General features: G+C 71.4%; 93 protein-coding genes, 4 tRNA genes, 1 other RNA gene and 2 CRISPR repeat arrays (1 of these 100 running past the window's edge). Of the genes, 63 read left to right on the top strand and 35 right to left on the bottom strand.

Features of this window, described 5'->3' with window-relative positions:
* Positions 1-418, bottom strand: partial view of a phosphoenolpyruvate carboxykinase (GTP) gene (locus MTQ12_RS07620; protein ID WP_137318161.1) — the 5' end (the start) only. Its footprint begins 1,415 nt before the window's first position; 418 of the gene's 1,833 nt are visible here — the first part of the coding sequence; the start codon lies at positions 416-418; the stop codon falls past the left edge of the window.
* An 829-nt stretch (positions 419-1,247) separates the two neighbouring features.
* Between MTQ12_RS07620 and MTQ12_RS07615 the strand changes: the two genes are divergently transcribed.
* Positions 1,248-1,320, top strand: a tRNA-Arg gene (locus MTQ12_RS07615).
* Between the two features lie 295 nt (positions 1,321-1,615).
* Here the strand turns inward: MTQ12_RS07615 and MTQ12_RS07610 are convergent.
* The gene (locus MTQ12_RS07610; RefSeq protein ID WP_137318160.1) at positions 1,616-4,561 is read right to left on the bottom strand and encodes an ExeM/NucH family extracellular endonuclease; all 2,946 of its coding nucleotides are present in this window, start codon (positions 4,559-4,561) and stop codon (positions 1,616-1,618) included.
* Positions 4,562-4,782: 221 nt separating this feature from the next.
* Between MTQ12_RS07610 and MTQ12_RS07605 the strand changes: the two genes are divergently transcribed.
* A complete protein-coding gene (locus MTQ12_RS07605) occupies positions 4,783-6,273 on the top strand; it encodes a hypothetical protein (protein ID WP_137318159.1) in 1,491 nt (496 codons plus the stop codon).
* 15 nt (positions 6,274-6,288) lie between these two features.
* Here the strand turns inward: MTQ12_RS07605 and MTQ12_RS07600 are convergent, their stop codons facing one another.
* Positions 6,289-6,588 (bottom strand): cupin domain-containing protein, encoded by a 300-nt coding sequence (locus tag MTQ12_RS07600; protein ID WP_101652542.1) that lies wholly within the window; start codon positions 6,586-6,588, stop codon positions 6,289-6,291.
* A 173-nt stretch (positions 6,589-6,761) separates the two neighbouring features.
* Positions 6,762-10,319 (bottom strand): bifunctional proline dehydrogenase/L-glutamate gamma-semialdehyde dehydrogenase, encoded by a 3,558-nt coding sequence (locus tag MTQ12_RS07595; RefSeq protein WP_247425549.1) that lies wholly within the window; start codon positions 10,317-10,319, stop codon positions 6,762-6,764.
* 254 nt (positions 10,320-10,573) lie between these two features.
* Between MTQ12_RS07595 and MTQ12_RS07590 the strand changes: the two genes are divergently transcribed.
* The 3 genes from MTQ12_RS07590 (at position 10,574) to MTQ12_RS07580 (ending at position 14,904) form a co-directional block, all read left to right on the top strand.
* On the top strand, positions 10,574-12,157 hold the full coding sequence (locus MTQ12_RS07590) for an FCD domain-containing protein (protein WP_282599244.1): 1,584 nt from the start codon (positions 10,574-10,576) through the stop codon (positions 12,155-12,157).
* A gap of 230 nt (positions 12,158-12,387) precedes the next feature.
* The gene (locus MTQ12_RS07585) at positions 12,388-14,400 is read left to right on the top strand and encodes an acetoacetate--CoA ligase (RefSeq protein WP_137318156.1); all 2,013 of its coding nucleotides are present in this window, start codon (positions 12,388-12,390) and stop codon (positions 14,398-14,400) included.
* A gap of 39 nt (positions 14,401-14,439) precedes the next feature.
* Positions 14,440-14,904, top strand: coding sequence for an SRPBCC family protein (locus MTQ12_RS07580; RefSeq protein WP_137318155.1), 465 nt, complete (start codon positions 14,440-14,442; stop codon positions 14,902-14,904).
* A gap of 158 nt (positions 14,905-15,062) precedes the next feature.
* Here MTQ12_RS07580 and MTQ12_RS07575 read toward each other — a convergent pair whose 3' ends face one another.
* Positions 15,063-16,673: an Ig-like domain-containing protein gene (locus tag MTQ12_RS07575; RefSeq protein ID WP_137318154.1), complete on the bottom strand. Its 1,611-nt coding sequence runs from the start codon at positions 16,671-16,673 to the stop codon at positions 15,063-15,065.
* A 283-nt stretch (positions 16,674-16,956) separates the two neighbouring features.
* Here MTQ12_RS07575 and MTQ12_RS07570 point away from each other — a divergent pair, with 283 nt between their 5' ends.
* The 3 genes from MTQ12_RS07570 (at position 16,957) to MTQ12_RS07560 (ending at position 21,527) form a co-directional block, all read left to right on the top strand.
* Positions 16,957-18,450 (top strand): malate:quinone oxidoreductase, encoded by a 1,494-nt coding sequence (locus MTQ12_RS07570; protein WP_137318153.1) that lies wholly within the window; start codon positions 16,957-16,959, stop codon positions 18,448-18,450.
* 276 nt (positions 18,451-18,726) lie between these two features.
* Positions 18,727-20,319, top strand: a complete 1,593-nt coding sequence (locus MTQ12_RS07565; RefSeq protein WP_247425545.1) for a PrsW family glutamic-type intramembrane protease — start codon at positions 18,727-18,729, stop codon at positions 20,317-20,319.
* A complete protein-coding gene (locus MTQ12_RS07560) occupies positions 20,319-21,527 on the top strand; it encodes a MarP family serine protease (RefSeq protein WP_137318152.1) in 1,209 nt (402 codons plus the stop codon). Before MTQ12_RS07565 ends, MTQ12_RS07560 begins: the two co-directional genes overlap by 1 nt.
* A gap of 69 nt (positions 21,528-21,596) precedes the next feature.
* On the opposite strand, the gene MTQ12_RS07555 is transcribed toward MTQ12_RS07560, so the two are convergent.
* The 3 genes from MTQ12_RS07555 to upp form a co-directional block, all read right to left on the bottom strand.
* Positions 21,597-22,517 (bottom strand): endonuclease/exonuclease/phosphatase family protein, encoded by a 921-nt coding sequence (locus MTQ12_RS07555; RefSeq protein WP_137318151.1) that lies wholly within the window; start codon positions 22,515-22,517, stop codon positions 21,597-21,599.
* Between the two features lie 90 nt (positions 22,518-22,607).
* Positions 22,608-23,312, bottom strand: coding sequence for a winged helix-turn-helix domain-containing protein (locus tag MTQ12_RS07550; protein WP_282599243.1), 705 nt, complete (start codon positions 23,310-23,312; stop codon positions 22,608-22,610).
* 409 nt (positions 23,313-23,721) lie between these two features.
* The gene (gene upp / locus MTQ12_RS07545; protein WP_137318149.1) at positions 23,722-24,357 is read right to left on the bottom strand and encodes a uracil phosphoribosyltransferase; all 636 of its coding nucleotides are present in this window, start codon (positions 24,355-24,357) and stop codon (positions 23,722-23,724) included.
* Between the two features lie 119 nt (positions 24,358-24,476).
* On the opposite strand from upp, the gene MTQ12_RS07540 reads away from it, so the two are divergent.
* The 5 genes from MTQ12_RS07540 to MTQ12_RS07520 all read left to right on the top strand — a co-directional run bounded on the left by MTQ12_RS07540 (position 24,477) and on the right by MTQ12_RS07520 (position 28,749).
* On the top strand, positions 24,477-25,034 hold the full coding sequence (locus MTQ12_RS07540; RefSeq protein WP_137318148.1) for a tRNA adenosine deaminase-associated protein: 558 nt from the start codon (positions 24,477-24,479) through the stop codon (positions 25,032-25,034).
* 5 nt (positions 25,035-25,039) lie between these two features.
* Positions 25,040-25,492: a tRNA adenosine(34) deaminase TadA gene (gene tadA / locus MTQ12_RS07535; RefSeq protein WP_282599256.1), complete on the top strand. Its 453-nt coding sequence runs from the start codon at positions 25,040-25,042 to the stop codon at positions 25,490-25,492.
* Between the two features lie 113 nt (positions 25,493-25,605).
* Positions 25,606-25,693, top strand: a tRNA-Ser gene (locus MTQ12_RS07530).
* Positions 25,694-26,212: 519 nt separating this feature from the next.
* A complete protein-coding gene (locus tag MTQ12_RS15185) occupies positions 26,213-27,865 on the top strand; it encodes a hypothetical protein (RefSeq protein ID WP_137318146.1) in 1,653 nt (550 codons plus the stop codon).
* Positions 27,866-28,029: 164 nt separating this feature from the next.
* The gene (locus MTQ12_RS07520) at positions 28,030-28,749 is read left to right on the top strand and encodes a hypothetical protein (protein WP_137318145.1); all 720 of its coding nucleotides are present in this window, start codon (positions 28,030-28,032) and stop codon (positions 28,747-28,749) included.
* Positions 28,750-28,845: 96 nt separating this feature from the next.
* On the opposite strand, the gene MTQ12_RS07515 is transcribed toward MTQ12_RS07520, so the two are convergent.
* Positions 28,846-30,060 (bottom strand): PLP-dependent aminotransferase family protein, encoded by a 1,215-nt coding sequence (locus tag MTQ12_RS07515; protein ID WP_137318144.1) that lies wholly within the window; start codon positions 30,058-30,060, stop codon positions 28,846-28,848.
* A gap of 101 nt (positions 30,061-30,161) precedes the next feature.
* Entirely contained in the window at positions 30,162-31,145 is a 984-nt protein-coding gene (locus MTQ12_RS07510) for an alpha/beta hydrolase (RefSeq protein WP_137318143.1), read from the bottom strand.
* Positions 31,146-31,217: 72 nt separating this feature from the next.
* Between MTQ12_RS07510 and hisC the strand changes: the two genes are divergently transcribed.
* From hisC to tgt, 3 genes are all read left to right on the top strand, one after another.
* The gene (gene hisC, locus MTQ12_RS07505; RefSeq protein ID WP_137318142.1) at positions 31,218-32,297 is read left to right on the top strand and encodes a histidinol-phosphate transaminase; all 1,080 of its coding nucleotides are present in this window, start codon (positions 31,218-31,220) and stop codon (positions 32,295-32,297) included.
* Between the two features lie 61 nt (positions 32,298-32,358).
* Positions 32,359-33,789 (top strand): FAD-linked oxidase C-terminal domain-containing protein, encoded by a 1,431-nt coding sequence (locus MTQ12_RS07500; RefSeq protein WP_137318141.1) that lies wholly within the window; start codon positions 32,359-32,361, stop codon positions 33,787-33,789.
* A 563-nt stretch (positions 33,790-34,352) separates the two neighbouring features.
* Positions 34,353-35,570 (top strand): tRNA guanosine(34) transglycosylase Tgt, encoded by a 1,218-nt coding sequence (gene tgt, locus MTQ12_RS07495; RefSeq protein WP_247618223.1) that lies wholly within the window; start codon positions 34,353-34,355, stop codon positions 35,568-35,570.
* A 159-nt stretch (positions 35,571-35,729) separates the two neighbouring features.
* Here tgt and MTQ12_RS07490 read toward each other — a convergent pair whose 3' ends face one another.
* The 3 genes from MTQ12_RS07490 to MTQ12_RS07480 all read right to left on the bottom strand — a co-directional run bounded on the left by MTQ12_RS07490 (position 35,730) and on the right by MTQ12_RS07480 (position 39,199).
* Positions 35,730-36,374: a queuosine precursor transporter gene (locus MTQ12_RS07490; protein WP_137320307.1), complete on the bottom strand. Its 645-nt coding sequence runs from the start codon at positions 36,372-36,374 to the stop codon at positions 35,730-35,732.
* Positions 36,375-36,537: 163 nt separating this feature from the next.
* On the bottom strand, positions 36,538-37,008 hold the full coding sequence (locus MTQ12_RS07485) for a YbaK/EbsC family protein (protein WP_137318140.1): 471 nt from the start codon (positions 37,006-37,008) through the stop codon (positions 36,538-36,540).
* 1 nt (position 37,009) lies between these two features.
* Positions 37,010-39,199 (bottom strand): M3 family metallopeptidase, encoded by a 2,190-nt coding sequence (locus MTQ12_RS07480; protein ID WP_175406799.1) that lies wholly within the window; start codon positions 39,197-39,199, stop codon positions 37,010-37,012.
* A 50-nt stretch (positions 39,200-39,249) separates the two neighbouring features.
* On the opposite strand from MTQ12_RS07480, the gene MTQ12_RS07475 reads away from it, so the two are divergent.
* The 4 genes from MTQ12_RS07475 to MTQ12_RS07460 all read left to right on the top strand — a co-directional run bounded on the left by MTQ12_RS07475 (position 39,250) and on the right by MTQ12_RS07460 (position 43,187).
* Positions 39,250-40,494: an MFS transporter gene (locus MTQ12_RS07475; protein WP_137318138.1), complete on the top strand. Its 1,245-nt coding sequence runs from the start codon at positions 39,250-39,252 to the stop codon at positions 40,492-40,494.
* Between the two features lie 203 nt (positions 40,495-40,697).
* Positions 40,698-42,050: an amino acid permease gene (locus tag MTQ12_RS07470; protein ID WP_247425541.1), complete on the top strand. Its 1,353-nt coding sequence runs from the start codon at positions 40,698-40,700 to the stop codon at positions 42,048-42,050.
* Between the two features lie 101 nt (positions 42,051-42,151).
* Positions 42,152-42,733, top strand: a complete 582-nt coding sequence (locus MTQ12_RS07465) for a peroxidase-related enzyme (protein ID WP_247425539.1) — start codon at positions 42,152-42,154, stop codon at positions 42,731-42,733.
* 46 nt (positions 42,734-42,779) lie between these two features.
* Positions 42,780-43,187, top strand: a complete 408-nt coding sequence (locus MTQ12_RS07460; protein ID WP_247425537.1) for a DUF779 domain-containing protein — start codon at positions 42,780-42,782, stop codon at positions 43,185-43,187.
* Positions 43,188-43,345: 158 nt separating this feature from the next.
* Here the strand turns inward: MTQ12_RS07460 and MTQ12_RS07455 are convergent, their stop codons facing one another.
* The 4 genes from MTQ12_RS07455 to MTQ12_RS07440 all read right to left on the bottom strand — a co-directional run bounded on the left by MTQ12_RS07455 (position 43,346) and on the right by MTQ12_RS07440 (position 47,357).
* Positions 43,346-44,722 carry an Ig-like domain-containing protein gene (locus MTQ12_RS07455; RefSeq protein ID WP_247425535.1) on the bottom strand — a complete coding sequence of 459 codons (1,377 nt, stop codon included), beginning with the start codon at positions 44,720-44,722 and terminating at the stop codon, positions 43,346-43,348.
* A gap of 333 nt (positions 44,723-45,055) precedes the next feature.
* Entirely contained in the window at positions 45,056-46,468 is a 1,413-nt protein-coding gene (locus MTQ12_RS07450) for an MFS transporter (protein ID WP_137318134.1), read from the bottom strand.
* A 133-nt stretch (positions 46,469-46,601) separates the two neighbouring features.
* Positions 46,602-46,696: signal recognition particle sRNA small type (gene ffs, locus MTQ12_RS07445), an RNA gene on the bottom strand.
* Between the two features lie 127 nt (positions 46,697-46,823).
* A complete protein-coding gene (locus tag MTQ12_RS07440) occupies positions 46,824-47,357 on the bottom strand; it encodes a type 1 glutamine amidotransferase domain-containing protein (RefSeq protein WP_247425533.1) in 534 nt (177 codons plus the stop codon).
* A 175-nt stretch (positions 47,358-47,532) separates the two neighbouring features.
* On the opposite strand from MTQ12_RS07440, the gene MTQ12_RS07435 reads away from it, so the two are divergent.
* The 3 genes from MTQ12_RS07435 (at position 47,533) to MTQ12_RS07425 (ending at position 49,740) form a co-directional block, all read left to right on the top strand.
* Positions 47,533-47,617, top strand: a tRNA-Ser gene (locus MTQ12_RS07435).
* A 385-nt stretch (positions 47,618-48,002) separates the two neighbouring features.
* Entirely contained in the window at positions 48,003-48,224 is a 222-nt protein-coding gene (locus MTQ12_RS07430; RefSeq protein ID WP_247425531.1) for a hypothetical protein, read from the top strand.
* A gap of 271 nt (positions 48,225-48,495) precedes the next feature.
* Complete coding sequence (locus MTQ12_RS07425) at positions 48,496-49,740, top strand: FAD-dependent oxidoreductase (protein ID WP_247425530.1); 1,245 nt, start codon at positions 48,496-48,498, stop codon at positions 49,738-49,740.
* 10 nt (positions 49,741-49,750) lie between these two features.
* Here the strand turns inward: MTQ12_RS07425 and MTQ12_RS07420 are convergent, their stop codons facing one another.
* The 6 genes from MTQ12_RS07420 to MTQ12_RS07395 all read right to left on the bottom strand — a co-directional run bounded on the left by MTQ12_RS07420 (position 49,751) and on the right by MTQ12_RS07395 (position 54,373).
* Positions 49,751-50,203, bottom strand: a complete 453-nt coding sequence (locus MTQ12_RS07420) for an NAD(P)H-dependent oxidoreductase (protein ID WP_247425527.1) — start codon at positions 50,201-50,203, stop codon at positions 49,751-49,753.
* A gap of 185 nt (positions 50,204-50,388) precedes the next feature.
* Positions 50,389-51,969, bottom strand: a complete 1,581-nt coding sequence (locus tag MTQ12_RS07415) for a polyamine aminopropyltransferase (RefSeq protein ID WP_247425526.1) — start codon at positions 51,967-51,969, stop codon at positions 50,389-50,391.
* A 20-nt stretch (positions 51,970-51,989) separates the two neighbouring features.
* Positions 51,990-52,415 carry a DUF350 domain-containing protein gene (locus tag MTQ12_RS07410; protein WP_247425524.1) on the bottom strand — a complete coding sequence of 142 codons (426 nt, stop codon included), beginning with the start codon at positions 52,413-52,415 and terminating at the stop codon, positions 51,990-51,992.
* Between the two features lie 110 nt (positions 52,416-52,525).
* Complete coding sequence (locus MTQ12_RS07405; RefSeq protein ID WP_247425522.1) at positions 52,526-53,107, bottom strand: hypothetical protein; 582 nt, start codon at positions 53,105-53,107, stop codon at positions 52,526-52,528.
* Positions 53,104-53,754 (bottom strand): DUF2617 family protein, encoded by a 651-nt coding sequence (locus MTQ12_RS07400; RefSeq protein WP_247425520.1) that lies wholly within the window; start codon positions 53,752-53,754, stop codon positions 53,104-53,106. The genes MTQ12_RS07405 and MTQ12_RS07400 overlap by 4 nt, the downstream gene beginning before the upstream one ends.
* Before the next feature lies 1 nt (position 53,755).
* On the bottom strand, positions 53,756-54,373 hold the full coding sequence (locus MTQ12_RS07395) for a DUF4178 domain-containing protein (protein WP_247425519.1): 618 nt from the start codon (positions 54,371-54,373) through the stop codon (positions 53,756-53,758).
* 190 nt (positions 54,374-54,563) lie between these two features.
* On the opposite strand from MTQ12_RS07395, the gene MTQ12_RS07390 reads away from it, so the two are divergent.
* Together MTQ12_RS07390 and MTQ12_RS07385 are read left to right on the top strand one after the other, a co-directional pair.
* The gene (locus MTQ12_RS07390) at positions 54,564-55,442 is read left to right on the top strand and encodes a Sir2 family NAD-dependent protein deacetylase (protein ID WP_247425516.1); all 879 of its coding nucleotides are present in this window, start codon (positions 54,564-54,566) and stop codon (positions 55,440-55,442) included.
* Between the two features lie 50 nt (positions 55,443-55,492).
* Positions 55,493-56,116, top strand: coding sequence for a TIGR03085 family metal-binding protein (locus tag MTQ12_RS07385; protein ID WP_247425514.1), 624 nt, complete (start codon positions 55,493-55,495; stop codon positions 56,114-56,116).
* Positions 56,117-56,252: 136 nt separating this feature from the next.
* Here MTQ12_RS07385 and MTQ12_RS07380 read toward each other — a convergent pair whose 3' ends face one another.
* Both MTQ12_RS07380 and MTQ12_RS07375 read right to left on the bottom strand, forming a co-directional pair.
* Positions 56,253-56,507, bottom strand: coding sequence for a hypothetical protein (locus MTQ12_RS07380; protein WP_247425512.1), 255 nt, complete (start codon positions 56,505-56,507; stop codon positions 56,253-56,255).
* The gene (locus MTQ12_RS07375; RefSeq protein ID WP_247425511.1) at positions 56,500-57,192 is read right to left on the bottom strand and encodes a DUF1707 domain-containing protein; all 693 of its coding nucleotides are present in this window, start codon (positions 57,190-57,192) and stop codon (positions 56,500-56,502) included. Before MTQ12_RS07375 ends, MTQ12_RS07380 begins: the two co-directional genes overlap by 8 nt.
* Before the next feature lie 110 nt (positions 57,193-57,302).
* On the opposite strand from MTQ12_RS07375, the gene MTQ12_RS07370 reads away from it, so the two are divergent.
* The 12 genes from MTQ12_RS07370 to MTQ12_RS07315 all read left to right on the top strand — a co-directional run bounded on the left by MTQ12_RS07370 (position 57,303) and on the right by MTQ12_RS07315 (position 71,264).
* Positions 57,303-60,644: a DNA polymerase III subunit gamma and tau gene (locus tag MTQ12_RS07370; protein ID WP_247425508.1), complete on the top strand. Its 3,342-nt coding sequence runs from the start codon at positions 57,303-57,305 to the stop codon at positions 60,642-60,644.
* Positions 60,641-61,246, top strand: a complete 606-nt coding sequence (gene recR / locus MTQ12_RS07365; RefSeq protein ID WP_137318120.1) for a recombination mediator RecR — start codon at positions 60,641-60,643, stop codon at positions 61,244-61,246. The genes MTQ12_RS07370 and recR overlap by 4 nt, the downstream gene beginning before the upstream one ends.
* Before the next feature lie 266 nt (positions 61,247-61,512).
* Entirely contained in the window at positions 61,513-62,160 is a 648-nt protein-coding gene (locus MTQ12_RS07360; RefSeq protein WP_247425506.1) for a hypothetical protein, read from the top strand.
* The gene (locus MTQ12_RS07355) at positions 62,160-62,381 is read left to right on the top strand and encodes a helix-turn-helix domain-containing protein (RefSeq protein ID WP_247425504.1); all 222 of its coding nucleotides are present in this window, start codon (positions 62,160-62,162) and stop codon (positions 62,379-62,381) included. Before MTQ12_RS07360 ends, MTQ12_RS07355 begins: the two co-directional genes overlap by 1 nt.
* A 286-nt stretch (positions 62,382-62,667) precedes the next feature.
* A complete protein-coding gene (locus MTQ12_RS07350; RefSeq protein WP_137318117.1) occupies positions 62,668-63,975 on the top strand; it encodes an aspartate kinase in 1,308 nt (435 codons plus the stop codon).
* Positions 63,972-65,024 (top strand): aspartate-semialdehyde dehydrogenase, encoded by a 1,053-nt coding sequence (locus MTQ12_RS07345; protein ID WP_247425502.1) that lies wholly within the window; start codon positions 63,972-63,974, stop codon positions 65,022-65,024. The genes MTQ12_RS07350 and MTQ12_RS07345 overlap by 4 nt, the downstream gene beginning before the upstream one ends.
* Positions 65,025-65,164: 140 nt before the next feature.
* Positions 65,165-65,920: a metallophosphoesterase gene (locus tag MTQ12_RS07340; protein WP_247425500.1), complete on the top strand. Its 756-nt coding sequence runs from the start codon at positions 65,165-65,167 to the stop codon at positions 65,918-65,920.
* Between the two features lie 285 nt (positions 65,921-66,205).
* A complete protein-coding gene (locus tag MTQ12_RS07335) occupies positions 66,206-68,599 on the top strand; it encodes a transglycosylase domain-containing protein (RefSeq protein ID WP_247425499.1) in 2,394 nt (797 codons plus the stop codon).
* A gap of 175 nt (positions 68,600-68,774) precedes the next feature.
* Positions 68,775-68,930 carry a hypothetical protein gene (locus MTQ12_RS07330; protein WP_175406797.1) on the top strand — a complete coding sequence of 52 codons (156 nt, stop codon included), beginning with the start codon at positions 68,775-68,777 and terminating at the stop codon, positions 68,928-68,930.
* An 82-nt stretch (positions 68,931-69,012) separates the two neighbouring features.
* Positions 69,013-69,492, top strand: coding sequence for a RidA family protein (locus MTQ12_RS07325; RefSeq protein ID WP_247425497.1), 480 nt, complete (start codon positions 69,013-69,015; stop codon positions 69,490-69,492).
* Positions 69,479-70,447, top strand: coding sequence for a hypothetical protein (locus MTQ12_RS07320; RefSeq protein WP_247425496.1), 969 nt, complete (start codon positions 69,479-69,481; stop codon positions 70,445-70,447). Before MTQ12_RS07325 ends, MTQ12_RS07320 begins: the two co-directional genes overlap by 14 nt.
* A 67-nt stretch (positions 70,448-70,514) precedes the next feature.
* Positions 70,515-71,264 (top strand): MBL fold metallo-hydrolase, encoded by a 750-nt coding sequence (locus MTQ12_RS07315; protein ID WP_247425495.1) that lies wholly within the window; start codon positions 70,515-70,517, stop codon positions 71,262-71,264.
* A gap of 219 nt (positions 71,265-71,483) precedes the next feature.
* Here the strand turns inward: MTQ12_RS07315 and MTQ12_RS07310 are convergent, their stop codons facing one another.
* Positions 71,484-72,161, bottom strand: coding sequence for a Crp/Fnr family transcriptional regulator (locus MTQ12_RS07310; protein WP_247425494.1), 678 nt, complete (start codon positions 72,159-72,161; stop codon positions 71,484-71,486).
* A gap of 158 nt (positions 72,162-72,319) precedes the next feature.
* On the opposite strand from MTQ12_RS07310, the gene nth reads away from it, so the two are divergent.
* Together nth and MTQ12_RS07300 are read left to right on the top strand one after the other, a co-directional pair.
* Complete coding sequence (gene nth, locus MTQ12_RS07305) at positions 72,320-73,165, top strand: endonuclease III (RefSeq protein ID WP_247618222.1); 846 nt, start codon at positions 72,320-72,322, stop codon at positions 73,163-73,165.
* Positions 73,162-73,878 carry a CoA pyrophosphatase gene (locus MTQ12_RS07300; protein WP_247425492.1) on the top strand — a complete coding sequence of 239 codons (717 nt, stop codon included), beginning with the start codon at positions 73,162-73,164 and terminating at the stop codon, positions 73,876-73,878. Before nth ends, MTQ12_RS07300 begins: the two co-directional genes overlap by 4 nt.
* 149 nt (positions 73,879-74,027) lie before the next feature.
* Here MTQ12_RS07300 and MTQ12_RS07295 read toward each other — a convergent pair whose 3' ends face one another.
* Positions 74,028-74,435, bottom strand: coding sequence for a phage holin family protein (locus tag MTQ12_RS07295; RefSeq protein WP_137318108.1), 408 nt, complete (start codon positions 74,433-74,435; stop codon positions 74,028-74,030).
* A 107-nt stretch (positions 74,436-74,542) separates the two neighbouring features.
* Positions 74,543-76,513, bottom strand: coding sequence for an acetate--CoA ligase (gene acs, locus MTQ12_RS07290; protein ID WP_247425490.1), 1,971 nt, complete (start codon positions 76,511-76,513; stop codon positions 74,543-74,545).
* A gap of 299 nt (positions 76,514-76,812) precedes the next feature.
* Here acs and MTQ12_RS07285 point away from each other — a divergent pair, with 299 nt between their 5' ends.
* The 9 genes from MTQ12_RS07285 (at position 76,813) to MTQ12_RS07245 (ending at position 84,986) form a co-directional block, all read left to right on the top strand.
* The gene (locus tag MTQ12_RS07285) at positions 76,813-79,293 is read left to right on the top strand and encodes a hypothetical protein (RefSeq protein ID WP_247425488.1); all 2,481 of its coding nucleotides are present in this window, start codon (positions 76,813-76,815) and stop codon (positions 79,291-79,293) included.
* A 2-nt stretch (positions 79,294-79,295) separates the two neighbouring features.
* Positions 79,296-80,138: a Fic family protein gene (locus MTQ12_RS07280; protein WP_137318105.1), complete on the top strand. Its 843-nt coding sequence runs from the start codon at positions 79,296-79,298 to the stop codon at positions 80,136-80,138.
* 138 nt (positions 80,139-80,276) lie between these two features.
* A complete protein-coding gene (ssd, locus tag MTQ12_RS07275) occupies positions 80,277-81,314 on the top strand; it encodes a septum site-determining protein Ssd (RefSeq protein WP_247425486.1) in 1,038 nt (345 codons plus the stop codon).
* Positions 81,311-82,468, top strand: a complete 1,158-nt coding sequence (locus MTQ12_RS07270) for a TadA family conjugal transfer-associated ATPase (RefSeq protein WP_247425483.1) — start codon at positions 81,311-81,313, stop codon at positions 82,466-82,468. Before ssd ends, MTQ12_RS07270 begins: the two co-directional genes overlap by 4 nt.
* 28 nt (positions 82,469-82,496) lie before the next feature.
* Entirely contained in the window at positions 82,497-83,189 is a 693-nt protein-coding gene (locus MTQ12_RS07265; protein ID WP_137318102.1) for a type II secretion system F family protein, read from the top strand.
* 242 nt (positions 83,190-83,431) lie between these two features.
* On the top strand, positions 83,432-83,854 hold the full coding sequence (locus MTQ12_RS07260; protein ID WP_247425480.1) for a type II secretion system F family protein: 423 nt from the start codon (positions 83,432-83,434) through the stop codon (positions 83,852-83,854).
* Between the two features lie 157 nt (positions 83,855-84,011).
* Complete coding sequence (locus MTQ12_RS07255; protein WP_137318100.1) at positions 84,012-84,260, top strand: DUF4244 domain-containing protein; 249 nt, start codon at positions 84,012-84,014, stop codon at positions 84,258-84,260.
* 4 nt (positions 84,261-84,264) lie between these two features.
* On the top strand, positions 84,265-84,615 hold the full coding sequence (locus MTQ12_RS07250) for a TadE family type IV pilus minor pilin (RefSeq protein ID WP_137318099.1): 351 nt from the start codon (positions 84,265-84,267) through the stop codon (positions 84,613-84,615).
* Entirely contained in the window at positions 84,612-84,986 is a 375-nt protein-coding gene (locus tag MTQ12_RS07245; RefSeq protein WP_247425478.1) for an Rv3654c family TadE-like protein, read from the top strand. Before MTQ12_RS07250 ends, MTQ12_RS07245 begins: the two co-directional genes overlap by 4 nt.
* An 8-nt stretch (positions 84,987-84,994) precedes the next feature.
* Here MTQ12_RS07245 and MTQ12_RS07240 read toward each other — a convergent pair whose 3' ends face one another.
* Complete coding sequence (locus MTQ12_RS07240; RefSeq protein WP_247425477.1) at positions 84,995-87,454, bottom strand: DEAD/DEAH box helicase; 2,460 nt, start codon at positions 87,452-87,454, stop codon at positions 84,995-84,997.
* 89 nt (positions 87,455-87,543) lie between these two features.
* On the opposite strand from MTQ12_RS07240, the gene MTQ12_RS07235 reads away from it, so the two are divergent.
* Positions 87,544-89,340 carry a class I SAM-dependent methyltransferase gene (locus tag MTQ12_RS07235; RefSeq protein WP_247425474.1) on the top strand — a complete coding sequence of 599 codons (1,797 nt, stop codon included), beginning with the start codon at positions 87,544-87,546 and terminating at the stop codon, positions 89,338-89,340.
* A 348-nt stretch (positions 89,341-89,688) separates the two neighbouring features.
* Positions 89,689-92,535 (top strand): type I DNA topoisomerase, encoded by a 2,847-nt coding sequence (gene topA, locus MTQ12_RS07230; RefSeq protein ID WP_247425472.1) that lies wholly within the window; start codon positions 89,689-89,691, stop codon positions 92,533-92,535.
* Between the two features lie 100 nt (positions 92,536-92,635).
* Here topA and MTQ12_RS07225 read toward each other — a convergent pair whose 3' ends face one another.
* Positions 92,636-93,382 carry a lipoate--protein ligase family protein gene (locus MTQ12_RS07225; protein ID WP_247425470.1) on the bottom strand — a complete coding sequence of 249 codons (747 nt, stop codon included), beginning with the start codon at positions 93,380-93,382 and terminating at the stop codon, positions 92,636-92,638.
* 72 nt (positions 93,383-93,454) lie between these two features.
* Here MTQ12_RS07225 and tmk point away from each other — a divergent pair, with 72 nt between their 5' ends.
* On the top strand, positions 93,455-96,307 hold the full coding sequence (gene tmk / locus MTQ12_RS15180) for a dTMP kinase (RefSeq protein WP_247425468.1): 2,853 nt from the start codon (positions 93,455-93,457) through the stop codon (positions 96,305-96,307).
* Positions 96,304-97,470, top strand: coding sequence for a DNA polymerase III subunit delta' (locus MTQ12_RS07215; RefSeq protein ID WP_247425466.1), 1,167 nt, complete (start codon positions 96,304-96,306; stop codon positions 97,468-97,470). Before tmk ends, MTQ12_RS07215 begins: the two co-directional genes overlap by 4 nt.
* 49 nt (positions 97,471-97,519) lie before the next feature.
* On the opposite strand, the gene MTQ12_RS07210 is transcribed toward MTQ12_RS07215, so the two are convergent.
* Complete coding sequence (locus MTQ12_RS07210; RefSeq protein ID WP_247425464.1) at positions 97,520-98,632, bottom strand: M20/M25/M40 family metallo-hydrolase; 1,113 nt, start codon at positions 98,630-98,632, stop codon at positions 97,520-97,522.
* Positions 98,633-98,738: 106 nt separating this feature from the next.
* Between MTQ12_RS07210 and MTQ12_RS07205 the strand changes: the two genes are divergently transcribed.
* From MTQ12_RS07205 to MTQ12_RS07185, 5 genes are all read left to right on the top strand, one after another.
* Positions 98,739-98,811 (top strand) — tRNA-Thr (locus MTQ12_RS07205).
* 179 nt (positions 98,812-98,990) lie between these two features.
* Positions 98,991-99,866 (top strand): universal stress protein, encoded by an 876-nt coding sequence (locus MTQ12_RS07200; RefSeq protein WP_247425462.1) that lies wholly within the window; start codon positions 98,991-98,993, stop codon positions 99,864-99,866.
* 41 nt (positions 99,867-99,907) lie between these two features.
* Entirely contained in the window at positions 99,908-100,546 is a 639-nt protein-coding gene (locus MTQ12_RS07195) for an NUDIX hydrolase (protein ID WP_137318089.1), read from the top strand.
* A gap of 22 nt (positions 100,547-100,568) precedes the next feature.
* Positions 100,569-102,044: an RNB domain-containing ribonuclease gene (locus MTQ12_RS07190; protein WP_247425460.1), complete on the top strand. Its 1,476-nt coding sequence runs from the start codon at positions 100,569-100,571 to the stop codon at positions 102,042-102,044.
* 273 nt (positions 102,045-102,317) lie between these two features.
* Entirely contained in the window at positions 102,318-102,866 is a 549-nt protein-coding gene (locus MTQ12_RS07185; RefSeq protein ID WP_247425458.1) for a histone deacetylase, read from the top strand.
* 16 nt (positions 102,867-102,882) lie between these two features.
* Here MTQ12_RS07185 and MTQ12_RS07180 read toward each other — a convergent pair whose 3' ends face one another.
* A complete protein-coding gene (locus MTQ12_RS07180) occupies positions 102,883-103,182 on the bottom strand; it encodes a helix-turn-helix transcriptional regulator (protein ID WP_247425455.1) in 300 nt (99 codons plus the stop codon).
* An 11-nt stretch (positions 103,183-103,193) separates the two neighbouring features.
* Complete coding sequence (locus MTQ12_RS07175; protein ID WP_137318085.1) at positions 103,194-103,544, bottom strand: type II toxin-antitoxin system RelE/ParE family toxin; 351 nt, start codon at positions 103,542-103,544, stop codon at positions 103,194-103,196.
* Between the two features lie 75 nt (positions 103,545-103,619).
* Between MTQ12_RS07175 and MTQ12_RS07170 the strand changes: the two genes are divergently transcribed.
* Positions 103,620-103,796, top strand: a complete 177-nt coding sequence (locus MTQ12_RS07170) for a hypothetical protein (RefSeq protein WP_175406794.1) — start codon at positions 103,620-103,622, stop codon at positions 103,794-103,796.
* A 32-nt stretch (positions 103,797-103,828) separates the two neighbouring features.
* Here the strand turns inward: MTQ12_RS07170 and MTQ12_RS07165 are convergent, their stop codons facing one another.
* Positions 103,829-104,542, bottom strand: a complete 714-nt coding sequence (locus tag MTQ12_RS07165; protein ID WP_247425453.1) for a TetR/AcrR family transcriptional regulator — start codon at positions 104,540-104,542, stop codon at positions 103,829-103,831.
* Positions 104,543-104,596: 54 nt separating this feature from the next.
* Between MTQ12_RS07165 and MTQ12_RS07160 the strand changes: the two genes are divergently transcribed.
* The 3 genes from MTQ12_RS07160 to MTQ12_RS07150 are packed head-to-tail and all read left to right on the top strand — an operon-like array spanning position 104,597 to position 109,504.
* The gene (locus tag MTQ12_RS07160) at positions 104,597-106,210 is read left to right on the top strand and encodes a carboxyl transferase domain-containing protein (protein WP_247425451.1); all 1,614 of its coding nucleotides are present in this window, start codon (positions 104,597-104,599) and stop codon (positions 106,208-106,210) included.
* Between the two features lies 1 nt (position 106,211).
* Positions 106,212-108,329 carry an acetyl-CoA carboxylase biotin carboxylase subunit gene (locus tag MTQ12_RS07155; RefSeq protein WP_247425449.1) on the top strand — a complete coding sequence of 706 codons (2,118 nt, stop codon included), beginning with the start codon at positions 106,212-106,214 and terminating at the stop codon, positions 108,327-108,329.
* Positions 108,326-109,504, top strand: a complete 1,179-nt coding sequence (locus MTQ12_RS07150) for an acyl-CoA dehydrogenase family protein (RefSeq protein ID WP_247425447.1) — start codon at positions 108,326-108,328, stop codon at positions 109,502-109,504. The genes MTQ12_RS07155 and MTQ12_RS07150 overlap by 4 nt, the downstream gene beginning before the upstream one ends.
* An 831-nt stretch (positions 109,505-110,335) precedes the next feature.
* A CRISPR array of direct repeats spans positions 110,336-111,758; the repeat unit is 36 nt; unit sequence GCCTCAACGAAGGGGCGGTTCCAGAGGAACCGCCGG.
* A 59-nt stretch (positions 111,759-111,817) separates the two neighbouring features.
* Here the strand turns inward: MTQ12_RS07150 and MTQ12_RS07145 are convergent.
* On the bottom strand, positions 111,818-112,783 hold the full coding sequence (locus MTQ12_RS07145) for a WYL domain-containing protein (protein ID WP_247425444.1): 966 nt from the start codon (positions 112,781-112,783) through the stop codon (positions 111,818-111,820).
* 128 nt (positions 112,784-112,911) lie between these two features.
* Here MTQ12_RS07145 and MTQ12_RS07140 point away from each other — a divergent pair, with 128 nt between their 5' ends.
* Together MTQ12_RS07140 and MTQ12_RS07135 are read left to right on the top strand one after the other, a co-directional pair.
* Positions 112,912-113,307, top strand: a complete 396-nt coding sequence (locus MTQ12_RS07140) for a RidA family protein (protein ID WP_101652357.1) — start codon at positions 112,912-112,914, stop codon at positions 113,305-113,307.
* 79 nt (positions 113,308-113,386) lie between these two features.
* Positions 113,387-114,373, top strand: a complete 987-nt coding sequence (locus MTQ12_RS07135; protein WP_247425442.1) for an IS481 family transposase — start codon at positions 113,387-113,389, stop codon at positions 114,371-114,373.
* Between the two features lie 14 nt (positions 114,374-114,387).
* Positions 114,388-115,223: a CRISPR direct-repeat array (repeat unit 36 nt; unit sequence GCCTCAACGAAGGGGCGGTTCCAGAGGAACCGCCGG).
* Positions 115,224-115,343 lie beyond the last annotated feature (120 nt).

The raw sequence follows: 115,343 nt of genomic DNA, 5'->3' as shown, positions 1-115,343 counted from the left end.
TGGCGTCGACGTGGCCCATGACGAAGGGGATGACGTACATCGTCCGACCCTTCATCGAGCCGGTGAAGAGATCGTTCAGGATCCCCTTCATCTCCTGCGGGTCCATCCAGTTGTTGAGGGGACCGGCGCCGGATTCCCCGTGGGTGCAGATGTACGTCCGGTCCTCGACGCGGGCGACATCGTCCGGGTCGGAGGCGGCGTAGTAAGAGTCCTTCTGCTTGTCGAGCTTGATCAGCGTGCCCGCGGCGACGAGCGCGTTGGCGATCTCCTGGCGCTGTGCGCGGTCGCCGGTCACCCACTCGATGCGGTCGGGCGTCGCGAGTTCGGCGACGGAGCGGACGAAGGACAGGACCTTCTCATTGGACGTCGGTGCAGCCTTGAGCTGGTCTTCGACTGAGCCACGGTCGAGGACGGTCATGGATGTCTCCTGATCTGTCGGGGTCTCCTGCCGCCAGGGGTGTGCGGCGACCGGATCCGGGTGCTGTGCATCCGCAAGTGGATGATCTCCACATTAGGAACGGGCGCAGAATATGACTGACGGGTAGAGGGCTTCCAGCCTGTGGATTGGGTCACAAAGAGATCACGAATGGTGTTTCTCGGTCATGCCGGTGACGGATTTTGCCAATACAGTGGCGGTTTATGTCAGGACGATGCTCGCTGGCCCCGCGCGGGGTGCTCTCCGGTGCCTCGCGGGTGCACTGGCCCGGGGCGTGCTGGGGGCCTGAGGTGGCGGGCAGCTTGAGGTGACCGGGGAGCGGGGTTGCCGGAAACACTCGCGCGGCAGCTCCGGGTGCACCCCAGTGCGGATTCGGCCCTGGAACCGCACTAGATTGGCTGGGGAGCCGGCATGACCGCACTGGAGTGGCGGGGGAACGGGGCGACCGCACTGGAATGGCAGGGGAAAGCGGCGACCGTGCTGGACTGGCAGGGGAACCGGGGGCTTGAGGTGACCGGGGAGCGGGGTTGCCGGAACCTTTACGCGGCAGCTCCAGGTGCACTCCAGTGCGGATTCGGCCCTGGAACCGCACTGGAGTGACCGGGGAGCCGGCGTGACCGCACTGGAGTGGCGGGGGAACGAGTCGAGCAGAGTGCTGATGCCCTGATGCTCTGATGGCCTCGGGCGGCCCGTGGTGCTCCGGGGTGGCCCGCGCCGAGCCGCTCGCAGTGAGAGGTGCCCAGCGATTTTCGGTTCCGCGGGAAGATGTGTATAGTTGTTTCGGTCGTCACGGCACTGCGCCGAGCGACGGGCGCCACTAGCTCAACGGATAGAGCATCTGACTACGGATCAGAAGGTTGGGGGTTCGAATCCCTCGTGGCGCACAGCACGGAACAGGCCCTCACCAGTCGGTGAGGGCCTGTTCTGCTTTCCGCTTCCCGGCCGCGCCGGCCGGTGGACGCTGCCGGCCTGCGCTGCAGGATCGATGCTCATGCTTCAGCGCAGCACACCTGCGTGCACGACCTCCGGCATGCACGCGGTGGCCCCCGGCCTGCGCGCAGCGGCCCGGCGGGATCCGGTGCACCGGATCCCGCCGGGCCGCTCTCATGGACGACCGCCCTCGACCTGCAGCCCGTACGTCGAGGCGCGAGCCGCAGCCTCAGGCCGGCCGCCCGGGGATCAGCCCCTGCGGCGGCGGGAGATCAGCAGGGTGAGGCCGCCGATCGCGAGGAGCGCAGCGCCGATCGCGAGCCCGCCGAGCTCGGAGCCGGTGCGCGGCAGGCTGCCGCCGTCGCGGTCGGAGCCGCGCTCGCCGGAGCCGGCGGTGTCGTCGTCCCGGTCGTCGCCGCCCTGGCCGCTATCGTTTTGACCGCGGTCGCCGCGGTCGCCGCGGCCGTCATCGCCGCCGTCGGTTCCGTCATCACCCCGGCCGTCGTCGGTCGGCCGGTCGCCGGGCTCATCGCTCGGAGCCGGGTCGCCGCCGGGAGTGTCCGAGGGGGTCGGCTCCGCAGACGGGTCATCGCCGCCGGGCCCCTCGGTCGGGTCGTCGCTCGGACCGTCGGTCGGGTCGTCGCTCGGACCGTCGGTCGGGTCCTCGCTCGGCTCCTCACCGGGTGCTTCGTCGTCCTCCACCAGGTCCACGCCCACGATCAGCGGGTCGTGGTCGGATGAGCGGAACGGACCGGTCTCGTACAGGTCGGTGACGTTCGCGTTGTAGCGGCTGTACTCGAGCCCGATCGACTCGACGGAGTTGATGTTCCAGATGTCCGCACCGGTCGCGGCCGCGAACAGCGGCTCGGTGGCCAGCACGTGGTCGAGGCTGCCGGTGAGGCCGCCGAACAAGTACGTCGACTCCTCGGTCATCTCCTTGCCGATGTTCCGGTACCCGGCCTCGTAGAACACCTGCATGGGGTCCTCTTCGGTGTAGGCGTTGAAGTCCCCGAGCAGGAACGTGCGCTCGGTGCCGTGCGCGGCCTCCTGCTCGTCGGCGAAGGTCACGAGCGCTCGCGCCTGTGCGACCCGGTCCGCGTTCGAGGCGCCCTGCCCGTCACCGGAATCCGCGTTGCCGGGCCCCGAGCCGGAGCCCTTCGACTTGAAGTGGTTGGCGATCGTCACGAAGGTCGCGTCGTCGTCCGCCGCGGCCTGCTGCGCGCGGGCACCGGCAGCATCGTCCGTGTCCGGGCCGTCGGTGACCGGTGCGAAGGCCTGCGCGAGCGGGGCGCGCGCATTGTCGAACGCCGTGTCGTCGAGGAGCACGGAATCGCCCACGGGCGCGACCTCGGCGGGCTGGTAGATGAACGCGGTGCGGATCGCGTCCTCGCCGTTCTCCGGCAGCTGCGCCGGCGATTCGGCGTATGCCCACTTCTCCGTGCCCGCGGCATCGTTGAGCCGGGTCACGAGGTCCTGGAGCGCGGCGTCGCGGTCCTTGCCGAAGCGCGCGGAGTTCTCGATCTCCTCGAGCGAGACCACCGAAGCATCGAGCGTGTTGATCGCCGACACGATCTTGGGCCACTGCCGGTCGAAGCTCGCCCGGTCGTAGGCGCCGCGCACATCGCAGTTGTTCGCCGTCGTCGGGTTGCCCTCGCGATCGGCGTAGTACCGGCAGCCCGACTCGTCCTCGCCGAGCGAGACGAAGTAGTTGAGGACGTTGAAGCTCGCGACGGTGACGTCCCCGCCGACCTCCCGGGGGGCGTCCTCGCGGGTGTTCTCCACCGTCACCGGCAGGGTGCTCTCCGCATTCTCACCGGTGAGGTGGGTGAGCGGCTGCATCCGCCAGGCATCGAAGCCGTAGCCGAGCACCACCGGCGAGGTGAACGCCGCCGGTGCGCCGACACGGACCGGGACGTCGCCGCCCAGGTAGGGGACCGGGGTCTCCGTCGCGCCGCGGGTGTAGTCGACCGTCGCGCCGTCGTCGAGCACATAGCCGCGCTCGGCGTTCGCGGCAGCGAGCTCCTGGGCCTCGGGCGTGCCGGGACGGTGGACGTCGGTGGGCTGGCGGAGGGTGTCGGTGCCGTTGACCAGACCGACCTCGCCGTAGCGGTTCGTGCCGTAGTTGTCGGTCACCGTGACGGGACCGGACGGCTGCAGGAGCATGCCCTCGAGAGACTCGCGCGCCTCGTCCCCGTCGGGGAACTCCCCGGCGTAGGGCTTGGGTGCCGCGGCCGCCTCGGCGACCGACCGGAAGCCGCCGGCGGCGACGGTGAGCTGGGTCTGCTCGTAGTACTCGGAGACCCGGCCGGTGAGCTCGACGAAGTCGCCGGTCTGCACCTGGCCGGCAGTGTCTCGGGAGTAGACGAAGATCCCGTGCGAGGCGCCGTCGAGTGCATGCTCGTCCCCGCCGGTGCCCTCGGTCTGGATGTAGTACCCGTTCAGGCCGCCGGTCGGGTAGACGGCGGTGACGACGCCGCGGGTGGTCACCGTCTGCCCGTCGAGCGGGCTCGCCGCACCGGTGCCCTGGATGTCGGCGATCGCGGTGATGTCGGCGGGGTCGGTGGGATCCGGGGTCGGATCCGTGGGGTCCGGTGTCGGCGTGGCGTCGGGGAGCGCGCCCGGGGTGGGGTCGCCGGCGGTCCAGGTGGTGCCGTCCCAGAAGATCGACCTGCCGCGCGGGGCGGTCGCCCCGGTGGGAGTGGCGGTCTCGCCGCGCAGGCCCTCCGGCACCGCGGCACCGGTCCCGGCGGTGACACCGCGGCCGCCGACCACGCCGCCGACCTGATCGAAGTCGACGAGAGTGCCGGCCGGGTCGATGAGGAAGACCGAGGAGCCGTAGCTGCCGTCCGCCGCGGCGCCGGAGTTCACCGAGTTGGTGATCGGCAGCCGCACGACTGCGGTGCCGGAGTCGTCCACCGCGGTGCCTGCGGGCAGGGTGGTCCAGTGACCGGCGGTCTGCGGGGAGCCGCCGCGGCTCACCGAGCCGACGACGAAGCCGCCCAGGTCGGTGCCCGGCGCACCCTTGATCTCGATGAAGTCGGTGTCGTCGCCGCCGGCGTAGGCGATCTCCGAGATCTCTGTCGGAGCGGCGGCGAGGACCGGGGTGAGGCCGGGGAGTGCGGCGAGGGAGAGGGCGGCGGTCGCGGCGAGGACGCTCACCGCTCCCGTCCTGCTCGAGAGTCTGGGAATGCGCATGGAGAACCTTTGTTCGGAAGCGGGAATGCCAGCACTGTACTCAGGCGACACTCAGGAACGGGTGGCTGGCGTCGCAACGGAAGTTGAACATCACACCAATCCGGCCCTGGTGCCGTCGCTGCTCCCGGCGTCGTTGGGATCCCGGCCCTGCCCGGCGGTCGTAGACTGGCGCCAAGGAATCTTGTTTCGAAGAAGGGTGCGGTGGCGCAGTGGTGGTGCAGATGAGTGGTCGGTCCGGTCGGATCAGCAGGTCCGTCGCGGCGGGCGCGGCAGCAGTCCTCGTCGTCACCCTGGGCGCGTGCTCGACCGACTCGGAGAAGTCCGTGCAGTTCGTCGACACCCCGCCCGCCACCGCAGTGCTGCCGGGCGACGACGCCGCGCAGACTGCCGTCGAGCTCAGCTCCCTCCTCTTCGAATCCGCCGACGTCGCCGTCGTCGCGCCCGCAGATGCCGCCGAAGCCGCCGCCCCGGTGGCATCGGAGGCCCGGCTGCCGCTCCTGCTGGGTACCGAGCAGGCCGTCGCCGACGAGCTCGAGCGCCTCGGCGCCGATACCCTCGTCACCCCGGCAGGCACCGACCTCTCCGCGCTGGGTGATGGGTTCGAGGTCGTCGAGGTGCAGGCCGACGACACCGGCGCCGTTCCCGAGGTGGCCGTCGACGAGCAGCCGGCCGGCGCCTCGCTCTTCGTCGACCCGGAGGCGGAGTCCCCGGCCGAGGTCGCCGCGCGCGCGAACGTCGAGGCCGCCGGCGGAGCCGTGGCCGAGGTGCCCGGCGGCGACCCGCGCCTCGACGGCGACACCGTGGCCGCGACGAAGGATGCCGCGGGCGATGACCCGGCCGGCGGTCTGCTCGCCCTCGGCGAGACCTTCGGCGAGGCGGACGACTTCACCGCGAAGGCCGCCACCGCGGCGACCGCCCCCGAGCTCCCCGGCGGCGGCCAGCTCGCCTTCCCGGGCCGGCGCATGATCGCCGCCTACGGCTCCCCCGGGGTGGCCTCGCTCGGGATCCTCGGCGAGCAGGACCTCGAGGCGACGATCGAGCGGGTCAAGGGGCTGGCCGAGGACTACGAGCCGCACTCCGACGTCCAGGTGGTGCCGGCGTTCGAGATCATCACGACCGTCGCCTCGGCGGTCCCCGGGCCCGACGGCAACTACTCCACCGAGCTCGACCCGGAGCTCATCCGCGAATGGGTCGACGCCGCCGGCGAGGCGGGCGTCTACGTCGTCCTCGACCTGCAGCCGGGCCACACCGACTTCCTCACCCAGGCCAAGGAATACGAGGACCTGCTCAAGGAGCCCCACGTCGGGCTCGCGCTCGACCCCGAATGGCGGCTCGAGCCCGGGCAGCGCCACATGGAGCAGATCGGCTCGGTGACCGCGGCGGAGGTCAACGAGACCGCGGACTGGCTCGCCGAGCTCACCGCGGAGAACTCGCTGCCGCAGAAGGTGTTCATCCTTCACCAGTTCTCGCTCGGGATGATCTCCGACCGGCAGGACATCGACACCTCGCACCCCGAGCTCGCGATCGTCCTCCACGCCGACGGCAACGGCACCCCGGACCTCAAGATGGGCACGTGGAACGCGCTCCAGGAGGGGCTGCCGGAGGGCATCTTCATGGCGTGGAAGAACTTCTACGACGAGGACACCCCGACCTTCACCCCCGAAGAGACCTACGAGGTCGAACCGCGCCCCTGGTTCGTGTCGTACCAGTGATGCGCGAGCGGTCGATCAGCCGCGGCGCTGCTTGAACTCGACCTCGACGAAGGCGCACTCGGCATCCGTCTCGTTGATGACGTTGTGCTCGCTGCCCACCGACCGGGTGTACGAGGCGCCGGGGACGATCTCATTGGCGAAGGTCTCCTCCGGCGTGACCACCGTCAGCGTGCCGGCGACGGTCGGCACGACCACGTAGTCCATCTCGTGGACGTGCATGCCGGTCTCCGTGCCCGGGGGGAACCGCCACTCGGTGACGCGGGTGAACTCGTTGTCGATCTGGACCGTGGCGATCGCCGGTGCGTACTCACTCATGCGTCCACGCTACTGCGAACGCCCACCCCCGCGGAAGACCGCCGGCGCACCCCGGGGCACGAGCCCGAGTGCACGGCATCCGTGGACACGACTGCGGGGCTTTCGATGAAGGGTGGTGGCGCTGATGCCACCACACTCCACCGGAAGCCCCACACTCCCGAACGGACGCGCGATCAGCGGGCGCGGCGGTCGGGGCAGAGCGACTCCGCGAGCGCGTGGAAGCTGCGGCTCGGGTTGCCGAACCGGTGGAGCGTCATCGACACGGCCTGCTCCTGCACGAAGTAGCGGAGCTCGACGCGGCCGGAGCCGGTCACGGCATCGTCGACGACCGCGACCTCCGGGCGCTGCGCGATCGCGCCGGTGAGTTCGGGCTCGACCGCGCCGATCATCCGCACCCGTGCGCCCACCCCGTCGTCGTAAGCGCCGGATTCCACGCGCGCGGCGAAGTCGGCCGCCGACTCGATCGCGACGCCACCCTCGCCGGTGGAAACCGCACCGGTGGACCCGGCCGTGCCCGAGGCGCCCGCCGGCCCGTCAGACCCTGCCGGCTGCCCGGCACCCCGGGCGGCGTCCTCGACCGCGGCGCGCACCTCAGCGGCGGCGTCGGGGGACACCGACCAGGTGACGGGGGTCTGGGCGAGCTGCGCGGCGTGCGCGGTGCGGGTGACCTCGATGGCCAGTGCGGCGGCGGTGACGCGCACGGTGACGGCGCGCGGCAGGTAGCGGAAGATGTTCGCCTCGGCGGTGAGGCCGGTGGGGTCGGAGGCGCAGCCGAACTCCTGCTCCCACGCCCGCCGATCGCTCGCGCGGGCGGCGTCGAGCCAGGCCTCGTCGCGCACCGAGCCGTCCGACCAGTCCCCGAACAGCATGAGGTAGTTCGGGCCGCCGGCCTTGGATCCCAGGCCCACCGAGGACTTCTTCCAGCCGCCGAACGGCTGACGCTGGACGATCGCGCCGGTGATGCCGCGGTTGACGTAGACGTTTCCGGCCTGCACGGTGTCGAGCCAGGTCGCGACCTCGGCGGCGTCGAGCGAGTGGATGCCGGCGGTGAGGCCGAAGTCGACCTGGTTCTGCAGCTCCATCGCCTCGGCCAGCGTGTCCGCACGCATGAGGCCGAGCACCGGTCCGAAGCACTCGGTGAGGTGGAAGAACGAGCCCGGCTTCACGCCGTCCTTGATGCCCGGCGACCACAGGCGGCCGGAGTCGTCGAGCCGGCGCGGCTCGAGCACCCAGCTCTCCCCGGGCTCCAGGGTGGTGAGCGCGCGGAGCAGCTTGTCCGAGGGCTCCTCGGTGAGCGGGCCCATGGTCGCCCGGAGGTTCGCGGGCACGTCGACGATGAGCGAGGACGCCGCATCGACGAGCTGGCGGCGGTAGCGCTCGGAGTCGTAGGTCGAGCCGACCATGATCGCCAGCGAGGCCGCCGAGCACTTCTGCCCGGCGTGGCCGAACGCGGAGTGGACGAGGTCGGCCATCGCGAGGTCGCGGTCCGCCGCCGGGGTGACGATGAGCGCGTTCTTGCCCGAGGTCTCCGCATTGATGTCGAGCTCCGGGTTGAAGCCCCGGAACAGGGCCGCGGTCTCCGAGGCGCCGGTGAGGATGACCCGGTCGACGCCGGGGTGCGCGACGAGCGCCTTGCCGACCTCGCCCTCGGTCGGGGCGACGAGCTGGAGCACCTCGCGCGGGACGCCGGCCTCCCACAGACACTCGACGAGCAGCGCCGAGCAGTGCGGGGTGGGGCTCGAGGGCTTGTGGATGACCGCGGCGCCGACGGCGAGCGCGGCGACCGTCGACCCGGTGGGGATCGCGACGGGGAAGTTCCACGGCGGGGTGATGAGGACGAGCGCGTCCGGAGTGAACTCGGCGCCCTCCACCGCCTCGAGCTCGAGGGCGCGATCCGCGTAGTAGCGGATGAAGTCGATCGCCTCGGAGATCTCCGGATCGGACTGGTCGAGCGTCTTCCCGGCCTCGGCGGCCATCGTCGCGAGGAACTCCCCGCGACGGGCGGCGAACACGTCCGCGGCGCGGAGCAGGATCTCCCCGCGGGCGCGGGCACCGAGCTCGCGCCAGGCGAGTGCGGCCTCGCGGCCGGAGGCGACGCGGTCGTCGACCTCCTCGACGGAGTCCAGGGATTCCGGGGCGGGGCGGGTGTCGAGCCAGCCCGGTGCGGACGACTGCTCGAGGAGCGCCCGTGCCCAGCGCTGGTTCGCCGGCAGCGAGGGGTCGGTGTCGGGCTCGTTGGCGAACCCGCCGAGCTCCGCGCCCGAGGTGTACGCCGCACCCTGCTCCGCCTCGGCACCGCGGTCCTGGCGGCGGGTGGGCAGGGGAGCGGTCTCGCCCTCGGCCTCGAGGACGGCGGCGAGGTCGTCGACCGAGGCGCGGAAGCGGTCCTCCTCGCGCCGGAACACGGCGTTGCCGTTGCGGAGCTCGAAGATCCCGGACATGAAGTTCTCGTTCGCCGAGTTCTCCTCGAGCCGGCGGACGAGGTAGGAGATCGCGACGTCGAACTCCTGCGGGTGCACCGCCGGGACGTAGAGGAGGAGATCGCCGACGTCGGCGCTCACCGCGGCGGCCTGCTCCGCGGCCATGCCCTGGAGCATCTCGAACTCGACCCGGTCGGTGACCCCGCGGGCGAGCGAGAGCTCGTGGGCGAAGGCGATGTCGAAGAGGTTGTGGCCGGCGACGCCGATCCGCACCCCGGCCATCCGCTCGGGCGTGAACAGCCAGTGGAGGACGCGCTTGTAGTTCGCGTCGGTGGCCTGCTTGGACGGACAGGTGGTGAGCTCCCAGCCGGCGACCTCGGCGTGCACGCGCTCCATCGCGAGGTTGGCGCCCTTGACCAGGCGCACCTTGATCCCGGCCCCGCCGGCGGCCACCCGGGCGCTCGCGTACTCGCTCAGCCGCTGCATCGCGCCGAGCGCGTCGGGCAGGTAGGCCTGGAGCACGATCCCGGCCTCGAGGTGCGCGAGCTCCGGGTCGTCGAGGATGCGCATGAACACGGCGAGCGTGAGCTCGAGGTCCTTGTACTCCTCCATGTCGAGATTGACGAATCTGCTGCCGGCCGGGGAGGCGGCGGCCTCGCGGTAGAGCGGCAGGAGCCGCTCGACGACGTAGTCGACGGTCTCGTCGAACGCCCACATCGACACCTGCGAGGCGACCGAGGAGACCTTGACGGACACGTAGTCGACATCGGACCGCTGGAGCAGGCGGCGGGTCTCGGCGAGGTGCTTGTCCGCCTCCTCCTCGCCGAGCACGGCCTCCCCGAGCAGGTTGATGTTGAGCCGGTGCCCGTCGGCGGTGAGCTCCGCGACGGCCTTCCCGAACTGCTTGTCGCGGGAGTCGATGACCATGTGGCCGACCATCGAGCGCAGCCGCGCACGGGCGGCGGGTACGACGACCTGCGGCAGCACCGGGGCGAGCGCGGCACCGGCCTTGACCTGTGCGCGGTCGAGCGCGGACATGGTGTCCGGGGTCAGGCGGGCGACGTCGACGAGCGCGTCCGCGGCGGCGTGGACGTCATCGGTGCCGACGACCCGGTCGACGAAGCCGACGGTGAAGTCGAGGCCATTGGGATCGGAGAGGACTGCGGCGAGCCGGTCCGCGGCGGCGTCCTTGGCCGCGGGGGTGCCGGCGGAGATCCGCAGCCAGCGGCGCACCCGCGCCACTGCGGAGTCGGTGAGGGGCGCCAGTCCGGCGTCGGTGAGTGCTGGCATGGTCCCTGGGGTGCTGAGCATGATGTCCTCCGTCTCGAATCGTGCTGCTGGTCCGGCCCGGCGGCTGTGCTGGGCTCCGCCCGGACCGGCAGGCGGGCCGTGCGCCGACCGCCCGGCCCGGGTGTCCGCTCGTCGTCGAGCGCGGGCCTTCGTCCGTCCTCCCAGTGTGCGCGGCGGCTGTCCGGACGACCAGGGTCCGGTGTGAGCATCCGCACGTACAATGAGTCAGAAGATATCGTTGGAGCAGGCGGGACAGCACCGGACGGGGGGCGGGGATGGGCGGCAGACGGGTCCCGGTCGAGGTGCGGGCGGAGGCGTGCCGGGAGGTGGCTGCCGGACGCCCGGCCGGGGAGGTCGCGGCGTCGCTCGGCGTGTCCGCCTCGACGGTGCGCCGGTGGACGGCGCGGGCGGCCGCCGGCGAAGGGCTCGGCGACCGGCCGCGCACCGGCCGGCCGCGCATCCAGGACACCGCGACCGCGGTGGTGTCCGCGGTCCTCGCGACCGCCGGTGCCCGCGTCGACACCGCCGACTACTCGACCCGTGCGGTCGCCGCCGCCACCGGGCTGAGCCAGAGCGTCGTCGCCCGCGCGATGGCCCAGCTCGCCTCCCCGCCGCTGGCGCCGCGGCTGCGCCTGGTCGCCGTCGCCGCCGCCTACCCGGTGCTCGTGCTCGGGTTCGCCGCACTCCCGGACCCCGGCGAGTCCGGACGCGCTGCCCGGACCCGCTCCGAGCGTGACTTCCGCCGCCGCGGCGCGGGCCTCGTGGCCGCGCTGCGGAGCTCCGGCCTGGGTCGATGGGCGCAGCAGTTCGGGACCGCCGCGCCGCCGGTCGTGCCGCCGGCGGTGCAGTCGGTGTTCGACGCCGAGGCGGTCGACCGGATCATCGCGTACGACCCCCGCGGAATCGTGCCGGCCCGGGCGGGGAGCGTGGTGAGCACCGACCTCGACGGGTTCGTCGCAGAGGTCGGTGCAGTGCTGCGGCAGGTCGACGCGGTGCCGGGGTCCCTCCTCAACGCGCTGGCGGCGACGGTCAACCGCGGGCTCGAGGGCCTCGAGTGGAACGACTTGAGTTCTTCCGGTCTCCTGCACAGTGAATCCACGAGTTCTGATTCAACTGGACCTGATCCGGGTCGCGGGCGGGATCCCGGGTCGTGGGTGCCGGACTCGCACTGGCTGCCGCGAGCGAACCTCTCGCTCACCGAACAGCTCGCGATCGCGCTGCGGCAGGAGATCATCGATTCCGGCTACCGGTCCGGCGACCGGATCCGCCCGCGCACCCTCGCCTCCCGCCTCGGTCTGCCGCAGGCGGCGGTCGAGGCCGCGGTGCGTCGGATGATCGACGAGGAGCTCCTCGACGGCTCGCGCGGCGGCGTGCGGATTCCGGCCGTCACCGCCGATGACGTCATCGATCTCTACGCCGCCCGACTCGTGCTCGGCTCCGTGCTGCTGCGCGGGCTCGCAGCCCGCCCGCGCCGGCACCTCGTGCCCGTCCGGCAGGCGCTGCGGCGGGTCGAGGCCGTTGCGGCGCTGCGGCGCGGCACCGACGTCGACGACGCGGACCTGCGCTTCCAGCAGGAGCTCGCGCGTGCCTCGGGCCTGACGCAGACGGCGCGGACCTTCGAATCCCTCACCCGGCGCCTGCGGATGTACATCTCCGTGCTCCTCCTCGACTACACCCCGGCCACCGACCGCATCCTGTTCGACGACCGCCGGATCCTCCGCGCCCTCGAGGTCGGCGATGCGGCTGCCGCGGTCGACGCCTGGCGCGGCAAGCTCGACAACGCGGTGCGCCACATGGCCGGGATCGCCGCGCACCGCGGCTTCGACGTCACCGTGTGGGCCCGGCTCACCGGCGGCTGAGGCGCGCTCGCGGCGGGGGATGGGACGCCGAAGCGCGGCAGGGGGTGGCCTTGGGCGGCGGTGCTCGGTTCGTGGGCGCAGACGGGTGGGATCTGCGGTGGTGGCCGGGCAGCGGGCGGTGGTGCCCGGGCCGCGGGTGCCGCAGGGCGAGCGGATCGGCGCAGGCGGCGCCGGTTCTGGTAGAACTGGTGGAGTCGACAGCTGACTTCCCACCGATGTGAAGGACCCGCATGACCGAACGCACCCCCGAACGCACCGTTCTCTGGACCCCTCCGCGCGACCGCGTCGAATCGAGCGCGCTCGCCGACTACCAGCGCTGGCTCGACCGCGAGCACGGGGTGACCACCTCCGGGTACCAGGAGCTCCTCGACTGGTCGGTGGAGAACATCGAGGACTTCTGGGAGACCATGTGGACGTACTTCGACGTCGTCGGCGACCGCGGTGACGGACCCGTCCTCACCGGCGACACCATGCCGCGGGTGCGCTGGTTCGAGGGTGCGACCTGCAACTACGCGGAGAACATCCTGCGCCACGCCGACACCCGCCCGGACGCCGAGGCGATCGTCGGCCTGCACGAGGACGAGCGCCGCGATTCGATCACCTGGCGAGAGCTCCGCGGACGCGTGGGAGCGCTCGCGGCCTGGCTCCGGGAGCACGGGGTGGAGCCGGGCGACACCGTGTGCGCGGTGCTCCCGAACATCCCGGAGGCGGTCGAGGCGCTGCTGGCCTGTGCCGCTGTCGGTGCGGTGTGGTCGGTGGTGAGCCCGGACTTCGGGGTCAAGGGCATCGCCGACCGCTTCGCCCAGATCGAGCCGTCCGTGCTGCTCACCGTGGACGGCTACCTGTTCAACGGGCGCGAACAGGACCCCACCGGCACCGTCGGAGACCTGCTCGCAGCCCTCCCCACGGTGCGCGAGCACGTGCTCGTCGACCAGTTCCCGGGGGCCGGGGAGCGCGCCGAGCAGACCGCTGCGGCGCGGGAGTCGACGACCCTCTACTCGCAGATCGTCGCCGTCTCCCAGGAGCCGGTGTTCGAACCCGTCGAGTTCTCCCACCCACTGTGGGTCCTCTACTCCTCGGGCACCACCGGGAAGCCCAAGGGGATCGTCCACGGACACGGCGGCGTCACCCTCGAGGCGCTCAAGGCCAACACCCTCCAGCAGGAGGCGCTCGAGGGCGGCCGGCACTATTCGGCCGTCGCCACGACGTGGGTGGTGTGGAACCTCCTTGTCAACAGCATGCTCGTCGGCGCGACGATCGTCACCTACGACGGCTCGCCCGTCGCCGGGGTCGCCGACAAGCAGTTCGAGATCATCGAGCAGGAGAAGGTGACGAACTTCGGCACCGGGGCGGCGATCCTCACGATGATCGAGAAGTCGGGGGTGTCCCCGGCGGCCCGCTACAACCTGTCCGCTCTCCGCTCGATCCTCTCGACCGGGTCCCCGCTGCCGGATTCCACCTGGGAATGGGTGTACGCGCACGTGAGTCCCGACATCCACTGCGGCTCCGATTCCGGCGGCACCGACATCGCCACGGGCTTCATCGGGTCCAACCCCTACGACCCGATCGTGCGCGGCGAGCTCCAGGGCGCCTACCTCGCGGTCGCCGCGGACTCCTTCGACGAGCAGGGCCGCCCGGTGGTCGACGAGGTCGGGGAGTTCGTGGTGACGAAGCCGATGCCGTCGATGCCGGTGAAGTTCTGGAACGATCCGGACGGCAGCCGCTACGAGTCCGCGTACTTCGACGCCTACCCCGGGGTGTGGCGCCACGGGGACTGGGTGACGAAGCGCCCCGGTGGGCAGTACGTCATCCACGGGCGCTCGGACTCGACGATCAACCGCGGCGGCATCCGCATGGGCTCCGCCGACATCTGCCAGGCCGTCGACGGCGTCGAGGGCGTGCAGTCCTCGATGGTGATCGGCGCGGAGCTGTCCGGCGGCGACTACTACATGCCGCTGTTCGTCGTGCCGAAACCCGGCGTCGAGGTCGACGACGCGCTGCGGGAGAGGATCGTGCAGCGGATCCGGACCGACGTGTCCCCGCGCTACGTGCCCGACGAGATCATCGCCGCGCCGGCCGTGCCGACCACCCGGACGGGCAAGCTCATGGAAGTGCCGATCAAGAAGATCTTCCAGGGCGCCTCCCCGGACACGATCAACCGCGGCACGGCCGCCGACCCAGAAATCTTGGACTGGTATGTGAATTACGCCCAGAGCTTTGCCGCCGGCAGGCAGGACCGATAGCGTCGAAGGACAGCGAACGACGAGGAAAGAGAGGTCATGATGACGGATCAGACCAGCATCACCGTGTCGCGCACCATCGACGCACCCGCCAAGGACATCTTCGAGGTGCTGTCCAACCCCGAACGCCACCACGAGCTCGACGGCTCCGGTTTCATCGTGTCGGACTCGAAGACGGACCGGATCACCGGAACCGGACAGGTCTTCACGATGAACATGGACGGTGAGCACATGGGCGGGGAGTACCAGACCGACAACCATGTCACCGGCTACGACGACGGCAAGCTCCTCGCCTGGCAGACCGCGCCCGCGGGCACGGAGCCGCCCGGCTGGGAATGGGTGTGGGAGCTCGAGCCGGAGGGCGCAGACGCCACCCGGGTCGTGCACACCTACTCCTGGGACAAGGTCGACGCGCAGACCGCGCAGAAGATCGGCCTGCCGCTCGTGTCCGAGCAGCAGCTCGAAGACACCCTCAACCGCCTCGCGGCGGCCGTCTCCGGCGGCTGACGAAGAGGCCCGAGCTGCAGCAGGAGCCGACGGCGCACCCTGTGCTGCTCCTGCGATGAGCTCCGAACCGCGGCGCCCCGGCGAACAGCCGGGGCGCCGCTGGTGTGTCCGGGAGGCGGCTGCGCCATTGCACGGACTGCTGTCCGAGCGGTCCGGCGTCACTTCCGCCGGGCCCGGCCGCCGAGGACGAGCGCTCCGGCTCCGGTGCCGATGAGAACGAGGGAGAGCCCCAGGAGGGCCCGGGAGCCCGAGGTCGGTCCGGTCCGCGGCAGTTCGTCGGCCTGAGCGGGCTCCGGCTCCGCAGGAGCTTCGGGTGCCGGTCCGCCGGCCGGTTCCGCGGGAGCAGACGAACGGGTCTCGGGAGCACCGGGTGCCGGCGCACCCGGTGCCGGCGTGCTCGGGGTCGCGCCCGGCTCCGCCGGCGGTGTCGGCTCGTGGTCGGGTTCCGCAGAGGGTGCAGGTTCGTGCTCCGGTGCGGTGGCTGTCGGCGCAGGTGTCTCCGAGGGTGCGGGCTCCGGCTCAGGAGCCGCGGGAGTCGACTCCGAGGGTGCGGGCTCAGGCTCCGACGGCTCGGGCGTCGGCACCGGCGTAGGGGTCGGGGACGACGGGGCTGAAGGCGCCGGGGCCGGAGGTGACGGGGCCGGGTAGGTCGGCGGTGCCGGTGACGGCGCGGGCTCGGAACGGGCGGTGCGGGATCGCTCGGTGATGATCTCATCCGGGGCATCGGCGGCGATGACGTTCTGCACCCGGGTGGCCCCCTGGCCCTGCGCCTCGTGGAACCGGACCGAGGTCGGCGGCACGTCGTGCGCCCGAGCGGTCACGTCCACCTCCATGAGCGTTCCGTCCCCGGGAGCGCTCGCCTGCTCGCCGGTTGAATCGTCATCGGCCGGTCGCTCGCCGGGCCTGGCAGCTCCCTGCGTCGGCGCGTGCTCGTAGGCCTCGAGCCGGGGGATCGCCCGGAGGGCCACCGCGACGGGCTCGGCGGCCGTGGTCACGGATGTCTCCCTGAGCAGTCCTCCGCTCGCCTCGAGATCGACGGGGATGCCGGGGACGGGCTCCCCGGCCGCGGACACGAGCCGGATGCGCACCGTCGTCGAGTGCGCTCCCGGAGCGAACTCCGCGATGTCCAGGTGGAGCGTGTACGGGCCGGCGAATCGCTCGGCATCCTCGGAGATCGCGGTGAATTCGGCGGCCGCCCCGCGGAACCCGGGACCCAGATCGGCAGGCAGCTCGGGAGCGATGACGTGCCGGTGCGGCACCTGCTCATCGAGCTTGGCGAGTGCGGAGAGCGCCGACTGCACATCGCGCCGCTCCGAGCCGGAGTGGGTGTGCAGCGCCCAGGCCGTGCGCGGGCTCGTGATGGCCCGGCCGGTGGACTCGGAGAAGAAGCGCGGGAGCGGGGTGGCCCGCCCGGCGTCGACGCAGTAGGCGAAGCCGTCCTCGAGGGAGCGGTACGCCCCGTACCAGGTGCGCCCCTCCTTGGTGCGATGCCAGCGCCCCGGTCCCAGGACCTCGGGAGCGGTGGACCCGAGTGCGCGTGCGGAGTCCGCCTCGGTCGTGGGTCCGAGCCCGGCGGCGCTGGCAGCCGGGGGATGATCCGGGGAGAGAGCGGGCCCGGTGGTGAGGAGCAGGGCGAGGAGGGCGGCGGACACGAGTGCATGGACCCGCCGCATCGCCCGAGCGGGACGTCGCGGAGGGGAGGGGGCGAGCGCGCGCACGGGGCGCCGAGCAGCGGGAGTGGGCAGGTCGGGAGCGGGGTATCGGGTCATGGCGCCATCGCACCTCGACCGGGTGCCCCGGCGACAGGGCCCCGCTCGGCCTGTGGACGGGGAGCCGCTGTCCCCAGCTCGGCGACCGCATCGGTGCCGGCGATGTTCCACAGCCGAACGCGCATCGGAGGGGACGCCCGGACGCCCCCGGAAGGCGGGCCCCGGGGCCTGTGCGCAGGGCGGACCCGAGTTCGGTCAGGCCGCGCGAGCGGAGTAGAGTCTGGTAATGGAATCGGGCGTGCCGGCAAGGGGTGCGCCGAGTGCGAACTGAGCCGAGGTAACTATGACGTACACCAAGGAAAGCGTCGATGTCGTCCTCATCGGCGGCGGGATCATGAGCGCCACCCTGGGCGCCATGCTCACCGAGCTCCAGCCGGAATGGGACATCCGCGTCTACGAGCGACTCGACTACGTCGCGCGCGAGAGCTCGGATCCGTGGAACAACGCGGGCACCGGGCACGCCGCCCTGTGCGAGCTCAACTACTCCCCGGCGGATGCCAACGGTGACGTCGACATCACCAAGGCCATCAACATCAACGAGCAGTTCCACGTCTCGCGCCAGTTCTGGTCCTACCTCATCGACGAGGGCGTCATCACCGACCCGTCGACCTTCATCAACCAGGTGCCCCACATGAGCTACGGCCGGGGGGAGAAGGGCCGCGACTACATCCGCAAGCGGTACGAGACCATGGTCCGCAACCCGCTGTTCGCGGACATGGAGTACACCGACGACCCGGCGACGCAGGCGGACTGGCTGCCGCTGATGTTCGAGAACCGCGGCCCCGGCCAGGTCAACGGCGTGTCCCGGTTCCGGACCGGCACCGACGTCGACTTCGGTTCGCTCACCCGGCAGCTCCTCACCCACATGGGCACCAAGGGCACGCAGATCCGCACCGGGCACGCCGTCACCGACCTCAACCGCACCGCCGACGGCTGGCGCGTGTCGGTGAAGGATTCCACAGCCGCCGACGCGTTCGACGTCAACGCCCGCTTCGTGTTCATCGGCGGCGGCGGAGGTGCCCTCCACCTGCTGCAGAAGTCCGGCATCGCGGAAGGCCGCGGCTACGGCGGCTTCCCGGTCTCCGGGCTGTTCCTCCGCACCTCCCGCCCCGAGCTCGTCGAGCGCCACCACGCCAAGGTCTACGGCCAGGCCGCCTTCGGCGCACCCCCGATGTCGGTGCCGCACCTCGACACCCGCGTGGTCAACGGCAAGCGCTACCTCATGTTCGGGCCCTACGCCGGGTTCTCCCCGAAGTTCCTCAAGTCGGGCCGCATCACCGACCTGCCGTTCTCCGTGCGCGGGAACAACCTGCCGGTCATGCTCAACGTCGCGAAGGACAACTTCGACCTGGTGAAGTACCTCGTCGGCGAGCTCGCCTCCTCGAAGAAGGATCGCTACGAGATGCTCGCCGAGTTCACCCCCGAGGTCGACCCGGGCGACTGGGAGTTCATCACCGCCGGCCAGCGCGTGCAGGTGATGAAGCGCGACGGCAAGAAGGGCGGCGTGCTGGGCTTCGGCACCGAGCTCATCTCCGCCGCCGACGGCTCGATCGCAGCGCTGCTGGGCGCCTCGCCCGGAGCCTCGACGGCCGCGCCGATCATGCTCAACCTGCTCGCCACCTGCTTCCCCCAGCAGTACACGGGCTGGGAGCCGAAGCTCAAGGCCATGGTCCCCTCACTGGGGCGCAAGCTCCACGAGGACGAGACGCTGCTCACCGAGCTCTCCGAGTACACCGCGCGGACGCTCCAGCTCATCAAGGACGAGCCCGCGGTCTGACACCGTGCGCACTCGCGGCAGACGACGCCGCCGAGGGGCCGGACACCGGACGACCGGTGTCCGGCCCCTCGTCCGTCCGGTCGCTCGCCCGTCGCTCGGATGCTGGACCGAGGACGGTGCCGAGCACCCACTCGGGTCTCCCGTGCGACGAGCTCGCACCGCGGTGTTGCACAACCGACACCGCGTTCGGTGCACGCGCGTCCGCGCCAGTGCCTATGCTGGATCCGAGCACAGACACCGGGCGCGTCCCGGCCGCCGCAGACGATCGAGGCAGGTATGAGCCACCATCCCCATGACGAGCACGCCCGCCCCGCCCCCGGCGGGCACTCGAGCGGGCCGCAGGGAGCGCCGGCGCACCCCGGCATGCCGCCGCAGGGTGCTGCGCCCCAGCACCGCGGACCACAGGGTCCCCTGCCGCAGGGGATGCCTCCGCACGGCTGCCCGGGCGGCCCCCGGCAGCCCGGGCAGTACGGCTCCGGCCCCGTGCCCCACGGCGCGCCGCACCCGCAGGCCCAGCAGCCCGGCGGCCCGTACCGGCCGGCCCCTCAGCACGGTGCGCAGCAGCCGGCCCAGCGCGTCTACGCCCAGCCGCGGTTCTCACCCACGGTCACCCAGGAGATGCGGATCCGGCACCAGGTGCAGCAGCGCTCCGGGGCCCCGGTCGACGCCCCGTGGGCTGCTCAGGCCGCCCGTCGGCTCCCGCAGGAGGACCCGACCGCCGGGGCGAACATCGCCCGCATCGTGGCGGCCTCGATCGTCGGTGCGATCCTCCTGCTCGGCATGCTCGCCATTCTCATCTTCGGCGCCTTCTCCTTCGACGGCGCCGGCCTGCTCGTCATCGGGCTGTCCGCGATCCCGCTCGTCCTCATCATCCTCATGGTGCTGTGGTTCGACCGCTGGAAGCCCCAGCCCAAGCTCCTCCTGCTCGTGTGCCTGCTGTGGGGCGCCGTGGCCTCGGTCATCATGACCCTCATCGCCAGCTGGTTCGGCCTCGTCGCGCTCTCCATCGTCGGTCTCGACGCCTCGGGCGACGTATTCGGCGCGGTCGTCATGGCACCGGTGATCGAGGAGATCACCAAGGGCGTCCTGCTCGTCGTCATCGTGCTGGCCGCCCGCAAGCACTTCGAGGGGCCGCTCGACGGCTGGGTCTACGGCAGCCTCATCGGCGCCGGGTTCGCCTTCACGGAGAACATCCTCTACCTCGGCAGCGCCTACGTCGAGAACGCGGATGCGGGGCTGTGGCAGACCTTCATCGTCCGCTGCCTCATGAGCCCGCTGCTCCACTCCACGTTCGTCGCCTGCGCCGGCGTGTCGATCGGCTTCGCAGCCCGCCGCGGCGCCTGGTGGCTCACCGCGATCATGTGGCTGCCCGGTCTCATCGCCGGCATGGTGCTCCACGCCGTGTGGAACGGGACCGCGACCCTGACCTCGGCGCTGGTCGCGACGGGCGCGATCCATGTGTTCGTGTCCCTCGGCATCCTGTTCGTGCTGTCCGCCCTCATCGCGATCAGCTGGTTCGTGCTCGGCCTCGTGTTCCGCCACAACGAGTCCACCCACACCCGCCAGTCGCTGGGCGACTACGCGAACGCCGGTTGGCTCACCCACTCCGAGGTCGACATGCTCGGCACCTGGAAGGGCCGCCGGGCGGGCAAGCGCTGGGCCGGTCAGTACCCGAACGCGCGCGACCACATGCGCACGATGATCCGGCTCGCCGCCAACCTCGCGGCCACCCGCACCCGGGTGCTCGCCGGCGTCGGCGGGGAGACCGAGCGCAAGGTCGAGCTCTACCTGCTCGAGCAGTTCACCATGGAGCGCAGTGCTCTCATGGGCGCGGTCAACCACCGCTCCCACCGGCCCGGCAGGGCCTGATGACCCCGGTCGACCTCGCCCTGCTCGCCCTCGCCCTGCTCGCCGCGCTCCTCGGCTGGCAGCAGGGCTTCCTCGCCGGCGGCGGAGCGGTGGCGGGGTTCGTCGTCGGACTCGTCGCCGGTCGCTTCCTCGGGCCCTGGGCGGCCGACATCCTCACCGGGGCCGGCGTGCTCGACGCGTCCGCGGAGCCCGGCCTGACGGTGGCGCTCCCGCTCGTGCTCGGCGTCGTGCTCTCCGGTGTCGGCGGATTCGTCGGCGCCTCCCTGCGCGACCGGATCCCCAGCCGCTGGGGGCGCGGGGTCGATGCGCTCGGCGGCGGCGCCTCCGGGCTCGTCGCCTTCACCCTCATCGTGTGGCTCGCGGCAGGCTGGATCGCCACCACCCCGCTCCTCACCCCCAACCGGTGGGCTGCGGAGTCCGCGATCATCGCCGCGCTCGACCGCTATGCGCCCATCACCTCGACCGAGGCGCTCGGCGAGATCGGCACCGCTCTCGCCGACACCGGCTTCCCGCAGGTGTTCCAGGGCCAGCCGGAGCAGATCCGGGGGGTCGGGGAGCCGAACGAGGCGATGGTCGCCGTCGGCCGAGACGTCGACGACTCCGTGGTCAAGATCGTCACCACCGTCACCGAGTGCGGCACGCTCCAGGAGGGCACCGGCTGGGTGTACTCCTCCGGGCTCGTCGCGACCAACGCCCACGTGGTCGCCGGTGCGCAGGCGCTGAGCGTGCAGGTGGGCGGCACCGGACACCCGTACTCCGGGGACGTCGTGGCGTTCGATCCGGCGCTCGACGTCGCGGTCCTGCGGGTGCCGGAGCTCGCCGCGCCGGAGCTCGAGTTCGGCAGCACGCTCACCGTCGGCGCCGACTCCGTGGTCGTCGGCTTCCCCGAGAACGGGCCGTACACGATCTCACCCACCCGCGTGCGCGACCGGCTCGATGCGCGCGGCCTCGACATCTACAACGACGACACGGTGGTCCGCGAGGTCTACTCGATGCGCGGGATCATCCGGCCGGGAAACTCCGGCGGACCGATGCTCGACTCCCAGGGTCGGGTCGTGGGGATGGTGTTCGCGAAGTCCGCCACGGACCCGGAGACCGGCTATGCGCTCACGCTCGACGAGATCGACGGCGTGCTGCGCGATGCGCAGGAGCGGACCCGTCCGGTCGACACCCGCAGCTGCGCGGTGCAGTCCCCGCCGGCCGGCTGAGAGCCCGGGCCGGTGCTCGGGCCGCGGTCGCGCCGGTCCGTCCGTCGCACCCCGGGGTCGGGTGGCCGATCAGGGGTAGTCGAGGTAGCCGATGACCGCGCGGTGGTCGCTCGTGCCGCGGTCGAGCACGGAGTCGCCGACCGGCTCGAGGCCGCGCACCATGACGTGGTCGAGGCGCACGACGGGGAAGATCGAGGGCCAGGTGAAGCCGAAGCCCCCGCCCACGGCCTCGCGGGTGTCGGTGAGCTCGTCGTCGAGGCGCTCGAAGTAGCGGTCCGCGCTGCCGGAGTTGAAGTCGCCGGCGACGATGATGTGCTCGGCTCCGTCGGCCTCGATCGCGTCGGAGAGCTTGGACAGCGCGTTGTTGCGCAGCGATTCCTGGCCAGGGCGCACGGAGGGCAGGTGGACGCTGTAGAAGCGCACATCGCCGTGGTCGGTGCTGATCGTCGTGGCGATCGCCCGGGTCCACTGGATGCCGAGGTCGATCTCCTCGGGCTCGCTCATCGGCCATTTCGACCAGATGCCGATCGTGCCCTGGTCCGTCGAGTGCGCGTAGTGCTCGGTGAGCTGCTCGGTGATGATCTCCCCGGACAGCGATTCGATCTCCTGGACCGACACGATGTCGGGGTCGTGGTCGATGATGTTCTGCGCCGTCGCGGTGGGCTGCGGCATCCGCGCGCCGACGTTCTGGGTCGCGACGACGAGGTCGGCGTCGTCCGGGGTGTCGGCCGGACGCAGGTAGCTGCCGAACATGAGGAACCAGACGAGCGCCGGGAGCAGCACGCCGATGATGCTCAGCACCGAGAAGCGGAAGAGCGCCACGATGAAGAGCAGCACGATGAGCAGCCCGGTCCAGGGCAGCGCGGACTCGACGACGAGGGCGAGCCCACGGGTGGTGGGCACGAGCTCGTGCATCGCGAGCAGGGCTGCGAGGAGGGCGCCGACGACGAAGGTCAGGATCCCTTTGGAGGGGTTTCGAGTTGCGGACATCGCCCCCGAGTGTATGCCCGGAAACTGACGAAAGGCTGGAGGAAGCCGGGCCGCGCGATGGGTGCGGCCGCGGCCCCGGGCGGTGCCGGTTCAGCGTGAGGCGGTGGCGCGCCAGACGGTGACGTCGGGGTGGTCGTCGAACCGGTATCCGCCGCCGCGGATCGTCCGCACGATCGCAGAGAACGGGCCGAGCCGGCGTCGCAGGCGGCGCACGTGGACGTCGACCGTCCGCTCGTCGGGGGCATCGTCCTCGGTGCCCCAGAGGCTGTCGATGAGGTCGAGGCGGGAGAGGGTCTCGCCGGGGCGGGACACGAGCGTTGCGAGGAGGTCGAACTCCTTGGTGGTGAGCCCGGCGAGCTCACCGTCGACGTGCACCTCGCGGCGCGGGATGTCGATCTGCAGGCGGCGGGCCGGGGCGCCGACCGGGGTGAGGTCCTCGCTCGATGCGGGCGGGTGCATGCGGGCGGGGATGCGGGAGCGGACCGGTCCGTGGCGACCGGCGGGATCGCCGGTGGCGGCGGGCGATCCGATCGCGACCGCCCGCACCGCGTCGAGGTCCTTGCCGGGGCCGTCCGGGGCGAGCGCGATGACGGCCTGGGTGTCCGCCTGGGAGGCGAGCTCGCGTGCGTACTCCTGCAGGGCCTGCGCGATCGCGGCGAGGTTGGTCCCGTCCTCGGCGGCCTTCGTCTCGTCGAGGCCGATGTAGAGGACGATGCCGCGTGCGGCCTTCTGTGAGGGGCGCACGCCTGCGGGGCCGAAGGTGCGCGGAGCGGAACGGGGGTCGACCGGAGTCAAGCGGGCTCCCTGGCGTCGGGTGGCGGCGGCGCTGCGTGGGTGGACCGGGCGCTGCTGAGGCTGGGGGACGGACATGGTGTGCGGTTCCTTCTGTCGGCGCGATGATCGCGTGCGAGGCGGGAGTGCCGGACCTCGCGGGTGCCGCTCATCGGTGACCGTTCGCGACCGTGCGGCAGTGTAGGGGTCAGTCGCGAACGCACAGCATGAGCTGTGCACACCGGGGTCGCGGACATCGGCGCCGGGCGTCTGCGGTGCGGCGGAGCGGCACCGGGAAGGAACTGAGCATGCTCGTCATTATTCTTCATGCTCGACGCGAGCGGCAAGCATGAGGGTGCCGAAGCGCTCGAATAAGACGCAATATGACAGCGGGGAACGCCGCTGGTGGAGTTGGGTCGGTCCGCGCCGCGGGTCAGACGACGCCGTACATGCGGTCGCCCGCGTCGCCGAGTCCCGGGACGATGTAGCCGGTCTCGTTGAGCTTCTCGTCGAGCGCGGCGGTGTGGATCGTGACGTCGGCGCGACCGGCGTAGGTGTGCTCGATGTGTGCGACGCCCTCAGGGGCGCTGACCAGGCAGATCGCGGTGACCTCGGAGACCCCGCGGGCGAGCAGGTAGTCGATGGCCATCGCGAGCGTGCCGCCGGTGGCGAGCATCGGGTCGATGATGAAGATCTGCCGGCCCGACAGGTCGGACGGCAGGCGCTCGGCGTAGGCGGTGGCCTCGAAGGTCTCGTCGTCGCGCACCATGCCGAGGAAGCCGACCTCCGCGGTGGGGAGCATTCGCAGCAGGCCCTCGAGCATGCCGAGCCCGGCGCGCAGGATCGGCACCACGACCGGCCGCGGATTCGACAGCGCTGTCCCGGTCATCGGGCCCACCGGGGTGCTCACGGCCTTGTCCTCGACGCGGATGCCGCGCGTGGCCTCGTATGCGAGCAGCATGACGAGCTCATCGGTGAGCAGGCGGAAGCGTGCGGAATCGGTGCGCTCGTCGCGCAGGACGGTGAGCTTATGGGCGATCAGCGGATGGTCAGCCACGTGAAGATGCATGCTCCAGAATCTACCGGAATCGCCGCCGAGGTGTGCGGCGGTCGTCGAGGCGGCGTCATAGGGTCCGCTCCTCCGCGTCGCAGTGGTGCAACCGGGGCGGCAGGGGACAGAATAGGGCCATGTCTTACTTCACCGCAGTACTGGCGCAGTCCGACGACGAATACCGTGCGCTCGACTACGACATCCGCGACGCCGCGGACCTCGACGACCTGCTCGAGACGATGCGCAACGGCGGCGAGGGCGATGGCGAGGCCGTCGCCGTGATCGAGCACGAGGACGAGTGGTTCGCGCTCGTCCGGCTCACCGCCGCCGACGAGGTCAAGGTCTTCCTGTCCGATGTCCACGCGGTGGCCGACAGCCCCTTCGCGGAGCTGTTCGTCGACTACCTCGACTCCCAGGACGACGAGTACGAGGCCGACGAGGACGCCTACCCCGCGGACGGCGAGGAGGCCGATGGCGACGACGACGCCGCAGAGGACGAGGTGGAGGAGGTGCCGATGCTCGATCTCGAGGACGACGCCGAATGGAGCGGTGACGCCGACATCTTCGCCGACCTCGGGGTGCCTGCCGAGGAGCTCGTCGAGCAGTCCCGGACGCACGCCTCGGACCCCGCCCGCGTCGTCGCGCACGTCGGCGAGGAGGCCGGGTTCGCCGATCGACTCGAGGCGGCGCGCTGAAGCACCTGCCCGAGCACGAGGCCTGGATGCGCATCGCGCTCACCCAGGCCTCTGCGGCATCCGCGGGCGACGATGTGCCCGTCGGAGCGGTCGTCGCAGGAGCGGACGGCGAGATCCTCGGCGTCGGGTTCAACCGCCGCGAGCTCGACCACGACCCGACCGCGCATGCCGAGGTCGTCGCGCTGCGCGCCGCCGGGCGGGCGCACGGCGCATGGCGGCTCGCCGGTGCGACGCTCGTCGTCACGCTCGAGCCGTGCGCGATGTGCGCCGGAGCGGCGATCGCCGCGCGCGTCTCCCGGATCGTGTTCGGGGCCTTCGACGACAAGGCAGGAGCCTGCGGCTCGGTGTGGGACCTGCCCCGCGACCGCGGGTCGCTGCACCGGCCCGAGGTCTACTCCGGGGTGCTCGCCGCAGAGTGCACGGATCGACTCAGCGACTTCTTCGCCGCCCGCCGGTGACGCGCCGCGGGCCGACCGCTCCGCGGTGACCCGCGCCCATGCGGCCGCGGGCACCGGGGTCGGTCGGAGGCGCGATTTTGGACCGAGCGGGCCGTCCGGGTAGAGTATCCGGCGGTAGCGTGTCCGAGCGGCCGAAGGTGCAACACTCGAAATGTTGTGTACGGTAACCCCGTACCGTGGGTTCAAATCCCACCGCTACCGCGTTGCCCATATAGCGGGATGAATTCTCGAATGATGGAATGTGAGGCCCCGGGTCCTGTGGATCCGGGGCCTCACGGCTGTCCGGGGCCGCTGACCCCTCGGACCAATGATCGGACCAAGTGGGGACCCGCCGGGACGGCGGGCAAGCCGCCCCGGCGACCGCCGATCTCCGCGGGCCGCGGTGTGCGGCTCCCCGCAGGAGGACCTCACCCGGCGCCGTATCCCGGCCCGGGGAATCGAACAGCGTGCCCCGTTCCATCGGCCGGTGGGGGTCCAGGGCAGGATCGCATGGACGCCGGCGCACGGGCGCTCCTGGCGCCGGAGGCCGGTCAGGATGACGGGCAGCACCGGATCACCGACCCTCATGCTCCATGATCCGCACTGTTGAGGCCCTCCTGGTCGCGACGTACACCTGAGGTGCAGGATCCTCCTGCACGAAGGATCGGTGATCACCGTGCTCAGCCGCCGCACCGACATCGACCAGCTCGTCCCCTCCTGGGTGCCCGCGAGAACATCGTCGTGCAGGGAGAATCGGGGGCCGGGAAATCGACGGTGCTGCGCACCGCCGCGGAGGAGAGCGGGATGCGTGTCGTCACCGTGCCGGTCAACGCCGCGGAGCAGCCGCTGCCGGGCTCGGGGATCGCGATCCTCGCCGCCGCCCTGCGGGTGGTCGGCGACGGGACGCTCGCCGCCCGGATCGAGGACCTCGACCTCGACGAGGCCGAGGTGCCGGTCGCCGCGGAGACCTTCATCACCGCCGTGCGCACCGACGGCGGAACCGGGGACCTCCTCCTCGACCTCGACGACGCCGATGTCCTCGACCCGCTGACGCAGTCCTTCCTGGGTTTCGTCCTGCGCCGGCTCACCGGTGGGCGCGTGCGCTTCGCGGTGAGCGTGGCCGCACTGGACCCGGACGGGCCGTTCGGCGGCACGACGACCATCGATCTCCAACGGCTCGATCCGGCCGAGAGCATGCGTGCGGCGTTCGAGATCAGCCCGGGTCTCGACCCGGCGGCGGCCCGGCTCGTCGCAGCCGGTGCCGTCGGCCACCTGCTCACGCTCGAGCAGGTGATCGGCACGCTCGGCGAGCGCCAGCGCATCGGGCGGGCTTCGCTGCCGCACCCGCTGCGCTCCACCGAGGCGATGGATGCGTTCGCGTCGGCAAAGCTGCACGGGCTGTCCGAGGAGGCGCTGACGATTCTCCGCACCCTCGCCGTCGCTCCGCGCTCGTCGTTCCTGCCCCTGCTCGCCGGCTATGCGACCATGGGGGAGGAACTCGCCGAGCTCGAGGCCCGCGACCTCGTCAGTCGGGTCGGATCCCACCTGCGGATCCGTGACCCGCGCATCCGCTCGAGCATCCACGGGGCGATGTCCGCCGGAGAACGCGCGGCCCTCCACGTGCAGATGATGCGCGCTTGCGAAGATGCCGACCCCGCACTCTCCCTCTGGCACAGCACCTTCGCCGGGCACCGCGAGGACGCGGCCCACAGGCTCATCGCGCACGCCTGCGCCCTCGTTGACGAGGGCACGCGTCGTGGATGGTCGAGGAGGAGGCGTTCGAGATCCTCGCGGTGTGCACCGGGAACATCTGCCGCTCGCCGCTGGCCGCGGCGATCCTGCAGTCGGGGTTCGACGACATCGCGCTGTGCCGGTTCGCCGTCCGCAGCGCCGGCACCCACGCCCGGGCCGGGGACCGGGCGACCCCCCCAGGTGATCGAGATCGCGCGCCGGCTCGGGGTGTCGCTCACCGAGTTCCGCGCGCGCCGGCTCAGTGCCGAGCAGATCCGCAGCGCGGACCTCATCCTCGCGATGGACCGGAGCCACCGGGCGGCAGTGGTGGAGATCGTGCCGCAGGCGCTGCACCGGTCCTTCACCCTGCGGGAGTTCGCGCGCATCCTGCCCCAGGTGCCGGCGGAACGGGGCGCGTCCGCCGATGCCCGGTGGCGGTCCTCCGTCGTGCTGGCCGGGCGACGTCGCAGCCGCGCCGCCGGCGATCCCGCCGCCGACGACATCGTCGACCCGTTCCTCCGCTCGGACGCCGTGCACCGGGAGATGACCGGGCAGCTCGTGCCCGCCACCGGTGCGCTGCTCCAGTGGGAGGTCAGCGCTGCGGCGGCCGAGCGCGACCCGCCGCCGGGAGGTGCGGATCCGGGGAACCGTCCGGGGAGGTGAGGCGCCGGGGGACGGGACCCGAGGAGCTCGGGTCGGCGGAGGAGACTCGGCCGTCGCGTCGACCGGGGCCCGCATGCGGAGCGGTGCGTGGCCGGGGACGCCCGCCGGGCCCGTGTCCGTGGCTCGCGCGACGATGGACTCCACACGCTCGTGAGGAGGACATCATGACCCGGCTGGCAGATACACGCACGGATCCCTGCACCGCACCCGCAGCACCTGACGCCCTGCGCAGGCTCGTCGACGCCACCATCGCCCGGCTCGCGGCCTGCACCTGGAACCAGTACGTGCTCATCGAATACGGCGAAGCCGAGGTGCTCGGCCTGCAGCGGCCGGAGCGTGCACCGGACGGCACGTTCGGCACCGTCCCGCGGCGCCGGCTCGCCCGGGACCTGCGGCGCTCGGCCGACGTCGAGCAGCCGTGGGCGGCACCGAGCTTCGGGGACCGGACCGTGCTGGCGGACAATCCGGAGGTGCACCGGCTGTGGGCGCTGCCGGAGGACGCGGCCTGGCCGTACGCGCAGATCGCGGCGAACCCGCGCGGCTACTGGATGGAGATCGTGAGCGAGGAGTACCTGCCGAGCGAGGTCTGGGAGGAGCGGCCGGAGGTGCTCGCGGTGCGCGAGTGGACCCCGCCGATGGAGACCTCGGCGATCGCGACGAGCTCCCCGAACTGGCACCGGGCCGCCGTCGCGGATCCGCGCGAGGCGGTCACCGAGTCCGTGCTCGGGCTGCTCCGCTCCCGGGGCCTGAGCGATCCCGGGCTCCTGCGGGTGGGCACCTTCGTGCTCGACGCGGATCCGCGCGGCGGGGAGCCCGTCGACGGGACCGGGGCGGAGGTGGTGTCGCTGTGCACCCGCGGGCACGGGGTGCGCTCCGCCGCGTGAGGCCGGGTGCGGCCGACTGCCGGCCGATCGCAGCGAGCGGGACCCCTGCGGCGTCCAGCGCGCGGCTGCGCGCCGGCGGCCGGCCCGGGGCTGTGGTCAGGCGCGCACGGCCTCGATCGAGCGGACGAGCCGCTCCACGCCCTCGGCCATCTGGTCCGTCGGGGTGCGTGAGAACGACATCCGCAGGTTCGAGCTCGTGGTCCGGTCGGCGAAGAACGGTGCGCCCGGGACGAACGCGAGCCCGTTCTCCACCGCGACCTCCGCGAGCCGGCGGGTGTCCACACCGGGGATGTCGAGCCAGGTGAAGAAGCCGCCCTCGGGCACCGTCCACGTCGCCGTGTCCCTCAGGCCCGCGTCGAAGGCGCTCATCAGGGCGCCGGCGCGCGTCGCGTAGGCCTCGCGCAGGCGGGGAAGCGCCTGGGTGTAGTGGCCCTCGCGCAGGAGTGATTCGAGGATGCACTGGCCGAGCGCCCCGGCGCACTGGTCGGTGTTCGTCTTCGCCTGGGCCATCGCGTCGATGACGGTCGCCGGGCCGCACGCCCAGCCCATCCGGGTGCCCGGGGTGAAGGTCTTGGAGAAGGTGCCGATCTGCACGGTGACGTCGGGGCCGATCTCGTAGATCGAGCGGAGGTACGAGCCGTCGTAAGCGAGATCGCGGTAGGCGACGTCCTCGAGGATGAGGAGCCCGTGCTGGCGGCAGATCTCGACGAGCCGCTCACGGCGGTCCTCGGACAGGCGCAGGCCGGAGGGGTTCTGGAAGTCGGGGATGACGTAGACGAACTTCGGCCGCGAGGCGCCCATCCGCGCGTCCTCGAGCACGTCGAGCACCGAATCGGGGACGAGCCCGTGCTCGTCGTTGCGCATCGACAGGCAGCGGCCCTCGTGCGTGCGGAACACGCTGAACGCGCCGAGGTACGACGGGGCCTCGACGAGCACCGCGTCGCCGACGTTGAGCATCGCCTTCGAGATCAGCGTCATCGCGTCGACGCCGCCGGAGGTGACGATGAGCTCGTCCTCGGCCGGTGTCACCGCCTGCGTGCGTGCGACGTCCTGGCGCAGTGCCTCCCGCAGGCCCGGCAGGCCGGTGTTCGAGGCGTACTGGAGCGCCACCTCGGGGCGGGTCTCGATGACCTTCGACGCGGTCTCCGCGAGCAGCCGGGTGTCGAACAGCGCCGGGTCGGGGAAGCCTCCGGAGAAGTCGACGAGGTCGCCGCCGGACGCGGCGAGGGCGAGCACGGCGGAGAGTTCGCTGGGCCCGGCCTGGGCGCGTTCGGCGAGCCGGGGGAACCACACATCGGAAGCAGCAGACATGGTGACATCGTAGCCCGGACACCCGGCCGCGGTGCGGCTCGTCCGCACGTGCTCTGCGCGGTGCCGCACACTCCGCTGGGCGCCGCTCGATGCGATGCGGCTCAGCGCTGCATGTATCCCCGGAGGAACCGCGTGATCCGGTCGAACGCGGACCTCTGCGCCGGGCGATCGGACAGGAAGACGTCGTGGAGCGCCCCGGGGACGCGCTCGATCATCACGGTCCGGCCGAGCGAGGGCGCACGGCGGGCGATCACGTCGACGTCGAGCACGATGTCCGCGGCGTTCATCGCCGAGCTGTAGGACCGCTCGCGCAGCGACTGCGTCGACATGAGGACGAGGATCGGCACGGAGATCGTCAAGCCCTTCTCCACCGCCTCGTGCCCGGCGAACACCGCACGCAGCCAGGCGGGGTACACCGGGAAGCTCTCCGGCGGCTTGAGCGCGAGGTCATAGGGCAGCCGCCCGCGGGAGAACAGGACCGAGCGCGCGTAGTTGTGCGGGAAGCGGACCTTGAACGGCGCCTGCTCCGCACGGCGCGAGCGCCAGGTGAGCCACGGGGTGATGAGCTTCCGGGTGGAGGAGTCGAGCTGGAACTCGAGCCAGGGCGAGTTGAGGACGAGCGCTGCGACGCGCCCGGGGTTCCGGCCCGCCCACAGCGCGGCGACGAGGCCGCCGGTCGAATGGCCGCACAGGATCAGGCGCTCCTTCGGATGCTCGCTCGCGATGATCGCCAGCGCCGCCTCGAGCTCGGCGTCGTAGTCGGCGAGATCGGCGATGTAGCCGGGCCGCACCTCGGGGTCCTCGAGGTCGAGGCTGCGGCCGTAGGCCCGCAGGTCGACGGCGTAGAACGCCGCGCCCTGCTCCGCCCAGTACCTCGCGACGTGGTCGTGGAAGAAGTAGTCCGACCAGCCGTGGAGGTAGAGCACCGTGCGTCCGGCGGCCGGACCGTCCGCGGCCCGCTCCCCGCGGAAGGCGATGAGCGTGGCGCGCTCGCCGCCGGGCAGGGGCAGCGTCGCACACTCGAAGTCCTCACCGAGGCGGTCGGGCTCCCACGCGGGGTCGGCGCTCGGCCCGGTGGATTCCATGACGCCAGTATCGCAGAGCACCGCCGGCCTCCTTACCGGCCCGCTGCCGCGCGGAGTCACTATGATCGAGCCATGACTGAGAAGTTCGCCGTCCGCTCCGCGCTGTCCACCACTCCCGCCTACATCCCGGGCAAGCCGCCCCAGGCCGTCGAGGGCATCGAGTCGTACAAGCTCTCCTCCAACGAGAACCACCTCCCGCCGCTGCCCGGCCTCACCGACGTCATCGCCGCCGCCGCCACCACTCCGGCGCTCTACGCCGACCCCGCGGTCAGCGCGCTCACCGCCGAGCTCTCCGCCCACCTCGACCGCCCGGCCGAGATGATCCTGTTCTCCGCCGGCGCCTCGGAGATGATCAGTGCGCTCGCCAGCATCACCCTCGAGGCCGGCACCGAGGTCGTCTACCCCTGGCCGTCCTTCGAGATGTACCCGCAGATCGCCTCGCTGCGCGGGGCGACGCACCGGCGGATCGGACTCACCGAGGACTTCCGCCACGACCTCGATGCGATGGCCGATGCGATCACCGACAGCACCCGCCTCGTTTTCCTGTGCTCGCCGAACAACCCCACAGGCTCCGCGATCCGCACCGACGAGTTCGAACAGTTCATGGCGCGCGTCCCGCAGCACGTCATCGTCGTCCTCGACGAGGCGTACCGCGAGTTCTGCACCGACCCCGAGGCCGTCGACGGGCTCACCGCACTGGATGCCCATCCCAACCTCGTGCTCGTGCGCACTTTCTCGAAGGCCCACGGGCTGGCCGGCCTGCGGATCGGGTACGCGGTCGCGGACCCGGAGATCATCCTCGAGCTCCGCAAGGCCGTGCTCCCGTTCGCCGTCACCGCCGTCGCCCAGGCCGCCGCCCGCGAATCGCTGTCCCGTGTCTCCGAGGTCGAGGTGCGGGCCAAGGAGATCGCCGCCACTCGCGACGAGCTCATCGCCGGCCTGCGCGAGCAGGGCTGGGACGTGCCGGACTCCCACGGCAACTACGTGTGGCTGCCGCTCGACGCGAAGTCCGCGGACTTCGAACAGGCCTGCCTGGCCGCCGGGATCGCGGTGCGCAACCTGCAGGACGGGGTGCGGATCAGCATCGGACCCGACGCCTCGATGCGCCGGGTGCTCGACATCGCCGCGGAGTTCCGCGCCCGCTACCACTGAGGGCCCCGGCGCGCGACCGGCCCAGCGGGGCGCGCCCGGGCAGGTCTACACTGTCCGGGTGATGACTGCTGAGCTCCTCGATCCCACCGCACACGTCGACCTCGACCCGCTCGCCGCGGCGCTCTCGCCCGGCGCGCTCGTCACCGAACCGGACGTCGTCGCCGCCCATTCGAAGGACTGGGCGCTGTTCTGCGAGGTCGGCGCCGCCCGCGCCCTCGTCCGCGCGACCACCGTCGAGGACGTGCAGGCCACCCTCCGCTTCGCCAGCGAGCACCGCATCCCGGTGGTGCCGCAGGGCACCCGCACCGGTCTGTCCGGCGCCGCCAACGCCACCGACGGCGCGCTCCTGCTGAGCGTGTCGAAGATGGACCGCGTGCTCGAGGTGAACACCGTCGAGATGACGTGCACGGTGGAGCCCGGGATCGTCAACCAGGACCTCAAGCGCCACCTCGCCGACTTCGACCTCGCCTATCCGCCGGACCCCGGCTCGGTGGCGATCTCGAGCATCGGCGGCAACGTCGCGACGAACGCCGGCGGGCTGTGCTGCGTGAAGTACGGGGTCACCCGCGATTACGTCCGCAGCCTCACCGTGGTCCTCGCCGATGGCCGCGTCACCACCGTCGGCCGGCCCACCGCCAAGGGTGTGGCCGGGTTCGAGCTCGCCGGCCTGTTCATCGGCTCGGAGGGCAGCCTCGGCGTCATCGTCGGGATCACCCTCGACCTCATCCCGCGCATCCCCGACCCTCTCACCGCGGTGGGCCTGTTCCCCGACGTGGTGAGCGCCTCGGGTGCGGTGTGCGACTTCATGGCCACCGGTGCGCGGCCCTCGCTGCTCGAGTTCCTCGACGGCCGGACGCTCGAGATCCTCAACGCCTACGGCGACTTCGGGCTGCCGGAGGGTGCCGGTGCGATGCTCCTCGTGCAGTCGAACGGCGACGGCAGCCAGGAGGCCGCGGTGCGCGAGCTCGAGCGCTTCACCGAGGTCGCGAACGCCTGCGGTGCGAGCGAGGTCATGTTCTCCGACGACCCCGCGGACTCCGAGCTGCTCGTCGCCGCTCGCCGCGCGGTCGCCCCGGCGATGGAGAAGTACGCGAGCACCCACGGCGGCGGCGAGCTCGTCGACGACGTGTGCGTGCCGCGCGGCCGGCTGCGCGAGTTCTTCGCCCGGCTCGTCGAGATCGAGGCCGAGCACCCGGAGATCACCATCTGCACCTGCGGCCACGCCGGCGACGGCAACATGCACCCCAGCATCTTCTTCGACGCCGGTGACCCCGAGTCGACCCGGATCGCGCAGGAGGCGTTCGGCGAGATCATGGCCGCCGGCCTCGAGCTCGGCGGCACGATCACCGGCGAGCACGGAGTGGGCTACCTCAAGCGCGACTGGCTCGCCCGCGAGCTCGACCCGGTGTCCAAGGAGATCCACCTGGGCATCAAGCGCGCGCTCGACCCGCTCGGCATCCTCAACCCCGGCAAGATGCTCGCCTCCCTCTGAGCAGGCGGCAGGGCGGAGCCGGTCCCGGACTGGTTCCGGTTCCGGGGTGCGACCCAGTGCGGCCTGCCGGTTCCGGGTGCAGCACAGTGCGGTCTGCCGGTTCAGGGTGCGATCCAGTGCGGTTTGCTGCATTCCGGGTGCAGCACAGTGCGTTTTCGAACGCGAAACCGCACTCAGGTGACCCCGGAGCCCGCGAACCGGGATAGAACGGCCGGGGAGCGGCGCTCGGGGTTCCGGGTGCTCGGGGGTTCCGGGTGTTCCGGGGCGCGGATGCGGTCGGCCACTAGACTGGTCCGGTGACTTCCAGCCAGCCCGCTCCCGAGCACAGCTCGGCCGTGACCGTCCCCGCGCACACCTCTGCTCCCGCATCGCCCGTCGGCACCTCGACACCTGCCGGCCCTGCGCCTGCCTCACAACCGGCGGATGCCACCTCGGCACCTGCCGGCTCTGCGCCTGCCTCACATCCGGCGGACGGCACCTCGGCACCCACCGGCCCCGCAGCCGCCTCGCAACGGGCCGGCGCCGCCTCGGCACCCGGCGCCGCCCCGACGGGCGACACCGGCGTGAATGACCGTTCCCGGTTCGGGTTCGCGGTCGAGGCGCGGATGGAGTCGGGCGGGCGCGCCGGGGTGATCCGGACCCCGCACGGTGACATCCCCACTCCGGCGTTCGTCCCGGTGGGCACCAAGGCCACTGTCAAGGCCGTCAAGCCTGACGACGTCGCCGCGCTCGGCGCTCGCGCGGTGCTCGCCAACGCCTACCACCTCTACCTGCAGCCGGGCCCGGACCTCATCGACGAGGCGGGCGGGCTCGGCGCGTTCATGGGCTGGCCCGGTCCCACCTTCACCGACTCCGGCGGCTTCCAGGTGATGAGCCTGGGCTCGGGGTTCAAGAAGGTCCTGTCCGAGGAGTTCTCCGGCGCCCGCAGCGACCAGGCCGTGGCGGCGGGCAAGGAGCGGATGGCGAACGTCGACGACGACGGGGTGACCTTCAAGTCCCACCTCGACGGCAGCCGTCACCGGTTCACCGCCGAGGTGTCCATGCAGGTCCAGCACCAGCTGGGAGCGGACATCATCTTCGCCTTCGACGAGCTCACCACGCTCGTCAACACCCGCGGCTACCAGGAGGAGGCGCTCGAGCGCACCCGGCTGTGGGCGCAGCGCTGCATCGTCGAGCACGAGCGCCTCACCGCCGCCCGCTCCCACCGCCCCTACCAGGCGCTGTTCGGCGTGATCCAGGGCGCGCAGTACGAGGACCTGCGCCGCAAGGCCGCCCGGGACCTCGGCGCGATGGACTTCGACGGCTTCGGGATCGGCGGGGCGCTCGAGAAGGACCGGCTCGGCACGATCGTCGGCTGGGTCTCCGAGGAGCTGCCGGAGGCCAAGCCCCGACACCTGCTGGGGATCTCCGAGCCCGACGACCTGTTCACCGCGATCGCCGCCGGCGCGGACACCTTCGACTGCGTCTCGCCCTCCCGCGTGGCGCGCAATGCCGCGGTGTACTCGCGCGACGGTCGCTACAACCTCACCGGGGCGAAGTACCGCCGCGACTTCTCACCCCTCGACCCGGAGTGCACGTGCAGCACGTGCGCGACCTTCTCCCGCGCCTACCTGCGCCACCTCTACAAGGCCAAGGAGATGCTGTTCTCCACGCTCGTGACGATCCACAACGAGCACTTCATCGTCGATCTCGTCGCGCGGATCCGGCAGGCGATCATCGACGGCCGCTTCCACGAGCTCGAGGCTGAGGTGCTCGGCCGCTACTACGCGAACCGCCGCTGATCCCACGGTCCCCGAGGGCCGATCCGGTGGGCTCCCGAGGCGTCCCTCGACGACACCGGACCGCCGACCCCGCGGTGAGCGGTGATCGACGGTCCGGATGTGCCGGGTGCGACCCGTGCGTGCTGCGCGCGAGGCGCCGCGGGTCGTGCCGCGGGTCGATCAGACTCGGGCGGCGGTCTCCTGGCGGAGCCGGTCGGTCTCGATCGAGTAGGTCTCCTCGCGCTTCTTGATCATGCCGATGACCTGGTACGTCACCGGCATGAGGAGCACCTCGACGGCGACCTTGTAGACGAAGCCGAACAGCACGTAGTTGAGGAACTCGGTGCCCGGGATGACGCCGAGGAACGCGACCGTGCAGAAGATCACGGTGTCTGCGGCCTCGCCCACGCCGGTCGAGGTCAGCAGCCGCACCCACAGGTGCTTCTCGCCCATCCGGCGCTTGATCCGGACGAGGACGAAGGAGTTGAGGAGCTGGCCGACGACGTAGCCGGCGAGCGAGGCGAGCACGATCCGCGGGTAGAATCCGATGACGGCCTGGAAGGCCTCCTGGTGCTCGTAGCCGGGCCCGGCCGGGGAGATCTGGACGAGGTAGAACACCGCAGAGGCGAGGATCTGCATCGCGAAGCCGGTGATCACGGCCTTGCGCGCGGCGCGGAAGCCGTACACCTCGCTGAGCACGTCGCCGAGGATGTAGGCGACCGGGAAGAGGAAGGCGCCGCCGTCGGCGACGATCGGGCCGAACCCGATGATCTTGGTGGCGGCGATGTTGGAGATGAGGAGCACGCAGCAGAACACTGCGAGGATGACGGCGTAGTAGGCGCCGCGGGTCGAGGCGAAGGCCGCGAGGTGGGCGCGGTGCGCCGGGGGATGTGCCTCGGGGGATCGGGAGGTGTCGGTCCGGGGGGTTGTCGCCGGGTCGCTGGGGCGGCCCGGCTGCCCAGATGCGGGGCGGTCGGCTGCGGACGGGTCAGTCGGGTGCAACGGAGATCTCTCTTCCTTCGGTGACGGTGAGCAGTTCGTCGAACGTCAGCGGGACCATGGTGTCCGGGGTCCCGCCGGCGGCCCAGATTACCGGATGGCCGCGCAGCGCCGTGTCGACGTAGGTGGTGAGCGGAGCCGGGTGTCCGCACGGAGCGACCCCGCCGATGATCTGGCCGGTCGCCGCCCGGACCATCTCCGGCTTCGCCCGTCCGATGCGCGTGTACCCGAGCGCCCGGGCGGTGTGGTCGGTGTCGACGCGGTGCGCGCCGGAGGTCATGATGAGGATCGGTTCGTCGTCGGCCGAGAACACGAGGCTGTTCGCGATCGCGCCGAGCTCGACGCCGAGGTGGTCGGCGGCCTCCTGCGCGGTGTGGGCGCCGGTGTCGAGGTCGCGGACCTCGGAATCGATGCCGCGGGCGCGCAGGTCGCGGATCACGGCTTCGGTGCGGGCGTGCATGTCAGTCTCCTCGGGGGGCGGGGGCGGCGTGGTGGGCATCCTCGTCATCCGGCGACCCGGCGCCGCTCGTGTCGACCTCGGGGACGGCGCCGGCCTCCGCGGCCGAGGTGGTGCTCTCCGCGGCGGGGTCCCCGCCGGTGCCGCTCCCGCCGGGTTCTGCGGCGTCGAGCCCGCGCCGGCGCAGGAGCGCGTCGATGGGCGGGACACCGCCGAAGAAGTCGATGATCGCAGTCATCGGGTGCACGGCGTTGCCCGGCGCCAGGATCTCCCTGCGGAATGCGGAGCCGGCCTCGAAGTCGAGGCCGCCGTGGGCCTCGAACCACTCCGCGGCGTGCGCGGCGATCACCTCCGACCACAGGTAGGAGTAGTAGCCGGCGGCGTAGCCGTTGCCGAAGATATGGGCGAAGTACGTGGTGCGGTACCGCGGCGGGACGAGCGAGTCGAGGCCGGTGGCGGCGAGCGCCTCGGCCTCGAAGGCGAGCACGTCGGTGACCTGGTCGCCCGGGTCGAGCGAGTGCCAGCCGAGGTCGAGCAGCGCGGCGGCGAGGTATTCGACGGTCCGGAACCCCTGGCCGAGCGTGCGGGCGCGGCGCAGCCGCTCGGCCTCCGCGGCCGGCAGGGGTTCGCCGGTGTGCACGTGGACGGCGTAGTTGGGCAGCACCTGCTGGTGGAATGCCCACATCTCGTTGAGCTGGGAGGGGAACTCGACGTAGTCGCGCGGCACCGCGGTGCCCGACAGCGACGGGTAGGTCGAGTTGGAGAACAGACCGTGGAGCACGTGGCCGAACTCGTGGAACAGCGTGATCGTCTCGTCCGGGCTCAGCAGCTGCGGGGCTCCGGGAGCGGCGGGAGTGAGGTTGAGGCTGAGCGTGACGATCGGCTTCTCACCGGTCAGCCGGCCCTGGCTGACGAGCTGGTCCATCCAGGCCCCGCCGCCCTTGCCGGGGCGGGCGCAGGCGTCGAGGCACACGAGGCCGATCACCCGGCCGTCCTCGAAGGCCTCGAACACGCGCACGTCGGGGTGCCAGGCGGGCATGTCGCGCCGCTCGGAGAACTCCACCCCGTAGAGGTTGTGCGCGGCGTAGAACACCCCGTCGAACAGCACCCGGTCGAGCTCGAAGTACTCGGCGATGCGGGCGGGGTCGAGGCCGGACTCCTCGGCGACGAGCCGCTGCACCCAGTGGGAGATGTCGGCGGCCTCGAGCCGGTCGGGGGACCAGCGCTCGCGGACGGTGGCGAGCTCCTCGGCGAGCCGGGCGAGGGCGGGATCGACGAGCGCGGCGAGCAGACCTCCGGCGGCGTCGGGGCTGTTCGCCGTCTGCGCGTCGATCGCGTACCCGGCGTACGAGCGGTAGCCGAGCAGCCCGGCAAGCGCCGCGCGCAGGGTGGTGATGTCGGAGACGATCTCCCGCAGGTCCCCGGGGCCGCGCTGCGAGCCGCGCGAGAGCGAGGCGGCGAACAGCTCCGACCGGGTGCGCGGGTCGGTGAGCTGGGCGAGCGCGGGCTGCTGGCTCGTGTTCGCCAGCGGCAGCACCCAGCCCTCGACCCCGCGCTCGGCGGCCTCCCGGGCGGCGGCACCGCGGGCGGTCTCCCCGAGCCCGGCGAGCGCCTCGGGGTCGGTGAGGTGGAGCGCGCGGTCGTGGGACTCCTGGCGCAGGATGCGGGTGAACTCGCTGCTCAGCGCCTCGATCTCCGCGATGATCTCCCCGGCGTGCGAGCGCGACTCGAGGTCGAGCCGGGCGCCGGCGCGGACCGCATCGAGGAGCTGCAGCTCGTGGCGGCGGCGGTCGACCGGGTTGAGCTCGGAGGTTGGCACGTGCTCGAGGCGGGAGAAGAGCTCCCCGTCGAGCAGCGCGTGGAGGCGGGCCTGGAGGAGCACCTGGGTCACCTCGGCCACCGGTTCCGCCCACTCCTCGGTGAGGAGGTTCGCCTCGATGACCCGGACGAGCGCCTGGAGCCGGAACAGCGGGTGGCCGGCCTCGCCCAGCTGCAGGGTGGTGTTCGCGAAGGTCGGGTCCGTCGACGCGGAGCGGATGCGGGCGATGCGCGTCTCCTGGTGCTCGATCGCCCGGCGCGCGGCGTCGTGGAGGTGCTCGGGGGTGAATGCGGAGAAGTCGGGGAGTGCGAGGTCGGGTGGTGCGGAGACGAAGTCCCAGACGGGGTTGGACGCCGGTCGCTGTTCGGTCTGCACTGCGGACTCCTCGGGTCGACGGTTCCTACGGGCGCGTAGTGTGGTGCTCCATGAGCGGATTCGAGGGGTACCGGCACGGTGACCCGATGACGCGGCGGATCGAGGTCGGCCTCCTCATGGCCGGTCTCGCCACGTTCACCCTGCTCTACAGCACTCAGGCCATCCTGCCGTATTTCACGCGCGAGTACAGCATCAGCCCGGCCGTCGCGGCGCTCTCCGTGTCCTTCGCCACCGCGGGCCTGGGCATCGGTCTCATCCTCGCGGTGCCGATCTCCGAGCGGATCGGGCGGGTGCGGCTCATCCGCTGGTCGCTCGCGCTCGCCTCCGTGCTCGGGGTGGTCGTCGCCCTCGTCGACGACTGGAACCTCTTCCTCCTCGCCCGGTTCGTCATGGGGTTCGCACTCGCCGGGCTGCCGGCCACCGCCGCGGTGTACCTCAAGGAGGAGATCCACCGCTCGTACGCGACGAGCGCGACGGGCATCTACATCTTCGGCACCACGCTCGGCGGGCTCGCCGGGCGGATCGTGTCGACGGGGATCATCGACGTCCTCGATCGGTTCGGCATCGCGGAGCGGATGCCGCTGTCGCCCTCGCACATGGCGCTGCTCGGCACCGCGCTGCTGTCGATCGGCTGTGCGGTGGCGTGCTGGTTCCTGCTCCCGGAGTCGCGCGGCTTCTCCCCGCACCGCGATGCGCCGGCCGCGCTCGTGCGGAAGTTCGGCCGGGCGTTCCGCGATCCGGTGCTGCTCGGCCTCTACCTGACCGGCGGGCTGGGGATGGGGACCTTCGTCGGGGCGTTCAACGTGCTCGGCTTCCGGCTCGAGGCCGCGCCCTATCTGCTCGGCATCGGGGCGATCGGCCTCCTCTACCTCATCTACCCGGTCGCCGGCTATGCGAGCGTGCTCGCCGGGCGGGCGGCCGACCGGTACTCCCTGCGCTCCGTGCTGCCGCTCGGGTCGCTCATGGCGCTGGCCGGGATCGGGATCATGGCCGCCCGTCCGCTCGTCCTCGTGGTGCTCGGGATGGCGATCCTCGCGATGGGCTTCTTCGTCATGCACTCGCTCGCCTCCGCATGGGTGGCCTCCCGCTCGACCGCGACGGTCGGGGTGCCCGCGCAGGCGGCGTCGATGTACATGCTCTTCTACTACACGGGGTCCTCGATCAACGGGAACCTCGCCCCGGTCGCCTGGGAGGCGCAGGGCTGGTGGGGCGTCACCGTGCTCACCGGCGCGATGATGACCACCGCGTTCGTCATCGCCCTGCTCCTGCGCCGCTCCCGCCCCGCGCTCACCTGAGGCCCCATCCACCATGCAATTTTCGGCGGTTCCTGTGAACGGTTCCGCCGATCTCTGCAAGGTCAGCGCCTTCCGGGGCGCCTCGTACCGGGGATCCGTCGAATCGCGCCGGCGGCTTCGCGCCCCCCTTGCGATCGCACCGAATGGGCGTCTGCGGCGTGGAGTTCACCGGGCGGACGCACGGTTCTGGTACAACGGCTCGTGTGACGACTCAGCCCCCTCCGCCCCCGGACTCCACCCCGGACCGCCCGCCGGCCCGCACCAGTGCGGCCTCCCCACACCCCGGTGCCGCGCTGTCGCGCACCCTCGGACTCGGCGATGCGGTGATCATCGGGCTCGGGTCGATGATCGGCGCCGGCATCTTCGCCGCGCTCGCCCCCGCCACCGCCGAGGCAGGCAGCTGGGTGTTCCTCGCCCTCGCCCTCGCCGCGCTCGTCGCCTACTGCAACGCCACCTCCTCGGCCCAGCTCGCCGCCCAGTACCCGACCTCCGGGGGCACCTACGCCTACGCCCGGGCGCAGCTGAACCCCTCCCTGGGACTCGTCGCCGGGTGGGGATTCGTCATCGGCAAGACGGCCTCGACCGCGGCGATGGCGCTGACTTTCGCGGCCTATGCCGCGGGGGAGGCGTGGCAGAAGCCGCTCGCGGTCCTCGCCCTCCTTGCGATCACCACGGTCAACACCCTGGGGATCTCGAAGACGGCGCGGATGACCCGCTGGATCGTTCTCAGCGTGCTCGCGATCCTGGGCGTGCTGCTCGCCGTGATCGCCGCCGGGGACGAGTTCTCCTTCGGCGTCATCTCCTCGGCGGCCTCCCGCATCGATGCGTCCGGGAACCTCGTCGTGCCGGCCGGCTTCGACCTGTTCGGCGTGCTCCAGGCCGCCGGCATCCTGTTCTTCGCGTTCGCCGGCTACGCCCGCATCGCCACTCTGGGCGAGGAGGTGCGCGAACCGCGGCGCACCATCCCGCGCGCCATCGTCACCGCGCTCGCCATCACCGCGGCCCTCTACGCCGTCATCGCCGTCGCGGTCATGGGCGTGCTCGGCCCCGCCCAGCTCGCCCAGAGCGCCGTGCCCCTCGCCGAGGCGGTCGGCCGCTCCACCTGGGCGCAGGCACTGGTGCGGGTGGGGGCCGCGCTCGCCTGCCTGGGCGCGCTGCTCGGGCTCGCCGCAGGACTCGGACGCACGATCTTCGCGATGGCGCGCGACTCCCGGCACTTCGGGTTCCTCGCGCACGTCGGCGAACGGTTCCGAACCCCGGCGCGGGCGGAGTTCCTCGTGTGCGCGGCAGCGGTCGTGCTCGTGCTCCTCGGCGACATCCGGCAGGCGATCGGGTTCTCGTCCTTCGGGGTGCTCGTCTACTACGCGATCACGAACATCACCGCGTTCACCCAGACCGGTGCGCAGCGCCTCTATCCGCGCGTCCTCCAGGTGCTCGGGCTCGTCCTGTGCCTGCTGCTCGCCTTCACGGTGTCCGGGCAGGCGGTGCTCGTCGGGGCGGTGCTGTTCGTCGTCATCGCCGCGGTCGTGCTCGTCCTGCGCCGGCGATCCCCCTGACCGGGAGTGCAGTTTCCGGAGGTTCCTGAGAGCGGATCCGCCGGACTCCGCGATCTCAGCCGCCTCTGGACCGGTCCGGGGCGCGGGCCTACAGTGGGGTCATGAGCGACGACGACGTCCGGTACCCTCCCGCCGAGCTGGCCGAACTGCCCGACGACATCCGCGCGATGATCGAGGAGCAGGCCGAGCGCGCCGGGTTCATCCCCAACGTGTTCCTCGCGATGGCCCGCCGGCCGGCGGAGTTCCGCGCCTTCTTCGCCTACCACGAGGCGCTCATGGACAAGGACACCGGCGGGCTCTCCAAGGCCGACCGGGAGATGATCGTCACCGCCACCTCGGCGGCGAACGACTGCCTCTACTGCGTGGTCGCCCACGGGGCGCTGCTGCGGATCTACGCCAAGGACTTCCACATCGCGGACAAGGTCGCCGTCAACCACCGCGCGGCCGGTCTCCCGGAGCGCCAGCGGGTCATGCTCGATTTCGCCCTCAAGGTCTGCACGGCCCCCGGCACGGTCGAGGACGCCGATTTCGACGTGCTCCACGCCCAGGGCTTCGACGACGAGGACATCTGGGACATCACCGCGATCACCGGCTTCTACGGCCTCTCGAACCGCCTGGCGACGGTCACCGGGATGCGCCCGAACCCCGAGTTCTACCTCCTCGGCCGCATGCCCCGCAGCTGAGGACGATACCGGGCGGACCGCCCGCCCGGAGGAGGAGCGTGACGACATGAGCACCGCAGCCGCAGTCCTGGAATCCACCCCGGCGATCGCCGGGGAGGCCGCCTCCCGCGTGGGCCTGACGCAGGCGACGATCGACCTGCTCCAGGACCTCATCGCCCAGTACGGCGAGCTCATGTTCCACCAGTCCGGCGGCTGCTGCGACGGCTCGGCGCCGATGTGCTTCCCCGCCGGGGAGTTCCTCACCTCGGACGCCGACGTGCTGCTCGGCACCTTCGAGGTCCCGCTGGCGGACGGCGGGACGAGCCCGCTCGAGTTCTGGATGTCCGTGGAGCAGTTCGAGTACTGGAAGCACACGAAGCTCACCATCGACGTGGTGCCCGGCCGCGGCTCCGGCTTCAGCGTGGAGTCACCCACCGGCAAGCGCTTCCTCATCCGCTCCGCGCTCATGGAGTGACGGCACCCATGGCGTGACGTCACCCATGGCGTGACGTCACCCATGGCGTGACGTCACCCAGCGGACGTGGCCGCCGAGGCGCCCGCCCCGTCCGTCGCCGGGCCCGAGGTGCGGGCCCGGACGCCGTCGAGGCGCCCCGCCTCAGCCGGCCAGCGCGCTCAGTCGGCCAGAGCGCTGAGCTCCTGCCATTCCTCCCAGGTGTAGACCCAGTCGGCGACCTCGCCGGAATCCACCGTGAGATCGACGGAGGAGCCGGTGACCTCCACCGGGTCGCCGTACATCGCGGAGTCGTAGTACTCGCTCGCGCGCTCGGTGGAGAGGTTGATGCAGCCGTGGGAGACGTTCGCCGAGCCCTGCGAGCCCACCGACCACGGGGCGGCGTGGATGAACTCGCCGTTGTTGTGGATGCGCACCGCGTGGGTGACCGGGGTCGAGTAGCCCCACTGCTCCGAGGTCATCGTGTAGGACTCGGCCTTCGACATGACGATGTGCATGCCGTTGTACGACGGCGAGCGCGGGGCGCCCAGGGAGGCCGGGAAGTCCATGACCTCCTCGCCGTTGCGGGTGACGGTCATCCGGTGGGTCTTCGCGTCGGCGACGGTGATCTGCTCGCGGCCGATCTCGAAGTCGAGCGTCATGTCCTTGCCGCCGTGCGCGGACTCGGAGAACGGCACGTCCTCGAGCGGCAGGTCGACGGCGACCTGCGAGTGCGCGGGCCAGAACTCGGCGGGCCGGTAGTGGATGCGGGAGTGGCCGTCGATGTTCGGCAGCCAGGCCCAGCCACCGTCGACCTCGCGCGGCTCGCCGTCCTCGTCGGTGACCGCGACGCTCAGCCTCTGCTCGACGTCGTCGCGGAACTCCTCATCGACCGAGCCGCCGAAGTTGATGATGATCGGGGCGCCCACGCCCACGGTGTCGTCGTCGGCGATGACCGAGCGCGCCCGCACCGTGCTGCCGGCCGGTGCGCTCGTCTCGAAGGTGCCGGTGGTGGTGTGCTCGCTGCCGTCGGCCGCGGTGGTGACGGCCCGCCATTCGTACGAGGCGCCGCCGGCCAGTCCGGCGCGCGCCTGCCAGCCGGTGCCGTCCTCGCTCACCGTGCCCGGGTCGGCCGGCACTGCGGAGTGGTCGGCGTCGAGGAGCTCGACCGAGGCGAACTCACCGCCGGTGACGGCGAGGGCGAAGGTGTCGCCGGGGGCGAACTCGATATCGGCGGCATCCGTGCCTGCCGCGCCCGATGGAGCGGGCGGACCCGGTTCGGTCTGCTCGGGCGCGCTCGCCTCGGCTCCGCCGCCCCCCGATCCGGGCTCCGATCCCTCCTCCGAGGAGGGATCGTCCGCGGGTGTCTTCTGGTCCCCTGCATCCACCTCATCCGGGTCGACGACCTCGACGACGGGGGCGGCCGCGGTGGCCTCGGTCGCGCTGTCGGTCGGCCGGGTGCCGTCCGTGGACTGCGGGCCGGGCTGCTGGGCGGTGCATGCACTGAGCAGGACCACGGCGGTGGCGGCGACGAGTGCGTCGGATGGGCGACGGAGCACGGGAGCTCTCCTGAGGACGATGCGGGTGGGGTGGAGCCGGGTCCGACCGGGCGGCGGTGCCGGTCCGCGCGGGAGCGCAGGGGCGGCATCGCGCATGCGCGATGGTCGGGGGGCTCCGGATCAGAGTAGACGTCGGCGTGTTGCGGTCCTCCGGCGAGTGCGCCCGGATCCGAGCGAGATGTGTCGGCCCACCTGTCTGACCTGCGGGTTCGATCGGTGCAGGCGTTGCGGAATTGTGACAGTGGGAGCCGGGGTGCGAGCGCGACCCGCATCCCGGGCGCCCGCCCGCGCCTCGCCGGCGTCCCCGGGCCGAGGCCTGCGCGCGCCCGCCGCTCAGTCCCCGGCGGCGGGCCGGACGAGCCGGGTGGCGATGAGGCCGAACAGGAGCGAGAGGCCGACGGAGACGACGAGCACCCAGCCGAAGGCGTCCATCGGCGGGAGCAGCGCGAAGAGGACGGTGAACAGGCTCGACAGGGTCGCGACGCCGATCCCCATCCCGGCCTGCTGGGTGGTGGCGATGAGTCCGCCGGTGAGGCCGGCGACGCGGTTGGGCACGTGGTTCATCACCACGGAGATCAGCGGCCCGAACATCAGGCCCTGCCCGCCGCCGATGAGGATGCCGACGAGCTGGTACCAGAGGAGGAACGGCTGCGCGTCGGCGAACGCGAGGATCGCGAGGACCGCGAACCCGGTGGCCTGGAAGGCCGAGCCGACGAGCAGGATGCGCGGACCGAACGAGTCGAGGAGCCGGGTGGCGAAGGTCGAGGAGATGACGAAGGACGTCGCGAGCACGAGGAGTGACAGCCCCGACTTGAGCGGCGGCCAGCCGAGCCCCTGCTGCGTGAACACCGCGAAGTTGTACATGAATGCCGAGAGCATGAGGAAGAACAGTGCGGCGAGCACCATCCCGATCTTCACCGCCGGCTCGGTGATGACGTGGAGGGGGAGGACGGAGGGCCGCTGGGACAGCTCCCGGTTGAGCAGGTGCCGGCGCAGCACGAAGAACCCGACGGCCGAGGCGGCGAGCAGTCCCAGCGTGAGCGCGAGCATCCCCGGGGTGGAGAACGGGTCGAGCGGATCGACAGCGGCGGCGTTCGTCAGACCGGTGATGAGGCAGAGGAGGGCGAAGGCGACGAGGGCGGAGCCGGGGAAGTCGAAGCCCTCGGGGTCGGGGGAGCGCGATTCGCGGAGGTACCCGGTGCCGGCCCAGGTGACGGCGGCGATGACGGCGATGGACAGGAAGGCCGCGCGCCAGCCGAACTCGACGGGGAACAGGCTGTTGATCGACCCGCCGATGATGTTGCCGCCCACGGTCCCGATCCCGGCGAAGATGCTGTAGCCGCTGATGGCGCGGGAGCGGGCGGCGCCGGTGAGCGTGGCCTGCACGGTGGACAGGATCTGCGGGGTGGTGAGCGCGGCGGCGCAGCCCTGGAGGAGGCGGCCGAGCACGAGGAGCTCGACGGACGGGGCGAACGCGGTGAGGACGGAGCAGACGAGGATCGCCGCGATCCCGATCCGGAACAGGCGCCGTCGGCCGAAGGTGTCGCCCAGGCGCCCGCAGATGATGAGACCGGCGGCGAAGGACACCGAATAGGCCCCGATGACCAGGGTCGTCCGTGATCCGGGGAGGTCGAGTGCGGCCTGCATCCCGGGAACGGAGATGTTCGCGACGGCGAACACGTACGTGGAGAGGAAAGTCGCCAGGTACAGCGGCCAGACCCGGGGTGAAAGCGCCGGTGCTTCCATGAATCGAACCCTAGCGTACGTTCGGGTCGGATTGAAACAGTCGGGGGTGACCGGTCGGTCTCGAACGTTCGGGCGGGTGCGCGCAGGCCGACGGGGCGCAGGCCGACGGGGGCAGTGGCGGGCGCGGGTGAATGTGAAGGACTCTCCGTGCACCCGCCAGAGCCTTCTTACCCTTGCTACCTTTCGGTCCTGGGGGGTTCGCAGGATGACGCCACACGGAGAGCCGCCACCCAGTGTAGTGCAGAGCCCGGGGGACGAGAAATCACCCGGGCTCTGCCGCCACCGTGCTGTCACCGCGCCCGAGGTGCGCCCGCCGGGATGCCCGCGGATCGCCTCGGGCGCGGTCGGCTGCCGATCAGCTCAGCGCTGCGGCGATCGCCCGGTTGAACGCATCGAGGTCACCGGGGTTGCGCGAGGTGATGAGGTTGCCGTCGACGACGACCTCGGAGTCCTCCCATTCGGCGCCGGCGTTGACGAGGTCGGTGCGGATGGAGATGTATGAGGTGAGCTTCCGTCCGCGCGCCAGGTCCGCCTGGGCGAGGATCCACGGGGCGTGGCAGATCGCGGCGACCGGCTTGCCCGCGGCGAAGAATGCCTTGACGAGGGCGACCGCATCCTCGTCGAGGCGCAGGGCGTCGGCGTTGAGCGTGCCGCCGGGGAGTACGAGCATGTCGTAGTCGTCCGCCGAGGCCTGGGCGACGGGCACGTCGACGTCGAAGGTGTCGGCGTGCTCCCAGTCGCCTTCCATCGCCTGCAGGGTGCCCTCCGAGGGCGAGACGATGACGGTGGTCGCGCCGGCGCCGTCGAGCGCGGCGCGCGGGCTGGTGAGCTCGACCTGCTCGACGCCGCGGGTGAGGAGGAACGCGACCTTCTTGTCGGACACTGCCATGGTGATGCTCCTTCGTCTGAGGTGCGCGCTCGTCGGGAGCGCGCTGCGTCCGGAGCGCGAGGCGTTCCGGAGCTGCGGACATGAGGGGAACGCGGCGGCGGGGGAGGTGTATTCCACGGTGGCCTCGGTCCGGCTGATTGGCCTATTCACGCCGCGTTCGGGTAACGTTCCCTGCGGAGGATTCGCCTAGCGGCCTATGGCGCACGCCTGGAACGCGTGTTGGGTTAACGCCCTCAGGGGTTCAAATCCCCTATCCTCCGCCGCCGAGGGGCCCTCTGATCAGTGATCAGGGGGCCTCTCGCTCATTCGCCGGCAGCGGCAGGATCTGGCGACCGCCCTTCCTGCACCGGTGCTGTGACGAGATCGGAACAGTGTTGTGACTGCTGCCGGGTGCGAGGCGGCGTTACGATGTTCCTGGTATTCCCTGAAAACCCGCCGCAGACCAGCGGTGGACCACCATCCAAGGAGGTCGTCTTGAGCGATCAGTACAATCCCCAGCAGGCGGACAACTCGTCCTACTCGGACAACTCGTCCTACTCGGACAACTCCGGCTACTCCAACCAGTAATCGCAGCCGGCCGGAGCGCCCGCAGCGGGTCAGCAGGATCCGGGTCAGACCCTCGGCATCGTCGCCCTCATCGCATCGTTGTCGACCTTCATCGGCTTCGCCATCATCGGTCCGATCGTCGGCATCATCTGCGGCAAGATGGCCCGCACCAAGTCGCGTGAGGCCGGCCTGCCGGACAATACCCTGGGCAAGTGGGGCTTCATCCTCGGCATCATCTTCCTGATCCTGGGGGTTCTCGCCATCATTCTCGCCATCGTCGCCGGCGTCATCGCAGCGGGTGCCGGGGCTTCCTCGTACTGATCCGCGCATTCCCGGCCGGGCACCGCGTCCCGGCCGCACGGCACTGCCGAACGGGCCGAGCGACCACCAGGTCGCCCGGCCCGTTCGGCATTCATCGCAGAATCCTCCATGCGCCCCACCGCAGGGAACCGTCGGCCGGGCGATCATGCCCCACCGGGGACCGCGCCCGTCGACTTCGTCGATCCACCGAACCCCGGGCCCGGACCGACTAGGCTGGATCCCGTGGCGCGAGCCGCGCCGCGCGCATGCGCACAGATGAAGGAGGTCAGCGATGAGCGAGGTCATCGTCATCGGTGCCGGCGCTGCCGGGCTGCGAGCCTCGGCGCTCCTCGCCGGGGCCGGGCACAGCGTGAGCGTGCTCGAGGCCGCGGACCGCGTGGGCGGCCGGATCGGCGGGCGCACCGTCGGCCCCTTCCGTCCCGACCACGGCTTCCAGCTCGTCAACCCCGCCTACCCGGCGCTCCGCGAGGCCATCGATGTCGACGCGCTCGACCTCACCGCCTTCCCCGCCGGGGTGTCGGTGCGCACCGCGAAGTCCCGCGTCGTCGTCGCCGACCCCTCCCGGGAGCCGCAGCTCGCCTTCCGCACCCTGCGCTCGGGCCTGCTCTCCCCGCGCGAGATCCCGCGGCTCACCGCCCTGCTCGGCCGGGCACCGACCATCGACATCCCGTTGGCCGACTGGCTCGACGAGCACCGGATCACCGGACCTCTGCGCAACGCGGTGATCGAACCCTTCACCTCCGGGCTCGTCGCCCAGGACGCGCGCACCGCGAGCGCCCAGTACCTGCTGTGGCAGCTGAGGCTCCTCGCCTCGACTACGCCCGTGCTCCCGGCCGGCGGCATGCAGGCACTCGCCCAGGCGCTGGCCGCCGCGGCGCTGCGGGTCGGTGCGCAGGTGGAGACCGGCGTCCGCACCACCGGGGTGCGGACGACCGGCACCGGGGTCCGCATCGAGACGGAATCGGAGGTGCGCGAGGCCGCGGCCGTCGTCGTCGCCGCCGGACTCACCACCGACCTCGGCCTGGCGCTGCCGCCGGTGCGGACCCGCGGGATGACCACGTGGTGGTTCGCCGCCGACGAGCCGCCGCAGAAGCAGCGGCTGCTCGGCATCGACGGCCGGCATCCGCGCGGACCGGTGACCACGCTCGCCGAGGTCACCGCTCCCGTGCCCGAGGCCGCACCGCCCGGCCGTCATCTGCTCGCCGCCAACGTCCCCCTGGGGGAGACCGGGCCCGGTGGCGAGGCGGAGTACCAGGAGCCCACCGAGGGCGAGGTGCGCGCCGCCGCAGCCGACCTCTCCGGGGTGGACACCGCCCGGTGGGAGGTCGTCGCGATCGATCGTATCGCCCACGCCCTTCCGGCCTCCGGAGTCGGAGTGCTCGACCGGCGCGAGCCCACGCTCGACGGGCCGATCGTCGTCGCCGGCGACCGCTACCGGACGAGCTCGCACAACGGGGCGCTCGAATCCGGTGCCGCCGCGGCCCAATCGGTGAGCTACCTGCTCGGCTCCCGCTGAGGTCGGCGGCTCAGGCCATCGTCGTCGCGGCGACCGTGGCCGCCATCTCGGTCACCGCTGCGGTGTGCTCCTCGGTGACCTCCCCGGTGAAGACGACCGGTGCGCACACCTTCTCCCAGCCGTAACCGGTGGTGATCGACTCCATCGCGCGCTCCGCGCCGGTGGTGTCGTAGCCGCCGTGGATCCAGTAGGAGAACGGGCGGCCGGCGGTCTGCTCGCGGGTGGCGGAGTACGTCGTGTCGAAGAAGTGCTTGAGCGCCCCGGAGATGTAGCCGAAGTTCGCAGTGGTGCCGAGCACGAACGCATCGGCGGCGAGCACGTCCTCGACGGTCGCCTCGAGCGCGGCCTTCTCGACGAGCTCCACCCCGTCGAGCTCCGGCATGGTCAGCCCGGCGCGGGCGGCCTCGGCGAGCGCGGCGGTGGCATCGGAGGGCGAGTGGTGGACGAGGAGAACAGTGCTCATGCATCCACTCTACGCAGGGAGCGCGCCGCGGTCGATGGTCCCGGCGGCCTCCGTCCGGACGCCGCCGGCCTCCGGACGGACGCCGCCGGTGACCTGAAGGGTGCCGGCGGGCGCCTCGGCTCCATGTCCGGGCCCGTGGTGGAGTGATGTCCGGTCACCTGGGGGAGTGCGCTTGCCGAACGCGCTCAGTACCCCACCCACGCTCCGCGCTGCTGGTCGATCACCCGCGGGTGGAGGAGGGAGGACGGTTCGACCGTGCCGACGGAGGCGCGATCGCGGTCGGGTGGGAACACGAGTGCGGCGCGGGCCACCTCGGGGGTGAGGAAGCGCAGGTCGGACGGGGCATCGACGGGCACCTCGACCTCCGGCGCCTCGCCGGTCGCGGCGAGGAAGTAGCCCCAGTCGCCGAAGCTCGGGACATCGACGTGATAGGGGGTGGTGGCGAATCCGGCCTGCGCGATGCTCTCCCCGATGCCCCAGTACGCCTCGGGCGCGAAGAACGGGGACCCGGCCTGCACGACGAGCCGCGCCCCGGGGTTCATCGCGCGTTCGACGAGGCTGTAGAACTCGATGGTGTAGAGCTTCGAGGTCGACACGTCGTCCGGGTCGGGGAGGTCGGCGATGACGACGTCGTAGGCCCGGTCGTTCTCCTCCCGCAGCCACGTGAAGGCGTCGGCGGGCACGTAGTCGACCCGGCGGTCGGCGAACGACTCCCCGTTGAACTCGGTGAACGCCTCGTCCGTCCGGGCGAGCTCGACGACGGCGGGGTCGAGATCGACGAGCGTGACCTCCTCGACGTCGGGGTACCTGAGGATCTCGCGCAGGGCCATGCCGTCGCCGCCGCCGAGCACGAGCACCCGGTCACGCGGGCCGTCGAGCACCGGGTGCACGAGCGACTCGTGATAGCGGTGCTCGTCGTTCGAGGCGAACTGCAGGTCGCCGTTGAGGAACAGCCGGGTGTCGCCGGTGCGCGGGTGCCGGGTGACGACGATGTCCTGGTAGGCGCTGCGCTCGGCGGTGACGATCGGATCCCGGTAGATCTTCTGCCGCGAGGTCACCTCGATCGCATCCGTGTAGACCCAGGCGGCGGTGAGCACCCCGACGATGAGGACGAGGAGCAGGGTCAGCCCGGTGCGCACGCGGCGGGAGAGCTCGTGCCGGAACAGCCACACGACGATGAGGATGCCGGTGACGGCGTTGACGATCCCGACGGCGAGCACGCCGCGGGGCAGCCCGAGCAGCGGCAGCAGGAGGAACGGGAAGGCGAGGCCGCCGATGAGCCCGCCCACGTAGTCCACCGCGAAGAGGTCGGCGACCGCGGCCGAGGCGCGCTGGGCGCGGATGCGCTGGATGAGCTCCATGAGGAGCGGGATCTCCGCCCCGATGAGGACGCCGATGACGAAGGCGATGATGATCATCGCCGCGGTGTAGAGGTCGAGGTAGGCGAACGCGAGGTAGAGGGAGAGGACGGACAGGCCGCCGATGATCCCGAGCGCGGCCTCGATGAGGGCGAACGACACCGCGGCGAGATGGGTCAGCCGCTTGGTGAGGATCGATCCGACGCCCATCGCGAAGACCATGACCGACAGCACGATCGAAGCCTGCACGATGGTGTCGCCGAGCAGGAACGAGCCGAGCGCCACGAGTGCGAGCTCGTAGACCATGCCGCACGAGGCGCACAGGAAGACGGCGAAGAGGACGAGGAATCGCGCCGGCCCGGGGCGCACCGGCAGGCGCATGGACTCCGGGTCGGCGGCGGTGCTCACGGAGGTCGCGGGTCAGCCGATCACAGGAGGGCGGAGGCCATGATGATGGCGATGCCGAAGTGCGCCGAGGCGTTGACCCACACCGCGGGGTGGACGGTCTCGGAGTGGACGATCTCACCCAGCCGGCCCGGGGTCAGGGCGTCGACGATGAGGAAGCTCGCCGCCATGATGATGATCCCGATGACGCCGTAGACGATCGTCGAGACGAGCCCCCAGACGAGGTCGCCGGCACTCGCGCGGATCGCGACCGCCACGATGATCGCCACGCCGAGCAGGTTCGAGGCGACGAGGATCGAGGCGTTCCGGGACTTCTCCGTCCACAGCAGCTCGTGGAGCTTGCCGGGGGTGATGAGGTCGACGACGCCGTAGCCGACGAGCATGAGGAGCAGCCCGGCCACCGCGTACGCCAGGACGACTCCGGATTCGATGAGGAGGGGGACGATCATGATGGGCCTTTCGGACGGTGGATGTCAGCTGAGGTGGTCGGGTGCCGGGTGCCCGGCGGTGGTCGCTGCGGCTGTGTGCTCGGCGATTCCGGCGGGTGCGGGAGTGCCGGTCATTTGCCGGTGCCCGAGCCGCCGCCGCGGTAGCCGGAGCCGCCGCCGTAGTTCGAGTCGGAGCCGGAGGAGCCGCCGCCGAAGATGAACGGGAAGAACCAGAATCCGCCGCCTCCGCCGGAGCGGGAGGAGGAGTCGCACCCGACGTAGGTGTAGTTCTCGCCCTGCTTGTCGTAGTCGCCGCGGTTCGGGGCGCTGACGTACTCACCGTCGACGAGGTCGTAGTCGCCGCACTGCGCCGAACCCGACGTCGCCGAGCTCGAGCACGAGCCGATGAGCGAGAGCAGGAGAAAGAGGACGACGAGCAGGCCGATGATGCAGCCGCAGCCCTTGCCGCCGCGCTTGGCCGACTCGTTCTCGCCCGGCGTCCATGCCTGGTGGCCGCCGCCGGAGCCGCCGCGGCGGTTCTCCGCATCGAAGTCGAAGCCCCGGCCGCTCATCGTCACCCGGGGGCGGCCGGGTCCGGACTGCCGTGGGCCCGACCGGCCACGGTCGGACTGTCCTGGGCTGGGCGGGCCGGAACCGGGGAGCGGGATGCGGTCGCCGGGCCCGGACTGCGGGTTCGGGGGCGGGGAGCTCATATCGAGACCTCGCTCGGTCGAGCCGGGCACGGGTGGGCGCCGGCGGTCGGTCGGAAGGCGTGCTCGAGGCCGGTGAGGGTGGTGCGGGTGTGCACGATCTCACCGTGCTGCGGGTAGCAGTGCCAGGTCTGCCAGGACAGCGCATCGCCCACCCGCTGCGTGCCGTCGGCTCCGGCCTCGGCCCCGGCTCCTGCCTCGGTCCCGGTGGCCGCGGAGGGACCCAGGGCGAGCGCGGTGACGGCGCCGGGATGCCCGGGGAAGGACACGACGGCGTGGTGCTCGGCGCCGCGTGTGGCCCGGACGATGTCGTCGACCGCGGTGAGGAACCGGTCCGCCGCCACGTGCTCGACGCGGGAGCGGAAGTCGTGGACCCCGGCACCGGCGATCCCGGCGGTGAGCCGGCTGTCCGGCAGCGCCGGGGCGGAGCTCGGCAGACAGGCGAGCGTCTCGATGAAAGCGGTGCCGCCGCCGCTGACGATCACCTGGTGGGAGCAGCCGAGCACGGCGAGCTCCACCCGCAACGCCCGCCCGGAGCCCGCGGTGAGGTGGGCGACGGTGCTGTGGACGGACGGGAGCCGGCCCTGCGTGAGGGAGAAGGTGAGGTCGGCCGCCGCGGTGTCGGCGAACGGGACTTCGACGGTGTGCATCTCAGCTGCCCGGATAGATCGTGAAGGAGCCGGGGGCCACCGGCTGCCCGGTGCTGACCTCCCAGCGGCCGTGGTCGAAGCGCTCGAAGGACAGATGACGGCCGTCACCGGCCTCGTAGTCGACGTAGTCGAGCGCGCCCTGTGGCCGCAGCCCGGTGGTGCCCTCGGAGCGGTAGGTCGCGGTGCCGTGCTCGACGAGCGTGTACGAGGTGCCCTCGAGGTCGATCTGCTCGGAGCGCGGCTCGATGTCGAGGTCCGGGCGGTCCTTCCAGATCGAGAGCTGGAGGTCGGGGTCCTCCTCCACGGTGAGCCACTGCCGCTGGGCGTTGCCGTCGGCCTGGAAGAAGTGCTCCGCCCAGGTGTAGCCGCCCTCCGCGATCCGCAGGGTGCCGCGCACGAAGTGCTTCTCCGAGCCGAACTCAAGGATGTCGCCGGCGTGGATCTTCAGCGGGTCCCCGCCGGTGTCCTGCCCGGGCGCGAACGGGTCGTGGGCGCGCGGCCCGGCATCGACGTGCACCGGGCGATCGGAGGCGCGCATCCGCTTGACGACGAGGATGATCACCAGCACGATCCCGATGACGATCACGGCGGTGACGAGGGTGGAGAGGAAGTCTCCCATGACGGCTCCGGTCGGGTTCGGGGGCGGCTGACAGAGCCAAGACTACAGTGCGGAGCGGACACGGGGACGGGGTCCGTGTTGCGGTCCTGGAACGCGTGCGGACAACCGCTGAGGCCGTAGGCTGGACTGGGATCCCGAACACGGGGACCGGCGGCGGACGAGCGCCGCACATCGACGCGGAGGAGGGTGCATGGGAGTCGTCCGGGATCCGCTGCGCGGACGGGCGCGCCCCGCTCCGGAGCACACCGACGAACAGATCGTCGCCGCCATGACCCCGATCCCACCGCAGCGGTGGGCGGTGCTCACCGGTGCCGGGATCAGCACTGATTCGGGCATCCCCGACTACCGCGGGCCCGGTTCCCCGGCGCGGACCCCGATGACCGTGCAGACCTTCCTCTCGCACCCCGCACAGCGCGCGCGGTACTGGGCACGCGGTTGGATCGGCTGGAAGCGGATGACTGCGGTCCACCCGAACGCCGGGCATCGTGCGCTCGCCCGGATCGCACCGCTGGGGATCATCACGCAGAACGTCGACGGCCTCCACCAGGCGGCCGGCTCGGAGCCGGTCATCGATCTCCACGGGCGCCTCGACCGGGTGGTGTGCCTCGACTGCGGACTCACGCTCGGCCGGGACCGCGTGCAGGAGGAGCTCGACGCGCTCAACCCCGATTTCCTCGCCGAGCTCGCGGTGTCCACGGAGACGCTCGAGACCGCTCCGGACGGCGATGTCGAGCTCGAGCACACGGCGGGCTTCCGGGTCTACGACTGCCCGCGCTGCGGCGGGCTCCTCAAGCCCGATGTCGTGTACTTCGGGGAATCGGTGCCCCGCCCGCGGGTCGACGCGGCCTTCGCCCTCGTCGAGGAGGCCTCGGGCCTGGCGGTGCTCGGCACCTCGCTCGCGGTGCACTCCGGGCTGCGGTTCGTGCGCGCGGCCGTCAAGGCCGGGATGCTGGTGGTCGTCGTCACCGACGGCCCGACGCGCGCCGATGAGCTCCCCGTGCTGCGCTCGATCAGCCGCGTCGCCGATTTCCTCGCCGTCTGGGAGAGCGCGCTGGAGGGCGCAGGCTGATCGCAGCCCGCCGCGTCGACAGGCGCCCACGGGCAGGGCAGACTGGACGGATGACGAACTTCGCCCGCTCCGAGCGCCGCTCCCTCGCCGCCCTGCTCCGCACCGTCGGCCCCGATGCCCCGACACTGTGCGAGGGGTGGACGACCCGGGACCTCGCCGTGCACATCGTGATCCGCGACCGTCGGCCGGACGCCCTCGTCGGCAATGCGTTCCCCGCGCTCGCAGGGAAGTCGCAGCTCCTGCAGGAGCGGGCCGCCGGCGCCGAGGCGGAACTCACCGCACTGCCCTGGGAACAGCTCGTCGGCCGTGTGGCCGAGGGTGCTCCGGTCTGGAACCCGGCGAGCTGGGGTCCGGTGGACCGGCTCATGAATACTGCGGAGTTCCTCGTCCACCACGAGGACGTCCGCCGCGCCCAGCCCGGTTGGGAGCCGCGCGACCTGCCCTGGGAGCTCCACTCCCGCTGCTTCGCGCTCGTCAAGGCGATGATCCTGCCGGCGAGCCTCAAGTCCGGCACCCACCTCGTGGTGGAGGCGCCCGGGTTCGGGACGACCTCGGCCGGACGCACCGGCGCGGCCTCGACCACGCTGCGCGGCACGCCGGTGGAGCTCCTGCTGCGGCTGTTCGGCCGCGACGAGCATGCGCGGGTCGAGGTCAGCGAGTCCGCGGCGGACTGAGCCCGCGCCTCGGCTCCGCGACGGCACGGGACATGCCCGGACGCGGATCCTGCCGGATGCGGGCACGCCGGGCGGGGGTCCTCATCGGATGTGGGGGCCTGTCGGATGCGGGGACTGTCGGGACCGGTGGCGGCGCTCAGTAGCGCGGACCGCGGTCGGTGTCCTCGTGCGGCTCCTCGGGACCCTGCGGGGACCCGTCGGGGGTGTCGTCCGTGGTGTCGTCGTCGACGAAGTGGGGCGTCGTCTCCTCCGCCCGGTCACCGGGAAGGTGCGAGCCGATGTAGGAGTCCGGCCGGTTCATCACCCGGAAGATGAGGTAGCCCCCGCCGAACAGCGCCACTGCGAAGAACGCGATGACGATGAGGACGACCAGGATCTGGGGCTCATCCATTCCCGCTGCTCTCCAGCCGTTTGCGTTCGAAGTAGCCCGCGTGGCGGGCGGTGAAGGCGCCCATGCCCATCGAGCCGTGCACGCGGACGAGGGGCTTGCCCGGCTGCGGGTCGGCGGCGACCTTCGAGCGCACGGTGCCCCAGCTGGAGCTCAGGCGATCGATGTTGACGCCCCAGTCCTCGGGTACGACGACCACGGCGTTGCCCATGCCGCCGGAGACCTCGACGTCGATCTCGGGCAGGTCGGTGGTCGCCTCGAGGAAATTCACCTCTGCGGTCGCCCCGACGGCTTCGAGCCGGATGAAGGGCGGGGGAGTCCAGCGGCCCTTGCGCTTGGCGTTGTCCCAGGAGGCGCGCAGGACGAGCGGGTCGAAGGGGTGGTGACCGGGGGCGTCGGATGCCCCGGGTGCGGCCCGCGGCGGACGCTGGGTCGGGCGGATCCGATCCGAGGGCGGAGGCACCGGCAGGTCGGCGACGATCGCGTCGAGGTCGACGTAGAACTTCGCGGCCGCGGTGAGTTCGATCCGCTCGGTGAGCTCCTCGGTGGTGAGGCGGCCTTCGCCCGCGGCCTCCCGCAGCACCTCGATGACCTCGTCGCGCTCGGCGTGGCCGATCCGCATGGTCCGGGCCGGGTCGGCCGGCGTGTTCTCGGGAGGTTCGGGGGAGCGGGCGGGGGGTGTCGTCATGGGACCATCCTGCCCGAGGCGGCGGGCCGCCTCAAGCATTCGCGGCGGGCGGCCGGGCGCGGATCAGCGTTCGGTGGGCCGTGTCCGCGGCACCCAGTAGGGTGGTCGATGTGTCCACCGCACTGTATCGCCGCTACCGCCCGGAGTCCTTCGACGAAGTCATCGGACAGGACCATGTCACCGGGCCGCTCCAGGCCGCCATCGACAACGGCCGCATCAACCATGCCTATCTGTTCTCCGGCCCGCGCGGCTGCGGCAAGACCACCTCGGCGCGAATCCTCGCCCGCTGCCTCAACTGCGAGCAGGGGCCCACTCCGCAGCCCTGCGGTGAGTGTCCCAGCTGCCGCGACCTCGCCAACGGCGGCCCGGGCTCGCTCGACGTCGTGGAGATCGACGCGGCCAGCCACAACGGCGTGGACGATGCCCGCGACCTGCGCGAGCGTGCGGTCTACGCCCCGGCGCGCGACCGGTACAAGGTGTTCATCCTCGACGAGGCGCACATGGTCACCACCCAGGGCTTCAACGCCCTGCTCAAGCTCGTCGAGGAGCCGCCGGAGCACGTGAAGTTCGTGTTCGCGACGACGGAGCCGGAGAAGGTCATCGGCACCATCCGCTCGCGCACCCACCACTACCCGTTCCGGCTCGTCCCCCCGGAGATCCTCACCCGCTACCTGTCCGAGCTCTGCGAACGGGAGTCGGTGCCGGTGGGCAAGGGTGTGCTGCCGCTCGTCGTGCGCGCCGGCGGCGGCTCGGTGCGCGACTCCCTGTCCGTGCTCGACCAGCTCATGGCCGGCTCCACCGCGGACGGCATCGACTACCGGACGGCGGTCGCGCTGCTCGGCTACACCCCGGACTCGCTCCTCGGCGACATCGTCGACGCATTCGCCGCCGGCGACGGCGCCGGGGTGTTCCGGGTCGTCGACCGGGTCATCGAATCCGGTCAGGACCCGCGCCGCTTCGTCGAGGACCTGCTCGAGCGGTTCCGCGACCTCGTGGTCATCGGCGCGGCCCAGGAGCACGCGGCGGCATTCCTGCCCGAGGTGCCCGCGGACCGGCTCGAGCGGCTCGTCCAGCAGGCCCGTATCTACGGACAGGCTGAGCTGTCGCGCGCCGCGGACCTCCTCAACACCGGGCTGACGGAGATGTCGGGGGCGACCTCGCCGCGTCTGCAGCTCGAACTCATGTGCGCCCGCATCCTGCTCCCCGGTGCGGAGGACTCCCGCCGCTCAGCACTCTCCCGGGTGGAGCGGCTCGAACGACGGATCGGCATGACCCCCGCCGGCGTGGTTCCGGGCAGCGCGATCCCTGCAGCATCGGAAGCCGGCGGTTCGGGTGCCGGAGGCGCGGCCGGCGGTGGAACGGTGGCCGGCGGGGCCGGAGCCGGTGGTCCGGTTCCCGGACGACAGGCCGGGTCCCCGGGCCCGGCGGCCACGGGCCCCGGTGCGCCGGAGGAGACCGCGCACGGCCGGGGCATGACGCAGCAGGCGGGCCGACCCACCACCCCCGCGGCCCGGCAGGTCGATGACGCGCTGGGCGACTTCGCGGCAGCGGCGGCCGCAGCCGAATCCTTCCTCGAAGAGGACTCCGCCGGGCCCACGCCGACGGCCCGACCGGCCGCACGTGCCGGAGCGAGCGTGGATGCCGGGTCGGGCGTGGATGCCGGGCCGGCCTCGAGCGGCGGACGGACTGCGAATGATGGGGCGCCGTCCGGCGGGCAGCCTGCCCGCGGCGAGCCCTCGTCCCGTGCGGAACAAGCACCTGCCCCTGCCCCTGCGCCTGCACCTGAGCCTGCGCCTGCACCTGCGCCGGGGCCGGGTGCGGCACGCGCAGCAGATCCGGCTGCGAGCCGGGCGGATTCCGTCCGGCGGGGAGAGCCCGCAACCGGCGCGCAGGGACCAGCGGCGCCCCCGCGCCAGGAACAGGGCGAGGCGCCGGAGCGCTCGACGGAGCGTTCACCGCAGCCGGCGGCGCAGCAGCAAGGGGCCGCACCACAGCGGCCGACCTCGCAGCAGCAGCCGGGTCCGCGGGCCGCGGAGCCTGCGGCTCCCGGTGCCGCGGCGGGTGCGGAGATCGATGCGATCCGTCGCGCCTGGCCGGACATCCTCGAAGCCCTCGGTCGGCGGAGCAAGCTCGCGCGCGCCATCGTGAGCTCGAACGCGGTGCCGCAGGCCTTCGCCGCCGGCGTCCTCACCCTCGGCTTCAACAACCAGGGCTCGGTCTCCGGGTTCACCCGCGGAGCCAACGCTGTGAAGCTCGCCGAATCCGTCGCCGAGGTCCTCGGCATCGAGGCCCGCGTCGAGGTCGGCGAGGTCGGCGCCACCGTCGGCCGTACCGCGCCGGGACCCAGCGGCGAGCCGAACCGCGGTCCGGCCGCGCGCCGGCCCAGCCGTGAGGAGGTCGACTCGGTCGTCGGCCCGCGCGAGGCCGACCGCGAGCCCGTCGACCACGACCGGTTCTGGCAGACCCCACCCCCCGCGGGTGCCTGGAGCACCGAGGGCTCCGGCGACGACGACGCGGAGGGCGACCCGCCGGCTGACCACTCGATCGACGCCGATCATGGGCCCGGCGCGGGCTCCGACCTCGCGCCCGGGGACTCCGACCTCGCACCCGGGGACTCGGACCCTGCTCCCGGGGAGACCGCCGCGCTCGAGGGTGGGCGCGAATCGGACCCTGACACCGGACCCACCGGTGCGGACCCTGCAGACGGTGGGTCCCCTGACAGCAGGGTGCCTTCCACCGGAGACGAGCGCGCTCGGGACTCCGCGCCTGTCGAGGGCGCCGCAGAGGCCGGCGGCGAAGGAGGCACCGAGGACGGCGGACCGGCCGGCGGCGGGCAGACCGACAGTGGACTCCACATGGAGAGCATGGCCAGGGACGTCGACACCAGCGCCGGCAGCGGTGCGGTCGACGCTCCCTTCGTCGCGGTCCCGCCTCCCTCCGACATCCCGGACTACCCCTACGACGAGGACTACGGCGAGCCCTACGACGAGCCCGATCACGGCGACGGTCCGGGTGAGCCGGGGCCGCCCGGAGCCCGCCGGGTCGGCCCCAACGACGCCGACCCCGCAGGCGCGGGCGCCCCGGACACCGGCTCCGGCGACACCGATATCGCAGGCGGCCTCGACGACGACCTCGACTTCCTCGGGGCCTACGCGGACCCCGACATCGCGTTCACGAGCAACACCGGGACCGAACCGGCCCCTGGCGAAGCCGCCCGGGACGATTCCGAACCCCCTGCCGACCACCGGTTCGCGCACCTCGCCGCCCGCCGCGGCCAGGGTTCCGCACCCGCCGCCGCACCCGCACCCGCCGAACCGGAGCCCGACCCGGTGGAGAACTACGTCGACTACGACACCGAGGGCGACATCGACATCAGCGAGGCGCCGGAGTTCGGCGTGCCCGTGGTCGAGCGCCTCCTCGGCGGCGTCGTCATCGAGGAGGTCAACGAATGAGCATGCTCTACGAAGGCGCCCTGCAGGACCTCGTCGAGGAGTTCGGCAAGCTCCCCGGGATCGGTCCGAAGTCCGCTCAGCGTCTCGCCTTCCATGTCCTGCAGAGTCCGTCGGAGGACGTCGAGGCGCTGAGCTCGGCGCTCACCGAGGTCAAGAAGCGCGTGCGCTTCTGCGAGACCTGCGGCAATGTGTCCGAGGACACGCAGTGCGTGATCTGCAAGGACCCGCGCCGCGATCAGACGCTCATCTGCGTCGTCGAGGAGCCCAAGGACGTCGTCGCGATCGAGCGCACCCGCGAGTTCCGGGGCCTCTATCACGTGCTCGGCGGGTCGATCGACCCGATGGCCGGAGTGGGCCCCGACGATCTGCGGATCAAGGAGCTCCTGCCCCGCCTCCAGTCCGGCGAGGTCACCGAGTGCGTCATCGCCACCGACCCCAACCTCGAGGGCGAGGCGACCGCGACCTACCTCGTGCGGCTCCTCTCGAGCGTCGGCATCACGGTGAGCCGTCTGGCCTCGGGCCTGCCCGTGGGCGGTGACCTCGAGTACGCCGACGAGGTCACCCTGGGTCGCGCCTTCGAGGGCCGCCGCTCCGTCACCTGAGCCCGCACCTCGGCTCCGGCCGCCCGCCTGTCGCGGCCGAGGACGACCGCGCACAGGTGGGCCGGGATCGATCGCGCGCAGGTGGGCCGGGATCGATCGCGCGGCCCCGCCTCACCTGCACCTTCACGCGTATCGAAAATCGATACCTCGAACCGCTTGACTCCATATCGAATCTCGATAAGGATATTGACTATCGATACATCGAAAATCGATATGTCGATCGAGTCCATCGAAGACATCGAGTCCATCGAAGACAAGGAGTCGCCATGAGCACCCCCTCACCCACCCCCGCATCACCCACTCCGGAGACCTCCGCGCCGAGCGGATCGAAGCGCACCTGGACGGGCCTGGAGATCTACCCCCTCGTCGTCGTCATCCTCATCATCGGCGGACGGGTCACCGAGCTGTTCCGGGCCTTCATCGACCGGACCTTCGAGGTCGATCTCGCCCTGCGCGGCGAGGAGCCGGTCACCACGCAGCTCGGCGACCACGAGGTGCTCGCCCGGGGCGTCATCGACTTCCGGCTGCCGGCCGACGACCTCGCCGGTGCGACCCAGGGCTTCCTCATCGCAGCCGACATCATCCTCGTCCTCGGGCTGCTGCTGGCCGGCTGGTACGCCGTGCGCGCGATCGGCCTCGTGTCCAAGGGGCTGGCCTTCGACCCCCGCACGCGACGCTCGATGCGCGGACTGTTCTTCTCCGTCTTCGCCGCCGGCGCGGTGTCCGGCATCGTGCAGATGCTCGGCGACAACCTCGTGATCCGCGACCTCGGTCTGGCCGAGCTCCCGATCGACAACAGCATCCAGAGCGGACTGATCTGGGGCTGGCTCGCGGTCCTCGGCGGCATCGGCGTCATCGGCCTGCTCCTCGATCGCGGTGCCCGCGTCGAGGACGAGCTCGAAGGGGTCATCTGATGAGCGTCGACATCGACACCCGCAGCGTCCGCTGCCACCTCGACAGCCTGCTCGCGGAGCGCGGCAAGACCCTCACGGAGCTCTCCACCGAGGTCGGCGTCACCGTCGCCAACCTGTCGGTCCTCAAGAACAACCGGGCCAAGGCGATCCGCTACACCACCCTGGTGAGCCTGTGCAGCGCCCTCGACTGCCAGCCCGGAGACCTCTTCACCGTCGAATGACCGACCCGATCGAGTGACCCGAGGCGGCGAGCCCCTCGACCCCGGCGCCCTCCCCACCGGCACCCCTCGCCCCGGAAGCACACCCACCCGCACACCCCTCGACCCCGGCACCACCCGACTGTGGGGCGTTCGGCGAAGAGTAGGACCATCAACGGTCGCACTCTCCGCCGAACGCCCCACAGTCCGCTCCGTTCCTGCCCGTGGATCCGCATGCCGGGCGGGTCCGCACCGTGCGCGGGGCCGACCGTACAATGGTCGCGAACGCACCCCGAGGAAAGTGACAGCCGTGAGCCTAGTCGTCCAGAAATACGGCGGTTCGTCCGTCGCCGACGCGGAATCAGTCAAGCGCGTCGCACGGCGCATCGTCGAATACCGCAAGTCCGGGCACGACGTCGTCGTCGTGGTGTCCGCGATGGGCGACAGCACGGACGACCTCATCGACCTCGCCAAGGAGGTCTCCCCGATCCCGCCGGCCCGCGAGCTCGACATGCTACTCACCGCCGGCGAGCGGATCTCGATGGCGGTGCTCGCGATGGCGATCGCGAACCTCGGCTACGAGGCCCAGTCCTTCACCGGCTCCCAGGCCGGGGTCATCACCGACGAGTCCTTCGGCCGGGCCCGCATCATCGACGTCACCCCGGGCCGCATCCGGTCCGCGCTCGACGACGGCAACGTCGCGATCGTCGCCGGCTTCCAGGGCGTGAGCCAGACGACGAAGAACATCACCACGCTGGGCCGTGGCGGCTCCGACACCACCGCCGTGGCGCTCGCCGCCGCGCTCGGCGCGGACGTCTGCGAGATCTACTCCGACGTCGACGGCGTGTTCACCGCGGACCCGCGGATCGTGCCCTCAGCGAAGAAGATCGGCATCATCAGCTACGAGGAGATGCTCGAGATGGCGGCCTCGGGCGCCAAGATCCTCATGCTCCGGTGCGTCGAGTACGCCCGGCGCTACGGAGTGCCCGTCCACGTGCGCTCCTCGTTCTCCCAGCGGCAGGGCACCTGGGTGACCGATTCGCCCATCCCGGAAGACCTGCGCACCTCGACCACTGAACCAGAAACGGACGCATCCATGGAACAGGCAATCATCTCCGGAGTCGCGCACGACCGCTCGGAGGCCAAGCTCACCATCGTCGGCGTGCCCGACGTGCCGGGCAAGGCCGCCGAGATCTTCAGGACGATCGCCGGCCAGGAGATCGACATCGACATGATCGTGCAGAACATCTCCACCCGGGATCCCGGCCGCACGGACATCTCCTTCACCCTGCCCATGGCCGACGGCAGCAAGGCGATGGAGTCGCTCGAGGCGGCTAAGGGCTCGATCGGCTTCCACCACCTCCAGTACGACGACCAGATCGGCAAGCTCTCGGTGATCGGCGCCGGCATGCGCTCGCACCCCGGCGTCACCGCGACCCTGTTCGACGCGCTCTCGAAGGCGCACATCAACATCGACATGATCTCCACCTCGGAGATCCGGATCAGCGTCGTCACCAGCGCCGAGCTGCTCGACACCGCCGTCCGCGCCGCCCACTCCGCCTACGGGCTCGACACCGCGGACACCGAGGCGATCGTGTACGGAGGGACCGGACGATGAGCGCACTGAACATCGGCGTCGTCGGCGCCACCGGCCAGGTCGGCGGGGTCATGCGCGACCTCCTCGCCGCGGACCCCGGGTTCGAGATCGGCGACATCCGCTTCTTCGCCTCCGCCCGCTCCGCCGGCAGCACGCTGCCGTTCGCCGGCCGCGAGGTCACCGTCGAGGACGCCGCGGCCGCCGATCCCAGCGGGCTCGACGTGGCGCTGTTCTCCGCCGGCGGGGCGACCTCGCGCGCGCAGGCCGAGCGCTTCGCCGCTGCCGGCGTCACCGTGGTGGACAATTCCTCGGCCTGGCGCATGGACCCCGAGGTCCCGCTCGTCGTGAGCGAGGTCAACCCCGGCGCCATCGCCGAGGCGCGCAAGGGGATCATCGCGAACCCCAACTGCACGACCATGGCCGCGATGCCGCCGCTCCAGGCGCTCCACGCCGAGGCCGGGCTCACCCGCCTCATCGTCAGCACCTACCAGGCGGTGTCCGGATCCGGGCTCGCCGGGGTCGAGGAGCTCTATACACAGGCCGAGTCCGCGCTGCCCGAGGCCCGCGCGCTCGTCCGCGACGGCGGGGCCGTGCAGCAGTCGCCGGAGATCTACATCGAGCCGATCGCCTTCAACGTCCTGCCGATGGCGGGCTCCGTGGTTGACGACGGGGAGAACGAGACCGACGAGGAGAAGAAGCTCCGCAACGAGAGCCGCAAGATCCTCGGCCTCCCCGACCTGCTCGTCGCCGGCACCTGTGTGCGCGTCCCCGTGTTCACCGGCCACAGCCTGAGCATCCACGCCGAGTTCGACCGCGAGATCACCCCGGAGCGCGCCCGCGAGGTGCTCGCCCAGGCCCCCGGTGTCGAACTCGACGAGGTGCCGACCCCGCTCAAGGCGGCCGGGCGGAACCCGTCCTACGTCGGCCGCATCCGCGCCGACCAGTCCGCCCCGGCCGGCCGCGGCCTCGTGCTCTTCGTGTCCAACGACAACCTCCGCAAGGGTGCCGCGCTCAACACCGTGCAGATCGCCGCGCTCATCGCCGCGCAGAAGGGTGGGACGGCATCCTGAACCGCCAGGGCCTCGGCCGGGCGACGGGCGCACTCGCCGCGGCCGGTGCGTTCGGCGCGGTCTGGGCCCTGGGCATCGAGCCGCACCTGTTCCGCATCCGCCGGCACCGGCTGCCCGTCCTGCCCGCCGGTTCTGCGCCCGTGCGCGTGCTCCACCTCTCCGACCTCCACCTCGCGCCGTGGCAGCGCCACAAGATGGCCTGGGTGCGAGGGCTCGCCGCGCTCGAGCCCGACCTCGTCGTCAATACCGGGGACAACTGGTCCGCGCCGATCCTGCCTGCCGTCCTCGACACCTACGGGGAGCTGCTCGACGTGCCCGGCGTGTTCGTGCTCGGCTCGAACGACTTCTTCGCTCCCCGGGCCAAGAACCCGGCGCGCTATCTCAGGGGTCCCTCGGAGATCGAGGAGGAGCGTCCGCCGCATCCCCTGCCCACCCGGGATCTCGTCGAGGCCCTCACCGCCCGCAGCTGGCAGCTCCTCGACAACCGCGGCACGGAGCTCACCGTCAACGGGGTGCGGTTCTCCGTCTCCGGCCTCGGCGACGCCCACATGGACCGGGACCGGATCACCGCGGACCACCCGGCGTTCGATCCCACCGCCGGGGTGCGCCTCGGCGTCACCCATGCTCCCTACCTCCGCACTCTCGACGCCTTCGCCCGGACCGGCGCGGACCTCGTCCTCGCCGGACACACGCACGGCGGGCAGATCCGGATCCCCTTCTGGGGTGCCCCGGTGACGAACTGCGACCTCGACCGGACACGTGCGCGCGGTGTGTTCGACCACCGCGGCACGACGGTGCACGTGTCGGCCGGGCTCGGGTTCTCCCCGTTCGCGCCCGCCCGCTTCTCCTGCCCGCCCGAGGTTTCGCTGCTCGAGCTCGTGTCCCGCGCGGACTGACGGCCACCACCGCAGGCGGGCCCGGGCTCGGGCGTCGTCCGGGCGTCGGCCGCGCGAACTGCGCAGTATCCGAAGATCGGCGCTCAATTGCGCGGCTGCTGTCGGATACCGCGCAGTTGGAGCATGGAGCACGGAGCATGGAGCACGGGGCCTCAGGGGGCTCAGGAGTTCGAGCAGGGGTCCGCAGGCGCCTCACCAGCGCCTCATCAGGAGGGCCGGAATCCCGCGATCGGGCTGGGCGCGCGCTGAAAGCTCCGGGCGCGCGGCTTCGCTATCATGGCGAGCATGGTGTCTCCTGCGTCAGATCCCCAGCAGAACAAGGTCCGGGCCTGGTTCCAATTCATCGCGGTCAGCGTGATCGCCGGTGTCGTCGGTGCCGGTCTGGCGATTCCCTCGGTCGGTGCGGTCTCCGCCGGCGCGGAGACCGCGGTCGACGTGTTCAACGCCCTGCCCGCCGAGCTCGAGGAGCGTCCGCTCGCCGAGCAGTCGCGCATGCTCGCCGCCGACGGCTCCGAGATCGCGACGTTCTACTGGCAGAACCGCCGCGAGGTCCCGCTCGAGGACATCTCGCAGGAGATGCGCGACGCCACCGTCGCCGTCGAGGACGCCCGCTTCTACGAGCACGGCGGCGTCGACGTGCAGGGCATCGCCCGCGCCGTCGTCCACAACCTCATCTCCGACGAGACCCAGGGCGGGTCGACGCTGACGCAGCAGTACGTGAAGAACGTGCTGGCGGAGAACGCCCACGCCGTGGACGACGCCGAGGGTGTCGACGCGGCCAAGGAGAGCGAGGGGACCGCCGGCTACGCCCGTAAGCTCCGCGAGGCCAAGCTCGCCGTCGCGGTGGAGAACAAGTACTCCAAGGACGAGATCCTCAACCGCTACCTCAACATCAACAACTACTCCGGTTCCCCGAACGTGTACGGTGTCGAAGCCGCCGCCTACCGCTACTGGGGCAAGTCCGCGAGCGAGCTCGACATCCCGCAGTCCGCGATGCTCGCCGGGATCGTGAAGAACCCCTCGGCCTTCAACCCGGAGCGGTTCGAGGAGCAGACGATCGAGCGCCGCAACGTCGTGCTCGGGCTCATGCTCGACCAGGAGAAGATCACCCAGGAGCAGTACGACGAAGCCGTCGACTCCGGTCTCGACCTCGACATCCACACGACCCCGAACGGGTGCGCCTCCGCCGGGAACATGGCGTACTTCTGCGACTTCGTGCAGCGCGTCATCGAGACCGATCCGGCCTTCGGCGAGACCGACGAGGAGCGCGTCAACTTCCTCCAGCGCGGCGGACTCGAGATCAAGACGAGCATCAACCCCGAGATCCAGAAGATCGCGGACAAAGAGGTCAAGAAGCGGATCCCCGTCGGCGACCCCTCGGGTGCGGGCCACTCGATCGTGTCCGTCGAACCCGGCACCGGTCAGGTCATCGCGATGGCCCAGAACCGCAACTACACGGTGACGGAGGGCGAGAAGGGATCGGACACCCAGATCAACTACAACGTCGACCGCAAGCACAACGGGGCCAACGGCTTCCAGGTGGGATCGACGTGGAAGCCCTTCGTGCTCACCGAATGGCTCAAGGAGGGCAAGAGCCTCAACACCACCGTCAACGGCACCAAGCGCGAATATGCGGCCGGATCGTGGAAGTACGACGGCTGCGACAACAACGGCGCGAACTGGAACCCGAACAACGCCGGCGACGGCAAGGGCAATTCGAGCATGACCGCGCTGCAGGCGACGAAGAGCTCGGTCAACACCGGCTACGCGGCGATGGCGAATCAGCTCAACATGTGCGGGACCATGAAGACCGCGATGGACATGGGGCTCAAGTACGGCACCGGCGAGCAGCTCGACACCACGACGGAGAGCGGCCTCACCCTGGCCCTGCTGCCGTCCTCGGTTCTCGGCACCGTCGAGGTCGCCCCGATCGACCTCGCCAGCGCCTACGCGGTGTTCGCCTCCGGTGGCACCTACTGCCGCCCCACCCCGATCACCGAGATCACTGATCGCAAGGGTGAGAAGGTGGAGATCCCGAACGCCGACTGCCACGAGGTGCTCGACAAGAAGGTCGCCCAGGGCGTCGCCTATGCGCTGACCCAGACCTTCAATGGCGGCACCACGTCCTCGCTCAAGATCGGCAAGCCGGCCGGCGCCAAGACCGGTACGACGAACTTCGAGGTCGGCCACACCTGGCTCGCCGGGTTCACCAAGTCGATCTCCACCGCCGTGTGGACCGGTCACCCGGACAAGAGCATGGACTGGCGCAAGAACCGCAAGGGCAAGGTCCGCGGCTTCGTCTATGGCGCGACCTTCTCCGGCAAGACCTGGCAGTCCTACATGAGCAAGGCTGTCGACCACACCGACGGCAACACGTCCTTCGCCCGGCCCGATCCCTCGATCATGCGCGGCGGCGGCTCCGGCGGGGGCGGGGGCGAATCCGGCCCGCGCAACCGTCGCGGAGGCGGGGGCGGCGGCACCGGCGGCGGTGGCGGCGGAGGCGGCAACAACCGCCCGGCACCGGCGCCTGCCCCGGACAACGGCGGCGGCAACGGTGGAGGAAACGGCGGCGGTGGCAACGGCGGCGGTGGCAACGGCGGCGGTGGCGACACCGGTGGCGGTGGCGGCGGCCAGGAGGACGAGGGCGGCAACGACCTCGCTCCGGCCATCGGCGGCTGACCTCGACCGGACCGGCACGGAACCGGCGCGCCGCACACCTCGGCGGCAGCACACCACCCGGCCCGCACCTCGGTGGTCCGGTGGGGGAGACCCGGCGCCCCGACACGGCGACACCGGGTACCGTGGCAGCAGACACCTGACACCGCACCACGACAGCGACAGAAAGGCACCAGACATGCAGAAGTGGGAGTACGTCACCGTTCCGCTCATCGTCCACGCGACCAAGCAGATCCTCGACCAGTGGGGCGAGGACGGCTACGAGCTCGTCCAGGTGATCCCGGGACCGGACAACAACGGCCTGGTCGCCTACCTCAAGCGCCCCAAGCAGTGACGACGGGCCCGGCTGCAACAGCCGCGCCGGCCGCAGCAGCTGCGACGACATCAGCACCGACACCCTGAGCGAGGAGGCTCATATGACCCGCATCGAGACCCAGATCTCCGAGATCGGCCTCACCCTGCCCGAGGTCGCCGCGCCCGCCGGCGCCTACGTCCCCGCCCTCGAGGTCGGCGACCTCGTCTACACCTCCGGGCAGCTCCCGATCGTCGACGGCGAGCTCGCCGTGACCGGCACCCTCGGTGCCGAGGTCGACGTCGCGAAGGGTTACGACGCCGCCCGGATCGCCGCCCTCAACGCGCTCGCCGCGATCAAGTCGGTGATCGGCGACCTCGACAACATCGAGCAGGTCGTCAAGATGACCGGGTTCGTGAATTCGGCCCCGGACTTCACCGACCACCCGAAGGTCATCAACGGCGCCTCGGAGTTCCTCCACGAGGTGTTCGGCCAGCGCGGCGCGCACGCCCGCAGCGCCGTCGGCGTGGCCGCCCTGCCGATGAACACCCCGGTGGAGATCGAGCTCATCGTCAAGGTGCGCCGCCTGGATGCCGTCGTCTGATAGGGAGTTCCCGGTCTCGCGCGAGCTCGAGCGTCTGCTCAGCCTGTTCGCCGCCGGTGACCGGCCCCCGCACCCGGACACCCCCACCCCGGCTGCCGCGATCGCGCTCATCCGCGACACGGTAGCCGGGGTGCAGGTTTTCGTCACCCGCCAATCGGATGCCCGCGGCAACGCCGACCGGAACCGGTGGTCGTTCCCCAGCGTCGAGCTCAGCCCGAGCGACCTGCGGAGGCTCCCCCTGGCGGGCTGGTCGCCGGGGAAGTGCGCCGAGCAGCTGCAGATGAGCAGCTCCGGACGGGCGCTGTCGTACTTCGCCGGCGCCGCCCGGGCCGCGCTCCTCACCACCGGCATCCTGCTCGCCGAGGACATCGACGGGCGCGTGGTGACGACCGTGGACGCCCCCGACTGGGACGACGGGCGGTCCGAGCTCGCCGAACGCCGGCTGACCTTCCCTCAGCTGCTCGACGACCGCAGCCTGCGGTTCCGCCCGGACCTCCTCCATCCGTGGCTGCGCTGGGTCAACACACCCTGGCAGCTGCGGCGCTTCGACACCGTGTTCTTCGTCGCCGCGCTGCCGCATGTGCAGACACTCGAGTTCCGCTCCCGGAACGACTCCTGGGGCGGCTGGATGACCCCGGCCGAGGTGCTCGAGGCGATCGGCCCCTCCGGGGGCGAACACATCTCCGTGGCGATGCGCCTCGTCTGCGAGAGCCTCGCCGCCGTGCCGACGGTGGGTGCGGCGATGGCGCGGGTGCGCGACGTGCGTCCCATGCACCCGGAGATCGTGCGCCACGACGACCGGTGGTGGGCGACCGTGCGTGCCCCCGGTGAGCCGGCGCGCCGCGCACAGCGCGACAGCGAGGCGACGGACCTCCAGGAGCCGCCGGAGGAGGAATCCGCCTCGCTCGTCGACGACGAGGAGGACGAGCCGGTCATCGACGAATCGGGCGCCTGAGCCCGGCTGCTCGTCGCACCTCGATAGACTGGGGCCATCCGCACCTTCCTCGACGACGAGAGGCCCCATGCGCATCCGAGCCGACAACCCCTCGCCCATGACCCTCGACGGGACGAACACCTACGTGCTCCTCAGCGCCGACGACTCCGGCGCGCTGCTCATCGACCCGGGCCCCGAGCTCGCCGCCCACCGCGAGGCGTTCCTCACCGAGATCGGCGAGCGAGAGCTCCGCGCGATCGTGCTCACCCACCAGCACGCCGACCATTCGGAGATGCTCGGCTCGATCGACGACTGGGCGCCCGAGGTGCCCGTCCACGCCGTGCTCGAGCGCTTCGCCCGGCACACGGAGCCGGTGGTCCACGGGCAGGAGATCACCTTCGGCGACGCCCCGGAGGACGTGGTCGAGGTCGTCGCCACCCCGGGCCACACCTCCGACAGCATCAGCCTCATCCACGGCGCCACCCTGTACTCCGGGGACACCGTGCTGGGCCGCGGCACCACCGTCGTCACCCACCCGGAGGGGTCGATCCGGGACTACCTCGACAGCATCGAAGCGCTGCGCCGACTCGTCGACACCGGGCGGGTCGAGGTCATCGAGCCCGCGCACGGGCCGACGATCGAGAACCCCGCCGAGGTGCTCGCCCACTACGCCGCACACCGTGCGGAGCGCATCGAGCAGGTCCGCGATGCACTCGAAGCCGGCGCCCGCACGCCCGAGGAGGTGCGCGACGCCGTCTACCACGACGTGCCCGACGACGTCCGGGGCGCCGCCCTCCAGATCGTCAAGGCGCAGCTCGACTACCTCGGGCGTCTCTGAGCCGAGGTCTCGGTCGGCCCGGAGGGCGCCCTCTGCGAAGACGCCGGACCGCGGTGAACCCAGAGCATCCGCCCGGTGATCCCAGCAGATCCACCGGGCGGGCACACGGAGCGCGACAGCGGCCCCGGACCGAGTGGTCCGGGGCCGCTGGACGTGGACGAGGCTGCGGCTTCAGCCGGCCGGGCGCACACTGGCCGCGCGGCCGGCGCCGGCAGGTGCTCAGTGCGCGCGGTTGCGCAGCCGGTCGAAGTCGAGGATGACGACGGCGCGCGCCTCGAGGCGCAGCCAGCCGCGGGCCGCGAAGTCGGCCAGCGCCTTGTTCACCGTCTCCCGGGAGGCGCCGACGAGCTGGGCGAGCTCCTCCTGCGTGAGATCGTGGGCGACGAGGGTGCCATCGGGCGCCTGCTTGCCGAATCGCTCGGCGAGGTCGAGCAGCGACTTGGCGACGCGACCGGGCACGTCGGAGAACACGAGGTCGCCGACGATGTCGTTGGTGCGGCGCAGGCGCTGGGCGAGCGACTTGAGCAGGTTCATCGCAGCCTGCGGGCGCTCCCGCAGCCAGGTCATGAGGTCCTCGTGCTTGAGGCTGAGCAGCTCGGTCTGGGACACGGCGGTGGCCGTGGTCGACCGGGCGCCCGGATCGAAGAGGGTGAGCTCGCCGATGATCTCGCCGGGGCCCACAACGCTGAGCAGGTTCTCGCGGCCGTCGGGGGATTCGCGTCCGATCTTGAGCTTGCCGGTCGACACGATGTAGAGCTCGTCGCCCGGGTCGCCCTCGTGGAACAGCGCGGTGCCGCGGCGCAGGCTGCGCGGCTTCATGATCTTCACCAGCGCACTGGTCGACTCGTCGTCGAGACCGTTGAACAGACTGGCGTTCCGCACTACTTCGATGTCCACTGATTTCCTCCTCTAGGTTCCCTGCCCTCAAATCTACAGGCTGGTAGCGGATTCGGACACGATCGGCGGAAGAGAGTTCCGGCGGGCATCACCGCAGGCGATGCTCCCGCCGGACCGTCGGCCGGCCCGCCGCACGGTGGCCTAAGCTGGGATCCGTGCTGACAGTTGCGGAGAAGAGCGCGCGCCGGTTCGCCGCCGAGACGCCGCTGGGACGGACCCGACGTGCTCGGAAGATCAACCGGGTCCTGGCCGAGGCGCACCCCGACGCCGCCTGCGAGCTCGATTTCGACACGCCGTTCCACCTCCTCGTCGCCACCGTGCTCTCCGCCCAGACCACGGACGTGCGGGTGAATCGGGTGACCCCGGTACTGTTCGCCGCCTACCCGGACGCCCCCGCGTTGGCCGCCGCCGAACTCCCCGACGTCGAGGAGATCATCCGCCCCACCGGCTTCTTCCGCGCCAAAGCCCGCAACATCGTCGCCCTGGCACGGGACCTCGTCGACGACCACGACGGCGAGGTGCCCGCCGACCTCGACGCGCTCGTCGCGCTGCCGGGGACGGGCCGGAAGACCGCGCTCGTCGTGCTCGGCAACGCCTTCGGCGTGCCCGGGCTCACCGTCGACACCCACGTCGGCCGGCTCGTGCGACGCCTCGGCCTCACCGCCGCGACCGACCCGGTGGCCGTCGAGCGGGACGTCGCCGCCCTCTACCCGCCGCGTGACCTCACCATGCTGTCGCACCGGCTGATCTTCCACGGCCGTCGGATCTGTCACTCCCGTCGCCCGGCCTGCGGCGCCTGCCCGCTCATGCGGCTGTGCCCGAGCTTCGGGATCGGCGAGCCCGACCCGGAGAACGCCCAGGCACTCGTGCGCACCGCAACCGCGGTGCAGCTCGACCGCGCCGCGCGGACGGGACCGGACGCGGCGGGACGGGCGCCGGGGGAGCCGGCGGCACGTGGATCCGCACCGTCCGGTGCCGGGCCGAGAGGAGACGCGTCCGCATGACGACCGAACCCGCAGATCCGCGTCCGCACCCGGACCCGGCCCGCCGCGCGCTCGAGGCGCTGCCCGGCTCGATGGGCAACGAGCAGTGGCTGCGCCGTCGGCATGCCCAGCCGGACGAGATCGTGCGCGAGGCCTCGGTCCTCATGCTGTTCGGCCGCGGGGTGCCGCCGCGCACCCCGGCCGGGCAGGCGGAGGCGGAGCGCCTCGACGCGCTCGGGGTCGCCGACGTCGACGTGCTGCTCCTCGAGCGCGCCTCGACCCTGCGGCACCACCCCGGGCAGGTCGCGTTCCCCGGCGGCGGCCGGGACCCCGAGGACGTGGACGCCGTGGCCGTCGCCCTGCGCGAGGCGGAGGAGGAGACCGGGCTCGACCCGCACGGCATCGACGTCATCGGCACCATGGACCCGCTGTTCATCCCGGTGAGCCGCTTCGACGTCACCCCGGTCATCGCCTGGTGGCCGGATCCCACCGAGGTGCGCGTGATGGACCACGGGGAGTCCGCCCGGGTGTACCGCGTGCCGATCGCCGACCTCGTGGCCCCGGCGAACCGCGGCACCTTCTCACCGCCGGACCGGGCCTATTCGACCCCGGCGTTCGACGTCGGCGTGCTGCGCGTGTGGGGCTTCACCGCGGGACTGCTCGAGTTCGCCCTCGAGGAGCTCGGCTGGGCGAGCGACTGGGACCGCGAGGCCTACATCCACATCCAGCTCTGACACCCACCCGAGACACCAATATCCCGCGGTTCCTGTGAAGGAATCCGCGGGATATCGCAATCTCGCACCGCCCGATCAGCGATTCGCCCGGGCGTGACCGAGCCGGGTCAGTGCCGTCGGGCGCGCCCGGCCGGGAGCCGGCCGTGGGCTCAGTAGCGCGGGCCGCTCGGGTTGGTGAGCGAGCGCTTGAGCGCCTCGACGGCGGACTTCCCACCGTTGATCGCAGAGGTGGGGGTCGGGTTGCCCTTCTTGAACAGCGGGATCGCGATCGCGACGAGGATGAGCGCGATGAGTGCGAGGATCCCGAACACGATGAGGAAGCTGCCCCACCACGGCCAGCCGAGGCCCTCGTGGAAGGCCGCGGCGCCGGCGAAGATCGCCATGATCGAGGCGAGGAACAGGAGGAAGACCCCGGCGCCGGCGAGCCCGGCTCCGATGCCGAGGTTCTTCGCGCCGGCCTGGATCTCCGACTTCGCGAGCGCGGACTCCTCCTGGGCCAGGGCCTGAGTATCCGCCTTGATGTCCTTGATGAGCTGCGAGATCGACCGCTCGGGCATGGAGGCTCCTTTGAATTCGGTGCGAAACGTACGGATCTGATCCTAGACTAATCCCTCGCCCGGCCGCGCACCCACTTGCACGGCGCGGCCGGGCGAGGGCTGGGGCCTCACCCCTCGTCGGAGGACTTCTCGCCGGCGACCGAGGCGGAGATGACGTCCATCACCGAGGAGTCGGCGAGCGTCGTGGCATCGCCCACCTGCCGGTTGTCCGCGACGTCCTTGAGGAGCCGGCGCATGATCTTGCCCGAGCGCGTCTTCGGCAGCTCCTCGACGATGTGGACGCGCTTGGGCTTGGCGATCGGCCCGATCTCGCGGCCCACGTGAACCCGGAGCTCCTCGACGGTGCCCTCGGTCTGCTCCTCGCCGCCGCGGAGGATGACGAAGGCGACGACCGCCTGGCCCGAGGTCTCGTCCTGCGCTCCGACGACGGCGGCCTCGGCGACGGCCTCGTGGGAGACGAGCGCGGACTCGATCTCCGCGGTCGACAGCCGGTGGCCGGACACATTCATCACGTCGTCGACCCGGCCGAGGAACCAGATGTCGCCGTCGTCGTCATAGCGTGCTCCGTCGCCGGCGAAGTACATGTTCTCGAACCGCGACCAGTAGGTGTCCTTGAAGCGCTCCGGGTCCCCGTAGATGCCGCGCAGCATCGCCGGCCACGGCTCGGTGATGACGAGGTAGCCCGCGACGTTGCGCTCGACCGGTTCGCCGGTGTCGTCGACGACGGCCACGGAGATGCCGGGCAGGGCGCGCTGCGAGGAGCCGGGCTTGGTGGCGATGACGCCGGGCAGCGGGGCGATCATGTGCGCGCCGGTCTCCGTCTGCCACCAGGTGTCGACGATCGGGCAGCGGTCGCCGCCGATGACGCGGCGGTACCACATCCACGCCTCGGGGTTGATCGGCTCGCCCACGCTGCCGAGCAGGCGCAGCGAGGACAGGTCGTGCTCGGCGGGGATCTCGTCGCCCCACTTCATGGCGGTGCGGATGGCGGTGGGCGCGGCGTAGAGGATCGTCACGCCGCGCTTCGCGACGATCTCCCACCAGCGGCCGCGGTGCGGGGTGTCCGGGGTGCCTTCGTACATCACCTGCGTGGCGCCTGCCGCGAGCGGACCGTAGGCCACGTAGGAGTGGCCGGTGACCCAGCCGACGTCCGCGGTGCACCAGAACACGTCGGTCTCCGGCTTGATGTCGAACACCGTGCGCATGGCGAACGCGTTCTGCGTGATGTACCCGCCGGAGGTGTGGAGGATGCCCTTGGGCTTGCCGGTGGTGCCGGAGGTGTAGAGGACGAAGAGCGGGTTCTCGGAGTCGAAGGATTCGTACTCGTGGGTGTCGGGCTGCGCGGCGAGCGCCTCGGCCCAGTGGAGGTCGCGCTCGGCGTCGAAGGCGACGTCCTCGCCGGTGCGCTCGACGACGAGCACCTTCTCCACCGGGGTGTCCCCGCCGGCGAGCGCCTCGTCCACGGCGGGCTTGAGAGCCGAGGGCTTGCCGCGCCGGTAGCCGCCGTCGGCGGTGATGACGACCTTGGCCTGGACATCGAGGATGCGGGAGCGCAGGGCGTCGGAGGAGAACCCGCCGAACACCACGGAGTGGGCGGCGCCGAGGCGCGCGCAGGCGAGCATCGAGATCACGGCCTCCGGGATCATCGGGAGGTAGATCGCGACCCGGTCGCCCTGCACCACACCGAGCGCTGCGAGCGCGTTCGCCGCGCGGCTGACCTCGCGCTGGAGGTCGGCGTAGGTGATCGTGCGGGTGTCGCCAGGCTCGCCCTCGAAGTGGATGGCGACGCGGTCGCCGTGGCCGGCCTCGACGTGGCGGTCGACGCAGTTGTAGGCGACGTTGAGCTTCCCGCCGACGAACCAGCGGGCGAACGGGGGGTCGGACCAGTCGAGGGTGTCGGTGAAGTCGGTGTCCCAGGAGATGAGCTCGCGGGCCTGCTCGGCCCAGAATCCCAGGCGGTCCGCGGCGGCCTCGTCGTAGAGGGCGGCGGTGGCGTTGGCCTGCGCTGCGAACTCCGCGCTCGGCTCGAACGTCTGTTCCTCGCCGTGCTGCCGGTCCTGTGATGTCGTGTTCGTCATGCTTCCCTCCGACGGTGAGAGTGAGAGGCCCGGGGTACCCGCGCTCACGCCCCGGCGGCGTTGCCGGGCACGTTCGCACTGTACAACGAGTCCCGGACACGGGTTAAGCCCGCACACGGTTCCCGAACGGCCGTCGGGTCGGATCGGGTCCCGCTCCCGAGGTGCCCTCCCGCGAGTGCGGAATCCGGGCCTGGGTGCCGCATCCGGTGTGCAAGACTCGGGGTAGTTTGTCAGGATGTGAGCGAGAACGTCCCGGGACCGGTCACGGCCGCCGGAAGCCTCCGAAGGAGTTTCGAACGATGAGCACCCCCTATCAGCCCTCCGGCTCCGAGCCGCAGTGGGGCCAGCAGCCCGGTCCCTACGGAGCACCCGGTCCCCAGTCCTCCGGCGCCCAGCAGCCGGGCCCGTACGGTGCGCAGCCCGGAACTCCGGGCCCGCAGTCCGACGTCCACGGTGACCAGACCGGCGGCCCCGGCCCAGCGTACGGTTCCCAGGCGGGACAGGCGTACGGTTCGCAGCCCGCCGGGCAGTACGGCTCCCAGCCTGCCCAGGCCTATGGCTCCCAGCCGGGACAGGCGTATGGCTCACAGCCTGCCGGACAGTATGGTTCCCAGCCCGGTCAGGCCTATGGTTCGGGTCCAGTGCAGGCCTACGGCTCCCAGCCGGGTCCCTACGATGCTCAGCAGGCCGGTGGTCCCGCCGGCTACGGCCAGCCCGGCTACGGCCAGCCCGGTTACGGGCAGGCGGGTTACGGGCAGGCGCCGGTCAAGGAGAAGAAACCCGGCGCCGGGATCATCGGTCCGCTCACGCTGCGCGACATCCTCCTTCTCGTCGGCTCCCTGTTCGCGCTCATCGCACTCGTCACCCCGGTGCTCGGATTCGCATTCGGCGAGGGCTTCCGGGAGAGGACATGGATCTGGTCCTGGATGCCGAACTTCTCCTGGAATGGATTCGCCCTGATGTGGCTCATCCTCGGCATGCTGACGATCCTCGCCGCCGGAATCCTCACCCTGCTCAACAAGGTGGTCCGCGGCTTCCCGCAGCGGATCGGCTCGCTCAGCCCCGATCAGCTCATCGCGGTGCTCACCGCCGTGGGCTTCGCGACGAACTTCCTCGTCCTCGTCACCTCGGTGCAGCATTTCCACGTCGGCGGATGGTTCGCCTTCCTCGGTTCGCTCATCGCGTTCTTCGCCGGGGTGCTCACCGTGATCCCGTTCCTCGGCTCCGAGTTCACCGCCCGCGCCGAAGCGCCCGCCCACCCCAAGGCCCGCCCGGTCACCCGCAGCACCGCTGCGAACGCCGGCGCCCAGCCCTACGGTTCCGCCCCGCAGGCCTATGGCCAGCAGGGCCAGCAGGGCCAGCAGGCGCACGGCCAGCAGGGCGAGTCGGCGCAGGGCTTCGGGGCACTCGGCCACAGCGGCGCAGTCGCCGGCGACCAGTACGGCTCCGGTCCGGCGGGCAACCAGTACGGCCCGGGCACTGCCGGCCAGCAGTACGGTTCCGGTCCGCAGGGCTACGGTTCCGGTCAGTTCGGCGTCGACGCCCAGCACCAGGCTCAGCCCTACGGCTCCGGCCCCGTCGGCCAGCAGTACGGCTCCGGCCCGGAGGGATACGGGCAGCAGGCGCAGGGCCAGCAGTTCGGATCGGGCCCGCAGGGTGCCTCTGCTCCTGCACTCTCCGACGCCGCGCCGAGCTTCGGTGCGGTCGCCGGAGGAGGCGCGGTGGGCGCAGGTGCCGCCGCAGGATCGGGCGCGCCGGACTCCGACGGCCCGGTGCAGCAGGTGTCGGGCGATGACCAGGCCTATCTCGGCCGTCGCTCGGCCGACGCCCCGGCGCACGCCCAGAACGAGCCCACCCAGTCCTTCATGTCCGGCGGCTTCTCGCGCGACGCCGAGGCGGACACCGGCTCTCCGGGGTACGGCAGCGGTTCGACCGCGGCCGGTGCCGCCGACGCCCGCCCGGAGACCGACGGCTCCGTTCCCGCAGCCGACGGTGCACTCGCCGACGACTTCGCAGTGACCGATGGGGCGACCGCCGAGGCCCCTGCAGGAGACCGCGAGACCTCCGGCAGCGGTGGCTCCGCGGAAGACCCCACGACCGACTCGTCGACCACCGACGCCCCGACTGCCGATACCGGCACCGACGGCGAGTCCACGGCGATGATGTCGGCCGCAGACCTGCAGAACGCCACCGGCGAAGGCGACCCCGCGCCGGAGTCGGCTTCGCCCACCGGCGACTCCGCCCCGGCACCCGCCGTCGGTGAGAGCACCTCGGCCGCCACCTCGGCGGACGACACCGCGCGCCAGGGCTGGGAGAAGCCGGGTGCCCCAGAGCAGGCGCAGCGCGAGGCCGCCGAGGAGCCCACCCAGTGGTTCAAGGCCTTCGACTACTCGGAGAAGGGCTTCACCCGGATCGAGGACACGGACGCCACCGCCGTTGATTCCACCGCGCCCGCCGGTGGGGACCAGGCCCAGCAGTCGCAGTACGGATACCAGGCCGCCCAGCAGGACCAAGCCGCCCAACAGGACCAGCAACAGGACCAAGCCGCCCAGCAGGACCAGGCACAGCAGGACCAGGCGCAGCCGGTCCAGCAGGCCTTCTGGTTCGCCGTGCCGGAGCCCCGCGACGCCGTCGACCCCGCGACCGGGTTCCCGGCGTTCACCGTCACCCCCGGTGAGTGGTTCCTCGCGCTGTCGGACAACGGCGGGGAGTTCACCGTCCGCAACACCGACGGCCGCGAAGGCATCCTCCGCAACACCGAGGGCATCCAGCGTGGCTGAGCATGAGTGAGCTCGGCTCCGCGCTGCGTGCCCTGGCCGCTCTCGACCCGGTGGACGAGGCCGTGACCAGGGCACGCAATGCGTGCACGGAGCTGCGCTGGCACAACGCGCTGCGCAAGCGGATGCCCGAGTGCCGCGTCGAATCCACGGTGCGCGCCGCCCGCGCCTCGTCCGCGCTCGAGGGTGCCCGCTATCCCATCGCCTACGTGCGCGAGGTGATCGGCGCCGGGCGCGAGGTGCCCGATGACATGTCCGGCACCCAGCTGTCCGCCGCCGTGCGCGTCGCCGCGGTCGCCCAGGAGTACTCGGAGCGGCCCGACGCGCTGCGCGGCGGGCTCGCTCACATCCTCTCCAAGCTCTCGCTCGCGGCCGGCGCCGGTCTCGTGCCCGACGAGCAGCTCGGCCGCCCCCGGCTCGCCGGCGAGGTGCCCGGCGACCTCGGCGGGCTGCCGCCGGCCCCGGGGCCCGAGGAGCTCGCCGACCGCCTCGGGCAGCTCGACGCGCTGCTGGCCGACCCGACCCTGCCCGGACTCGTCGTCGCCGCGATCCTCCAGGGCGAGATCATCGCCCTGCGCCCGTTCGTGATCGGCAACGGGCTCATCGCCCGCGCCCTGTTCCGGATCCAGCTCGTGTCCTCCGGCGTCGACCCCACCGGGGTGGGCGTGCCCGAGGCCGCGTTCCTCTCCGATGTGCAGGGCTACGGCCAGGGCGGGGCGGCCTACACCTCCGGTTCCGACGTGCCCGGCTGGATCGTCTCCTGCGCCACGGCTGTGGAGAAGGGCGCCGGGGAGGGCCGCACCGTGTGCCAGGCCGTCCAGTCCGGGAAGATCCCGCAGAACATCTGACCAGTGACGACACCGCGCGGTTCGTCCTCAGGTCACAGGCCGTCGACGTGAGGTCACAGGTCGCTCGCTGGCGCCGGTCCGTCCACAGGTCGGTGGTCCCGGCGTGCGCCTCGGCGGCCGTCGGCGCACCGTGGGAGCATGCCCCGCATCGCGCTCCTCACCCAGCTCCCCAGCCTCGTCGACCACTGCGCAGCGATCGCCGACAGCATCGGCATCACCCTCGACGTGCTCGCCCCGCAGTCCGGCGGGTGGCAGGGCGCCGTCCTCATCCTGCTCGGTGAGGACGTCGTCGACCCGCCCCAGGCCGCCGGCGTGCCCACCGTGCTCATCGCCCCGGCCGAGGCGCACGACGCCTGGTCGAACGCCGCCCGGCTCGGCGCGGACCACGTCGCCCTCCTGCCGGCGGCCGGGGAATGGCTGACCCAGCGGATGATCACCGCGGTCGAACCCCCGGCCGCCCCGGCCACGACGATCGGCGTCGTCGCCGGGTCCGGCGGGGCGGGCGCCTCGGTGCTCGCCTGCGCGCTCGCCCGGCAGGCCGCCGGCCAGTCGACCGCGACCGTCCTCCTCGACGCTGACCCGTTGGGCGGGGGCCTCGACCTCGTGCTCGGCTGCGAGGACATCCCGGGGCTGCGCTGGCCGGCGCTGACCGCCTCGAAGGGCCGACTGCGGCCCTCGACGCTGACGCAGGCGCTGCCGCGCTTCGACGAGCTCGCGATCCTGTCCTGGGACCGGGAGGGCCGTGAGGAGCTCACCGGGGAGGTGTTCGACGCCGTCCTCACCGCCTCCCAGCAGGCCTTCGACCTCGTCATCGTCGACCTGCCCCGCCACGCCCCGGCCGCGTGGGCGCGCGCCTGCCACCACCTCGTGCTCGTCACCCCGGCCCGGGTGCGCGCCGCGGTCGCCGCCGCCCGCGTCGCCCGCCGGCTCGCCGAGGTCCACCCCGGGGTGCGCCTCGTCGTGCGGGAGTCCGACCGGTTCGGCCTCGACCCGCACCTCGTCGCCGACACCATCGGGCTCGACCTCGCCGGGACGCTCACCGACGACGGCGGGCTCGCCGCCCGGATCGACCGCGGGGAGGGGATCCCCGCCGGCCGCACCCGCCTGGGCCGGTTCGCCGAGGACCTCCTCGCAGACCTCCTCGCCCTCGATGCGGCGGCCGGGATCGCCTCATGAGCGAGTGGATCGAGCCCGCCCTCATCGCCGAGGTGCGCGACCACCTGCTCGAGAACCCGGGGCCGGTGACCGCCTCAGCCGTGGCCACCGCCGTGCAGCGCACCGGCCGGGTGCTCGGCGCCGGCGCCCTGCTCGAGCTCGTGTCCCGGATCTCCGCGCAGCTCGCCGGGGCCGGGCCGATCCAGCCGATCCTCGACGCGCCGGGCACCACCGACGTGTTCGTCAACGGCCCGCGCGACATCTGGGCCGATCGCGGGGCGGGTCTCGAACCGGTGCCGATCTCGCTCGGCACCGAATCCGACGTCCGGGCGCTCGCCGTCCGGCTCGCGGGGCTGGGCGGCCGCCGTCTCGACGACTCGAGCCCGCTCGTCGACGTCCGGCTGCCCGACGGGGTGCGTCTCAACGCCGTCATCCCACCGCTGTCCGGGGACACCACCGTGCTGTCCTTCCGCGTTCCGCGCGCCTCCGGCTTCCGCCTCGACGAACTCCTCGCCGACGGGTTCGTACCGGCGCCGGCCCACGAGCTGCTCCTCGAGGTGCTCGCCCGGAGGGCGAACTTCCTCATCTCCGGGGGCACCGGCTCGGGCAAGACCGTGCTCCTCGGTGCGCTGCTCTCCGAGGTCGCCGCGGATCAGCGGCTGCTCGTCGTCGAGGACTCTCGCGAACTCCTCATCAGCCACCCCCACGTCGTGCAGCTCGCCGCCCGGCAGAGCAACGTCGAGGGCGTCGGCGAGGTCGCGATGACCGACCTCGTGCGCAATGCGCTGCGGATGCGCCCCGACCGGCTCGTCGTCGGCGAGTGCCGCGGTGCGGAGGTCCGCGACATGCTCACCGCGCTCAACACCGGGCACGAGGGCGGGTGCGCGACGATCCACGCGAACACCGCGCAGGCCGTCACCGCCCGGCTCGAGGCGCTCGGCGCGCTCGCCGGGATGAGCCCGGCGGCTGTGCGGTCCCAGATGGCGACAGCGATCGACCTCGTCATCCACGTCCGCCGTGAGGGAAACACCCGCGGCATCGCGCAGATCGCGGTGCCCGCCGCGGACCGCGACACCCGGATCGAGATGCTGCCGGTGTGGGACGCCGGAGACGGATTCTCCGAGGCGGGAGTGACGGCAGTGCGCCGGCTCCTCGAGCAGCGGGCCGCGACGTGAACCCGGTCGTGGACTGGAGGGAGGCGCGATGAGCTGGCAGCTGGGTCTGGTCACCGGGCTGCTCGTCGGCTGCGGGTACTGGCTGCTCGCCGATCCCGCCGGTGCCCGGCGTCTGCGCGCGCTGACCTCGCCGCGCCCCCGCGCGAGCGCGCCTCGGCGCCGGCGCACCCCGGAGGACCGGCACGCCGCCGCGGTCGCCGTCGTCGACCGGGCCGTCGAGCTGCTCCGCGTCGGGATGCCGCCATCCGTCGTCATGGCCCAGCTCGCCGGGCTCGCCGAGGATTCCGACCTCGAGCAGGCACTGCTGCGGATGAGCCGCTCGCTCGAGCTCGGTGACCCGCCGCACGAGGCGATCCGCCGTCACACCGGCTCTCTCATCCCGGCAGCGGCCGAGGTGTTCGACGGGATGGCGGCCGTGTGGTTCGTCGCGGAGACCGCCGGGGCGCCGGCCGCCGACATGCTCGCCCGCTACGGCGACACCTGCCGGGAGAAGGCCGACTCCGCCCGTGACAGAGCCGTGGCGCTCGCCGGGCCCGCCTCGACGGTCAAGGTCCTCACCTGGCTGCCGCTCCTGTCACTGGGACTCGGACTGCTCATCGGGACCGACCTCGCCGCGCTCCTGTCCTCGGTGCCCGGGCTCATCAGCCTGGGCGGGGGAGCGGTGCTGCTCCTCGTCGGCCGGCTGTGGATGCGGTCTCTGCTGCGGAGGGCGACGGCATGATCCTCCTCATCGCAGCGGTGGCCGGGCTGCTCGTCGGCTGCGGCTGGTGGCTGTTCGATCCCGGCGCGGACACCCGGCTGAAGTCCCTTCTCGGGGCACCGCGGGGCGGTCGTGGGAAGAGCGTCGGGGATTCGGACCGGGGCCGAGGTGCGCGCAGCGGTGCAATGGGAAGTCGGGTCGCGGAAGGCTCGGGCGAGAGGGTGGCGGGTGCCGGAGAGCCGGGCCCGTCGCCGACCTCGGCGATGAGTGCTGTGGACGCGCTCGCCTTCGACCTCGACCTCGTCTCGATCTGTCTGCAGACCGGGTTGCCGACGGAGCGGGCGCTGTCGCTCGCCGCAGCCGCCGGGGGCGACCGGACCGGGCTCGACCGGCTCGGCCGGTCCCTTGCGCTCGGGGAGATCGACGACTCGAACGAGGAGCTCGCCGCGGTCAGCCGGCTCGTCCTCTTCTCCCGCTCCACCGGCGTCGCACTCGCCCCGCTGCTGCGCGGCCTCGCCGGGGACCTGCGGTGCGCGGAGCACCGGCGGCGGCAGATCGCGGCCGCCCGCCTGGGTGTCGAGCTCGTCGTGCCGCTCGGTGTGTGCGTGCTCCCGGCGTTCCTCCTGCTCGGCGTCGTCCCGGTGGTCCTCAGCCTCGTCGACGACCTCGGAGTGCTCTTCGGCTGAGCCGGGCCCGCGGCGGCTGGTCACAGGGGCTCCCGCGGCTGCGACCTCCGGCCTGTGGACAGCCCGCCGCCATCCACAGGCGCAGATGGGCTCTGGTCCGCGGTGCGGCGGCGGCAGAGGATCGGAGGACCATCGGATCTCACGGAAAGGACCCACGATGGACACCACCGCACACACCCCGACGACCACCCCACCCGCAGACGACCCCGCCGCGGCACTCGTACCGACCCGCAGCGCAGCACTCGCCGTGCTCGAGGACGACCGCGGAGCGACGACAGCGGAGTACGCGATCACCACGCTCGCAGCCTGCGGCTTCGCCGCGCTCCTCGTCGTCGTCCTCAAGTCCGACCCGATCAAGGAGGCGATCACCGGCGTGATCTCCACCGCCCTCGGACTGGGGGCCTGAACCGATGTCGGCCGCCCGTGATGACCGCGGTGCCGCGACCGCGGAGTTCGCCATGCTCATGCCCGCGCTCGTGCTCCTCATCGCGCTCATCACGGGTGCCGGCACGATCGGCCTGTCCCAGCTGCGCGCCCACGACGCCGCACGCGCCGCCGCCCGGGAGGCCGCGCGCGGCGAACCCGAACGCACGGTGCGCCACGAGGCGACGGAGAAGGCCGGTGACGGATCCACGGTCGCCGTCCGCCACGAGGGCGGGTACACCACGGTCGAGGTCACGCTGCCGCTGCCGGAAACCCTGCGCTTCGTCCAGGAATCGGTGAGCGCCACCGCCACCGCGCGGACGGAGGGCATCCGGTGATCCGGCCCGGGCACCTCCGCGACGACCGGGGCTCCTCGACGGTGCTCGCAGTGTCGCTCGGCGCAGCGGCACTCACCCTCGTCGCCGGCCTGGGGCTCGGCGCCCAGGCCTTCCTCGCCCACGCCCGCGCCGACGGTGCGGCTGACCTCGCCGCGATCGCCGCCGCCGATGCCGCCCGCGGCATCACCCCCGGTGACCCGTGCGAGATCGCCGCGGAGACCGCGGAGCGCAGCGGAGTGGAGGTCACCGAGTGCATCGCCCGGCCGGACCTCGGCACCGCGAAGGTCGTCACCGAGGTCGACCTCCCAGCTCCGCTCGGGAAGGTCAGCGCGACAGCGGTCGCCGGATCCCCGACCGGGGAGAGCAGGTGAGCGGGGTCTCAGCCGAGGAGTGCGCGCAGGATGCGCACCGCGCCGGCCTTGTCGAGCGGCTCGTTGCCGTTGCCGCACTTGGGCGACTGGATGCACGAGGGGCAGCCGGAGATGCACTCGCAGGACTCGATCGCCTCGAGCGTCGCCCGGTGCCAGTCGGCGAAGCAGTCGAAGCCCCGCTCGGCGAACCCGGCACCGCCGGGCTGTCCGTCGTAGACGAACACCGTCGTCATCCCTGTGTCGGCGTGCATCGCGGTCGACACCCCGCCCACGTCCCAGCGGTCGCAGCCGGCGAACAGCGGCAGCAGGCCGATCGCGGCGTGTTCGGCGGCGTGCACCGTGCCCGGCACGTCGGCACGCCCCACCTCGGCATCGGCGAGCAGCTCCGGCGGGGCCGTGAACCACACCGCCTGAGTGCGCAGAGTGCGCTCGGGCAGCTCGAGGGGGTGCTCGGCGAGCACCACCCCCGTGCGCTGCTGCCGCATCTGGTAGGCGACCACCTGGTCGACGACCTCGACCATCCCGGTGAACACCCGGGCGCCGGACGGCAGCGTGATCGACCGATCGGTCGACTCGATGCTGATCTCCGTCACCGACTTCGCCTGCGTCGAGTAGTCGACGCTCGCCGCCTCGACGAACGCCACGCGGGCGTCGAGGTCGAGCTCGCGCACGGTGAAGGTGCGCCCCTGGTGCATGTACACCGCCCCGGTGTGGCTCTGCGTGTGCGCCCCGGCGTCCTCGATCGTGCCGAGCAGCGCGCCGGTGGACTCCTCGACGATCCGCACCTGTCCGCCGCCGGAGCCGCGGATGTCGGTGAGCGCGGCGGCATCCTCGGCCTTCGCCCAGAACCAGCCTGCCGGGCGCCGCCGGAGCATGCGGGCCTCGGCGAGCGAGGCGAGGACCTGCTCCGCGGTGTCGCCGAACTGCGGCAGATCGGCCTCGGTGAGCGGGATCTCGGCCGCGGCCGCGCACAGGTGCCCGGCGAGCACGAACGGATTGCCGGGATCGATCACCCCGCCGTCCACGGGTGCGCCGAACACCGCCTCCGGGTGGTTGACCACATAGGTGTCGAGCGGGTTGTCGCGCGCGATGAGCACCGCCGCCCACTGCTGTCCGGCCCGGCCGGCGCGCCCGGCCTGCTGCCACAGCGAGGCGAGCGTGCCCGGCCAGCCGGCCATGACCACCGCGTCGAGACCGGCGATGTCGATCCCGAGCTCGAGCGCGTTCGTCGAGGCGACCGTGCGGAGCCGGCCGTTGCGCAGGCCGGTCTCGAGCAGTCGGCGCTCCTCGGGCAGGTAGCCGCCGCGGTAGGCGGCGACGGTGCGCGGCAGAGTGGAGTCGACGCGCGCCACCTGGTCGCGGACCGCCTCGGCGAGCGCCTCGGTGCCGCGGCGGGAGGCGATGAACGCGATCGAGCGGAAGCCCGCGCAGGTGAGGTCGGTGAGGAGGTCGGCGGACTCCGCGATCGTGCTCCGCCGGGATGCATCCGTGCCGGTGGGCTCCTGGGCCCGTTCCTGGTCAGTCCCCGGGGCAGGGCCGGGGACAGGTGTGAAGGCCGACTCCCGGGCGGATGGGCCGCGCGAGTCCGCGAACGGGTCGTGCCCCGGGCCACCGACGACGGCGGGATCAGGATCCTCCCATTCCAGGCCCCACGGCTCCGGCAGGAGGGGCGGCTCCCAGAGGACGAAGTCCCCGGCCGCCCGGGGCGAGGCGTCCTGGGTGATCGCGATCGCCTCGCGTCCGGTGATCCGGGCGAATGCCGCGGCGGGGTCGGCCATCGTCGCCGAGGCCCCGACGATCACCGGGTCGGCGCCGTAGTGCCGGGCGACCCGCACCAGCCGGCGGAGGATCAGCGCGACGTGGGAGCCGAACACCCCGCGGTACCGGTGCGCCTCGTCGACGACGATGAAGCGCAGCGTCTTGAACCAGCGGGTGAAGTACCCGTGCCGCGGCAGCACCGAGCGGTGGAGCATGTCCGGGTTCGTGAACAGGACGTTCGCGTGCTTGCGCGCCCAGGCCTTGTCCGCCTGCGAGGTGTCGCCGTCGAAGGTGCCCGGCCGCAGGCCCCGCAGCACCACCGAGCGGAGCTTCTCGTACTGGTCGGCGGCGAGCGCCTTCGTCGGGGAGAGGTAGAGCGTCGTCGCCGCGCGGGTGGGGATCTCATCCCGGGTGCGGACCACCGAGTCGAGCACCGGCAGCCAGAACCCCAGGGACTTGCCCGAGGCGGTGCCGCTGGCGATGACCACGTCCTCACCCCGGTGTGCCGCGTCCGCGGCCGCCACCTGATGCGTCCACGGCCGGTCGATGCCCGTCGACCGCAGGGCTGCGACCACCTCGTCGTCCGCCCACTCCGGCCAGTCCGCAGTGGTGCCGACGCGGGCCGGGAAGTGCTCGATGTGCCGGATCCGGTCCTCGCGCGCCCCGAAGTCGCCGATGAGATCGAGGAGCGCGGAACGGGAGTCGGACATGGCGCACATTCTCCCACGGGCACCTGCGCCGAAGCAGCGGAGTCGACGGCTGGCGGCCGGGCGGATGTGCGACCACGTAGCCTGGTGCGGTGACTCCCTCGCCTGCCTCCGCGCCGCTGCCCCAGCCCGACGTCGCCTGCCTCCGTGCCCTCGCCGAGCGGCTCCGCGCCGCCCAATTCACCCCGGCCGGTCTGCGGGCACTGTGGGGCGTCGACGCCGACGCCGCGCTGCAGCGCAACAACGCGACCCCGGCCCGGCTCCGCCTCCGCGGGAGGAGCGAGCCGCAGGCCGTGCTGGCCGGGCTCTTCGTGCTCCGCGTGCCGCAGCCGGTCACCGCGGTGAGGGCCGCGCTCGGCGAGGAGCTCTGCGATGCCCTCACCGAATCCGGACTGTTCGTACAGATCGCCGGCACGGCCCCTGCGCTCGGTGCCGGGCTTCCCCTGGTCCGTGCTGCAGCGCCGGGTGCTGCGGGGGCGGGCGCCGCTGCTCGGAGTGATTCGAGCTCGGTCCCTGCGGCGCAGGACGACCCGGCCCCGTCCGCCGCCCGCCCGGCGGCCTCGCCGCCGCGGCTCATGTCGCGCCTGGCACTCACCCCCTACGCGGTGCCCACCGGGGTGCCGCGGGGGCAGCGCCCCGGCGATGAGACGGTGTGGCTGGTCTCCGACCACGGCACGCTCACCCAGTCCGAACCGGTGTCCGACGACTTCGTGCTCGGACTCGGCGGGGCCGGCCGGACGCTCGCGGAGATCACGCCGCGCCACCGTGTGCACTCCGCGCTCGACCTCGGCACCGGCTGCGGGATCCAGGCGATCCTCCTGGCCCGCCACGCCGACCGCGTCGTCGCCACCGACTTCTCGATCCGCGCCCTCCACCTCGCGGCGCTCACCGCGCAGCTCAACGGGGTTGAGGAGAGCATCGAGTTCCGGCTCGGCTCCCTGTTCGACCCGGTGCCGGAGTCCTTCGACCTCATCGTGTCCAACCCGCCGTTCGTCATCACCCCGCAGGGCCGCGACGGCCAGCTCGAGTACCGCGACGGCGGGATGGAGGGCGACGGGATCATGCGCACCCTCCTCGCCCAGACGCCCGGCCACCTGCGTCCCGACGGGCACGCGGTGTTCCTCGGCAACTGGGAGTACGGGCCGGACACCGTCGACCCCACCGGCTGGGTGGGCGACGCGCAGACCTCGATCATGGTCATCGAACGCGAGCGGCTCGACCCGGTGGCCTACGCGGAGACGTGGATCCGCGACGGGGGAGTCGCCCGCGCCACCCAGCGCTGGGCCGCCGACACCGAGGCGTGGCTCACCGATCTCGCCTCCCGGTCCGTCGATCGGATCGGGTTCGGGTGGGTGCGCATGCACCGCCTCCCCGACGAGGCCTCCGGGCTCGACGCGACGGCATCCGGTGCCGGGGCAGAAGCGGGCGCCGGTGCCGAGAACAGCGCCGCCGGAACCCCGGGCAGCGCCGCCGCAGTGCGGCATTTCGAGGAGCTCGATCAGCCACTCGGCGCGAACGCCGCTGGTATCGCCGCACACCTCGACACCCGCCTGGCGATGCTCGAATGGCTCGCCGCGGCCGACGACGCCGAGCTCGCGGAGACCGCGTTCGTCCGCTCCGGGGACGTCACCGAGCACCGGCATTTCATGCCGGGCCAGGAGGCGCCGACGATGATCACGATCGAGCAGGGCACCGGCTTCGCACGGACCTTCTCCTCGGACGCTGCGCTGTCCGGGTTCCTCGGCGTGGCCGACGGCTCGCTCACCCTCGGCGCGGTGGCCGCCGCGCTGTCCGGCCTGCTCGAGGTCGAGGAGTCCGCGCTGCGCGCCCAGCTCATCGGCCAGGTCCGCACGCTCGTGCCCGCCGGAGTCGTCTACCCGCAGGTGTGAGGGTCGGGCCGGCCGGTGAAAGCTGATGGATGATGTTCGACGGCTCGTGCAAGAGGTTCGATACTCGCACTGCCGGTCGGGTTCGTGGCCTGCGTTATTCTGCTTGCTGGAGCGCCCGCATCATCTGCTCTGGCCTTAAAGCTCGGAAAGCGATTCTTGACCCGCGCGCCGACGGGGATTGGCTGCAGCACCGACGCCACTACCCCGCTCCGCCTCCCGCCCGGACCCTGCACATCGACATGTGAGACGGTAGAAGAGGCAAGTGCTACATTTCTCAGAGTTTCTCACCAGCAACCGCGGGACTGCCCGACGGACGCGTCGGCGACAGTCGCCCATGAAAGGACCGCAGTGGCATCCTCCACCTCGCAGCCGCGCCGACTCGTCATCGTCGAGTCGCCGACCAAGGCCCGCACGATCGTGGGATACCTGGGTGACGGCTACGACGTCGAAGCCTCCGTGGGCCACATCCGCGACCTCCCGCAGCCCTCCGAGCTGCCCGCCGACATGAAGAAGGGGCCCTACGGCAGGTTCGCCGTCGACGTCGACAACGGCTTCGCCCCCTACTACCGCGTGGACCCGGGCAAGAAGAAGAAGGTCTCCGAGCTCAAGGCCCTCCTCAAGGACGCCGACGAACTCTTCCTCGCCACCGATGAGGACCGGGAGGGCGAGGCGATCGCCTGGCACCTCCTCGAGGTCCTCAAGCCCAAGATCCCGGTCAAGCGCATGGTGTTCCATGAGATCACCCCCGAGGCGATCGCCCGGGCGCTCGAGAACACCCGCGAGCTCGACACCTCGCTCGTCGACGCGCAGGAGACCCGCCGCATCCTCGACCGCCTCTACGGCTACGAGGTCTCCCCGGTGCTGTGGCGCAAGGTCAACCGCGGCCTGTCCGCCGGCCGCGTGCAGTCCGTGGCGACCCGCCTCGTCGTCGAGCGCGAGCGCGAGCGCATGGCGTTCGTGTCCGCCGACTACTGGGACCTCGACATCGACCTCGCGGTGCCGGGCAAGGGCAATGCCTTCTCCGCCCGTCTCGCCACCTACCACGGCACCAAGGTCGCCAGCGGCCGCGACTTCGACGACGCCGGCAAGCTCAAGGGCAAGAGCGACGTCGTCGTGCTCGACGAGGAGACGGCGACCGCGCTCGCAAACACCCTCAACACCACGGCCAAGGACCGGCTCACCGTCTCCGCGCTGGAGACCAAGCCCTACTCCCGCCGACCCGCCGCCCCCTTCACCACCTCGACCCTGCAGCAGGAGGCCGGCCGCAAGCTGCGCCTGTCCTCCCGCCAGGCGATGCGCGTGGCCCAGTCGCTCTACGAGAACGGCTACATCACCTACATGCGCACCGACTCCTCGGCGCTGTCGGGCCAGGCGGTCTCCGCCGCCCGCCGTCAGGTCGCGGAGCTGTACGGTCCCGAATACGTGCCGGACACGCCGCGCATGTACTCCGGCAAGCAGAAGTCAGCGCAGGAGGCGCACGAGGCGATCCGACCCGCCGGCGACTCCTTCCGTACGCCCGCCCAGGTGTCCGGGAAGCTCTCCGGCGACGAGTTCCGCCTCTACGACCTCATCTGGAAGCGCACCGTCGCCTCCCAGATGGCCGATGCCAAGGGCAAGACGGCCACGATGCGGATCACCGCCGACCTCGGTGAGGACAAGACGGCGGGCTTCACCGCCTCGGGCACGGTCATCACCTTCCGCGGGTTCCTCGCCGCCTACGAGGAGGGCAAGGACGTCGACCGCTACGACACCGGGGCCGGCGAATCGCGCCTGCCCGAGGTGTCCGAGGGCCAGCAGCTCACCGTCGATCGCGCCGAGGCCGCCGGCCACACCACCGCTCCGCCGCCGCGCTACACCGAGGCGAGCCTGGTCAAGACGATGGAGGAGCTCGGGATCGGGCGCCCCTCGACCTATGCCGCGATCATCTCCACGATCCAGGACCGCGGCTACGTCCGCACCCGCGGCAACGCGCTCGTCCCCACCTGGGTCGCGTTCTCCGTCGTGCGGCTCCTCGAGCTCCACTTCCGCGGGCTCATCGACTACCAGTTCACCGCCGGCATGGAGTCCGACCTCGACCGGATCGCCTCCGGCGAGGAGGACCGCAACGACTGGCTGACCGCGTTCTACTTCGGCGACCGGACCGAGGACCATCCCGGTCTCAAGCCGACCGTCGACGACCTCGGCGACATCGACGCCCGCGAGATCAACACGATCGAGATCGCCGAGGGCATCGACCTGCGGGTGGGCCGCTACGGCCCCTACCTCGAGGTGGCGCAGGACGGCGAGGATCCCAAGCGCGTGTCGGTGCCGGAGGACCTCGCCCCCGACGAGCTCACCGCGGAGAAGGCCCGCGAACTCATCGTCAGCCACGGCGACGGGGACCGCGAGCTCGGCACCGATCCGGAGACCGGGCACACGATCGTCGCGAAGTCCGGTCGGTTCGGCCCCTACGTCACCGAGGTGCTGCCCGAGGCCGAGGAGACGAAGGGCCGCAAGAAGGTCAAGCCGCGCACGGGCTCCCTCTTCAAGTCCATGGACCTCGCGACCGTCGACCTCGAGCAGGCGCTCAAGCTGCTGAGCCTGCCGCGCGAGGTCGGGACCGACGCCGAGGGGACGGTCATCACCGCGCAGAACGGCCGCTACGGGCCCTACCTCAAGAAGGGCACCGATTCGCGCTCGCTCACCGAGGAGGAGCAGATCTTCTCGATCACCCTCGACGAGGCGCTCGAGATCTACTCCCAGCCCAAGCAGCGCGGCCGCCGCGCCGCCGCACCCCCGCTCAAGGAGCTCGGCGAGGACCCGGAGTCGAAGAAGCCGGTCGTCGTCAAGGACGGGCGGTTCGGGCCCTACGTCACCGACGGGGACACGAACGCGACCCTGCGCAAGGACGACTCCGTAGAAGGCATCACCCCGGCGCGCGCCTTCGAGCTCCTCGCGGAGAAGCGGGCCAAGGGTCCGGCGAAGAAGAAGACGACCGCGAAGAAGGCCCCGGCCAAGAAGACCGCCGCCAAGAAGCCTGCCGCGAAGAAGTCGACGACGGCCAAGAGCACGGCGTCGAAGACGGCAGGCTCGAAGACCACGGCTGCGAAGAAGCCGGCGGCCAAGTCGACGACGGCGCGGACCACCGCGGCGAAGAAGACGACTGCGAAGAAGGCCACGGCGACGAAGTCGACCGGCAAGCCGACCACCGCCTGATCCGAACTGCGCGGTATCCCGAACCGAGCGCGCAATTGCGCGTCCGGTTTCGGATACCGCGCAGTTCGCGTTCTCCTGCCGCGTGACCGGCCCGCGTGAGTCAGAGCCGGTGCTGCTCGACGTACCCCTCGGCGGCGCTCGCCTCGGCCGCGGTGAGGGTGCCCGGCTCCACGGTGAACCGCTCGGAATACGCGGTGCGGAATGCGGCCTCGACGGCATCGGCGGTGACGTCCGGGTGCACCTCGCTGATCGCCCCGCCGGTGGCCGGATCCCAGTCGACGCCGAGTGCTGACTGGATGTCGGTGAGCACCGCGCGGATCGGATCCGGGTCGGCGACGACGACGGAGGACGAGAACAGCCAGCCGCTGTGGGTCACCCGCTGGGCGGTGCCGATCGCCTTGATCCGACCGGCGACGTTGACGCTGTGCTCGCCCGGGCAATACTCGCCGGGGATCTCGCCGAGCCGCGCATCGACGCCCAGACCCCGGAGGATCGCGGTGTACCAGTCGCCGAACCCGGTGAACCGCTCCTGCGTGCCGGACAGCAGACCGGCGGCGGGCTCGAGGTGGTCGATGACGAGGCTGTCGCGGTGGTAGACGGCCACCCGACCGCCCAGTGAGCGCAATACCGGGGTGAACCCGTGGTCGCGGGCGGCGGCCACCGCAACGGGGAAGCCGGGGAGGAACCGGTCGCGGGCGCCGAACGCAGCCGTGGGCTCCGGACGGTAGATGCGCAGCACACCTGCCCGGCGGCCGGCCTTGACCTCGTCGAGGAGCGCGCGCGCCTGTGCGAGCGCGATGGTCGGGTCGGGGGAGACGTCGTTGAGGGCGGTGAGCGTGATCGGCACCCGTCCAGGATAGGCGCGAATCCGACAGTCGGCTGTGACGCCGTGTCCGTGCCGGGTCGTAGAGTGGATGGCGTGAATACTACGGATCACCGCTCTGCCTCCCGGCCGGATTCCGCAGCGCCCCCGGCCTCCCTCGGCCCGGTCGCCGTGGAGGTCACCGGGTGGATGGTGATGTTCGCTCTCACCGCGCTCGCCTTCGGGATCGCCGGTCTCCACGGGGTCCGGCGGGTGCTCGACCCGGGCGCCGCGCACCGGATCGCGGAGTCCTTCGCGGACACCTCCTTCTCCCTGCCGCAGGCCGCCGGCGCCCTGCTCGTCGTGTTCGTGCTCGTCGCCGCCGGGGTGTTCGTCCCGCACTCGGTGTTCAGCAGGCTGAGCACACCGGCCGGCCGTGGTCTGCTTGCCGGCGGGGCGGCCGCGACCGCCGTGGCATCGGTGTGCGTGTTCTTCTTCCCGGTCGTCTGGCTCATCTGGATCACCGCGCTGTTCCTCGGGATCACCACCGCGCTCCTCGTCCTCCAGGCCCCGCACCTGCACCGCAAGCCCTGGCGCACCGCCGGGGTCGCCGCGGTCCTGCTCCTGCTCACCACCTACGCCTTCCAGATCGTCGGCGGCACCCAGGCCGGCATCAGCGGCGTGCGCTGGTACCTGCTCATCGGCGCGGTGCTGCTCTTCGTGTCCTCCGCCCTCGCCATGCGCGCACCCGCCGGTGCCGGAGACCCGGTCACCGGGGCGTTCCCCGCCGGGCCGGCCGGCCAGGCGCTGCGCGGTCCCACCCCGATCGCCCGGCCGTGGGCGTGCTACCTGCTCTTCGGCGTGCTCGGTGCCGTCCTCGCCCTCGCGCAGCCCGCAGTGGCGGACCACCGGTTCGGGCAGGCCGGATTCGCCGTCATCGTGTGCGCCGCGTTCCTCGGCTGGGCGGTCGGCTACGAGGCCGGTCCGACCTTCGCCCCCGGCATGTCGCGCCCCCGCCTGACCTCCCTGGCACTGCTCACCGCCGGAGTGCTCACCCTGGCGCTCGGGATCATCGAGGAGCTGTCCGGCAAGGCCGTCCTCACCGCGATCGTCACCTTCGCCGTCGGCGTGGGCGTCCGCGCCCAGCGGTACGACTTCTCCCGCAGCATCGGGGTCGGCGCCGGCGTGGTCGCAGCGCTCCTGCTCACCATGCTCGACCTCGACACCGTCGTCGCGCTCAGCGAGAACGCCTCCTGGAGCATCAGCGCCACCACCGTGGCCTACTCCGTGGTCGGGCTGGTGGCGCTCGTCGGCGGCATCATCGCGCTCTTCACCTTCTCCCCGCACGGCATCCAGGGACTCGGCGTGGACCTCGTCCACGCCTTCCGCACCCCCGCGGTCGGCGCTGAACGGGCCGAGGTGCCCGCCGCCTCGGAACTCGCAGCCCACGCCACCGAGCACGTCACCGGGCCGGGATTCTTCATCGCCGTCGAGGGCGGGGACGGCTCGGGGAAGACCACCCAGATCCAGCTCCTCGACGAGCACCTGCGCGCCCGCGGCATCGGCCCGGTCGTCCTCACCCGGGAACCCGGCGGCACCGACGCGGGGCGCGCCATCCGCGAGGTCGTGCTCGGCGGCTCCGGGGTGGCGCCGCGCAGCGAGGCGCTGCTGTTCGCCGCCGACCGCGCCCACCACGTCGCCTCGCTCATCGGCCCGGCGCTCGAGCGCGGTGAGACCGTCATCACCGACCGCTACATCGACTCCTCGCTCGGCTACCAGTCGGCGGGCCGCGAGCTCTCCACCGAGGACATCGCCGGGCTGTCGCGCTGGGCCACCGAAGGCCTGGTGCCGCACCTCACGCTCGTCCTCGACATCGACCCGGAGACCGCCGCGCAGCGCACCGCCGCCCGCGGCGAGGAGAACCACCTCGACCGCGAGGACCTCGCCTTCCGCCGCCGGGTGCAGGAGGCGTTCCTGGTACTCGCCTCCCGCGAACCCTCCCGCTACGCCGTCATCGACGCGAACCGGGAACCTGCCGCCGTCGCCGCGGACATCGCCGCCGCTGTCGACGCGCACATGTCCTCCCGCGGCGACCACCGGTCGCAGAACCACCCGCACGCCGGAGGACTAGCCGCCCCTGGTGACACCGCACCCCGCGGCACTGGAGCTCCCGGCACAGCGCCCCGCGGCACTGCACCTTCCGACACCTCACTTCCCGGCACCGCAGGGCAGCGGCACGGCAGTGCAACCCAGCATCCCGGCAGCACAGCCCAACAGCCCGGTAACGCAGCCGAGCAGGCCGGTAACGCAGCCCAGTCCGGCCCATCGGCATCGGCGTCGCCGGTGCCTGCGCCTGCCTCGGACGAGGCGGAGACCACCGTGCTCGGCGCCCCACCGGCGGGCAGCGCCACTGCCGGCAGCGACCCGTCCGAAGCGGAGACCACGGTGCTGCCCGCCTCGGCCCCCGGCCGCGGGGTTCCCGGTGAGGACGACCCCACCACGGTCCTACCGCCGGCGGTCCCCGGCGGCACGGGGTTCGGTGAGGACGATCCCACGACCGTGCTCCCGGCCCGCCACGCGAACCGTTCGGCACCCGGCTCCCAGCCGCCGCTGGGATCCCGGGCGCCGGAGCCGAACTCGCACGCAGTGCCCCGGCAGCCCGCGGGCCCCGCGGCGAGCGAGACCGCTCGGATGCCGGTCGTCGACCCGGCTGCGGGAACCGACCCGGCTGCGGGAACCGGTCCGGCCGCGGGAACCGGCGGGGACGCTGCCGCCGATCCGGAGGCTGAGAACGCCCGGGAGATGCCGCTGCCGCACTTCCACCAGCGTGTGAGCCGCGACCGGCTCGTCGCACAGGCGGAGCTCGAGCGGCAGGCCCGCGAACGGCTCCGCCAGTCCCGCCTCCGCCGCTCCGGCCGGGAGCAGCCGCGCGACCGCGGCGGGCACGACCCGAACGGCGGCTCCCGGTGAGCGTCTGGGACGAGCTCGTCGGCCAGGACACCGCGATCGAGCAGCTCCGGCAGGCCGCCCGGGCCACCGACACCGGCGGCGCCTCGGCGGCGATGACGCACGCCTGGCTCATCACCGGCCCGCCCGGCTCCGGCCGCTCGAACGCCGCGCGCGCCTTCGCCGCCGCGCTGCTGAGCCCGGACCGCGGCGAATCCCGCAGCCCCGCCGCGCAGCGGGCACTCGCCGGGACGCACGAGTCGATGACGATCATGGCCACCCAGAAGTCCCTCATCACCATCGACGAAGTCCGCGAACTCGTGTCCCAGGCGCAGAGCGCCCCGGTGAACGCCCCGTGGCGGGTAATGATCATCGAGGACGCGGACCGGATGGCCGAACGCACCTCGAACGTCCTCCTCAAAGCGATCGAGGAGCCCCCGCCGGCCACGGTGTGGATCCTCTGCGCGCCGAGCCCGCAGGACGTGCTGACCACCATCCGCTCGCGCTGCCGCAGCGTCACTCTGCGCATCCCGCCCACCGAGGCGATCGCCGAACTCCTGCAGACCCGCGACGGCGTCGACTCCGAGACCGCACTGTGGGCGGCAGCCGCCGCGCAGAACCACATCGGGCGGGCCAAGCACCTCGCGACGAACGACGACGCCCGCACCCGGCGGGCCCGGATCCTCGACATCCCGCAGACGCTCACCTCGCTCGGCTCCACCGTGCGCATGGCCGGACGGATCGTCGAAGAGGCGACCGAGAGCGCCAAGGAGCGCTCCGCCGAACGCGACGCACACGAGCGCGCCGCCCTCCTCGAGACACTCGGGGTGGAACCGGGCAAGGCCGTGCCGCCCGCGGTGCGCGGACAGGTCAAACGGCTCGAGGAGGAGCAGAAGCGACGCTCCACCCGGGCGCGCAACGACGAGATCGACGCGATGCTCCTCGAGCTGCTCTCGCTCTACCGCGACGTGCTGCTGTGCCAGCTCGGACTCACCGAGGGCTGGATCAACCGCGGTGATGAGGAGCGGATCCGGGAGCAGGCAACTGCCTCGGACGCGCTGAGCACCCTGCGCCGGATCGACGTCATCGGGCAGGCCCGGACCCGGCTGAGCACGAACATGACCCCGCTGCTCATCGTCGAGGCCGCCTTCATCGGGCTGTCGAACCCCTGGCTCACCGCGGACTGAACGCACGCGGGCGCCGGAACGGGCCGGCCGGCACTCGCCCCACACCGGTTCAGTCGAGGATGAGCTCACCGACGAGGTCGCGGACGAGCTCGACCCGCCGTGGGATCCACGCCTTGACGGCGTGCTCGCTATCCGCGTGGGAGCCGCCGCCCACGGTGCCGAGGCCGTCGAGGGTGGGCACGCCGATCCCGGCGGTGAAGTTCCCGTCGGAGCCGCCGCCCACTGCGATCGACCGCAGCGGCGGGTGGCCGAGCCGGCCGGCGATCCGCTGCGCACGGCCGTAGAGGCCCATCGACTGGCGCGGTTCGAGCGGGGCGCGGTTGATGCCGCCGCGCAGCAGCAGGCGGGCGCTAGGGTGGACCGGTGTGAGCGAGCGGAGTGCGGCGTCGACGCGGAGCTGCTCGGTGACGTTCGTGGCGCGGGAGTCGATCCCGACCTTCGCGAGCGCCGGCACGGTGTTCGACGTCGTCCCGGAGTGGAGCACCGTCGGCACCACGGTGGTACCGGCCTTCGCATCGCCCATCTGCGCGATCCGCAGCACCTGGTGGGCCACCTCGGTTGTGGCGTTGATGCCCTTCTCCGGCTCGACGCCGGCATGCGCGGCGCGGCCGCGCACCTCGAGCTCGTAGATCGCGACCCCCTTGCGGGCGATCTTCACCGCCCCGTCGCCGCCGCCGCTCTCGAACACGAGTGCCGCGCGGGCGCCCTCCGCCTCGGCCTCGATGAGGGGGCGGGAGGTGAGCGAGCCGAGCTCCTCGTCGCCGGTGACGAGCAGGCTCACGCCCTCGAGCGTGGCGCCGCGCGCCTGCAGGGCGGCCAGTGCGTAGAGGGCGACGAGCACACCGCCCTTCATGTCGTCGGCGCCGGGCCCGCGGATGATGCCCTCGACGTCGGAGAACGGCAGGCGGCGGATCGTGCCGAGCGGCCACACGGTGTCGTGGTGGCCGATGAGCACCACGCGGCGCGGGCCCTCGCCGAACCGCCACAGCACGTGCGGGCAGCCCTCTACGGTGACGATGCGCGGGGCGACACCGAGCAGGTCGGTGCCGATCCGGGAGAGGAGGTTCGCCGAGCGGACGAGCGATGCCGGGTCCGAGGACGGCGATTCGCACTCGATGAGCTCCTCGAACTCACGGGTGAATCGCTGCAGATCAATGGCCACGACGGCTGGGTCCTTTCGGGGTGGGGCGCCATCCCACTCTACCGCCCGGGGTCCGGCAACCCGCGGTTTTGACCGGGTCCGAGCCGCCGGTTACCCTGTACTGGTTGCCTCCTTAGCTCAGTCGGCAGAGCGTCTTACTCGTAATAAGAAGGTCGCCGGTTCGATTCCGGCAGGAGGCTCGCACCCGAAGCCCCATCACCGCCCGGTGACGGGGCTTCGCCCGTTCCCGCACCCACTGCCGCCCCGACGCACAGCGGTCATTGCGACTACCACCGGACCGCTTTGTTCTCTAGGATCGGGGGAACAGACGTACGGCGAGGTCATTCCCGGTCCGCGCACCGGGAAGCGAGGTGGAACAATGCAGATCAACGGCGAGATCATCGTCGGCATCGACGGATCCCGCGCCTGCCGCGAGGCCGCGGCCTGGGCCCTCAAGGAAGCCCGCCACCACGGCGTCGGCGTGCGCCTCGTCTCCGTCGTCGCCCCGGGCGCACCCGGCGCTGCCCCCTCCGATGAGGCCCGCGCCGCCGCCCAGCAGGCGCTCGACTCCGTCGCCGCGCAGCTGAGCGAACTCCTGCCCGACGCCCGGTTCGACACCGTGCTCGAGACCGGCGACCCCGCCGAGGTGCTCGCCGCGCTGTCCGAGCGCGCCGGCCTCGTCGTCATCGGCCAGCACGGCTCCGACCAGCGCACCGGCGGGCGGATCGGCACGATCTCCTCCGGCTTGCCCGGCCACGCCCTGTGCCCCGTCCTCATCTACCGCGACACCGAGGCCAGTGAGTTCGACTCCGCCGACGCCCACGTCACCGGCGGGGGAGGGGTCGTCGTCGGCCAGGACACCTCGGACTACGCCGGTGTCGCCGCGCTCGACGCCGCCGCCTACGCCGCTAGCACCGGCGCGGAGCTCACCATCGTCGTCGTCACCACGCCGCTGCGCGACGACGCCCGGGTGCGCGCCCAGACCGAGCTCGACATGGCCTGGCTGCGCTCGCAGGTCCCCGGGCTGAGCGTGCGCACCGAGTTCGTCGAGGGCGACCCCGTCGACGTCCTCACCGAATGCTCTGCCGGCGCGGACCTGCTCGTCATGGGCAAGCGCGGCCTCGGCCGGTTCTCGAGCATGCGCGTGCAGCTGGGACGCACGAGCTCCCAGGTGCTCGACGCCGCGCAGTGCTCGCTGCTGCTCGTGCCCTTCCGCGACGACCCGGCGCTCGCGCACCGGCGCAGCGCCGACTGAGCCCCGGCTCGACCCTCGCGCCCCATGACACCTGCGTCCCCATGACATCGGATCTCACCGCGTTCCCGCGGCCGTCCCTCGCCGTCGACACCGCCACCTTCTCCGTGGCCGAGGGGGCCCTCCACGTCGTGCTCGTCACCGACCGGCACGGCCGGCTCGTGCTCCCCGGGACCTTCGTCCACGAGCGTGAGCGCCTCGCCGCCGCAGTGCTGCGCAGCCAGGCGCAGAAAGCGGGGATCTCCGGGCGTGAACCCCAGCAGCTCAAGGTGTTCGACGACCCGGACCGGGACCAGCGCGGCTGGGTCGTCACCGTCGCCCACCTCGACGTCGTCGAGGCCGAGGTGGTCCGCGCCGGGATCGCCGCCGGCCGCATCACCCTCGTCCCCGCCGTCGAGGCGGCCCCCGGCGGGTCGATCAGCCTGCCCTACGACCAGCCGCGCGTCGTCGCCGAGGCGCTCGCCCGGGTGCGCGCCGACTACGCCGACACCCCGGACCCATGGCGGCTGTTGCCCGGCTCCTTCACGCTGCGCGACCTCCAGCTGCTCCACGAGGCGATCCTCGGCGAGGAGCTGCAGCGCGACGCCTTCCGCCGCCGCATGGAACCGCTGCTCCAACCCACCGGGGAGATGACCGACGGCCGCCGCGGCCGCCCCTCCCGGCTGTTCGTGCACCGGACGTAGGGACCGGCAGTAGGGTGCTGTCATGATCTCCCACCGGATGCGCGCGCCCCGCCCGACGACCGCACTCGAGCAGGCGTATGACCGGATCGCCGCCGACCTCCCGCAGGAGTACCCTCCGGAAGCCCTCGCCGAGGCGCAGGCCGCCGTCGCCGAGCTCACCGACCCCACTGCGGCCGGTCACGACGGCATCGACGGTGAGCGGGAGGACCTCACCGAGCTCGCTTTCGTCACCATCGACCCGGACGGGGCGACGGACCTCGACCAGGCGATGCACCTCGGCGACAGCCCCATCGAGGGCGCCCGCTGGCGGGTGCGCTACGCGATCGCCGACGTCGGCCGGTTCATCCGGCCCGGCGGCGCGCTGGATGCGGAGACCCGCGCCCGCGGCCTCACCGACTACCTGCCCGACCGCCGCATCCCACTGCACCCGCCGGTGATCTCCGAAGATGCCGCCTCACTCCTGCCGGGAGCTGCGAAGGCCGCCTACGTGTTCGTCGTCGACGTCGCCGAATCCGGGTCCGTCGTCGCCCAGGACCTCGTGCGGGCCGTCATCGCCTCGGTCGCGCAGCTCGACTACGACACCGTCCAGGCCGACCACGACGCCGGCCGTCCGCTGCACCCGAGCATGGCCGCCCTCCCCGCGCTCGGCGCCGCCCTGCTCGCCCAGCAGCACGATCGCGGCGGCATCGACCTCGCGATCCCCGACCAGGAGGTCGCCCGCAGCGACGAGGACACCTACACGCTGGCGTTCCGGCCGCGCCGGGAGATCGAGGACGCCAACGCGCAGATCTCCCTGCTCGCCGGCCGGGTGGCCGCCGACCTCATGCTCTCCGCCGGCCAGGGGATCCTCCGCACCCTGCCCCGCCCGGATCAGGAGACGGTCGCGGAGTTCACCGCCGTCGTGCGATCGCTCGGCTTCGAGGCGGATGGCACCTACCAGGAGATCCTCGAATGGATCGACCACACCGGCGCCGACCCCGCCGCGCTCGCCGTCCACTACGCCTCGCCCATGCTGTTCCGCGGCGCCGGCTACACCGTCATCGAACCCGGCATGGACCCCGAGACCGCAGTGCAGGCCGCGGTCGGCGCACCCTACGCCCACACCACCGCGCCCCTGCGCCGGCTCGTCGACCGGTTCGTCCTGCCGATCGCCTGGGCCGCCGCCCAGGGGATCGCGGCACCCGAGTGGGCGCTCGCCGCGCTGCCCGAGCTGCCGGACCTCATGAGCACGGCCGGATCGCGCTCGCGGAAGGCCGAGAACGCCGTCATCGAGGCCACCGAGGCCGTGCTGCTCGCCGACCGGTTGGGGGAGACCTTCGAGGGCGTCGTCGTGTCCCAGCGCGACGCCAACCGGGACCGCCCGCCGCGCTACGAGGTGCACTTCCCCGAGCCCGCAGTCGTCGCCTTCGTCGAAGGCGAGGCCGAGGTGGGCAGCCGGATCGCACTCGAGCTCACCGCGGTGGACGTCGAGAGCGGGGAGCTCACCTTCGGGCAGTGAGCGGCCCGTCCTGGCGCTGCGTGCTGCGCATGAAGAACAGCGTGCCGCGCCGTGGGCTCGGAGCCGCGGGCAGGCGATTCACGGGGGTGCGTCCACGCGCCACCGAAAGGCGTTGAGCAATCTTTGAGGAACGCCGTGCTCCATCCGAGGCCGGTGGGAATCGTCTGGTCATCGACGCCGAAACCCCGTGTGAGCTTGAACGACGCCGTCCGAGCCACCAGCGTAGAGAGAGTGTCTGAAACACTTGTCTGGTACGTCAGCTATGGATCCAATATGTCGCGCGAGCGCCTCGCCTGCTATCTGCAGGGCGGCCGGCCGCCGGGCGCGCAGGTGACCTACCGGGGAGCGCGCGACCCCTCGATGCCCCGCGCCGAGGCGGGCGTCGACCTGCCGGGCAGCCTCTACTTCGCCGGTGAGTCCCGCGTGTGGGGCGGTGGCGGAATGGCGTTCTACGACCACGACGTGCCCGGCCCCACCCCGGCCAAGGCCTACCTGGTGACCGCCGGGCAGTTCGCCGACATCGCCGCGCAGGAGATGCACCGCATCCCGGACCCCGATGACCCGATCGAGGAGATCGTCGTCGGCCTGGAGGAGAATGCCCGCCACCGGGCCGGCCCCGGCCACTACGAGACGCTCATCGATGTCGGTCGCCGCGAGGGCACCCCGATGCTCACCTTCACCGCACCCCACGGCAGTGCCGCCGTCGAGCACACCGTGCCCTCGACCCCGTACCTGTCGATGCTGAGCAACGGCCTGCGGGAGGCCCACGGGTGGACCGCCGACACCATCGAGACGCACCTCCGGTCCTGCATCGCCGCCTGAGTGGTGGGAACGGGTGTCAGGCGACCTGAACCCGTGAGTCTGCGGTGACGAATTCGATGGCGAGGTCGCCGCCCACCGCTTCCAGGTAGCGGCGAATCGTGCCGATCTTCGTACTCTCGAGGTCGCCGCGCTCGATCTTCGAGACCTGGCGCTGTGAGACGCCGATCCGTTGTGCCACCTCCACTTGAGTCAGACCAGCATCGGCCCGCAGTTCACGGAGTCGGTAGGCGCGCACTTCGCTGAGCATCCGTTCCTTGTGCGCATCGACGCGTTCGCGATCGATCGGGTGCTCGGCAAGGAACTCGTTGATCTTCATTGCCATAATGCTCACTTTCCTTCCATGGTGCGCAGATGTTCATCGAAGAGGTCGTCGGCACTCGGGATGTGTCTCCGATACCAGCTCTTCCAGCGTCCCGCCTTGTCTCCAGCGATCAAGAGGATCGCGTGGCGACGCGGGTCGAAGGCGAAGAGGATTCGCAGCTCCGACCGGCCGCTCGAGCCCGGTCGCAGTTCCTTCATGTTCCGGTGGCGAGATGCGACCACGGTGTCCACAAGTGGACGCCCCAGGTGCGGACCGTGTTCCTCGAGAAGTTCGACAGCTGCGACGACGTGTTCGCGGGAGTCGTCATCGAGTGACGCGAGCCATTCTGAGATCAGTTCGATGTCGACGACCCACATGGCCAAATTATAGAACTCCCGGGTTCTATCGTCAAAGGTTCTGGTGCTGGTTCCCGGGGACCGAGGTGAGGCTGGGTGTCACCTTCTCCTTGCTCGAGCGAGGTGCCGCTCCTCACCTTCACCGACGAGCTCACCTGGCAGGAGATCGTGAATACCGGCGATGTCCCGGCCGACGCCGGCCCCCGGCGGCTGTGTTCGCCAGCGAGCGCCGCCCCTGCTCCGGAGGCGGATGAGAAGGGCCATGTGTCCTGAGTCCTCGTCGACCGTGACTCACCGGCCCACAATCACTTCCGGTAAGCAACTACGTCGGCGACCCCCAGCGTCGCCAGGGCTGCTGCGCGGAGGCGTTCGGCGACCACCGCCGTGTCGATCCGGCGCACGACGTAGGGCGTCGAGTTCACCATGCCGAACACCGCGTGGATTGTCACCGTCGCAGCGTCCTCCGACAGCCCCGGCGCGTGCCGCCTCAGCGTGGCGACCCACAGCGACACGTACTGCCGCTGCAGGCGGCGCAGGCTGCTGCGCGCCTCGGCCGGCAGCGAAGTGAGGTCGCGGTCCTGGATGCGGATGAGCTCGGGCTCGCCGAGCGCGAACGCGAGGTGGAAGTCGACGAGCCGCCGCAGGACGCCCGCCGGATCACTCTCCCGCACCACCGCACCGTCCCCGGCCGAGGCGCCGCCCCCGTCCGAGGCGCCCGCATCGTCCGGCCCGCCCGTATCTGCCGACCCACCGCCACCGGCCGCGATCTCCTCGCCCCCAGCGTGGAGGTACTCCGAGATCCCGACGAGCAGCTCGGCGAGGATGTCCTCCTTCGACCCGAAGTGCCGGTAGACCGCCGGACCGGAGATCCCCGCGCCCGCCCCGATCTCCTCGATCGACACCGCCCGGAATCCCGAGGCGGCGAACAGCCGCTTGGCGTGGTCGAGGATCGCCTGCCGCCGCCGGGCCTTCGCGGTCTGCCGCGTCGTCGCGCCCGTTCCCTTGTCCATCGTGCTCATGGTCGCTAGGATACCAACTGAGTTAGCCTCAATTAACTGAAATGGGGATCATCCATGAAAGTGATCGGTTCACCGCTGAACACGACCACTGGCGCCGCCCACGCCTCGGCGCATGCCGAGCTCATCGCCGAGCTCCGCGAACGGATCGCCGCCACCGCGCGCGGCGGGTCCGAGAAGTCCCGGCAGCGGCACCTCGAGCGTGGCAAGCTCCTGCCGCGCGACCGCGTCGAGCAGCTCCTCGACCCCGGCTCACCGTTCCTCGAGCTCTCCCCGCTCGCGGCGAACGGGATGTACGACGATGCCTCGCCCGGCGCCGGCATCATCACCGGGATCGGCCGGGTCGCCGGCCGGGAGTGCGTCATCGTCGCCAACGACGCCACCGTCAAGGGCGGCACCTACTACCCGATCACCGTGAAGAAGCACCTCCGCGCGCAGGAGGTCGCCAAGGACAACCGCCTGCCCTGCATCTACCTCGTCGACTCCGGGGGCGCGAACCTGCCCAACCAGGACGAGGTGTTCCCCGACCGCGAGCACTTCGGCCGGATCTTCTACAACCAGGCCACCCTGTCCGCCGCGGGCATCCCGCAGCTCGCCGCGGTGCTCGGCTCGTGCACCGCCGGCGGCGCGTACGTCCCGGCGATGGCGGATGAGTCGATCATCGTCAACGAGCAGGGGACGATCTTCCTCGGCGGCCCGCCCCTGGTCAAGGCCGCCACCGGCGAGGTCGTCACCGCCGAGGAGCTCGGCGGGGGAGCGCTCCACTCCCGCACCTCGGGTGTGACCGACCACCTCGCGGCGAACGACCCGCACGCGCTCGAGATCATGCGCGACATCGTCACCACCCTCGCCCCCCGCCCGGCCCCGGCCTGGGAGCGCACGGAGCCCGAGGCACCTGCCTGGGACCCGGATGAGCTCACCGCGGTGGTCCCCGTCGACTCGAAGGTCCCCTACGACGTGCGCGAGGTCATCGCGCGGGTGGTCGACGGCTCGCAGTTCCAGGAGTTCAAGGCCGAGTACGGCACCACGCTCGTCACCGGGTTCGCCCGGATCGACGGCCACCCCGTGGGCATCATCGCGAACAACGGCGTGCTGTTCGGGGAGTCGGCGATGAAGGGCGCGCACTTCATCGAGCTGTGCGACCAGCGCGACACCCCGCTCGTGTTCCTCCAGAACATCTCCGGGTTCATGGTCGGCCGCGACTACGAGGCCGGCGGCATCGCCAAGCACGGGGCGAAGATGGTCAACGCCGTCGCCACCGCCCGCGTGCCGAAGTTCACCGTGGTCATCGGCGGCTCCTACGGGGCCGGCAACTACTCGATGTGCGGGCGCGCCTACTCCCCGCGCTTCCTGTGGATGTGGCCCAACGCCCGGATCTCCGTCATGGGCGGGGAGCAGGCCGCCGGTGTGCTCGCCACCGTCACCCGCGACCAGAAGTCCGCCCGCGGCGAGGACTGGCCGGCCGAGGAGGAGGCCGAGTTCAAGGCCCCGATCCTCGAGCAGTACGAGCAGCAGGGCAACCCCTACTACTCGACCGCCCGGCTGTGGGACGACGGGATCATCGAACCCGGTGACACCCGCCGCGTCCTCGCGCTCGCCCTCGAGGCGTGCCGCTACTCACCGCTGACCCGCCCACTCGATGCGCCCGGCTACGGCGTCTTCAGGATGTGACATGCTCTTCGACACCGTACTCATCGCCAACCGCGGCGAGATCGCGCTGCGCGTCATCCGCACCTGCCGCAGGCTCGGCATCCTCACCGTCGCCGTCTACTCCGACGCGGACGCCGACGCCGCCCACGTGCGCGCCGCCGACACCGCCGTGCGCCTCGGCCCGGCCGCGGCCAGCGAGTCCTACCTCGACATCAGCACGGTGATCGATGCCGCCCGGGCCACCGGCGCGCAGGCGATCCACCCCGGCTACGGCTTCCTGTCGGAGAACGCCGCGTTCGCCGCCGCCTGCGAGGACGCCGGGATCGTGTTCCTCGGCCCCACTGCGGCTGCGATCCGCACCATGGGTGACAAGATCACCGCCAAGCAAGCCGTCGCCGCCCACGGGGTGCCGCTGGTCCCCGGCGTCGCCGAGGCGGGACTCACCAACGAACAGCTCATCACCGCAGCCGAGGACGTCGGCTTCCCCGTCCTCATCAAGCCCTCCGCCGGCGGCGGCGGCAAGGGCATGCACGCGGTGTTCGACGCCGCTGAACTGCCGGCCGCGCTCAAGGCCGCCCGGCGTGAGGCCGCGAACTCCTTCGGCGACGACACGCTGTTCCTCGAACGACTCGTCGCCACCCCGCGCCACATCGAGGTGCAGGTGCTCGCCGACGAGCACGGCACCGTCGTCCACCTCGGCGAGCGCGAATGCTCCCTGCAGCGCCGCCACCAGAAGGTCATCGAGGAAGCACCCTCCGCACTCCTCGACGCGGCGGCCCGGGCGCGCATCGGCGAGGCCGCCTGCAACACCGCCCGTTCCGTCGGGTACCGGGGTGCGGGCACGGTGGAGTTCATCGTCGCCGCCGACAACCCGGAGGAGTTCTTCTTCATGGAGATGAACACCCGCCTCCAGGTCGAGCACCCCGTCACCGAGGAGGTCACCGGCGTCGACCTCGTCGAATGGCAGCTGCGGATCGGCGCCGGCGAGCGCATCGACTTCACGCAGGACGAGGTCACGCTCACCGGGCACGCGATCGAGGCCCGGATCTACGCCGAGGACCCCGCCCGCGGCTTCCTGCCCACCGGCGGCACCGCCCTCGACGTCGTGTTCCCGGAAGGGGAGGGCATCCGCGTGGATGCGGGACTGACCGCCGGGCAGCGGATCGCCACGGATTACGACCCGATGATCGCCAAGCTCATCGTCCACGCCCCGGACCGCCCGGCGGCCGTCGCGAAGCTCCGCGCCGCCCTGCAGCGCTCCACGGTGCCCGGCATCGTGACGAACATCGACTTCCTCCGCACCCTGCTGAGCCGCGAGGACGTGGTGGCAGGCGAACTCGACACCGGGCTCATCGACCGCATGAGCACGGGCAGCGAGCTCGAGCACACGCCGAGCGAGGCGGACTGGGCCTTTGCCGCGCTCGCCGTGCTCGGGGACGCGACGAAGGCCCGGACTTCTGACAGCGTGTGGAACCGGTCGAGCAGCTGGCGCACCTCCCAACCGCCCGTGCTCCGCGTACCGCTGACCCACGACGACGAGGAGCGCCTCGTCGAGGTCGACCTCGCGAGCGTGGACCTCGCCCGGTTCGAACGCGACGGGGCCGGCAGTGGTGGTGCGGGCACGGCAGGTGCCGGTGTTGCGAGGCCCGCGGGCACCTCGGCCCAGGCGCCCCGCGGCCGGGAGATCACGGTCCGGGAGGACGGGGTGGACCGGCGGGCCACGGTGTGGACGACCCGGGTGGTCGACTCCCGCGCGCAGCGGCCGACCCTGGAGATCTGGGTCCGCTCCGAGTCCGGCATCTTCCGGTTCACCCGCGCGGTCGCGGACCCGACGCTCGACCCCGGGGAGGCCGGCGCGGAGGTCACCGCTCCCATGCCCGGCTCCGTCATCGACGTGCGCGCCGCGGACGGTGACGCGGTCGATGCGGGCCAGCCTCTCATCGTCGTCGAGGCGATGAAGATGGAGCACGTCCTCACCGCCCCCATGGCCGGCACCCTGCATCTCCACACCGCGGCCGGCGCCCAGGTGGCGCTCGACGAGCTGCTTGCCACCGTGACCGATGACGCGGGCACCGACACTCCTGAGACCAGCGATTCCTCCACCGACGCAGCTTCGACAGACAAGGACGGCCAGTCATGACCACGACCTTCACCCCCGGAATGCTCCCCGACGAGTACGAGTCGCTGCGCAGGAGCGTGGCGAAGTTCACCGATGACGTCGTCGCGCCGGTGAGCGCGGAGCTCGACGCCAAGCACGAATTCCCCTACCAGCTCGTGGCGAAGATGGGTCAGATGGGCCTGTTCGGCCTGCCGTTCGCGGAGGAGCACGGCGGGATGGGCGGGGACTACTTCGCGCTGTGCCTGGCGATCGAGGAGATCGCGCGGGTCAACCAGTCGCTCGCGATCACACTCGAGGCCGGGGTGTCGCTGGGTACCATGCCCATCCACCGGTTCGGCACCGAGGAGCAGAAGCGCGAATGGTTGCCCCAGCTCACCGACGGTTCCGGCCTGGCGGCCTTCGGCCTCACCGAGCCCGAGGCCGGCTCCGACGCCGGCGGCACGAAGACCCGGGCCGTGCTCGAGGACGGCATGTGGACGGTCAACGGCGGCAAGTGCTTCATCACGAACTCGGGCACGGACATCACCCGGCTCGTCACCGCCACCGCAGTGACCGGCACCCGGACCGGTAGGGACGGGCAGGAGAAGCCGGAGATCTCGACGATCATGATCCCGTCCGGCACTCCCGGGTTCACCGTGGAGCCGGCATATGACAAGGTCGGCTGGAACTCCTCGGACACGCACCCGCTGACCTTCGACAACGTCCAGGTGCCGGAGGAGAACCTGTTGGGGGAGCGGGGCCGTGGGTATGCGAACTTCCTCCGCATCCTCGACGAGGGCCGCATCGCAGTCGCCGCGCTGTCTGTGGGTGCCGCGCAGGGCTGCGTGGACGAGTCGGTGCGCTATGCGAACGAGCGGAGGTCTTTCGGGAAGCCGATCGGGGAGTACCAGGGGATCTCGTTCAAGATCGCCCGCATGGAGGCCCGCGTGGTCGCGGCCCGCGCGGCGTACTACCTCGCGGCATCGCGGATGCTCGCCGGGCTCCAGTTCAAGAAGGAGGCCTCGATCGCGAAGCTCGTCGCCGGTGATGCCGCGATGGACAACGCGCGGGACGCCACGCAGATCCACGGCGGATACGGCTTCATGAACGAGTACCTCGTCGCCCGCCATTACCGGGATTCGAAGATCCTCGAGGTTGGGGAAGGGACGACGGAGGTGCAGCTCATGCTCATCGCACGGGAGTTGGGGGTGGGGTGAGTAGGGGCGTCTACTTCGCATGAGCAGGGGCGTGCTGTGAGGACGATTTGAGCGTTCCGCGATTGCAGGTTCATCCCCGGAGAATGACGCACACTTAGGTCAGAGCTCCACCAATCCGTGCACGGTACCCGGTGATGGCTGAGAGTGTGGGCGGATCGATAGTCGTGGCTATAGGGGCATGGAATTGCTGCTAGTCAATTTCGCACATGTTGAGTGACACCTTCCCCTCATGCGTTCGTAGCGAATTCTGATGGGCCATCGTGTCGAGTCGCGTCTCTCCTTGGTCGTCACGACGCGCTTCAGTTTCCCTGTCGTGGTGGACTGAATGAGAATGGTTGCGTCCTCTGCGTACCCGGCATTGAGGAATGCGTTGAGGCATTCCATAAGGTCACCGACCGTGGTCTGCCCGGAGCTGTGGGGCTGATCTCGAGCTGTGGTGGTGCCTGCTCGTGGCGGCGTTCCTACTCGGCGAGGTACACGAAGTCGCAGACGAGGATACCGGGAGTGGAAAGTTCGTCGTTCCGTTCTTACAGCTCCCGGTCCTCCGTCACACGATAGAGAGTGGCGGAAGTATCAACGGTCCGGAGTTCCATCCCTTCGAAGCTGCCGCCTCGGTACTGGTGAATAATGCTCATGGGGCCAGCCGAGGATTCGCGGCGGACAACGGACCTGTCTGAGGGTCGCGGCGGTCCTTAGTGAAGGCCGACTTACCGCTCCGAAGGGCGACTCCAGGAGAACCACCGGGTGCGCGAGTGTCAAGCCCAAACTTTGGGGGCGGCTCCAGAGGAGGCGCTGGAGGTACTTCGCACGGGTCGCCTCGGCCTTCGCGGTGCCCCTACGAAGGGGCGGCTATAGAGGATCCGCCGGGCGCGTCGCCCGGGCCGCCAGCGTGCACAAGTCGATGCCGACTCAACGAAGGGGCGGTTGCAGAGGAACCGCCGGCCAGGATGCGACGTGCCAGATCACCGCGGTGTAGAGGGCGCCTCAACGAAGGGGCGGTTCCAGAGGAACCCTCGGGGTTCGTGTGCCGCCGGGCGAGGGTCAGATACTCCTGGCCTCAACGGAGGGGCGGTTCCAGAGGAACCGCCGGGGAACGTCGACAGGACGGAGATGGACGACTGGAAGTTGCCTCAACGAAGGGGCGGTTCCAGAGGAACCGCCGGGATCCAGTAGTCTTTGCCGGCGACGATGCGGTTGCCGCCTCAACGAAGGGGCGGTTCCAGAGGAACCGCCGGGGATCGCATTCACGCCGGGAGGCTCTACGATGACGGCGCCTCAACGAAGGGGCGGTTCCAGAGGAACCGCCGGGGTGGACCCGATGGATGTGGTGCGCCACATCTGGGAGCCTCAACGAAGGGGCGGTTCCAGAGGAACCGCCGGCGGACGCGAGCGCATGTCCAAGGCGACGCTAGTCATCGGGCCTCAACGAAGGGGCGGTTCCATAGGAACCGCCGGGTGGGGCTACACGGACGCTGCCGGGAAAACATGGGAGCCTCAACGAAGGGGCGGTTCCAGAGGAACCGCCGGACGGGTGCTCCGTCTGGGTGGCCGAAGCGTTCTCAGCCTCAACGAAGGGGCGGTTCCAGAGGAACCGCCGGCCAACTAAGGTGACGTCATACACGCCCTTGGAGCATGCCTCAACGAAGGGGCGGTTCCAGAGGAACCGCCGGTTCCGCGGGGCTGAACGTCTCCGTCTCGCACTACTAGCCTCAACGAAGGGGCGGTTCCAGAGGAACCGCCGGAGTTTCGCGGACCGGATCTCAGCGGACAGCTCGAAGCCTCAACGAAGGGGCGGTTCCAGAGGAACCGCCGGCCGGACCCAACGGGGAATGCTGCGACGAACAACGCTGGCCTCAACGAAGGGGCGGTTCCAGACGAACCGCCGGGTGAAGTCTCCGAGGTCGATGAGCGGTGCGGTGCCAGCGCCTCAACGAAGGGGCGGTTCCAGAGGAACCGCCGGGTAGGCGTCTAGTCGCGCGCATCGAGCGTCACCTCCTCGCCTCAACGAAGGGGCGGTTCCAGAGGAACCGCCGGTACGGTCACTGCCCGGCCTTCCGTTCCAGCCCGAGGGAGCCTCAACGAAGGGGCGGTTCCAGAGGAACCGCCGGCGCACATCGTCCGCGCCGTGAGCTCCGAGCAGACGGTGCCTCAACGAAGGGGCAGTTCCAGAGGAACCGCCGGTCGGCATCTCCCTGTACATCTGCCACCACACGATCGGGCCTCAACGAAGGGGCGGTTCCAGAGGAACCGCCGGGTGGTCATAGTGGTCTCCTTCTAGTTGTACTGACCGGACACGTTAGTCGGTACGGATCGTCAGGATCGATAACGTGCTGCCAACGCCTGGGCACGCACGTACAGCGCATCGCGGACGGATTCTGGCGCGAGTACGTCGGCGTCCGTGCCAAGGCGCCACACCGCCCATACCGCGTGGCGCAGGTCTTCGAAGGTCACGTCGAGCCGGACCCAATCATCCGGCTCCGGTTCCTCGGCGCGGACTGCTCGGGCGTTCTCCAGCAGCTCCTCACGACGTGACGTCTTGATGCGGATGACGACGGGGATGTGGTTCTCGGAGAGGAACTGTGCGGTGCGCTCGGCCCAGATGCGGTCGAGGTCGACCTGCGCAGGGCGTTGCGCCGGTTCGGGGAACACTTCGGCGCTGAGCATCCGAGACAGACGGTAGGTCCGATCGTCTCCAGACCTCGTCGCCAGCAGGTAGGTGTGCCCGCGGACGGTGACCAGTCCAATCGGATCGACGGTTCGACGACTCGGTGCCTTGCCGGGTGCCGCATAGTCGAAGCGCAGCCGGCGGCCGGTGAGCACCGCGGTTCGGACTTCGCTCATGACGCCGTCGGCCAAGTCTTCGGTGGGGGCACGGCGAGAAAGCAGGTCGGTCTCCGGCTCCACGAGAAACCGTTTGGCCGCATCACCGAGGCTCATCTGGTGCCCCTCGGGTAACGCGTCGACGACCTTGCGCATCGCGGAGGCCAGTGGTGCGCTGAGGCCGAAGACCTTCTCACCACGGTTTGATCCGGCGGTGAGCAGCGCGAGCGCCTCGTCATGGTTCAGTCCGGTCAGTTCGGTGCGGAAGCCGGGAAGCAGCGAGAAACCGCCGTGTCGACCACGGTCGGCGTAAACGGGTACGCCCGCGGTCGAGAGGGCGTCGATGTCACGCAGCACGGTCCGCGTGGACACTTCGAGCTCTCCGGCCAGCTGGTCGGCGGTCATCCGGCCTCGCTGGCGCAGCAGCAGCACCAGAGAGACCAGTCGGTCTGCTCGCATGCATCGGATTTTACCAAAAATCATGACACAACATGTCATGTTTCCTCGGAAGGCTGGTAGAGCAGCGTCGAGGACGGCGACCACAGGGTTGCCGGGCGCTGGGCAACGAGCGAACGAACGGAGCAGCAATGAAACGCACGGCAGTGAACCCGGTGACGTGGTCGCAGGAGATGGGCTTCAACCAAGGGGAGGTCGTCGAGGGTGAGGCGCGGACCCTGTACATCTCCGGGCAGACGGCGATGGATAAGGACGGCCGGCCCGAGCACGACGGGGACATCGCGGCTCAGCTCGCGCTGGCTGTGGCGAACCTCGAGGCCGTGCTCGCCGAGGCCGACATGACGCTGGCGAACCTGGTTCGACTCAACGTCTACACGACCGACGTGGACGCGATGTTCCCGCACTACGGCGTGCTCGCCGGGAAGCTCGGGGCGGCAGGAGTCGCCCCGACTACCACGATGCTCGGCGTCACCCGCCTGGCGATCCCCGGCCAGATGGTCGAGCTCGAAGGAACCGCTGTCGCATAACGTTTCCCCCCTTTTGAACCTCATCTCGGACGGTCAGCAGGGTAACCCTGCTGACCGTCCGACAGTCCTAAGGAGTCCCATGTCCCACGCAAATGCCGCTCTGACTCCCCGCCATCGCCTCAAAGTCGCTTGCCTGGTCGTAGATGGCGGTTGGCCGATTAGCGAGGTCGCCGCTCGCTTCCAGGTGTCCTGGCCGACAGTGAAGCGGTGGGTTGACCGCTACGCAAATGGCGAGTCGATGCACGATCGGTTCTCGCGGCCGAAGACCTCGCCGCACAGGACGAGCAAGGCGACGACGAAGCGGTGCGTGAGCCTGCGCCTGAGACTTCGCGAAGGGCCGGTTCAGCTCGCGAGCAGGCTCGGTATCGCGCCGTCTACCGTGCATCGAATCCTCACGAGCGTCCGGCTGAACCGGCTCGCATACCTAGACCGCGCCACAGGCGAACCTGTTCGCCGTTACGAGCATGACTATGCCGGGTCGCTCGTGCACGTGGATGTGAAGAAGCTCGGGAACATCCCCGACGGCGGCGGCTGGCGCTATGTCGGCCGCCGCCAGGGCGACAAGAATCGCTCCGCTACGCCGGACAAGCCCCGCAGCAAGTGGTACAACCCCACGCTCGGGTACGCATTCATCCACACCGTCATCGACGACCACTCCCGCGTTGCCTACACCGAGGTCCACGACGACGAAACTGCCATCACTGCAGTCGCCGTCCTGCGCCGGGCGGTCGGCTGGTTCGCCGACCGCGGCGTCACCATCGAGCGCGTCCTGTCGGACAACGGCGGGGCGTACCGCTCGTTCCTGTGGCGCGACGCCAGCGAGGAACTATCGATCGCACCGAAGCGGACTCGCCCGTACCGGCCGCAGACCAACGGGAAAGTCGAGAGATTCCACCGCACCATGGCCGAAGGGTGGGCCTACGCCCGCTGCTACCGCAGTGAGCAGGAACGCCGCGACGCCCTGCAGTCCTGGCTGCACCAGTACAACCAGCATCGGCCGCACACGGCCTGCGGCAACCAGCCGCCCTTCTCGCGATTAACCAACGTCTCCGGTCAGTACATCTAGTTGTCTGGTTGTCCGCCTCAACGAAGGGGCGGTTCCAGAGGAACCGCCGGTGAGGGACGCGGGGAAGATGTAGCCGACCGAGATCGCGCCTCAACGAAGGGGCGGTTCCAGAGGAACCGCCGGGCGCCCAGATGTGCTCCTGGATCTGTCCGTCATATCCGCCTCAACGAAGGGGCGGTTCCAGAGGAACCGCCGGCTGCCTGGACCACAGCGCGATTGCGTGCGAGATTCCGCCTCAACGAAGGGGCGGTTCCAGAGGAACCGCCGGCCGTCCACACTGGTGCGGTGCGGTCCCGGTTCGTCCGGCCTCAACGAAGGGGCGGTTCCAGAGGAACCGCCGGATGGCTGGTCCGGCAGGACTGGCTGACGTCGTACATGCCTCAACGAAGGGGCGGTTCCAGAGGAACCGCCGGCGGCACAGCCGACGGAGACCTGCGAGGTGATGTCGATGCCTCAACGAAGGGGCGGTTCCAGAGGAACCGCCGGTCGGCCCCATGTACGAGATCACCGACGCCCACACCCGGCCTCAACGAAGGGGCGGTTCCAGAGGAACCGCCGGAGCTCGCTTTGGAGAGCCTTAGACAGCCGATCCGCGCCTCAACGAACGGGCGGTTCCAGAGGAACCGCCGGTTGCCAGTCCAGCCGCCACGAGCGGAGTCATCTGCAAGCCTCAACGAAGGGGCGGTTCCAGAGGAACCGCCGGGTGTAGGCGGTGAGCCACTGGGTCAACTGTGCGCGGGTGCCTCAACGAAGGGGCGGTTCCAGAGGAACCGCCGGCGGTCTGGATGGTCTCGTGGATGACGGGGCACTGCGGGCCTCAACGAAGGGGCGGTTCCAGAGGAATGAATCGTCCTTGGTTTGATTGAGGGTAAGCCAAACATCCTGAAAGGACATCGATTCTCTGATGGCCCCGTCGAAATACCCCCAAGAACTCCGTGACCGGGCGACCCGGTTGGCCGTAGAGGCCCGT

This window comes from Brevibacterium sp. R8603A2, from assembly GCF_023072605.1.
GTDB lineage: Bacteria > Actinomycetota > Actinomycetes > Actinomycetales > Brevibacteriaceae > Brevibacterium > Brevibacterium pityocampae.
This window is presented reverse-complemented; position numbering and strand designations above follow the sequence as displayed.

Coding starts and splice junctions, on each gene's coding strand:
- MTQ12_RS07610 (WP_137318160.1), bottom strand. CDS start 4,561: ATGCGCATTCCCAGACTCTCGAGCAGGACGGGAGCGGTGAGCGTCCTC.
- MTQ12_RS07605 (WP_137318159.1), top strand. CDS start 4,783: ATGAGTGGTCGGTCCGGTCGGATCAGCAGGTCCGTCGCGGCGGGCGCG.
- MTQ12_RS07600 (WP_101652542.1), bottom strand. CDS start 6,588: ATGAGTGAGTACGCACCGGCGATCGCCACGGTCCAGATCGACAACGAG.
- MTQ12_RS07595 (WP_247425549.1), bottom strand. CDS start 10,319: ATGCTCAGCACCCCAGGGACCATGCCAGCACTCACCGACGCCGGACTG.
- MTQ12_RS07590 (WP_282599244.1), top strand. CDS start 10,574: ATGGGCGGCAGACGGGTCCCGGTCGAGGTGCGGGCGGAGGCGTGCCGG.
- MTQ12_RS07585 (WP_137318156.1), top strand. CDS start 12,388: ATGACCGAACGCACCCCCGAACGCACCGTTCTCTGGACCCCTCCGCGC.
- MTQ12_RS07580 (WP_137318155.1), top strand. CDS start 14,440: ATGACGGATCAGACCAGCATCACCGTGTCGCGCACCATCGACGCACCC.
- MTQ12_RS07575 (WP_137318154.1), bottom strand. CDS start 16,673: ATGACCCGATACCCCGCTCCCGACCTGCCCACTCCCGCTGCTCGGCGC.
- MTQ12_RS07570 (WP_137318153.1), top strand. CDS start 16,957: ATGACGTACACCAAGGAAAGCGTCGATGTCGTCCTCATCGGCGGCGGG.
- MTQ12_RS07565 (WP_247425545.1), top strand. CDS start 18,727: ATGAGCCACCATCCCCATGACGAGCACGCCCGCCCCGCCCCCGGCGGG.
- MTQ12_RS07560 (WP_137318152.1), top strand. CDS start 20,319: ATGACCCCGGTCGACCTCGCCCTGCTCGCCCTCGCCCTGCTCGCCGCG.
- MTQ12_RS07555 (WP_137318151.1), bottom strand. CDS start 22,517: ATGTCCGCAACTCGAAACCCCTCCAAAGGGATCCTGACCTTCGTCGTC.
- upp (WP_137318149.1), bottom strand. CDS start 24,357: ATGCATCTTCACGTGGCTGACCATCCGCTGATCGCCCATAAGCTCACC.
- MTQ12_RS07540 (WP_137318148.1), top strand. CDS start 24,477: ATGTCTTACTTCACCGCAGTACTGGCGCAGTCCGACGACGAATACCGT.
- MTQ12_RS07520 (WP_137318145.1), top strand. CDS start 28,030: ATGACCCGGCTGGCAGATACACGCACGGATCCCTGCACCGCACCCGCA.
- MTQ12_RS07515 (WP_137318144.1), bottom strand. CDS start 30,060: ATGTCTGCTGCTTCCGATGTGTGGTTCCCCCGGCTCGCCGAACGCGCC.
- MTQ12_RS07510 (WP_137318143.1), bottom strand. CDS start 31,145: ATGGAATCCACCGGGCCGAGCGCCGACCCCGCGTGGGAGCCCGACCGC.
- hisC (WP_137318142.1), top strand. CDS start 31,218: ATGACTGAGAAGTTCGCCGTCCGCTCCGCGCTGTCCACCACTCCCGCC.
- MTQ12_RS07500 (WP_137318141.1), top strand. CDS start 32,359: ATGACTGCTGAGCTCCTCGATCCCACCGCACACGTCGACCTCGACCCG.
- MTQ12_RS07485 (WP_137318140.1), bottom strand. CDS start 37,008: ATGCACGCCCGCACCGAAGCCGTGATCCGCGACCTGCGCGCCCGCGGC.
- MTQ12_RS07475 (WP_137318138.1), top strand. CDS start 39,250: ATGAGCGGATTCGAGGGGTACCGGCACGGTGACCCGATGACGCGGCGG.
- MTQ12_RS07465 (WP_247425539.1), top strand. CDS start 42,152: ATGAGCGACGACGACGTCCGGTACCCTCCCGCCGAGCTGGCCGAACTG.
- MTQ12_RS07460 (WP_247425537.1), top strand. CDS start 42,780: ATGAGCACCGCAGCCGCAGTCCTGGAATCCACCCCGGCGATCGCCGGG.
- MTQ12_RS07450 (WP_137318134.1), bottom strand. CDS start 46,468: ATGGAAGCACCGGCGCTTTCACCCCGGGTCTGGCCGCTGTACCTGGCG.
- MTQ12_RS07440 (WP_247425533.1), bottom strand. CDS start 47,357: ATGGCAGTGTCCGACAAGAAGGTCGCGTTCCTCCTCACCCGCGGCGTC.
- MTQ12_RS07425 (WP_247425530.1), top strand. CDS start 48,496: ATGAGCGAGGTCATCGTCATCGGTGCCGGCGCTGCCGGGCTGCGAGCC.
- MTQ12_RS07420 (WP_247425527.1), bottom strand. CDS start 50,203: ATGAGCACTGTTCTCCTCGTCCACCACTCGCCCTCCGATGCCACCGCC.
- MTQ12_RS07410 (WP_247425524.1), bottom strand. CDS start 52,415: ATGATCGTCCCCCTCCTCATCGAATCCGGAGTCGTCCTGGCGTACGCG.
- MTQ12_RS07405 (WP_247425522.1), bottom strand. CDS start 53,107: ATGAGCTCCCCGCCCCCGAACCCGCAGTCCGGGCCCGGCGACCGCATC.
- MTQ12_RS07400 (WP_247425520.1), bottom strand. CDS start 53,754: ATGCACACCGTCGAAGTCCCGTTCGCCGACACCGCGGCGGCCGACCTC.
- MTQ12_RS07395 (WP_247425519.1), bottom strand. CDS start 54,373: ATGGGAGACTTCCTCTCCACCCTCGTCACCGCCGTGATCGTCATCGGG.
- MTQ12_RS07390 (WP_247425516.1), top strand. CDS start 54,564: ATGGGAGTCGTCCGGGATCCGCTGCGCGGACGGGCGCGCCCCGCTCCG.
- MTQ12_RS07385 (WP_247425514.1), top strand. CDS start 55,493: ATGACGAACTTCGCCCGCTCCGAGCGCCGCTCCCTCGCCGCCCTGCTC.
- MTQ12_RS07380 (WP_247425512.1), bottom strand. CDS start 56,507: ATGGATGAGCCCCAGATCCTGGTCGTCCTCATCGTCATCGCGTTCTTC.
- MTQ12_RS07375 (WP_247425511.1), bottom strand. CDS start 57,192: ATGACGACACCCCCCGCCCGCTCCCCCGAACCTCCCGAGAACACGCCG.
- recR (WP_137318120.1), top strand. CDS start 60,641: ATGAGCATGCTCTACGAAGGCGCCCTGCAGGACCTCGTCGAGGAGTTC.
- MTQ12_RS07360 (WP_247425506.1), top strand. CDS start 61,513: ATGAGCACCCCCTCACCCACCCCCGCATCACCCACTCCGGAGACCTCC.
- MTQ12_RS07355 (WP_247425504.1), top strand. CDS start 62,160: ATGAGCGTCGACATCGACACCCGCAGCGTCCGCTGCCACCTCGACAGC.
- MTQ12_RS07345 (WP_247425502.1), top strand. CDS start 63,972: ATGAGCGCACTGAACATCGGCGTCGTCGGCGCCACCGGCCAGGTCGGC.
- MTQ12_RS07335 (WP_247425499.1), top strand. CDS start 66,206: ATGGTGTCTCCTGCGTCAGATCCCCAGCAGAACAAGGTCCGGGCCTGG.
- MTQ12_RS07330 (WP_175406797.1), top strand. CDS start 68,775: ATGCAGAAGTGGGAGTACGTCACCGTTCCGCTCATCGTCCACGCGACC.
- MTQ12_RS07325 (WP_247425497.1), top strand. CDS start 69,013: ATGACCCGCATCGAGACCCAGATCTCCGAGATCGGCCTCACCCTGCCC.
- MTQ12_RS07320 (WP_247425496.1), top strand. CDS start 69,479: ATGCCGTCGTCTGATAGGGAGTTCCCGGTCTCGCGCGAGCTCGAGCGT.
- MTQ12_RS07315 (WP_247425495.1), top strand. CDS start 70,515: ATGCGCATCCGAGCCGACAACCCCTCGCCCATGACCCTCGACGGGACG.
- MTQ12_RS07300 (WP_247425492.1), top strand. CDS start 73,162: ATGACGACCGAACCCGCAGATCCGCGTCCGCACCCGGACCCGGCCCGC.
- MTQ12_RS07295 (WP_137318108.1), bottom strand. CDS start 74,435: ATGCCCGAGCGGTCGATCTCGCAGCTCATCAAGGACATCAAGGCGGAT.
- acs (WP_247425490.1), bottom strand. CDS start 76,513: ATGACGAACACGACATCACAGGACCGGCAGCACGGCGAGGAACAGACG.
- MTQ12_RS07285 (WP_247425488.1), top strand. CDS start 76,813: ATGAGCACCCCCTATCAGCCCTCCGGCTCCGAGCCGCAGTGGGGCCAG.
- MTQ12_RS07280 (WP_137318105.1), top strand. CDS start 79,296: ATGAGTGAGCTCGGCTCCGCGCTGCGTGCCCTGGCCGCTCTCGACCCG.
- ssd (WP_247425486.1), top strand. CDS start 80,277: ATGCCCCGCATCGCGCTCCTCACCCAGCTCCCCAGCCTCGTCGACCAC.
- MTQ12_RS07270 (WP_247425483.1), top strand. CDS start 81,311: ATGAGCGAGTGGATCGAGCCCGCCCTCATCGCCGAGGTGCGCGACCAC.
- MTQ12_RS07265 (WP_137318102.1), top strand. CDS start 82,497: ATGAGCTGGCAGCTGGGTCTGGTCACCGGGCTGCTCGTCGGCTGCGGG.
- MTQ12_RS07260 (WP_247425480.1), top strand. CDS start 83,432: ATGAGTGCTGTGGACGCGCTCGCCTTCGACCTCGACCTCGTCTCGATC.
- MTQ12_RS07255 (WP_137318100.1), top strand. CDS start 84,012: ATGGACACCACCGCACACACCCCGACGACCACCCCACCCGCAGACGAC.
- MTQ12_RS07250 (WP_137318099.1), top strand. CDS start 84,265: ATGTCGGCCGCCCGTGATGACCGCGGTGCCGCGACCGCGGAGTTCGCC.
- MTQ12_RS07240 (WP_247425477.1), bottom strand. CDS start 87,454: ATGTCCGACTCCCGTTCCGCGCTCCTCGATCTCATCGGCGACTTCGGG.
- MTQ12_RS07200 (WP_247425462.1), top strand. CDS start 98,991: ATGCAGATCAACGGCGAGATCATCGTCGGCATCGACGGATCCCGCGCC.
- MTQ12_RS07195 (WP_137318089.1), top strand. CDS start 99,908: ATGACATCGGATCTCACCGCGTTCCCGCGGCCGTCCCTCGCCGTCGAC.
- MTQ12_RS07190 (WP_247425460.1), top strand. CDS start 100,569: ATGATCTCCCACCGGATGCGCGCGCCCCGCCCGACGACCGCACTCGAG.
- MTQ12_RS07185 (WP_247425458.1), top strand. CDS start 102,318: ATGTCGCGCGAGCGCCTCGCCTGCTATCTGCAGGGCGGCCGGCCGCCG.
- MTQ12_RS07180 (WP_247425455.1), bottom strand. CDS start 103,182: ATGAAGATCAACGAGTTCCTTGCCGAGCACCCGATCGATCGCGAACGC.
- MTQ12_RS07175 (WP_137318085.1), bottom strand. CDS start 103,544: ATGTGGGTCGTCGACATCGAACTGATCTCAGAATGGCTCGCGTCACTC.
- MTQ12_RS07165 (WP_247425453.1), bottom strand. CDS start 104,542: ATGAGCACGATGGACAAGGGAACGGGCGCGACGACGCGGCAGACCGCG.
- MTQ12_RS07160 (WP_247425451.1), top strand. CDS start 104,597: ATGAAAGTGATCGGTTCACCGCTGAACACGACCACTGGCGCCGCCCAC.
- MTQ12_RS07155 (WP_247425449.1), top strand. CDS start 106,212: ATGCTCTTCGACACCGTACTCATCGCCAACCGCGGCGAGATCGCGCTG.
- MTQ12_RS07150 (WP_247425447.1), top strand. CDS start 108,326: ATGACCACGACCTTCACCCCCGGAATGCTCCCCGACGAGTACGAGTCG.
- MTQ12_RS07145 (WP_247425444.1), bottom strand. CDS start 112,783: ATGCGAGCAGACCGACTGGTCTCTCTGGTGCTGCTGCTGCGCCAGCGA.
- MTQ12_RS07140 (WP_101652357.1), top strand. CDS start 112,912: ATGAAACGCACGGCAGTGAACCCGGTGACGTGGTCGCAGGAGATGGGC.
- MTQ12_RS07135 (WP_247425442.1), top strand. CDS start 113,387: ATGTCCCACGCAAATGCCGCTCTGACTCCCCGCCATCGCCTCAAAGTC.